Genomic DNA, 115,343 nt, shown 5'->3' with positions numbered 1-115,343 from the left:
GATGCCGATGATGACGTCCGCCTCGGCCGCGAGCCGGTTGGCCGCGAGGGTGCCGGTCGCGCCGACGCCGCCGAGGTTCTGCGGGTGATCCCAGTTCAAGACACCGCCGCCGGCCTGCGAGGTTCCCACCGGGATACCGGTGGCATCGACGAGCGCCCTGAGCTGGTCCTCGGCGGCTGAGTAGATGACACCGCCGCCGGCGACGATGAACGGGTTCTTGGCACCCCGGATGGCGGCGACGGCGCGCGCGAGCGGTCCGCGCTCGGGCACGGGGCGGCGGATGTGCCATTCGCGATCCTGTAGGAACTCGACCGGCACGTCGAGCGCCTCGGCCTGCACGTCCTCCGGAAGCGCGATCGTCACGGCGCCGGTCTCGGCCGGGTCGGTGAGCACTCGCATCGCGGCCAGCGCAATCGAGTACAGCTGCTCGGGGCGCTGCACTCGGTCGAAGAACTTCGACAGCGGGCGGAACGCGTCGTTGACGGTGAGGCCGATGTCCCACGGCTGCTCGAGCTGCTGCAGGACCGGGTCGGCGACGCGCGTCGCGAAGGTGTCGCTCGGCAGGAGCAGCGCCGGAAGGCGGTTGGTGGTCGCGAGGGCCGCGGCGGTGAGCATGTTCGCCGCACCCGGGCCGACCGACGCGGCCGACGCGTACGTGCCGCGACGGCGGTGCATGCGGGCGTAGCCCACGGCCTGGTGCACCATCGCCTGCTCGTTGCGGGCCTGGTAGTACGGCATCAGGTCGGGCTGCTCGACATTGAACTGCTTGAGCGCCTGACCGATGCCGGCGACGTTCCCGTGCCCGAAGATGCCGAACATGCCGGGAACGGTCCGCTCACGAATGTCCCCATCGACGGTCCACTGGTGGGCCAGGAACTCCACGAGTGCCTGGCTGACTGTCATTCGCTTCGTTTCACCCATCAGCGGGAGCCCTTCTCGTCGTTCTCGTACGGCAGGCGCTCGTCTATGCTCTGCCCATTCCAGGTGTCGCGCACCCACGCGTGCGCGGGGTCGTCGCTGATCAGCCACGTCCGCTCGGGATCGGGTCCGGCCATCACGTTGAGGTAGTAGAGGTCGTAGCCCGGGGCGGCGACGGCGGGGCCGTGGTAGCCGAAAGGCACGAGCGCGATGTCGCCCGTGTGCACCATCGCATTGATGTCGATCTCGCCCGCCGGGGACGAGTAGGTGCTGAACATGCCGAACGCGGCGTCGGCCGCGGCATCCGAGCCCGCAATCGGCGCGGTCTCGAAGTAGTAGATCTCTTCGAGACGAGATTCGTGCCCGGGCACGTGCTCGTCATGCTTGTGCGGCGGATATGACGACCAGTTCTCGGCCGGCGTGATGACCTCGCACACGATGAGTCGTGCGGCGTCAAGCGCCTGGGGAGTTCCGAAGTTGTGCACTTGCCGACTCGACCGGCCCGCGCCACGCAGCTCCACGGGGGTGTCGGATGCCGGGATGTAGTGCCAGTCGCGCGACCCGGTCGCCGGCGCCTCCGCGACCGCGACGCGACCGTGCCCGCGCAATTCCGCCGTCGTGCCGGCAGAGAGATAGAGCACGTCGGTCGGACCGTCGAAAACCGACCGCCGGCCGTGCAGACGCGTCTCCCACTCCCCGGGGAAGTGGCGATGAACGACGTGGAACGTCCCGGCGAGCGGGACGATGATCCTCTCCACTCCGCGATCGTCCAGGTTCAGGTGATCCCCGTCTGCGAGGTCCGCGACGCGGATGCCGGTGTGCCTCCAGCCGGGAGTCGTCGCGTCCACGACGCTTTCCCAGCCGTCACGCGCGAGATCGCCTCGGCGGTGGAACCAGCGCTGGTCGGAAGTGCTCATGTCGTGCTTTCGTGGGTGCTCGTGAGGGACTCTGCCGCGACCGCGGAACCCGTGGGTCCGCGGCCGCGGCGCTGGCGAACTGGGCTCGCAGGTGATCGGAGCTGTGTCCGCGTGTTGTGGGGATGCCGCGGCCAAGATCGGATGTCCGCGGCATCCCGGTCTGGGTTCAGTTGTTCTGGGGGAAGCCGAGGTTGATGCCGCCGTGGGTGGCGGGGTCGAGCCAGCGGCTGGTGATGGCCTTTTCCCGGGTGAAGAAGTCGAAACCGTGCACGCCGTAGGCCTTCGCGTCGCCGAACAGGGACTGCTTCCAGCCACCGAACGAGTGGTACGCGACGGGAACCGGGATAGGCACATTGATGCCGATCATGCCGACCTCGACCTCGTTCTGGAAGCGGCGGGCCGCGCCGCCGTCGTTGGTGAAGATGGCCGTGCCGTTGCCGAACTGGCCCGAGTTGATCAGGTCCAGCCCCTCGTCGTAGGACTGCACCCGCACGACCGACAGCACCGGTCCGAAGATCTCCTCCTGGTAGGCGCGGGAGGTGGTGGGGATGTCGTCGATCAGGGTGGGACCGAAGAAGAACCCGTCCTCGTGTCCGTCGACGGTGAAGTTCCGCCCGTCGACGACGATCTTCGCGCCGTCCTGCTCGGCGATGTCGACGTACGAGGACACCTTGTCGCGGTGCACGTCCGTGATCAGGGGTCCCATGTCCGGCTCGACCCCGTCCACGCCGGCACCGTTGCCGATGCGAAGCGTGGCGATGCGCTCAGAGATCTTCGCGATCAGCTCGTCCGCGACCGGCTCGACGGCAAGGACGACCGAAATCGCCATGCACCGCTCGCCCGCCGCGCCGTACCCGGCGTTGACGGCCTGGTCGGCGACGAGGTCGAGGTCGGCATCCGGGAGCACCAGCATGTGGTTCTTCGCCCCTCCGAGCGCCTGCACTCGCTTGCCGTGGCGCGACGCGGTCTCGTAGATGTACTGCGCGATCGGAGTGGACCCGACGAACGAGATCGAGGCCACGTCGGGGCTTTCGAGCAGCCCGTCCACGGCGAGCTTGTCGCCCTGCAGCACGGTGAACACGCCGTCGGGAAGTCCGGCTTCCTTCCACAGTCGCGCGAGCCACAGCGCTGCGGACGGGTCCTTCTCGCTGGGCTTGAGGACCACCGCGTTCCCGGCGGCGATGGCCACCGGGAAGAACCACATCGGCACCATCGCGGGGAAGTTGAACGGGGAGATGATGCCCACCACACCGAGCGGCTGCTTCAGCGAGTACACGTCGATGCCGGTCGACGCGTTCTCGCTGAACGCTCCTTTGATAAGGTGCGGGAAGCCGGTGGCAAGCTCCACGACCTCCTGTCCGCGGAGGATTTCGCCCATCGCGTCGGAGACGACCTTGCCGTGCTCGGCCGTGATGATCTCGGCCAGCTCCCGCTTGCGCGCGTTCAGCAGCTCGCGGAAGTTGAACAGCACTGTCTGACGCTTCGCGATGGAGAACTTCGACCACACCGCGTAGCCGCGCCTGGCCGACGCGATCGCCTGCTCGATCTCGGCCTGGTCAGCCAACGCGACCTGGGCCTGCACGGCGCCCGTGGCCGGGTTGAACACCGGCGCCGTCCGACCCGACGACGATGCACGTTCCGCGCCATCGATCCAATGCGAGATCGTGCGGGCATCAGTGGCTGCGGGTGAAGCGGCCGGGGTGGTTTCGATCGTGCTCATGATTGTTCCTTTGATCTGGAGGGTTAGGAAGCCGCGGCGAGGCCGGTTCGGTGCACCAACTGGGCGGCGGTGTCGACGGCGGCCGCGACGTCGCCATCGGGCGGATAGAGGAGGGTGCGCCCGACGGTCAGCCCGCGGACGCCCGGGAGAGTGAGAGCGTCGTCCCATGTCGAGAACGTCTCGTCGGGATCCGCTCCCGAATCACCGCCGAGAAGGAGGGTCGGCATAGTCGTAGCCTCCATCACCCGCTCCATGTCGTCGACCACGGGCAGCTTCATCCACGTGTACGCACTGCTGGCACCCAGGCCGGACGCGATCGCCACCGACAGGATGACGTCGTCCGGTGTGAGGTCGTTGACGATCCGGCCGTCGACCCATCGGCTCATGAACGGCTCGAGCATGATGGGCAAGCCTGCCCGAGATGCGTCTGTGACGGCGTTGGCAGTCGCCTCCAGAGTCGGGGCCGTGGCGGGATCGGCCAGATTGATGCGGACGAGCGTTTTCGCGAAGTCGACGCCTGCGGCTGTCATCGACGGGACGTCATAACCGGTGTAGCGATCGTCCATCTCGAAAGTCGCGCCGCGCAGGCCCCCACGGTTCATGGACCCGACGATGATCTTGTCATCCAGGAGTCCCAGCAGAGCCAGATCGTCGATGATATCCGGGGTTCCGAGCACGCCGTCGACCCCGGGGCGCTCCAGGGCGATCGCCAGGCGCTCGAGGAGGTCATAGCGGTTGGCCATCGCTGTCGGGTCCGAACCGACGGCGAGCGCGCCACGTGCCGGGTGGTCGGCGGCGACGATGAACAATCTGCCGTCGCCCCGCACGACGTCACGTCGCTTCCGGGCATTGAGCGCGTGCGCGACTGCATCGGGGCGATCTGCGCGGAGGCTGCGCAGTCGGGAGAACTCGAGGATTGTTGGGGCGGGCACGTCAGACTCCCGTCATGAGGATCGCTTCGACCTCATCGGTCGTCGGCATTGCGGTGGAGCATTCCCGGCGTGAGGCGACGATGGCGCCAGCCACGTTGGCGAAGCGGAGGATCCGTTCCAGGTCCCAGCCCTCGAGCAGTCCGTGGCACAGCGCACCGCCGAACGCGTCGCCGGCACCCAGACCATTGACGACATCGACGAAGTGAGGCGGCACCTCGACGGTCTCGTCCGCCGTTCTTGCGAGCACACCCTTGGGGCCCTGCTTGACGATCGCCAGACGGACACCGCGATCCAGCAGCGCGTCCGCCGCACGCAGCGGCTCGCTCTCGCCGACCGCCACCAGGCATTCCTCGCGATTGCCGACAGCTACAGTGACGTGCTCGAGCGCGTGGGCGATCTGCGCCGAGGCCTCGGCCGGCTCGCTCCAGAACATCGAGCGATAGTCGAGGTCGAGGACTGTGTGATCCGCCCGCCCACGAGCCTGGAGCGCGGAGAGATGCGCGTGCCTGCTGGGCTCCTGACTCAGACCCGTGACGGTGAGCCAGAACACGCGCGCAGCACGAATAGCATCGAGGTCGATTTCAGACGACTCGACGTTCAGGTCAGGCGCCTTGGGCTCGCGATAGAAGTACAGCGGAAAGTCATCGGGCGGGAAGATCTCGCAGAAGGTCACCGGGGTCTTCAGATCGCGATCCACTGTGACGTAGCGGTTCTCGACGCCCAGGCGACGAAGTTCCGCAAGCAGATATCGGCCGAACGGGTCGTCACCGACCCGCGAGATCAGCGCCGAGGCGCGGCCATAGCGCGCAGCCGCGACAGTCACATTGGCTGCGCTACCGCCGAGGTACTTGCCGAAGGTCTCGACCTTCTCGAGGCCGACGCCGTCCTGGAGAGGGTAGATGTCGACACCCAGGCGACCGATCGCGAGGACGTCGTGAGGAATCAGGTTTTCGGTCATACTCCGCTGTACAACTCTCTCGAGTCTTTGATCGGGCCGCCCCGGCTGGACGACTATGTCCTAACAATAACACAACTCATACGCGGGGTATATCTCCGAGGTGCGCAAGTCCTTAGGCGTTTCATAAGGGCGGGTGAGTAATATTGTTGAGACATTAAGATGAGAGTCTGCTCACGAATGTCAAGGGAGAGTTCATGGTGACTGACGAGACAGTCTGGCCCGACGAGCTGTTTCTGGACCTGGACCGCACGGGCCCGGTTCCGCTCTACTTCCAGGTGTCCAGTCGCCTGGAAGCGGCGATCCGCAGCGGCGACATACCGGCGGGCGCACGACTGGACAATGAGATCTCCATCGGCCAGCGACTCGGTCTCTCTCGACCGACGGTGCGCCGCGCCATCCAGGAGGTCGTCGATAAGGGACTGCTGGTGCGACGTCGCGGCATCGGCACGCAGGTTGTCCAGGGCCAGGTCACGCGACCGGTCGAACTCACGAGCCTCTACGAGGATCTCAAGGGATCCCAGCACGAGCCGGGGACAAGGGTCCTCACTCACGAGCTGCAGCCAGCGTCAGACGCCGTCGCCGAGGCTCTCGGCATCCGGCCCGGCGACGAGATCCTCTATCTGCGCCGGGCGAGGAGTACCGACGGGGTGGCGATCGCCATTCTCGAGAACTACCTCCCGGCAGAGTTCGCCGACATCACGGCGGAGCAACTGGAGGAGCGCAGCCTCTACCAGATCCTCCGCGGACGCGGAGTCACTATCCGCATCGCCAAGCAGAAGATCGGGGCTCGCCGCGCGCAGCGTGACGAGCCGGAGCTTCTCGACATCGACAAGGGTGGCCCAGTGCTCACGATGGAGCGGGTGGCGTTCGATAGCGCTGGACGCGCCATCGAGTTCGGGCATCACTGCTATCGCACCGACCTCTACAGCTTCGAGACGACACTCGTCGCGAAATGATGCCGGCGGACCTACCGCGGCTTGACGCGCTGCACGGTCGACACGGCCTGACCGACGGATCGGAGGAAGTCGCCGTCGCGCGGAAAGAGGACCGAGGCATCGACGACCCTGCCACAAACGCCATGATGCGCGGCGGATGCCGCCGTCGCTCCCACCGCGCCATTCGCAGCGTCGCGCTCTGTCTTTCTGAGAAGCACTGGAAGCGTGGTGGCAGCCAGCACGTTTGCACCGGCCGCGGGCAGCAGAAGCCACGACGCAGCGGAGCCCCCACCCAGACCTGCCGCGATCGATACGGACCTCATCAGAGCCTCGGCTTCGTCATCCTCCGTCGCGGGGTCGCCGCGGCGTGTCGAGATGATCTCGATCAGCACACGCAGTCCGGACTGAGACGCCTCGGTCACCACACGACCGGCGCGTTCGAGGAGGGCCGCTGTGCGGGCGTCGGCGAGGTCGATGCACAGCGAGAGCTTGGCCATGTCGAGACGAGCCTCGCGCACCGCGCGCACCGTAGACGAGGTCAGTCCGTTGCCCGTGACGAAAGGGGCGTCCGCCGGACCCGCGGGATCCAGCGACGAGACGGCGACCTTCTCCTCGAGCGCGCCGAGCATCACCAGATCGTCGAGGATGTCCGGTGTGGCCAGAACCCCGTCTACCCCCGGCATCTCGAGCGCCGTCGCCAGGCGTGCGAGCAGCCTGTATCGTCCTATCTCGCTCGAGCGGCACTCGTGCGATGGGGGTCGGCGAGCCAGATCTGCGTCGATGATGAGGAGCCCGCCATCAGAGGCTCGCAAATCCCTTCGCACGCGCGAACGATAGCCTTCCGCGATCGCTTCGGGCGACGCGGCGCGGGTTTCCCGCAAACGATCGAAGTCCAGCAACTTCTCGCGGCAGGGCGACGATGTGGTGGGTGGCGGCGTCATCGGCGGTGTCCAGACGGGAGTGGGAGCCGATTGCTGCTGGCTTCCACTTCTCAGGGCGCGGGAACGAGGATGTCGCGGACGAGCGCGTCGAGCTGCGCGTCCGCATCGAGGAACTGACGAAGCGTGGCGCGCGTCGCGCCGAAGCAATCGAACTCGGAGATGCTGAGGCCATCGAGTTCATATGCGCGTCGGAACTCCGGAACGCGTTCCTGCAAGGTCTCGATCACGCGCGAGTCCACGGGCACGTCGATCCGCGAGGGCGTCGGCAGGCCGTTCTCGTGGATCCGTGCCTGCCAGTCGAACGGTGGTGACACGACGAGATCGCCGCCGATCAGCTCAGACCACTGCATGTGATTCCGGAACGCCGCCGAGAGTACTCGAGCGCGGTAACCGCGCTCGACGAAGGTGTGGTGAGCGCGCTTGAGCGCCGCCACACCCGCCCACTCCAGGTAGCCCGGATCGATGAGCACGCGATGGCGCTGCGTCCAGATCTTCAGCCAGTCGTCCAGACGCCCACCCATGATGGTAACGACGGATCCGAACTCCCGGTCGGCGAGCCCGGCTTCCGAACGTCTGTTGAGCCCTCGCTCGATCGCCTCAGCAGCTGCCACCGCCTGGGGCACCGTGAATGAGACGGTGACGTTCACGCTCACGCCGCGGTACGTCGCCTCTTCTATCGCGCGGATGCCCACCGCCGTGGCGGGGATCTTCACGATGATGTTCTCCGCCAACCCGCTGAACAGCACGGCCTGCTCCACGAGCGCCTCGGCGTCGCGGTGCAGTCGTGGATCGGTTTGGATGGACAAGCGCCCGTCACGTCCCCCACTGGCGGCGAACGCCGGCTCCAGCAGCTTCGCCGCCGCTATCGACAGCTCCTGGACGACGAGCCAGCCGATCTCCGACTCTCCCGCCGTGGGGTGCAGTTCGGAGAGCTCGCGGATTCGAGGACCCCACGCATCCAGGTCGTTGCGGATCGCGGTCAACGCGATCACGGGATTGCACGTCGCCCCGACGGCCCCGAACTCGATGGACCGGCGTAGTTCAGCCGGGTCGGCGGAGTCGTTCCACAGCACGGTCGGCGTCGACTCGACCGCTGCCCGGAGAGGGCCGTGGGCGGCGCCCACGACCGCCTCTCCGTCGACTGCGCTCATGCTTGCCGCTCGAACTGCGCGATCTCCGCCTCGAGCTCCGCCATCGCCTCGCCACCGGCCATCAGGTCGGTGATCTGCTCGCGGGTGCGCTCGCCCTTGGCGAAGTCGTCAGCCTTGCGTCCGTGGATCAGCACCGCGAAGTTGTCGCCGACTGTCATGGCATGAAGCACGTTGTGCGTCACGAAGACCACGGCGATGCCCTTCTGGCGTGCCTGCATGATGATCTTGAGGACGTGCGAGGCCTCCTTTACACCGAGCGCCGCTGTGGGCTCATCCAGAATGAGCAGCCGGGCGCCGAAGTAGACCGCCCGCGCGATCGCGAGAGACTGCCGCTCGCCACCGGACATGCCACCGACGAGGCGATTGCCGTCGTTGATGCGAGTGATGCCCAGGCTCTTGAGCTCGGTTATGGCCACCTTGTTGGCCGTCGACTTGTCGAAGTGCTTGAACGGCCCCCACCCTTTCGTCGGCTCGGATCCGACGAAGAACGACCGTCCCACGCTCATCAGCGGGAACGTACCGCCGTACTGGTGCACCGTGGCGATTCCCGCGGCGCTGGCATCCCGGGGGCTGTTGAACACGACCTTCTTGCCGTCGACTTCGATGGTGCCGGATGTCGGCGCGTGATAGCCGGAGAGGATCTTGATGAGCGTCGACTTGCCCGCGCCGTTGTCGCCCAGCAGGCAGAGCACTTTGCCCGGCTCGATGTCCAGCGAGATGTCCGCCAGCGCTTCGGTACCGGCGAAGCTCTTGCCGACGCCTTCGAGCTTCATGAGTGATTCGGACATTTCAGGCCTTCTTTCCGGACTTCTTCGGACCGCTCGACAGGGCGAGTCGACGGAACGTGTTGTTCATGAGGACCGCAGCGAGCAGCAGTGCACCGAGGATGAAGCTGGCCCAGTCCGAGCTCCACCCGGTGTAGTAGATGCCCTGGTTGACGATCGCGAAGGTCAGTGTGCCGAGGACCATGCCGATGACTGAGCCGTAGCCGCCGGTCAGTAGCACGCCGCCGATGACGACCGCGATGATCGAGTTGAAGACGAAGGACTGTCCGTTCGACGTCTGGGCGCCGTTGTAGAGGCAGGTCTGGATCACGCCGACCAGCGCGGCGCCGAGACCGCTCATCACGAACAGGGTGATCTTCACGCGAGGGACGGGGATGCCGGTTGCCCGAGCGCTGTCCTTGTCACCGCCGATGGCGAACACCCAGTTGCCCCACGGCGTCATCTGAAGAACCCAGGCGATCACCAGGGCGACCCCCAGGGCCCAGACGATCGCCACCTCGAACTGTCCGCCGATCATGCTGCCGAAGATGCTCTTGAACAGTGGGTCGACATCGAGCGGCACGCTCGTCGTGCCGGTGATGGCACGCGAGAGGCCGAGAACGATGCCCGCGAGGCCGAAATTCATGCCCAGGGTCACCACGAACGAGGGCACGTTGGTGCGGGCGGTGATGATGCCGTTGACGAAGCCGGCCAACGCTCCCACTCCCAACGCGAGGATGACGCCGACGATCATCGGGAGGCCGTAGGTCCCCGACGCGATGGCGAGCGTCATCGAGCTCGCAGCCAGGACCGATCCCACCGACAGATCGAGTTCGCCGGCGATCATGAGCAGTCCGACCGGGATGGCGATAATCAGCAGCTCCGAGGCGACGTTCAGCCAGCTGGCGGTGCCGCCCAGCGACAGGAAGTTCTGACCGCCGATGATGGAGAAGAAGACGAAGACGAGGACAGTGCCGGCGAGTGCGCCCATCTCGGGGCGGCGGGTGAGGCGCCGGACGGCGGACTCCTTGGGTTCGGGCGGCGCCGACGGCATCGCCTTCAGCGTCGCCGTGGAGAGGTCGATGCTCATGAGTGTGGCTCCTTAGAGGGAAGTGGTCCGGTGGTGCCCGGAGTGCGATCGCCGAACACCACCAAGGGGATGTCAGCGGACGCCGGCCTCGGTGCCGCTGATGGCGAGGTCGACATTGTCGGCGTTGACGACAAGCGGACCGGTGAGGATCGGCTTGGTGGGCAGCTCGATGCCGAAGGCGACGTACTGCAGCGCTGCAGACACGGTGTAATAGCCCTGCGGGTACGGCTGCTGGTCGATCGCGGCGAGCGCCACGCCGTCCTTGATCGCGTTGAGAGTGTTCATGTCGACGTTGAAGTGGACGTACTTGACCTTCCCGTCCGTGTTCGCCTGCCCGAGGGCATCCAGGGCTGCAGCACTGTCGGAGCCACCGACCGTGACAAGACCGTCCACCGAGGGGTCCTGCTGGATCGCGGCTTTGATAGCCTGCGCGACGGCGGTCTGGTTTCCGTAGTTCGATCCCGCGAGGGCGAGCTGGGTCGACTCGCCGCCGGACTTCGCGAGGCCATCCGCCACGCCGCGGCAGCGGTCCTCGAGATTCTGGGCGCCGGGAACGGTGTTGACGCAGACGTTCTTCGTGACCCCCGCCTCCCCGAGCGCCTCACCGCCGGCCACACCAGCCAGGTACTCGTCGGTGCCGATGTAGGTGAGAGCGCCCGTTCGTTCCGCCGCTTCCATGCCACCGGAGTTGTAGATGATCACGGGCACTCCCGAGTCGATCACTTCCTGGATCGCGGGCTCCTCGGCATCGGGCACCCAGTCCGGTACGGCCACGAGATCGGGGTCCTGGCCGAGCGCGTTCTTCACGAGCTGTGCAGCATCCGGACCGATGTTGTTGTAATTCGCGAGAGCGAGATACGTGACCTTGCCGCCGTTGGCCTCCACAACCTTCGCCGCGTCGTCCACGCCCCGCTTGACGGACGAGAAGAACGAGTCGTCCGACGCGCCGCCGATCACGACGATGTTGACACCGCTGGCGTCCGAGCCGCTGGCGTTGTTCGTGGATGAGGCGTCCGGGCTGGTTCCGCCCGGGGTGCACGCGGTGACGGCCGCGGCGACGAGGACCGCCGGAACCGCGAGAGCGAGAAGACGTGCGCGCCGGGTCATGCGCGGGAATGCGAGCTTCGAGACATTCATCGTCCGGGCCCTTTCATAGGTCTCGGGTTAGCTGCTCTGCTGACCGAATGGAAGCTGCATTGCCAACACCAGGGTGTGCTCGATCGTAAAGACATTGACATGAGAATGTCAAGACATACACACCTTGTTGCCGATTCGTTACTCTCCTCGAACGGGAGCAGCAGAACGGCCGACGCATCCGCGATGCGTCGGCCGTGTGCGGACTGCTCAAGCGAGGCGACGCAGCGTCTCCTCGCGCATCCAGGTCGAGTTCTCGATGGCCTTCTCCTCCTGCGAGAAGACGGCCACGGTTGCGATTCCGTCGAACCCTACGCGTTTGAGCGCCGCGAAGAAGGAGTCGAGGTCGACCTCTCCCTGCCCATACGGAAGGTGCTGGTGCACGGTGGCAGTGGTTTCCGCCGGATTCAGGAGGTAGCGGCGTCCCCCGGAGGCGCGGTAGTCGAAGGAGTCCGCGAGGTGGAGGTGCTTGAGGTCCTTGCCCGCGTACTCGACGATGTGCGAAATGTCATGTCCTTGGTAGAACGTGTGAGGTACGCAATACAGGAACCCGAGAAGCGGCGAGTTCATGCCGCGGATCATCCGGACCGCCTCGATGCCGTCCTCGATGAAGTCGTCGGGGTGCGGCTCGATGTTGAGTTTGATCCCCTCTTTCTCGAGGCGCGGCAGGATGACCTCCATGGACCTCAGCCACTGTGCCTCGCTGCGCTCGGACTGCTCAGGGCGTCCGGAGAACTCGGAGTTCATCTGGTCGACGCCGAGTTCGACGGTGATGTCGATGGAGCGCAGCCAGGAGCGCACGGCGGCCTGACGCTCATCCTCGTCAGGGCTGGACCACCGAAGGATCGGCAGCACCGACGCGATCTTGACTCCAGTGTCTTTCAGCGACTTCTTCAACTCCTGGACGAGCTCATCGCTCGCGCGCGGATGGCGGTAGAACGGGAAGAAGTCGTCACGCTGCGAGAACTCGATCCACTCGTAGCCAAGGTCGGCCACGGTGCGGACCATCTCGGGGATCGGAAGGTGACGAAACGGAAGCGGGTCCAGTGCGAGCTTCATAAGATTCCTTTCGAATCGGTCAGGCGAGGACGGGCTCGGCTATGCCGACAGCGGCGCGAAGAGTCGCGGCCGCGATGGGAATGGATTCCTCGCGCGGAAGATCCCAGTCCTCGTTCTCGATACAGACCGCGCCGTCGAACCCGGCGACACGGACATCGGCGAGAAAGTCCGTCCACCACTGAGTGTCGTGACCGCGGCCGGCGGCGACGAAATGCCACGGACCGTCCTGCGCCGGCCGCGTTGTCAGGTAGCGGCCACCGAGAGGCTGCGGCTTCTCGTCGGCTGGGATGTAGGTGTAGCGGTCATCGAGCAGTCCCCACTCGGCGATCGCGTCCTCGACGAGGACCGTGTCCTTTGCCGCAACGTGCCAGATCCTGCCTGCGAAGCGCCGCGCGAATCGCGATGGGTCGATGCCTTGCCAGAAGAGGTGGCTAGGGTCGAGGTTCACTCCGAGGTAGTCGGAGCCGACCGCATCGATGAAACGCTCCAGGCTGGCCGGGCTGTAGGTCACCATGTGCGGGTGGATCTCGAAGGCGAGCTTCACATCGTTCTCCTCGGCGAGGGCGGCAACCTCAGTCCAGAACGACACTGCAACCGAGAGCTGGTAGTCGCGTACCTCGAGCAGACCGCTCTCCCAGGGAACGAGCGACCACGTCGGCAGGGTGGCTCCCCGTCCGGAGCCTACGCTGCCCGACATCACGTTGACGCGGTCGAGCCCCAGCTGACGCGAGAGCACGATCGAGTCGCGAAGGTCCTTGGCGTGCGGCACGCTGACCTCGGGATCCGGGTGGATGGGGTTGCTGTTGGCGTTCAGGATCGCGAGGTTGACGCCCTTGTCGGCGAAGACGCCGAGGAAATCGTCGCGGCGGGCCGCGCTGGCCACGAGCTCTCCCGGATCGCAGTGACCGTAGGGATTGAACCCGCCGGCGGGAACCTCGGCGTCGGTGAGCCTCCACTCACGAGTCCGATCGAGTGCGTCCTCTAAAGACAGGTCCATCAGACCTGCCAGATACAGACCGACTCTCATGCGCGTGTGTCCTTCAGTTCGAGCTTCCTTGCTGGAGCGTGTGCCTGCATGGATTGCAGGCGAGCGGTCGTAGCCTATGTTTCGTTTACAACTGATGTCAATATGTTCTAACATCAGCTAGTCCGCCGCTCCCGGCCTCCGGGGCCCCGTCCAGGAAAGCTTCAATGACGATCACTCCTACCGTCGACGACCAGCGTCGGCTGCGCATCGCACTGATCGGTGCGGGTTTCATGGCCCGTTCGCACACGATCGCCTACGGCGCTTTGAGCACGCTGTTCCCCGAACTCGGCGCGAAGCCTCGGCTCGAGCTCCTCGCCGACGCCAGCGATGAATCGGCACGGGAAGCCGCCGAGCGCCTGGGCTACGCCCGGTGGACCGCGAACTGGCAGGAGGCGGTGAACGACCCCAATATCGACATCGTCGACATCGTGACACCGAACTGGCTGCATTACGAGGTCGCCATGGCGGCCATCGCCGCGGGCAAGCACGTGTACTGCGAGAAGCCGCTGGCCATCACTGCGGCGGAGTCCAAGCGCATGTGGGAAGCGGCGCGCGACGCCGGCGTCCGTACAATCGTCGGCTTCTCGTACCTCGGGAACCCGGGCGTTCAGCTGGCCAAGCAGCTGGTCGAGGACGGGACGCTGGGCGACGTCTGGTCGGTCAAGGCTCACTTCGTGGTCGACGCCAACGCCGACCCGCGGCTCCCCCGGACATGGCACTACGAGCGCGCGAAGGCGGGACTCGGTGCCCTCGGCGACATCGGCTCGCACATCGTCGCCATCGTTCACGAGGTCGCCGGACCGCTGACGTCCGTGTTCGGCGAGCTCGCCACCGCGGTGAAGGAGCGCCCCGAGGCCGTCGGCGCCGCCTCGTACGGGTCCACCGCTGCCGCCGATGCTCCACTCGTCCCTGTGGAGAACGACGACATCACGTTCGTACTGGGGCGTCTCGCGGGCGGCGGCACCGCGGTGCTGGAGGCCAACCGCGTCGGCAACGGGCACCCGTTCGACCTGGGATTCGAGGTGCTTGGGTCGAAGGGCTCCCTCCGGTTCTCCCAGCAGGAATCCTACAAGGTCGAGCTCTTCCTTCGCGGTCAGGAAGCGCAGGTCTTCCAGGGCAACACGGTCCTGACCCTGGGCCCCCAGCACCCCAACTACGGGGCGTTCTGGCCGTTCCCTGGGGTCACGCTGGGTCTGCACGAACTCAAGGTCATCGAGATCCGCAATCTCTTCCAGGCGATCCTCGACGACCGCGAGGCGTCGCCGAACTTCGAGGCGGGGTGGCGCGTGACCGAGGTCCTCGAGGCCGCAGAGCGCTCCTGCGACAGCGGGGCCTGGACGTCCGTCGAGGCCTGACCGACACCCGTCGAGGAGGACCGGTGCGCCCCCGCAGCTTCAGCCGAGGCGTCGCCCTGCTCGCCGCGACGGCGCTGTTCATGGAGAATCTCGACGCGACGATCATCCAGACGGCCGCCCCCGCCATCGCGCAGGACCTCGGCGTGGCACCGGTCGACGTCGGCGCCACGATCGTGGCGTACCTGCTCGCCGTCGGCGTCTGCATCCCGGCCAGCGCCTGGCTCGCCGGACGCTTCGGGATCCGCCGGATCTTCCTGGCATCCATCGCCGTCTTCACGATCGCCAGCGCGTTATGCGCCGTCGCGCCGACCCTCGAACTGCTCACGGCCGCGCGCGTGCTGCAGGGCGTGGGCGGCGCGCTGATGGTGCCGGTCGGCCGATACGCCGTCCTGCGCGCCACCGGTCCCGAGGACCTCCTCGAGGCGGTCGCCTACCTCACCTGGCCCGCGCTCATCGCGCCCGTCGTCGCTCCGGCTCTTGGCGGTCTGATCAGCGACACGATCGGCTGGCCCTGGATCTTCCTCCTCAACATCCCACTCGGCATCGCCGCGCTGGTCGCCGGCTGGGTCCTTCTGAAAGACGGAGGGGCTGATCGAGCCGGGCGATTCGACGTCGTGGGCTTCGTGCTGGTCGCGGGTGCGCTTGCGGCGGTCACTCTGGGCGCCGAGGTGATGAGCCGAGGAGATCTCTTCGCGTTCGTGCTCGGAGGCGGCCTCGCCGTCGCCGGCCTCGTGCTCGGCGCCGTCGCCGTGCGATCGATGAAGCGAGGAGAACCTCCCCTTCTCGACCTGAGCGCGCTTCGTCTCCTCACCTTCCGGGCAGGCAACGTGAGCGGCACCGTGTATCGCCTTATGATCACCGCGGCACCGTTCCTCTTCACACTGCAGTTTCAGGTATCGTTCGGCTGGTCCGCGTTCCTGGCAGGCATCGCCGTGATCGCCGTCTTCGCAGGCAATCTCGGCATCAAGCCGCTGACCACACCGATCATCCGTCTGCTGGGATTCCGGACGACGCTCATCGTCTCGAACGCGCTCGGGCTCGCGCTGCTCGCCGTGTGCGCCTCGTTCACCGCCGCGACGCCGTTCGCGCTGATCACCACGGTGCTGTTCTTCAGTGGCGTGTTCCGCTCGCTCGGGTTCAGCGCGTACGGCACTCTGCAGTTCGCCGACATCGCGCCCGAAGACATGAACAACGCCAACACGCTGTCATCCACTCTTCAGCAGGCAGGCGCGGCCATCGGAATCGTGGTCGCGACGCTGCTGGTACGCGTCGGCACGGATGCGACGGAACGGATCCTGGGAGACGCCGCATCCGGCTACTCCTGGGCCTACGTGATGGCGGCAGCAGTGATGGTCGTGCCGCTCACCGGGGCGATCCTGCTGCCACGTGATGCGGGCCATCGGGCCACACGCCGGGCGGTCCGCCTGTGACCCACGAAGTGAGAGAAGGGAGCACCGTGACGGAGTCGACGGCCTCGGAGGCGGAGCACGAGATCAATTTCCGCTCGCGACGCTGGGTGCGCCCGGAGGATCTCAACGCGAACGGGACTCTCTTCGGCGGCAGTCTCCTGCGCTGGATCGATGAGGAGGCGGCGATCTACGCGATTCTCCAGCTGGGGAATCCTCGCGCGGTGACCAAGTACATGTCGGAGATCGACTTCGTCAGCTCCGCCGTGCAGGGCGACCTCATCGAGATGGGGCTGCGGGCGACGGCCTTCGGCAGAACATCGCTCACGATGCGCGCCGAAGTCCGCAACATGATCACGCGCCGGCGCATTCTCGCCATCGAGCGCATCGTCTTCGTCAATCTCGATGCGAGCGGTGCTCCGTCACCTCACGGCTACACCGACATCACGTACACCCGGGATCGGATACCTCAGGCGAGAGTCGAGCCGTCGTCGTGAGCAAAAGCCACCTATGAACCCAGATCAGTGCACACGTCGGCACAGAGAGAAGGATCAGACGAACGCGGAAATGACGCTCCGTCTCGCCGACCCACGTCCCGCGCGCACGTGGGCCACGGCCTGAGTCTCTCCCCTGCGAGGCGTGTTGCGCCGCGAATCCCTGTCCACGTGGTGCGTTGGCGTTACCGGCTTAGGTAGGTGGATCCCTGGACACAGCTGGGAGTTGGCGTGGACGCCTCGACCCCGCGTGCTGCGTTCTCGCCTCGGTGCTGGTCGGGCGTGAGCGTCGCTCGGGCGCGAAGTTCGGTTTCGGCTGCCTCAAGCAGCTGCGCGGTCCGGCGGTGGGCGTTGACGAGTTCTGCGTGGTTGCTGCTGCGAGATTGATACTGGTCGGCGAGTTGCTCGCGGGCGCTGTGGAGTCCGTCGTCACGGTCGGCGCTGCGGGCGTGGCCGGTGGCGGTGGTGCTGGCGATGCGGGCGTCGAGGTCGAGTAGTGCGCGCCAGGTTGCGTGCAGCCACGCGCTGCTGCGCTGTAGTTTGCTTCGAGCGGTGTGGTGCTGTTGTTGGTAGTGGGTGTGCGAGCGCTCGATGTCGGGGACGTGGCCGAGGGGTCGCCCGGTGCGATCCGACCAGGGGGCGAGTGGGCGGGCGGAACGCTGGACTTCGGTGCGGGCGGCGCGGATGGAGTCGTCGATGCTGACTTCGGGGATTCCGCGGAGCATACTGTCCGCGATCCTGTCCCGGGCTGCTGCGTCGCTGCTGGCGATGGCGATCGCCTCGTTGTGGCTGCGGCCGCGGGTCATTCCGACGTAGAGGCCCGACGCGTCGACGCCGGGTCCGACGATGGACGCGTCGGTGGTCTCGCCTTGGATGCCGTGCACCGTGGACGCGTAGGCGAGATGGACATGTTGCGCGGCGTAATCGAGGCTGACAGTGCGGGTGTCGGCGCCGTCGCCCATGCTGGCCAGTTCGATGCTGGCGGGGGTGATGTGGCGGATGGTCCAGAGGGCCCGGTTCTCGACGCCCGTGTCACGGTCGTTGCGGCGGGTTTGCACCACGTCGCCCTCGAGCAGTCGTTGCTCGTGCTGCCCGGCTGCGATTCGTGTCGTGGTGAGGTCGCCGGTGTCGATGCGGCGCTGCTGTACGGCCTCGTTGATCGCGTCCGCCTCTTCGTTGGTGCTAGTCACCAGGGCGACACGGTGATGGTTTCGCGTCCACCGGAAGAAGGCTTCGACCATCACGTCGCGAGCCTGCACATGATCAGCCACCCGGTGGATCAGGCCACGTCCGTTCAGGTCGGCTGCGACACCGAGGGCGATCTCTTTCGACGCGGGTTCCCTCATCTGAAGTGTGAGGGCGGCGTAGCCCGGGTCGCGGAACCGGTGCACGGCGGCAAGTTCGACGACGGCGGTGGCACGCCGGGTCAGGGTGGCCATCGCCCCGGAGTGGCCCACGGGCCGAGCTTGCAGGTGATCGCCGACCATCGCGATCCCCGCCCCCGTGCCGGCGGCGACGGTGGCAAGGGCGTTGGCGGTGTGCAGGTCGATCATGCCCGCCTCATCCACCACCACCCGGTCCCCCGCGGCAAGAGGGAACCGACGCGGCCCCTCATAGGTTCGGCCGGTCGCAGGGTCGATGTCGCCGACTGCGAGCTGGGTCCAGACCTCGCCGCCAGCGCCATCGCGGGTCCACCGGTAGCCGTGGTCGGCGAGCAGGGCGTGCAGGCTGGACGCAGTGGCACCCAGTTCCCGGCCGGCGACCGATGCCGCCTTCTTCGTCGGGGCGACCACCACCATCCGCCTGCCCTGCGCCGCAAGGACGCTGTTCGCGACCCGCAGCATGGTGGTCTTCCCCGCTCCCGCAGGCCCGGTCACCGACACCAGCCGGTCCGTCCCCGCGATCGCCGCGGCCGCGCGCACCTGTTCACGATCCAGCTGCACGCCGTCGCGCAGCACCGACGCCGCGGCCGCGACAACCTCGCCCTCCGCCGCGGGTGCGCCGGCACGCGTCAGCGCATCGAGTCGGGCCGCAAGGTCGGCCTTGAGCGTCGCGGTCGCCACCGCCATGTATCCCTTCACATGCGCCGGACGTTCCGGCTCTTCGGGAAGCAGATCGACCGTCAACTCGAGCGCCCAGCGGGTGACCTCGTCGATCGTTTCCTGCAACACCGGCCGGGACGCGACGATGCCAGAGGAGGCAACTGCACGAGTGGCACCGGCGCGCACGTCGAACGGGCTGAATCTTCCCCCACATGCCGCCGAGCGGGCATCCGCATCGACCGCGGCGCATGCGGCAAGCAGCCTGACATCCAGCTCCTCCACCCCAACGAAGCGTGGGGTCACGGCGGGTCGGGGCTGGAGGATGGTTGGGTCGATGCTCTCGAGCTCGTCGGCGATGAGGTGTTCCCATGCGGCTTCGTCGATGTCACCGGGCTTGTGGGGGCGAGCCTTAGACCACGCCAACCGGTCCAGTCGGTGCAGCTGATCCGGGCCCGGCTCCTGCCCGGGATGCTCGTCCCGCCATTCCGCCAGCAGCATGGCCCGGTTCGCTTCGATCTGTGTGGATCGGCGTGACAGTGGCCGCACCGCGTGGACCAGTTCGGTGATCTCGCCATCCGCGTTCAGTGTGTAGCCGTGGCGGGCAAGCGCGCATACCCAGTCCGGGTCGGTGCGGGCGGCGAGCTCCCCCTCCGCGTTGATGAGCGTGTGCATCTTCATCGCCACGCGGGAGTCCACGTTCGACCATCTCCCGTCCTGGCCGAGGACCTTCACGTTCAGCCACAGGTGGCGGTGGATGTGCGGGTCCAGTGCACGAGATCGGCGGTGCTGCAACTCGACCACCTCCACCCGGTGCAGCGCCTCACGGACGCAACCTCCGGTGCCCCGGCGCGCGTTCAGCTCCCGCTGCCACGTGGTGATGACCCGCTCCCGCAACCGGTCCTGCAGTGCCTCGAACTCGCGCGCCAGCTCTGGGTGGATCAACGCGGCGATGCTGTACGACTTCGGGGCATTGATTGTGCCGTCCAGGATCAAGTCGGCGTCAGCCGAACGCAGATCGCGACCGCGCCGCTCACCCGTCGCCGGATCACACCCATCCACCCACCGGCGCAACGCTGCCTCGTCCAGCCCGTCGGTCCGAATCACTCCCGCCTCCACGGTGAACCGTGTCACGCCTGTCGTGTCAGCTGCCCCGTACCTAGCGAGCGCATCCACACCGGCGGACCGCAGATGCGAGTCGCATGACCCCTTGAGGGCATACCCGATCGCCTGCCGAACCCCCTGCGATCCGACACCCCGTTTCCAACGCTCGAGGCCACCCCGCACCACACCAGAGTACCGGGAACTTGCTTAACTGGGAATGACTTCCACAGAAAGTGCCTGCGTGCATTGCGGTTTTGTCTTGTCCTCGCTGCCTCGACTTCCGTCCCGCAGTCTGTTCCGCCCGCGCGTTTGTGGCACGTTGGCGTGCAAGTTCATCGGGCGGGCGGAACAGGCGTCCTGAGCATCGGAGGGACGGAGTCTGGTCGCCCGAACGATTCGCGCGACCGAGGACCGGTGATCGAGCGGATGCCCCCGGTCCGCGCACAGACCGGAGCGGGCGGTGCTGGTCGGATTCGTGGGGCTCCTTTCAACGGCGTCAAATAGTCGTGCAGTGACGCGCCGCACTCGATCCGGATCTACACCGATGACTACACGCGGCGAGCTTCCAACCGCCGTGGAGGACCGGCTTTTACGGCGTCGCGGCCGGCCCGCAACCGCATTGTGTTGCGGACGAGCACGCGCAGGTAGGCCGGATACGCACGCATCGGCAAGCGATCGTCGATTGCTCGATGGCTGGTTCAGCGAACCCAGCGGCTGTCAGGCGGTAGTAGTTGGCACCCGCTGAGCACCACACTGCCAACGCGGGTCACACGGGAGACGGCACCGCCTCCGTCGTGAGCCCTGGATCCAGATCCGGGATAGCCGCGGCCGAGGGAGCAGTACCGCCCTCGGTAATTCCCTTCTCGCAGCCGAGCTTGCGAAGGGTCTGTGCGATGATGCCGGCGAACTCCGTAGCGCCGGCGTCGTGAAGGGCCGGGACGAGTCCCTTGGGTGCAGACCGTCCCTCAGCCTCGTAGCGCTCCGCTTCACCCTTCCAGTAGCGCACCTGCTGGATCGTGACGTCTTCGACGCCGCGGGGGTCATTCTTCCAGACAAGATCGAAGAGCTCGTCCGGAGAATACAGGTCGAAGGGCAGTAAGTCTGCGACTGGCGCGAAGTCCTTCATGTTCGAGGTGACGAGGATCTTCGCACCTGCTGCGGTCGCGGCATGCACTACGTGCCAGTCCTTCTCGTCGGGCATCCCGTCGATTGGCCCGCCCGGGTACTGCGTGATGAGGTCGTGGAGCGAGCGGTCGATGAGGTCGTGAATGTGGCTGATCGCGCCGCCTTCGGCCTCAGGGTTCCGTTCGCGGATGTTCGCGATCGCCTCCACGAGACAGTCCCGTGAGCTGATGACGGCGAAGCGATTGCACTCCCTGCCCAGCATCAACGTCCAGTCGCGCAGCGTGCGGCTGAACAGGACGTTCGCGTCCACGAAAACCAGATCCATAGGCACGAGAATAGCCCCCGATCCGTATCAACTCCGGGGGCTATCCCTTCGACACGTGAGCGCCGATGGGGAAGACCGGACGACACTTCTGGAAGTGGCAGTCAATCAAGGTCGAGGTTTGTGTCGACCTGACGCAGTTCGTCAAACGCGATCCTGCGAGTCTCCTCGCGCTTATCGCGCAGGGCAAGCACGTCGTGGACATTGAGGCGGTGGTGACTGCCAACCTTCGTGGCACGCACGTCTCCTTCCGCGATGAGCTTCATCAGCGTCGGCCGCGAGACGCCGAGGATCCCGGCAGCGGTCGAAGTGGTGAGCTCTTCGGGCATAGCGCGCATCGTGACGTTGCCCTGCGTCATGCCGTGGATGGCCAACACGAGCGCGCGCGACAGCTCGGTTGGTAGGGAGATCGCCGAGCCGTCCTCAAGCTCGATGGCGATGCCGATCGGCTTACGGTCGTGGGCCTCGGCGATGACCTCGCGGGCCTCTTGCTGGATGTTCTCGTCGAACAGAACCTGCTCAGTGACTGCGCCGGAGTGCGCGAGAAGCGTGGCGTTCATGGATGCGTGCTCTCTTGTTGCTTGTGGGCGCCGGCGATGTTGAGCGTGCCGGCGCCTGACTGGGTATCGCATATCTGCATAATGCCGTTGCCCTGAAGATATGAGCTTGCAGATATAAATGCAACCCCAAGTGTACGCGGATGCTTTCAAGTATCCAGCCAGAACCAGGTGCCGACCCCAAGCATGACCTGTGCGGAGACGCGAGGGCCCTCTAGGTGACGCCGAGAGGGAGGAAAACTGCCGTCTTGGTTTCCTGGGCCGCTGCGTGTGGGAGCGTGAAGAGGTGGACTCCGGTTGCGGGAGACACGAGCTGCGTGCCGAGCAGGGAAAGCATCACTCCTGCCGCGGCTGCGACGTCGGCGGCCGACCCGTGGAACGTGGGGACGGAGCAGCCGCGCGTGGGTGTGAGAAAGCCGTGAGTACCGGCAGACCACATGGAGTGATAGTCCTCGAGAGTCGGATCGTTCAGGACGATGCGTCCTGCGTGGGCATCGAGTTCCGGCATGGAACTCGTGCATCCCGACGGCTTTACCAGGACCATTCCCATGGATGCGGTGCGTGGGTCAACTGCCACCTGCGCTACCAGCAGGCTGTGTGACACGACGGCGAGAGCTTGGCCGTTCGCGAGGTTGACGGTGGCATCGACGATGAGATCAAGATCCTCGAGTTCGAGCCACTCGCTGTCAGCGAGCACTTCGACTTCGAGATCGTCGCGGATGGCACGGAGGCGCGATACCAGCGCAGATTGCTTGGTCGCGCCGACATCGCCCTCGGCATAGTTCTGCCGGACGAGAAGCCCGCCGGAGATCACGGCGGGGTCTGACAGGACGATCTTCTTCACACCAGCGCGCGCGATGAACTCGGCCATCCACGAGCCCAAGCCACCGCAGCCGAGGAGGAGCACGGTGCGCCCAACGAATGCTGCGGTAGGTCGTGTCGAGTCCCGGCGAGTTGTCACGGAGGCACGTTCGTCGGACACGCGCCACCACTCGATGTCCGGATCCTTGGGATCGGTTCCCGAGCGAAGGGCGTCTGCTGCTGCCGCGGGCAGCGCCCCGACAAGAACATGAGGGACGCCTCCCGCAGGATGTGGAACGCGGAGGATGAAGGGCTGCGGCGAGTTGTCAGGGTTCCGTCTTGCGGCTGCCGTGAACATGACCCACATAGAGTCTCGCTTTGCAGGCATGCCGGGCTCGGGCCGCCCAGCGCGACTCAGCGTGGGGTCGTCAAGAAGGGTGGAGAGCTCGAGAACGGTGGTGCCTGTCCCGAGGGGCAGCGGCGCGGGAGCGGTCAGCATCGTCGCGCGGAGGCTGTCGGTTGAGTCGCTGAATGTGAGGTCGAATCGGTGGTCATTCCTCGGCGCGAGCCAAACCCGAGCGATTCCGTCGGCGAGCTCGTCGCGAATGACTACTGTCGAAGTGGATCCCGTTGCGTGACTGGTTCCACCGACGGCGTGGAACAGTGATGTGCGCGGGTCGAACTTTCCGGCCGCAGCCGATTCGAACCAACCCCAGAGACGGTTGAGGAATCCTGTGGCACTGTGGTCCGGGTTCCACTCTCGATCCGGGTCGAGGTAGATGCACAGAACGTAGCCGTTGAGCACGTGCGGGTATCCGACGAATCTCGGGTGTGTGACATGGGCCGAGGGGGGCTGGGCGGGCTCTCGCGGGATGGTGATCTCGACGATCTCGGTCTGGTCGAGCTCGAGCCCGCCTTCGCCGTGAACCAAGTTCGCGGTGTGGATCGCGAGTTGGATCGGCAACTCTCCGGCGTCGGAGAGCTTGCGCCGTTCGCGGATGCCGACCAGTTCCGGATGCGCACGCGCGACGGAGTCCAGATCGGCGAGGAACTGCTCCTGCCACGGTGAACGACCGGGCGCGGGACTCAACCGGCGCGTCCCGAAAGGCTGGTCGACGCGGGAGCGGACTTGGGCTCACCGAAGGGCGTGCTCGACTCGGACGTCGTCGGCGCCTTGAATCCGTCCCCGAACAGGGCCTGCCACCTCGAGACGCTGTCGTCCTTGTCGGTCGCGTGGTACGCGGCGTCCATGTCTGCGGCGTACGTGTGGATGCGGTCGCGGAAGTTCGCGTAGGTCTTTTGCGACCACCGGTGGTCGAAGCTGGCACCCGAGCCGGACGGGTCCATGATGACGGGCTTTGTGGGGTTCGCCCGAAGGTACTCGTCGAGGTCGCTGACGACGTGCAGCAGTGTGGTGGGGACGTTCTTGTAGTAACCCGAGTCGCCGAAGGTGCGGAAGGCACTCACCTGTTCGCCGAGGAGCGTGGTGAGGATGACGGACCGGGTCCCCTTGAAGGATCCCCGGTGATCGCGAAGGAACTTCATGAGACGGATCACCCGGCGGAGGTTGCCGCCGGTGATGGTGTCCTTCTCCTTCATCCACGTGGTGAACCCCTTAGGATCCGTCCGCTCCCAGTTGTCATCCTCGTAGTTCGCGACGTACTCGAGGCCACCGCGCTCAATGGCGGGAACGATGTCGATGTGACACGAGTTCGCGTAGACGACGCGCACGCATCGGTTCTTCCGATTCACGGGCATCTTGCCGTAGACGGAGCTACGCATCAGCGCCGACTTGACGTTCGTGAGATAGTCCTTCGCGGACCAATCCGTGTCATCCTTGAGGTAGAGCATGAAGTCCGCGTCGAACTCGTTGTCCCCGACGGGATTGATGATGGTCCGGTGCGCCCATGAGCCCTGCTTGCTCATGCCGAGCACGCGCGGCCCCAGCTCGGTGTCGTTCTGCAGCGCGGAGTAGATCTTGGCCACCCGGTCGTCGAGCGTGTTGAGCCGGAACGGACTCAGGTTGACAGTGTCTCGGAGCAGTACTCCGAAATGATCCTCGAGCTGCATAACGGAACCCCTCCCATTCGGACCTTCGTTCCCCAGCACCGCCGATGAATCACAACGGTGTAGTTCCTATGATAAAGAGGGCTTCCGACATTGAGATGGGCAATGCATGACGCGCAGGAACACGCAGGTCGCGAGATCACGCATCGGCGAGCAGGTGATTCGCGAGATCTGGGTTCGCGCTGCGGGCCGTTGCGTGCTGTGCTCCGCCTACCTTCTCGGCGGAGGCCGCACATACTTCCACCACATCCCACACGGGCAGGTCGCCCACAACGTGGGCGCGACCAAGGGGAAGAAGTCGCCGCGGGGAAAATCGACGCTCACTCTCGACGAGCGTGCGCTACCGGAGAACCTGCTGCTCCTATGCCATGAGTGCCATCGGATGGTCGACGACATCGGCGCGGAGAGGATCTACACCGAGGAGTACCTCGCCCGACACAAGCGCGCGCACGAGGATCGCGTTCGCCGCGTGACTGACTTCGCCACCGTGACAGAGGCCGCCGTCGTTCGCGTCACAGGAAGAATCCGCGGGACACTCTCACCGGCAACCGACAGACAGGTCGGGGCAGCACTCCACTACGAGGATCTACGACCAGCCGGCGAACACCCCCACGACGCCGAGTACATCGTGTCCATCGACTCCGAGGACACCGAATCGTGGGTGTGGGACGAAGGCACGAAGAAGATCGCGGCCAAGCTCGAGGGTCTTCGCGACTCTCCCCACCCCACTGTCGCCGTCTTCGCGATGGCGCCAATCCCGCTCCTCGTTTTCCTCGGGTCCCGCCTCGATGACAAGGCCGACATCCGAGTGTTCCCCCGATTCCGCGACGCGGAAGATCTCGCGTGCTGTTGGCGGAACGAACCGCTCACACCGGCCGCATTCGAGGTCTCCCATGGAAGCGCCGATGCCCAGGCCCGGGACGTAGTTGTGACGGTGAGCGTGTCCGCAGCGGTCGACGTGAGCCGAGCACCCGCGGATCTGGTAGACCTCCCCCGCGTCGCGCTGACTGTCGAGAACATCGGTCCGGACTTGATCCAGACGAAGGCGGACCTCGCCGCGTTCGCTTCCGCGTGGCGCCGCGCCCTGGCCAGAGTCGAATCCCACTACCCGAGCTGCGAGCGGATTCACCTCCTCGCAGCCGTCCCCGTGGCCGCTGCGGTGGCCACCGGCCAGCACCACATGCGCGACGCCCAGCCACAGCTCGTCGTGTACCAGCGGACCGCCGAAGACTACGTGGAAGCGCTCAGAGTCGGCTGACTTTGAGGCGATCCCGCTGAATCACACGTTCGCCGCCCTGTTCTGACATCACCGTACGCGTCGTCCGCCTTCAGGTCTCGACACACATCCGAGAGGCGAACACGGTTTCCTCGACGGAGGCCAGATCGACCTTATGTCAACCTGAGTTGACATAAGATCTAATATCGGCGAGAGAAGGATTTCGGCATTTACCTGGGTTTCTGCATTCGCCATGCTCCGAAATGGCTGCCTTCATCGAGCGTCAGATTCGCCAGCCAGCCGCCCTGCCGCGGGATCGCTGCCCCTTACACGTGCGGGACGGTCGATCCGGCGCGGTCGCGCACGAACCATACGGCGCGAACCGCCACGGAGGATCCGTTCCAGAACCGGTGGCGACGTTGCGAGTCAAAGACGATCGAATCCCCCGCTTGGAGCACGGCCGTCGTGCCCTCCACCTCGACAGAAAGCTCTCCTTCGATTACAACCCCGTACTCGCGGCCATCGTGTTGAATGTGGTTCGCATGCCCCCCCGTGCCGGGCTCGTAAGTCACTTCGAGAAATTCCACATCCGGCTCGTTCTGTGGCGTCAGCCTGTCCCACCGAGGCCCGTTGCTGAGGCGGATGGTCGGTCGGCTCTCCTTGCGCAGGACGAACTGCGGGGTGTCCCGGATCTCCCGCTCCCTCTCTGATGGTGAGGCGGCCGGGCTGATCACGGGTGCGGGGATGAGGTCTCCTACTGAAAGACCAAGTTCGCGCACGACCGTGTACAGCGTAGGAACGCTGAAGGATCCGATTCCGCGCTCGACCTGGGACACATGACTCGGCGATACTCCCATGCGTCGTGCGAGCTCGCGCACAGACAGCCCGGCCGCGATGCGCGCTTCACGGATGCGCTCACCGACCTTGTGCCAATCGTCGTCCGTCACGCCTGCTCCTAGCCGCCGCCTTCGGTGCGCGTAGATCGCAGGATCTCCAGCGCGTCCACCGCGGTGCGCGCATTGATGTGGCCACCGGGTTCGGTCGCGTCGCCCTCTTCGTTGCGACCGACCACGAACCACACGCCCTGCGTGACTTGATCGGTGTGATTCACGTAGAGGTGCGGGCGTCGCGAATCGAAGCACACGGAGTCACCCGCGTGTAGAACGTAGCTCTCGAAATCAAGCTTCAGGGTCAACTCGCCCGTGATGACATAGCCGTACTCCACGCCAGAATGACGCATATGCGAGTCCTCTATCGAACTCGCTCCCCGTGGCGCGTAGGTCGTCAGGATGGGGTCGATTCGGTCTGTCGGTCCGAGCGTCGCCAGACGCTCCCACGTGACGCCGTTCTGCATCGTGACGAGCGGGTGGGTGCCGGAGCGCTGAACTGGGTGCTCCGGTCCACGCGGCCCCGGATCGGATTCGGACGCGGGTGCGCCACGGTCAAGCAATTCGTCGATCGAAAGGTCGAGATAAGTCACGATCGCGTACAACGTACTGACTGACGGTTGGATCTTTCCGGTCTCCACTTGGGACAGCAGGCTCGGCGAAAGATTGATTGCGGCGGCCACCGTGCGCAAGCTCAGGCCTCGCGCCGTCCTCGCCGCCCGGATCTTGCCGCCCAACCCCGTCGTCGCCATCTGCATCCTGTTCCCCCGACGAAGGTCGCGGGCTAAATCGTCCGATAACACGTCGGCGACGGAGTCGCCACGACGTTCACTCAAGGGAAACATACCCGCTCCTGCGACGGACGTCCCCGGTGCGCGCCGTTATCGCTCATCAGTCGACCACCGAGACACCCGGATCGGGAGCGAGCTCGAGGAGGGCAGCGAGGTTATCGCGGCCGGGCTCGATCTCGTGCCGTTCAATGCGGTGGGCGAGCTCCACGACCGCAGCATTGGCGGGAGTGTCCACACCATGACGCCGCCCCAGCGCGACGACTCGGCCATTGATGTCGTCCACTTCGCTGTGCCTGCCCTTCAACCAGTCCTGCAAGATTGTCGTTCTTGAACTGGGCAGGACGAACCCGCCCAAGAGCGTGTCGAGGAGCGTCTCCACGACCGTGGACTCATCCGATACCTCGGCTGGCGCCAAGCCGAAGATTGGCAGGACGCGGTAGCCGGCGGCCACTCCTACTTGCAACGCCTCCTGACCCGAGCGCAACATCAACCGCCGCATCTCGGGTATGGCAGCTGCCTCGATCATCGGTATGCCGAGGATTGCTGTTGTCACAAGGGTCGTGGAGTTGCTGACCAGCTTCATCCACTTGGCGGAGAGAATATCGTCCACCACCTCTACCGTGCCGACCTCGCGCAGAAGGTCGGCAATCTCGGCTTCTCGGCCAGCGGTCTCCTCGAAGGCGCTGCCGACCGCGAACCAAGAGCGGTCTTTCGGCGAGTGACGCTCGACGATGCCTGGCTCAAACATCATCGAGGTGATCTCGATGACACATCCCATGGTGCGTTCACGTCCCACAGCGGCGGCGATTTCGTCGACGCTCATGCCGTTCTGCACGCCGACGACCATCCCGTCGGGGGCGACGTACGGTCGAATCAATTCCGCGGCCCAGCGAGAGTCGTACGCCTTCACAAGAAGTAGCACCACATCGAAGGGCTCGGTGAACGTCGCGACCTCGCACAGGTCGTGCACCCGCACAGGCACGGTGATCGTCTCCTCGGGCATCACGATTTTCGCGCCGCGCTCGCGCATCGCGCGGACATGTTCAGGCCACTGCTCGATGAGCGTGACATCGTGACCCGTCCTCGTTAGGTCCGCGCCGATCGAAGCACCGTTGGCACCGGCACCGAGGACGGCGATTCGAAGTTTGCTCACGACTGCTCCTTTGCTTAGGCGGGCTGGCTTTGTACAGTAGTACTAAACATCGGCGTTCGATGCTCCTTGGCATCACGTCCTCGAACGAAAGGAGCGACATGATCCGCCACATCGTCCTTTTCTCTGTCGGCATTGACGACGAGGAGGCCCGCCGGGCCGCAGTCGCAAAGATCGTGGAGACCTTGACGCCGGTCGGCGGGATCGTGCCAGGCGTGAATTCTCTGCGGGTAGACGGCGACCCCAAGCTGGTCGCCGCGCATTGGGACGCCGCACTCGTGTCGGAGCACACATCGTGGGATGCGCTGGCCGAATATCAGCAGCATCCTGCTCACCTAGCCGCAGTCGAGATCGTCAACACGGTGGTGCGAGATCGAGCGGTGGTCGATTACGAGATCTGACTCGGGTGCGCGAGCGTCATCCAGGCGACGCCAGAAGGAGAGCATCTCACGGAAAAGTGCTTCCGGGCGCTCCTCCGCGACATAGTGTCCGCAGTCTTCCAGTACGACTCCTGAGAGTCGCGCGGACCGATTTTCGAGGGCGCGCTGCAGAGTTTCGGCGACACCACGTCGGCCTGAGACAACATGCGTCGGCACGTTGATGGAGCGGGCTCCCCTTATAGCTGCGGCGCGTTGTCCGAGTGCAGAGAATACGGCGCGGTAGTAGTCCATCCCGGCTGTGACCGCACCGGGAGCGGCTAGCGCCTCGGCGTATTCCTCCACCACCTCGTCGGTGATCCATGCGTGGTCGGCGCTCTTGCTGCGCAGCAGCCAATCGAGGAAGCTGCGCTCGCGCCCGGCGAGTAGCAGCTCGGGGAGGTCGGGCAGTCGGTTAAAGCCGAAGTGCCAACTCCGGGCGTTCGCACCCTCGTCGAGGTTGCCGCTAGGTGGGGGCGTGAGGCCCGGGATACCAGCATCTACCAGCACGAGTGAGCGCACCGCGGCAGGTTCGCGAGCCGCAAGGCCGTGTGCGAGCCAGGCTCCAATGTCATGGCCGACCAGGTGGAAGGGATCTGACGTGAAGCGCTGCGCAACGATGAGAAGGTCGTCGATCGCGGGCGACAGGTCGGCGGGCAGATGCTGGGTGGTACTGCGGCCCAGGCCCCTGGGTTCGACCACGACGACGCGGTGCGCTGCATCGACCAGGAGCGGTACTAGCTTCCGCCATGCGTATTGGGTTTGCGGCCATCCTGACACCAGCATGACGAGGTCCCCAGCCCCCCACTCGGTCACCTCGAGCGCTGCATCGGCAGTGTGGACAACAAAGGTCCTCGGGACCGCCGCGCTCATGAGGCCACAACCGGCCGCGGGTGCCAGTGCCCATCTCGCGACGCGTCGCGGATCAAGTCCTTGTTCGCCGCCTCGGCGAACAAATAGTCGTTGGTCTCCTGCGCGAGCTGTTTGATTCGCCCGACGTCGGTCCCGATAAGCCGGCCTTCCTCCTTCACCACGCGACCGGCGATAAGGATCGTGTCCACCATGCCGGCGTGTGCGTTATAGACGATCTGTCCATACGGATTGTTGTGCGGGAACATCGACAGGTCGCTCGCGCGAATCAGGATGATGTCGGCTTGCTTACCGACCGTGAGGGACCCGACCTTGTCATCGACGCCATTCGCGATCGCTCCACGGAGCGTGGCAAACTCGATTACGTCGCGGCAGCTGACCCGCAGTCCGGCTGCATCCGTGGCCGAAAGCCCATTGCGCTCGAGGGCTGCGTTGTCGAGCGCGCGCTGGGTGCTGATCGTGGTCTTCATCGCGTGGAACATGTCTCCACCGTTGGATGAGCACACGTCGATCGACAGGGAAGGTCGCACTCCGACATCCAGCAGTCGCCCGGTGGCCGGCCATCCATGACCCATCTGAGTCTCGATGTCGGCAGCGACCGACGCGCTTCCGCCGGTGTCGGCGATGATGCGAAACTCCTCATCGTCGATCATGTTGCAGTGCACGTAGGTGACGTCCGGGCCGGTCATCCCCCGGTCGTGCATCCACACAACGTGGCGATTCTTGCCCCATGCACCATCGCCGACGTGAACCGTGATGCGCGTGCCGACCTCGCGGGCCAACTCCCAATCAGACTCAGCGATCTCCGGGGTCGTGTATTGAGGACCGCGCGCGGCGAACTGTAGCGTGACGAGTTGGTTCTCGGAGGAAAAGTATTGCTCCTGCAGGCGAAGCACGTCACGCGGATGCGGTACACCGCTGGGAACCTGCCACTGCGGCGCCCCACCGCCGTGCGCGAACACCGAGCGTCCGGGGGCGTCAAGCAGACCCGCCACGGCCGCATCAGCATGCTCTGGGGTCGCCATGTTGTGCGACCAATCGAGCATCGTGGTGATGCCACCGTCGAGCGCCTCGGTGCGGCCGAGCAGGTTGCCGATATAGGTGTCCTCGGGCCGGAATAGTGACGACATGCCGAAGTGCATGCCCTGGAAGTATTGGCCGAGGGACCAGTCGGAGGCGACGTTGCGCAGCACCGACTGCCACGTGTGCCGGTGCGTGTCGACGAATCCAGGGAGGACGTAATGGTTGTCCGCGTCGATGACGCGGGCGCCCTCGTCAGGAAGGTTCACTCCGATCGCCACGATCATGCCGCCATCGATGAGGACGTCACCGCGCGGGAGGTCACCGACGGCCTCATCGACCGAAATGATGGTGCCGCCGCGGATCAAGATCCGCTCGTTTCCAAGATAGTCAGACATCAGGGTCTCCGGTCAGGGCGGTCGTGGCCACTACTACTGTCCGATCTCGATGCTGCCGGTGCGACGTCGTCGCAGCTGCGCCGAGACGACAATTGCAACGATGACAGCCGCGCCGTTGAAGACGTCGGTAACCCAAGGGCGTACGCCTAGAAGCGAGAGACCATTGACGACCATCGCGAGGAAGTACAGTGCGATGATCGTGCCACCGACGTTGTACGTACCGGGGCGCCAGGTGGTTGCGCCGAGGAACGCGGCGGCCAGCGCCGGCAGGATGAAGTTGATTGTGCCTGTCGCCGCATCCGCGTTGCCCTGCGCGCCGATCTGCAGCACTCCGGCCACGCCGGCGAGTGAGCCGGCGATTACGAAGCTCAGAAAGACGATGCGTTTGGCTGGGATGCCGGTAAGTCGGGCGGCCGCGAGATTTGATCCGACGGCCTCGAGGTAGCGGCCGTAAGGGGTTTGGCGCAGCAGAAACCATGTGATCACGGCGACCAATATCATGATGATGAAGAGCGTGGGAATCCCAGCGATGAGCGAGACGCTGAGGTTGGTCAACGCCGGGTCTAGACCGGAGCTAATTGGGATGCCGCCGGTGTATGCGCTCATAAGTCCTTGCAGGATGATGCTGACTCCGAGCGTGCCGATGATCGCGTTTACGCCGAGATAGGCCACGAGCACGCCATTGATCACGCCCACGAGGGCACCGGTGGCGATCCCGGCCAGGACCGCGACCCAGAGTGGCAGGTCGAATCTTGACATCGCAGATGCCGCCACGATCGAACTCATTCCGATGTTTGCACCGACTGAGATGTCGAATCTGCCTGCGACGAGCGGCACGATCAGTGCCAACGCCGCGATGGCGAGGACGGAGTACGAGATTGAGAGGCTCCGAAAATTCGTGTACTGGGCGAAGGTTTCGGGCCTCAGCACGGCGAAGACGATTGCCACAGCAATGAAGATGCCGATGAGGCCATAGCGCTCGAGCAGCCCGCCGCCGGAACCGCGTGTGCTGTGAGATCGAGCGGCTGACGAGGCCGAGTTGGCTACCACTTCGGCCGAACTCTGCGGGGGTACGTTCTGGGTGCTGGTCACGACTCGTTCTCCTTGCCGCTGTACGTCAGATAAGTGAGGATTTCGCGATCGAGACGGTGCTCGAGCACTTCGGCGGTGATAGCCCCGTCGCGGATGACGATCACCCGGTCGCATGCGTGTGCGAGCTCTTCGAAGTCGGAACTGACCAGGATGACGGCCATGCCTTGCGCGGTGGCCGACCGGATGGCGCTATAAATGTCCGCCCGAGCGCCGACGTCGACGCCCTGTGTTGGTTCGTCCAGAAGCAGGACAGCCGGGTTGCGTCGCAGCCATCGGGCGACCACGACCTTCTGCTGGTTGCCGCCGGACAGCGTCGAGAATACGGCGCTCGTCGAGCGGGGTTTGATGCCGAAGCCGTCGATTGAGGCGAGCGCGTCGCGGCGCTCTGCCTTCGTAGACATGAAGACGCCACGGAGGTACTTGCCAACCTGAGCCATCGAGAGGTTGGTCTCTACGTCGAGGTCAGGAAAGGAGGCGTCGAGGGCCCGATCCTCAGGCACGTAAGCGATCCCCTGGCGCATGGCGGGGCGCGGGTCGAGTCCACCGACCACGAGAGCATCCCGGAGCCTTATTTCCCCGCGCTCGGCGCGCATGGCGCCGAAGATCATGCGAAGGAGCTCCGTGCGGCCACTACCGAGGAGACCGGCCACTCCGAGGATTTCGCCCTCATGAAGATCGAACGAGACGTTAGCGAGCGGACCGCCTGCCAACTCGCGAACCGTGAGCACTGTCGCGCCGCGCGCGGAAGTCTCGTCGGGACGCTCGCCGAATAGGCGCTCGATTGAGCGCCCCGCGATGTACTCGGTGAGGCTCGCCTCGGTGAGGCCTTCGGCCCGTCGCGTGACGATGTGTTCGCCGTCGCGCAGCACGGTGACGGTGTCGGAGATCGACATCACCTCGTCGATGCGATGGCTCACGTAGATGATGCCCTGGCCGGCGTGCGCACGGCGGCGCAGAGCCGCCAACAATACGTCGACCTCGCCTTGGGGAAGCGACGCGGTCGGCTCGTCGAGCACAAGCAGCGATGGTGGCTCGCCGTCGCTACGTTCGAGGGCGCGCGCTATCGCAATCATGGTCTGATCGGCCGGGCGCAGGTCGCCCAGCACGTCGCCCGGCTTGGCGTCGATCTCGAACGCATCAAGAAGCGCGGCGACGTGGCGGTGCAAAGCACGCTTGCGAATCGCCCCGATTCTGGTGGGGTATCCGCTGCGCATCGCTACGTTGTCCGCGACGGTAAGATCCTGAAACAGACCCGGGTTCTGATGTACAAAGCGAAGGCGATTGTCTCGAGCGATCGCTGGTGTCATGGAGTGCGCTTCGACCCTGGTGCCGTCGAACTCGAGCGCGCCGCCGTCCTCATCGCCGCGATACACGCCCGCAAGGATCTTGATGAGCGTGGACTTCCCGGAGCCGTTTCCTCCGAGGAGGGCGTGGATCTCACCATGCCCTACCTCGAAGGAAACGTCGTCCAGCGCTTTCGAGACGCCGAACGTCTTCGATACTCGGTCGATGCGTAGAGCGGGACCGGAGGAGGTTATCCTTTCGGCGCGCTCGACGTCAGCGGGAAGCGCTGGACTGTTCATGAGTTCCTCGATCTCGGATGTCGGACGGCTGGTCAGCCGTTCCAAACCTCGGTGTAAGCGGCCTTATAGTCGATCGGAAGTTCGACCGGCTCGCCTTCCTCAGGGAGGTTGTTCTCGGCATCGATGAACATGTATCCACCGCCCTGGCTGGGGAGGGAGGCAGGGTCCTCGCCTGCGAAGATGCGGTTGAATGTGTCGGCCATTGCCCACTGGTACCAGCTGTAGGGAATGAACGACGAAGAAGTCTGTTCGCCCTTCCTGATGTGTTCCATGTTGGGCGGGTTACCTTCGGCGCCCACTAGCGCGACGTTCGGATCGAGGCCGGCCTGCTGCAGGACAGTGCTGAGTCCGAGGCCCATGAGGGCGTCGGTGTCCCACGTGACTACACCTACGTCGGGGTTCTGCGCGAGAGCAGCCTTGAAAATCTCGCTAGAACGGTTCGGCACCTGCGCGAAGGTGAATTCAACATTCACGACCTCACACTCAGGGCAGAGCTCATCCATGGCCTCAGTGAAGCCGACTTGCTGCCACTGGTGCGCGCGCTGGCTGGTCTCCCAGATGTTGATGATTTTTCCGGGCTCCCCGCCGAGCGAGGCGACCGAGTACGTCGCGCGGGCTTCGCCTAGCACCTTCCAGAGGTCCGCCTGGTCGGTGGAGCCCTGCTCGTTCACGCTCGCCGCGAAGAGCGGCTCTTCGCTGCCGAACGCTTCGTCGTCGCAGTCGAGCGACCCGAAGTTCACCACCGGTACGCCAGCGTCACGCGCCTCAAGTAGCGCGCTCTTGATCGCGGGGCAGTCATAGGTGAAAAGCCCGATGCCGTCAACTCCGGCGGCCACGCCCTGTCGGATGATGCTCGCCGCAGTGTTTGGATCTGCCTTGCCGTCCTGGATGGTGACGTTCCACCCTAGAGCGTCGCCAGCCTCGGCAAACGATTCTGCGGCGCCCGCGCACGCCGCGTAGGACTGGCCGCACGAGATGTACCAGACGGACTTGTCGGGCTGAGCCGCAGGGCCATCGCTTGGGGGTGCGTCGAACGCGCCCGCATAGCCGGCCTCCAGCATTGCGGTGTCTACCGCCGGGCCACTGTCTTCGCCGCCGGCAGAGTCCCCGATCGACGAACACGCCGATAGGACGAGCGCGGCCGCAGCCATGAGTACGGCGGCGCGTGCGGTGCGCTCGACCCCAGGTGATTGGAACATGTCGCCTCTTACTCCTCATCGTTGAAAAGTCGCGAGCCCTCGGCCCACGGATTCTCCCTCCCAGTGCGGGCGGGACGTCTTAGCTCGCCGGCACCTCTCCACGCCCAATGGACGAGTTCAGGTGCGATTGCGAGTCGCGCAGCAGGTTCATCGGACCGTCCACGGTGAAATACCGCCGGCCGCCCGCAACCATCAGCTCTTCGGCGGGGAACTTCGTGATCACTTCACACCCGTCGGCGGTTACTACGAGCTCCTCCTCGATGCGCGCCGCGCCGAGGCCGTCGGCCGAAGGCCAGTAGGTCTCCAGGGCGAAGACCATTCCCTCTTCAATGGTCTCGGGATGCTCGAGTGAGACCAGTCTCGAGAAAATCGGCTTCTCCCAAATCGACAGACCGACGCCGTGACCGTACTGGAGTGCGAAGGCCGCTTCTTCGTCGGGGAAACCGAACTCCTGCGCCTTCGGCCACTCGCGGACCACGTCGGCGGTCGTGATGCCGGGGCGCACCATGGCGATGGAGCGATCCATGATCTCTCGGGCCTTCACATAGGCGTCGCGTTGAGCACGGCTCGCAGAACCGACCCCAAATGTTCGGTAGTAGCAGGTGCGGTAACCGTTGTAGCTGTGCAGGATGTCGAAGAATGCGGGATCACCCGGGCGGATGAGGCGGTCGGAGTACACGTGCGGGTGCGGCGCACAACGCTCGCCCGAGATGGCGTTGACGCCCTCGACGTACTCCGAGCCGAGGTCATAGAGCTTCTTGGACACGAGGCCGACGGCCTCGTTCTCGCGTACTCCGGGACGGAGGAACTCGTAGAGGTCTTCGTATGCGGCATCCACCATTGCCGCCGCTTGAGTGAGCAGCGAGATCTCGTCGACAGTCTTCACGCGCCGCGCCTCGAGGAAGATCTGCTGTCCATCAATCACGCGGATGCCAGCTTCTTGCAGCGCGAAGAGCACAGGCAGCTCGATGACATCGACGGCCAGCGGTTCGTTCGTCAAGCCGAATCGGTCAAGTTCACGCCGGATCTTTTGTGCGACCGATCGGGCGATACCCGCCTCGGGGTGGAACGCGCCGCGAAGCAGCGAGATACCAGCCCTCGCGCCGTGCTCAGTTCGCGGGCGCACCGCGTCGTGGTGCGGGGCGTGAGGATCGGCATCGGCGTCCATGTGAGTCGTACCGAGCCATGGGTTGCGCAGTTGATGGTGCCGGGCGGCCGAGCCGAAGTCCCAGGAGATCGGATCGGAGTTTCGCGTGATCAGCGAGAAGCGGATCAGCTTATCCATCGCCCACGTGCCAATATGGGTCGCCGTCATGTACCGGATGTTTCCGAAATCGAAGGCCAGCAGCGCCCCGGCTTCGGATATCTCCAGTTGCCTGCGGAGACGCGCGAGTCGCTCCTCGCGGAGCCGGTCCATGTCGATTCGGGTCTCCCAGTCGACATTCATCGAGCCATGGGTCGCAATCGCCATGCGGGGCCTCCCTCGTGGATCACTTCGTTGTGCTTCTCCGAAGATCAGCTGTCTGTTCAGTATAAATGAACGCTAGACGGATGCAAGCGTCATAGTGAACGTTTTGCCGAGTAGCTGACTATCTCAACACTGTGACTGAACTTCAGCCTCGATCGAAAAGCGGAAGCTCGACGGGGGGTTGGGGAATGAAGCCGCCGTTGGCGTCCATGGCGTCGTAAAGATAACCGTGTGATTCATCGAGCACAGCGAGAGCAGCGCGTTCGTCGACGTGTACGAGACGCCCGTGACGTTTGACGATGTTGCCATCGACGAGCACAGTGTCGACGTTGCCCGAGTTCGCCTGGGCGATGATCGCGCCGGCGGGCTCGCGACGGTTCCAGCCCGCCTGGCTGATACCACTCATATCAAGCAGCACGATGTCAGCGCGCTTGCCCGGAGTGAGAGAGCCGACAACGCCGTCGACGCCAGCCGCGCGTGCTCCGTTGACGGTCAGCCATTCCAGGGCATCGCGAGTCTTCCACCGCATCTGAGTCGGTTGGCGCATCTCGGCGTACTCCGGTGCGTCCTCTCGCCAACGGGTGTACTGCAGCACTAACCGAGCATGCGAGATCATGTCGGCACCAGTGCTGCTTGTGCAATCGATGCCGAGACTGGGCCCAGGAGTAAACTCCGTTGCCTCGCGGATAATGGGAAAACCCATGCCCATCTGCATTTCAGTTTCGGCGCAGACTGAGATCGTTGCCCCGGTGCCACGCAGCAGCTCCCATTCCTCAGGCGTATTGAAAGTGCAATGCACCAGCAGGAGATCCTCGCCCAGGAGGTCGTGCGCATGTAGCTTTTCGATGTCTTTGAAAAGCTTGCGGACGAGCACCTGGTTGGAGTGGAACGTGATGCGAGCGCCGAGCTCCCGAGCGAGCTGAAACTCGCGCCGGACATCCTCGACCGGGGCGATCGCCAACTCCTGTGGAGCGAGGCCGAAGCGAACAAGCTGGTCGTCGCTGGAGAAGTACTCTGATTTGATCTCTCGCGCCAGCCGAGACCGGCGCCCGAAACTCGCTGATACGCCCGCCTCTTCATTACCGCCGCGCGTATCGCTCCACGTGTTCTCTGTGATCGGCACCATTCCGTGGGCGTAGAGCGCGCGCACACCCGAATCGCGCAGTCCCGCGACCGCGGCGTGCCCATAGTCGGGCTCGAGGATGTTGTGACAGTAGTCCACGAGCGTGGTGACGCCTTGGTTGAGCGCGTCCAGTCCCCCAGCGTAGTTGCCGGCGTACATGTCTTCGGCGCGGTACAGCTCCGCCATTTGTAACCGGAACCCGCGCAGATAGTCGGGGATGTTGCCGTCGGCGAGAATGCCTCGAAGGGCGGTCTGCCAGGTGTGCCGGTGGGTATCGACCATGCCAGGCATCGCTATCATCGCGCTCGCGTCGATGACGTCCGCGTCGACCGCGTCGATACTGGGTCGCACCTCCACTATGCGGGGGCCCTCGATCAGGATATCGGCTCGTGAAAAGTCGCCCAGTGAGGGATCCATTGTCACGACGGCGGCGTTCTGGATCAGCGTACGCATGAGACCTCGTCCTTGAGTTCAGTAGGAGTACACGTTCACGTGCACCGTTCACCTATTGTGCACATCAGTGCAGCGATTCTCCACATCCGGTGAGAAGATCGACGTTCTCTGCGCCAGGGCGCAGTTCGCGTGACTCAATACGTTCCGCGATTTCGAGGATGGCGCGGTTGACCTCCACGGGGACGCCGAGTTCTCGTCCGCGTCCGACGACATATCCATTGAATGCGTCGAGCTCTGCGCGGCGGCCCTTTTCCCAGTCCTGCAGCACGGCTACTCGCGTGTCCGGCAGCGAATAATCGGCGAGCACGGCGTCGAGTAGGTCGAGGGCGTACTGGTCGGAGTCGGGCACGTCGGCGGCGGTCTTACCGAAAATTGGACGCATGGTGATGCCCAAAGCGCGAGCTACCGCATACGCCTCCCGCGCCGCGGCGTCCATCACCTCGCGCACGCCGGGGAGACGCTCCGCTGACAGCAACGGCATCCCAAGGATCGCCGACGGCAGCATCTCGGGGATGTTGGCGATAAGTTTCATCCATTTCGACGCCCGGATGTCGTCACTGATCTCTGTCACCCCGGCATGTGCGAGCGCCGCGGCCACTTCCTCCACTCGGTCGGTGCGCTCGGAGAGCGCACCGACCGAGAACCACGTGTCGGCGCGATCTACCTGGCGCACGACGATCCCCGGCTCCGGCAAATTCGCGGCGATCCCGAGAACAGCGCCGATCGTTCGCTCGACCCCGAGGATTTCGGAAACGGGGTCAACGGTCATGCCGTTCTGAAGTCCTACCACGACTGAGTCCGGCCCGATGACCGGCTTGATCAGTTCGCACGCCCAGCGGGTGTCGTAGCTCTTGACTGAAGTGAACACAATGTCGAACCGTGTTTGCAGTTCCGCCACCTCGCACAAGTGGTTCGCGTTCACCTCGGTCACCTCAACGCGATTGGGCAGGTGCACCGCGAGCCCGTTCGCGCGCATTGCGTCGACGTGTGCCGGCCATTGCTCGATGAACGTAACGTCGAGTCCCGCCCGGACCAGGTCCGCACCGATGGACGCGCCGTTCGCTCCCGTTCCCACCACAGCAATCCGACTGGACATCATCAGCCCGCCTTTCGATGCCTTGTCACAGCAAGATGCTGATCGGATCTTCCAGGCGTCGCACAAACGCCGCGAGCCATTGAGCGGCTAGTGCGCCGTCCAGCACGCGGTGATCGGCTGAAAGCGTCACCGTCATCACTGAAGCGATCTCCACCTGACCTTCCACCGCGATCGGAACCGCGCGGGCCGCACCGACGGCGAGAATGCCCGAGTGCGGCGGGTTAATGATGGCCGAGAACGAGCGGGTGCCGTACATGCCGAGATTCGACACCGAGAACGATCCGCCTTCGAGCTCTTGCTGACGAAGTTGTCCGTCGCGGGCGCTCTCGGCGAGGCGACGCACGGTACGACTCACCTCACCGATCGACATGCGATCGACGCCGCGCAAGACGGGTGTGAGCAATCCATCCGGAACCGACACTGCTACAGCGAGATCTACCGAGTCGAAGCGTCGCGTCGCCGTATCGGTCCAGATCGCGTTCGCCTCCGGTACTTCGACTAAGGCTCCGGCGACCGCCTTGACCACGAGGTCGTTCACCGACACCCTCACCCCTTCGCGGGCGTTCAGTTCGGCGCGCAGTTGGGCCAGCGCGTCGACGCGGCAGTCCGCCGACAAGGTGAAGTGCGGAATTGTCGTAACACTCTCTACAAGCCGACGCGCGATTGCGCGGCGCATGCCGGTATGCGGATGATCGACATAGCCGGCGCCGCTCGGTGCCGGCTCGGCAGTGACCGGCGCGGCAGTGACCGGCGCGGCAGTGACCGGCGCGGCAGTGGCCGGCGCGGCAGTGACCGGCGCGGCAGTGGCCGGCGCGGCAGCAGCTGCTTCAAGGTCTCGTCGCACGATGCGGCCACGCGGCCCCGAACCGCTGAGTGTTTGCAGATCGAGCCCGCGCTCGCGGGCTAGCTTGCGCACAAGCGGGCTCGCGAAGATACGATCCTTCGAGGGTTCCGGGCCTGCCGGCTGAGGCGGCGTCGCTACCAATTCCGTCTTCAGGTCGACCGCTGCCGGCGTGGGCGCCTCGGGCTCGGGTAGCGCGACGCGAGATGCACCGGCCGCCGGAGAGTCCGATGCCTCCTCGCTAAGGTCGGGTGCCGGGGCATTTCCGCCGGAAGCGGCGACCGCTGCCTCGATCGACTCGCCGGCGTCGGCGAGCAGGGCGATCGGTGTTCCGACTGAGGCCGCGTCGCCTTCGGCGATCAACAGGGCAGCCAGAGTGCCCGATGCCTCCGCCTCGTACTCGACGACGGCCTTCTCCGTCTCGATTTCGGCGAGCGTCTGTCCCACCACCACCTCGGCACCGACCTCGACCAGCCATGACTGGATTGCGGCCTCACCTGTCCCGGTCGCGACCTCCGGCATGCGGATCAGGGTGGGCATCAGCGTCCCCCCCAGCCGCGGCGCACGCGTTCGAGTCCGTCGCGCACTTCTTCAGTGCGAGCGATCGCCGCACGCTCCAAAACCTTCGAGATGCTTGGGCTCGCTTCGCTGCCAGTGACGCGCTCGATGGGCTGATCGAGCCAGTCGAACAAGCGACGCTGGATCTCGTCGGCCAGCCATGCCCCGTACGACGTGCCCTGCGCTCCCTGCTCCACGATCAAGACATTGTTGGTCTTCTTCACACTCGCCTCGATCGTCTCCCAGTCGAGCGAGGCACGATCGAGCCAGCGCAGGTCGATCAGATCCGCGTCGATGTTGGTTTCGGCAAGAGCCTCCAGCGTGTGCCCCACCATCGACAGGTAAGTAATGATCGTCAGCTCGTCTCCTTCGCGCCGAAGTGCTGCCTTTCCGGGTGGGAGAACGTAGTCACCGTCGCCCTCAGGTATGCGGTCGGCCTGCCCATAGAGGTCAACGTGCTCAATCACGAGTACAGGATCTTGAAGCGCGAGCGCGGCGTTCATAAGTCCCACGTAGTCGGCCGCGCTGGAGGGCGCCACGATGCGCCACCCTGGGCTCGTGGCGAACAAGCCGGCGGGGTCCATCAGGTGTTGAGAGCCGTAGCCAGAGCCCATGGCCACCTTCGTGCGGAGGACGAGCGGCACCGGGTTGTCACCGCCGAACATATGCCGAGCCTTACCGATCTGGTTGAACACCTGGTCAGCCGCCACCCACATGAAGTCGGGATACATGAATTCAACAACGGGCCGAAATCGGCCATCGAGTGCAAGGCCGCCGCCGAGTCCGACGAACGCATTTTCGCTAATCGGTGTGCCGAGCACCCGCCCTTCGAATCGAGGAAGCAAGCCTTTCGTGGCACCGTTTGTGCCACCACCCAGCCGGTGCACGTCCTCCCCCATTACGACGATGCGCTCGTCGACGCTCATTCGACGACCCATCACTTCGGCGACGGCATCGACAAACTTGATCTCACGCCAGTCGCCGTCGTGCTCCAGAGGGTCCGCGACCCGCTCGGCAGCGAGCTCGGTGGCGTCGCCCCGAATGCCGACGTCGACGAATCCCGGGTCGGGCCACAAAACCGGGCGAATCCGGCGGCGTCCCTCGCGAGCGGGATCCGCCTCCACCAATTCGCGCGCAATCTGGGCCATCGCCTCTTTGGCTTGAGCGCGCACAGACGCCACGTCAGCCTCGCCGATGAGCGATAGCTTCGCCATCTCGCCGGCGACGCGGTCGAGCGGATCGCGGGCACGCCACTCCACTTCCTCGGTCTTCGGCCGATAGCCGAACGCGCTGCCGGGGTACGGGCCGTTCTGGTGGAAGAAGCGATACACCTCCGCTTCGATCACAGCGGGGCCTTCGCCCGCACGCATCCGCTCGGCCGCCTCGTTCATCGCGAGGTGAACCGCGAGGGGATCCATGCCGTCTACGCGCCAACCGGGAATGCCGAAGCCTTGGCCCCGCACCGACAGTCGGGTGTCTGCGCTGATCTCCTCCACCTTTGTGGCGACGGCGTATCGGTTGTTCTCAATGAAGAAGGCCACGGGCAGTTGCCACGTCGCCGCCAAGTTCATCGATTCGAGAACTGACCCGATTTGGCTAGCGCCGTCACCGAAATAGTTGATCGTTAGGTCGGACGTACCCGAATGTTTCTGCGCCCAGGCGTTGCCCGTCGCCATCGGTGCGCCTCCCCCGACAATCGCGTTCGTTCCGAGGGCGCCCGCTTCGAACCACTGCAGGTGCATCGAGCCTCCCCTACCGCGGCAGTATCCCTGGGCGAGGCCGAGGATCTCTGCGAGCGTGCGCCGCAGCACGGTTAGGACATCATCGGATAGCGGCGCGAGAGGGTCGAGGCGGCCGCCGGCCACGTGAGTCAGTGCTTTGGCCAGAAATTGATGGTGGCCGCGATGCGAGCCGTTCACGGCATCGCTGGAGCGCAGGCCCACGATGGATCCAACGGCGCCGCCCTCCTGCCCGATGCTCGAGTGCGCCGGGCCGTGCACCAGTCCCTCGCCCGCAAGTTCGAGAACCGTCTCTTCGAAAGCCCTGATGAGGTGCAACTGAGCGAGCATCGTGCCCAGCAGTTGAGGGTCGGCGGCCTTCCAGTCGGCGGCAGTCGTGCTCAACTGCACCCAGGGGACACCGCTGTCGAGTCTCTTATGGCGTGGCATGTCATCTCCGTTGATCGAGCGCGCACTAGGCGTTCAGTATTACTGAATGATACCCGATTGCGTCCAATCCGTCATTCGAAGCCCGCATCTCGCCGCTCCCGCTGCTCAATCAGTCTTGATTTGGCTACAATTGCTGTAATCTCGCATTCGCGTGAACTCACATCGACGTGGCAGGAGGAGCGGGACATGGCTCTACCCGGAGTGCGTGGCACCGATCACATCGGGTTCACGGTTCCCGATCTTGACGCTGCGGATGACTTCTTCGTGCGCGTGCTCGGCTGCACGCGCGTTTACTCCCTCGGCCCGTTTGCGCATGAAGACGAGTGGATGCGCGTGCACCTTGGGGTGCACCCACGCACTGTGATGCGCCGCCTGCACTTCTACCGCTGCGGCAACGGATCGAATTTCGAAGTCTTCGAATACGAAGCAGCCGACGGCCAGGCAGCCCAACCCGTCAACAGCGACATCGGCGGACATCACCTCGCGCTATATGTCGACGATCTGGACCTCGCCGTGAAGTACCTCCGATCCGAAGGCATCGAAACGATGGGTGAGCCGACGACAAGTGAGAACGCCAGCCGCGGCCAGCGCTGGATATATTTCCGCTCGCCTTGGGGGATGCAGTTCGAGCTGGTGAGCTTCCCTGAAGGCAAGGCCTACGAGCAAGACGCCGAGATGCTGCTGTGGCATCCGGCCCGACCCGAGGAGTGACAGTGCCTGATCGAGAAGACGGCTCCCACCTGGTCGCACTGCCAAGGGCAAGAGCGACCCGTGACGGCGACGCCGGGGCGCGAATCGCCGACTACGTCCGCGACCACATCCTCGCGGGATCCTTCCCTCCGGGTGCGCGGATCCGCCAGGAGGAACTAGCGGCGCAATTCGGAGTGAGTCGCGTGCCCGTTCGAGAGGCTCTGCGTGCCCTTGAATTCGAAGGACTTGTCACCGTCGTCGCCAACGCAGGTGCTTGGGTATCGCGGCTTACTCTCGCCGAATGCGAAGAGATCTATCAGATGCGCGAGCGTCTCGAACCCCTGCTTCTGCGCTACAGCGCACCTCAGCTCACCAGCGTCGACTTCGACGAACTGTCGCGGCTCGCGCGGCGCATCAACGAGGTCGGCGCAGACACAGACGCCTTTCTCTCGCTTGATCGCGAGTTCCATCAGGCGACTTACTCCGGCGCAACGACGACACAGTTGGGTGGCGTGATCACCAAACTTTGGAACAGCACCGGCCCATACCGCCGCGCCTACGTCGCGTCATGGGGACCCGAGCTTCGCCGCATCGCCAATGAGGAGCACCATCTCATGATCGCGTCGCTGCGCGACGGCGACTTCGAGGATGCGGAGCGCGTGCTGGCCGGACATATCCGACGCACGCGTCGACAGCTCGCCCGAAGTGGCGACCTCTTCCACACCCCATCCGCTGAACACCTCGCGAAAGGCACTCCATGGCAATAGCAACGGTGAATCCCACCACCGGCGAACTCGTGCGCGAATACGCCGCCCACGACGAAGGAGAGGTCAACGAGCGCATCGAGCAGGCCAGAGCAGCCTTCCTCGCAATGCGCTCCACCGACTTCGCAACGCGAGCGGGATGGATGCGCGCAGCAGCCGATTTGCTCGACGCCGAAATCGACACCGCTGCGCCGATGCTCACGCTCGAGATGGGCAAGACGCTCGTCCAGGCGCGCGCCGAGATCGCCAAGTCGGCCAAGGCGATGCGCTTCTACGCAGATAACGCCGAGCGCTTCCTTACGGAGTCGATGCTGGACGATCCGTCTGCAGTCGGGGCTTCGTCCGCATGGACCCGCTGGGAGCCGATCGGCGTAGTTCTCGCAGTGATGCCGTGGAACTATCCGATCTGGCAGGTCATTCGCTTTGCAGCACCAGCTCTCATGGCCGGCAACGCCGGGCTCCTCAAGCACGCTTCGAATGTGCCGCAATCGGCGTTGTATCTCGACACGCTCTTCGAGCGCGGGGGGTTCCCCGCCGGAGCGTTCCGAACTTTGCTCATACCCGCTGCCCGCGTGGAGGGCGTCGTGCGAGACCCTCGCATCGTCGCTGCCACCCTCACCGGTTCCGAACCCGCAGGACGCTCACTTGCCGCCATCGCCGGTTCTGAGGTTAAGCACACGGTCCTCGAGCTTGGCGGCTCGGACCCTTTCATCGTCACCTCCAGCGCCAACCTCGACCGCGCGGTGTCCACGGCCGTCATCGCACGCGTGACCAACAACGGTCAGGCCTGCATCAACGCCAAGCGGTTCCTGGTCGACGCTGCCGTCTATGACGAATTCGTCGCAAAGTTTAGCGAGGCGATGGCGGCACTAGTGGTGGGCGACCCGATGGACGCCGACACCGACGTGGGGCCGCTCGCCACCGCATCCGGTCGTGAGGACCTGATTGAGCTCGTCGACGATGCCCGTTCACACGGCGCCGGCATCACCGTGGGTGGAGTCCCGACGAACGGCCCTGGCTGGTTCTTCCCGCCGACAGTCGTGACGAACGTCACCCCCGCGATGCGTCTATACGCTGAAGAGGCGTTCGGCCCGCTCGCGACGGTTTTCCGTGTTGCGGACCGCGAGGAAGCGCTGCGCATCGCCAACGACACCACGTTCGGCCTGAGCTCGGCGGTTTGGACTGAAGACCCCGACGACGAGGCGTTCTTCGTCGCCGGGCTTGAAGCCGGCGCTGTATTCATAAACGGCATGTCGATCTCCTACCCCGAACTCCCCTTCGGCGGCGTGAAGGACTCCGGGATCGGTCGGGAGCTGTCGGCAGAGGGCATCCGCGAGTTCTGCAATCTCAAATCCGTCTGGAAGGGCTGAGCGATGGCGCGTATCGGGTTCCTGGGGCTCGGCACGATGGGAGCCGCCATGGCGCGGCGACTCATCGACGGCGGCCATGAAGTCGTCGTCTGGAACAGATCTCGCCCGGCGGTCGACGCGCTCGTGGCGGACGGAGCGATCGCAGCCGACGAGCCCCGCGACGCCCTGGCGACTGGAACGAGCTTCTCGATGTTGGCCAATGATGAGGTCGCCGAGCAGATCCTGTCACCCGACACGGTGGCGACAGCCGCCGGCGGTCGCCATGTCAACATGGCGTCGGTAAGCCCCGAAGCCGCGGACCGACTCGCCGCTCTACACGCCGCCGCCGACGTCGCTTACGTCGCCGCTCCTGTCATCGGCCGACCGCAGGTCGCGGCCGCCGGCAAACTGAATATCCTCGCGGCCGGCGACGATGAGGTGGTCGAGGAGGTCTCACCGTACCTCGAGCTCATGGGCGCACAGATCTGGCGGTTCGGGACGCGGCCCCGCACGGCCAACGTCGCCAAAATCGCGGTCAACTACAACATCATCCACGCGTTACAGGCACTGGGCGAGTCGGTCAATCTCGTCGAACGACACGGCATTGAGGGTGCCGAGTTCGTCGATCTGCTTACAAGCACGCTTTTCGGCGGTGTCGTTTACTCGGGCTACGGCGACTCGATTGCGCGGCGCGACTACCCGCCGCTGTTCGGAATGCGGTTGGGATTCAAAGATCTCGGTCTTGCAGAACGTGCCGCAAGGGAGGTGGATGCCGCATTGCCGACGGCACCCGCACTCCGCCACATGTTCGAAGCCGCATTGGCCGACCCGCAGCTCGCCGAGAGCGACTGGGCGGCAATCGCCGAGATCGTGCGACGCGGCTGACACCCTAGATGGAAAGGCTCGTCGAGTTCACGAGGAGCTCGCCGGGCCTTTCCGTCGTTCAGTACTCGTTCGCGACGAACAGTTCCTGGGCAGGAAACTTTGTCAGCACTTCGACACCGCGGTCGGTCACGACGAGCTCCTCCTCGATGCGGGCGGCGGAAACGCCATCGGTCGCTGGGCAGTAGGTTTCCATGGCGAATACCATGCCGGCCCGCAGTTCCACGGGATCGCTCATGGAGTTCAGCCGAGAGATGATCGGGCGTTCGTGCAGGCCTAGCCCCAGACCGTGAGCGAACTGTAGACCGAACGCCGCCAGCTCGCTTTCAAAGCCGATGTCGGCCGCCGTCGGCAGCACCGACGCCACCTGATCGGTACCCACACCCACACCGATCGCGTCGATCGCACGGTCCATCCACTCGCGCGCCCGCTTGTAAGCGTCGCGCTGACTCGTCGTAGCGCTCCCGACCCCGAATGTGCGGTAGTAGCAGGTGCGATAGCCGTTGTAGGAGTGAATGACGTCGAAGAATGCTTGGTCGCCCGGGCGGATGATGCGGTCGGTGAAGTTGTGCGGATGCGGGTTGCACCGTTCGCCAGAGATCGCGTTGACCGCCTCGACCTGATCCGATCCCAACTCGTACAGCCGTTTGTTCGCCAGCGCGACGATCTCATTCTCACGTACGCCAGGCTTGAGCGCCTCGGCGATGTCCTGGTAGACGCCGTCGACCATCGCCGCGGCTTGATTCAAGAGAACGATCTCGTCGTGCGACTTGATCACGCGGGCGTCGAGCATCGACTGCTGCGCGTCGGCGACGCGCAAACCCTGCCGTTGCATCTCGAAGAGGAAGGGTGGCTCGACTATGTCGACGCCGACGGGAGCATCCTCTAATCCTTCCGCGCGCAGAAGCGAGGCGATTTCGGCGATCGCCGTGCTCATGAGACCGGTCGGCTCCGGTGACACCGCTCCTCGGAAGCCGAGAAATCCCGGACGGTGGTTCTCGTCAGGCATCCAGTCCGAGTTCAGCTGGTGGTGGCGCACGGCCGAACCGAAATCCCACAGGATAGGCGGTCGTCCGCGCATGAGCAGTGCATAGCGGATCATCTTGTCGGGAAGGGCCCCGCCAATCCAGGTCTGCGTGACGTAGCGAATGTTGTACTGGTCGAAAAGTAGGAACGCACCGCATTCGCCGTTCTCGAGGGCTTCGACAGCTCGCGACAATCGGTACGCGCGCAGACGGTCGAAATCCACTCGATGCTCGTAATCGACGGCTGAGTGACCCGGAGCTGGAATCGGACGTGCGGGGAGCGAAGAGTTCATCAGTGTTCCTTCCGAGTGGGTCCGTGTACTTACGCGAGCGAGGCGATTGGCCGCACGTCGGTACCGCGAGGGTCGATAAGGGTCTTGATGGCCGGCGCCCGCCCCTCGCTCATCGGGCGGAGCGCACCCTCAACGACCTGGTCAAGGGGCAGTACACGCGGGGCGAGCACAGCCCAGCGACCGCGCCGACGCGCGATTAGTTCTACCGCGCGCGGGAAGTCGATCTCCCGCACCAGCGCGTTGGTGCCGATGAGTTGACGCTCTTCGAGCGTGATCGACGCAAGGTCAATTGATACTGGCGCCTTCTGGATGCCGACCAGCACGATGCGGCACCCTCGTGGAGCAAGTGCCAGCGCCGACTCGATTCCGGGACGCGACCCGCTGACTTCGAAGATTACGCGCAGCTCGTTTTCTCCGACCGCCTCGCGGATCATCACGAGATCGTCGGCGCTGCCGGAGACGTGCACCGTCGCGCGGGCGCCGAGCTCCCGGGCAATCTGGAGCCGCTCGGCGTCGCGATCGGTGGCCACGACATCGGCGCCACTTTCGACCAGGGCGTAGACGAGGAACGCTCCGATGCCACCGACGCCCTGCACGACGACGGTTTGCCCGTCCACTCCGCCCGCGCGCGACGTGGTGTGCACGGCGATCGACATCGGCTGGCACAGGGCCGCTTCGTCGAGCGACAAACCCAGTTCGTTAACCCGCAGACAGTTTTCGATGGGTGTTGTCACGAACTCGGCAAGAGCCCCAGGACGATGAAGGCCAACGCCGTTGTAATGCGCGCACTGATTGGACTGGCCGCGCAGGCACGGGTCGCACGCGCCGCATGCGACTGAACCGCAGGAGGCGACCGTCGTGCCAAGCCAGGTCTCGGCGTCTACACCCTCGCCGACGGCAACGACGGTGCCCGAAAATTCGTGTCCGGGTGTGATCGGGCCGATCCAGCCAGTTGCGGGATGCGGCGCATCAAACGCGTGCTGGTGCGGACCGTATGCCCATTCGGCGACGTCGGATCCGCAGACGCCGGCCGTCCCCACTGCCAGGAGTAGTTCCCCAGCCGCGGGATGGGGCACTGGAAGTTCTTCGAAGCGGATGTCGTGCTGGCCGTGGTAGACGGCCGCCCGCATGGTATCGGGCAGTACGGTGCTGGCGGTCATGAGCGGATCTCCTCCGGTGTGAGCGTGTGGTCCGCGTCGCGCGCGGCGAGCAAGATGAGTGCGGCATAGTCGAGCCCGTCGGCCAAGCCGCTTTGAACGAGACGTGCGAAGGCACGTTCGGTCTCGGCGACCACGGGCATTGGGACGCGCTCCGTAACCGCAGTGTCCAGGACGAGCGTCAAGTCTTTCCGCTGGCCTTCCGCGGAGAGCGTGACGCCGAGATCAAGGCCGACGACGGCAGCCGTCTTATATCGGGTGAACAGGGACCCGACAGCGCTGTCGTTGATGAAGTCCATAAGCGCGGCGCGCGATAATCCTGCCTTGTCAGCCAGGACGGCGACTTCGGCTAGCGTTTGCATCGTCGTGCACAGAAGCGCGTTGACTGACAGCTTCGCAACGTTGGCGGTGGTTCCCTCACCCATGCGGTGCACGTCGCGGCCGATGAGGCGCGCGAGGGGCTCCACGAGGTCGATGCCGGCCGCGTCGCCCGAGGTGGCGAAAACCGCGTCGCCGCGCTCCACGACACCGGGATTGCCACTGATCGGCGCTGAAACGTACGCGACGCCGGCGCTTCGTGCTGTTTCCGCCGCGACTATTGCAGCGCTCGGTGACACCGTCGAACTGTCTACCCAGACCCGCGTCGTACCTCCGCCGCTTTCGCCAGAAAACAGGCCACTCCTCTTATCGGCCAGAGCCATCAAGGCGGTATCGTCGATCACCATTGACCAGACCACATCCGAGTGCACGGCATCCGTTAAGGCTGGCAGCACTGTCGCGCCACGCTCGCGCAGCGCGTCGAGCCTTCCGGCAGTGCGGTTCCACACCGCGACGCGCACGTCGGCGGCGAGCAGCCGCGAGGCCATCGCGGTGCCCATCCGGCCCGCACCGACCCACGCCACGGATGGTCGGTCTCGATCGGTTGTGTGCGGCATACGTCGACTCCTTTGGTGCGATGCGCATGTTCAGCATATATGTACGTCGGCTATTCATTGGTACTGTTCTTGTGCACAGTCGTCCATCAAAGGAGTCGAGACATGACTGACGTCAGAATCGCCGTGGTTGGCACGGGAGCCAACGGCGCGGGGATCGCCGCCGACCTTCTCCGAGCGGGACAAGATGTCACCCTTATCGAGCAGTGGCCCGACAATGTCGCCGCTATGCGTGCTGACGGCATCGTGGTGCAGACGCCCAGTGAAACCGTGGTGACGCAGGCGGGCAGCATCCTCAATTTCTGCGAGGTAGCGGAACTGCGCGGGCAGAGGTTCGACCTCGTGTTCATCGTGGTGAAGGCGTACGACACGCGCTGGGTGAGCGAACTCATTAAGCCCTACCTCGCCGAGGGCGCCCTCGTGGTCGGGCTGCAGAACGGTATGACGGTCGACGCGATGTCGGAGATCATTGGCCCGCACCGTACGCTCGGTGCCGTGATTGAGATCGCGGCCGCGATGTTCACCCCCGGTGTTGTGGAGCGTCACACTCCAGCGAGCGGGACGTGGTTCGCGATCGGCAGCCTCACCGCGGCGACCGTCGGGCGAGAGAGCGAGGTGACCGAGGTGCTGAGCCACGCCGGCACGGCCGAGACTGTCACCGATATTCGATCGGCAAAGTGGATGAAGCTCACCGTCAACGCCGCGGAGCTAGTGACGTCGGCGATCCTCGATCTTCCCCTCCTTGACGCCGCGAAGGTACCTGGCATGCATGACTTCATGCTTACGACCGGCAAGGAGGCGGTGCGTACAGCGCTGGCCACCGGTCACCGCATCGTCCCGATCTTCGGGCTCACGGATGTCGATCCCGAGCAACCTGAGCTCTTCGTTGAGCAGACACTTGATGCCGTCTACACGAAATGGTCGCTCCCGCACACTAAGACCACGGTGCTGCAGGATTGGCAGAAGCGACGCCGCGGGGAGGCCGATGAACTCAACGGCTACGTTGCACGCGAAGCCGCGCGGGTAGGAGTCCGTACTGACGCCAACGAGCGCACCGCAGCGATTGCCCGTCGCATTGACGCCGGCGAGCTCGACCCGCATCCCGACAACGTGAGGCTACTCCTGGCCGTTCACTCTTAAGTGTGGTTTCGGCCGCCATGATCGAGACCGCGTCACTTCGCTGGCCGCCCGACGGCGTCGGCTGTCGCCCATTCTGTCTCTAGTTCCATGCCCGGCTGGGGCCAGGAGGCAAACACTTCCGTATACGAGTGCGACATGATCTCGAGAGTCGTTCCCCATGGATCCCGGCAGTACACCAGGGTGTACGGTTTGCCGGGAACGAACAGCGTGACCGGGGACGCCTGGGTACCTCCAGCCTCGACGATGCGTGCGACCGCTCCGGCGACGTCAGGATCTGTCAAACACAAATGCCACAGCCCCTGTCGCCAGTACTCGATGTCGACAGTGCCCGGCTCGACCACGGGGTCGATGAATTGGAACAACTCCAGTCCGACTCCGTTTGCAGTGAGAAGATGCGCCTGCCATGCCTCCCGGAACCGGTCGCCGAGTATCTGCCGGGTCTCCGCCGTTGCCTCTGAGCTTGGCCTCATGACCCGCGGGCCCATGATGCACCGGAAGCCGAAGAGTTTCTCGTACCAGTCGATTGCGGCGACTATGTCTGGCACCGAGATGCCGACGTGATTGACAACCAGTGCGGTGGTCATACATCTCCAGTCTCAGAGGCGAGAACGGCGGAAGGTGCGTGGGCATGGAGCTTTATGGCGAGCGCGTGGATCATGTCGTGAACTCCGCGGGACCCCCGGACATGGTCCGGACCGAAGGACCACTCTTCGTCGGCGGGGACGGCGACGTCGTCAACCCGAAGCCAATCCCAAATGGCGGTCCGCTCAAGAATGCGCCACTGCCCGCCCCGGCGTTCGAACCGATCGGCGTACCGGACACCCATCACGGCATCTCGCGCCCCTCTGTCGATCTCCTGGCGGTGAAAAGCGAGACAGTACGTCTCGACCTGGGCGTGGTCGCCGTCGAGAACAATCAAAGACGGGCTCACCTGGTGAGTGGTGGAGACGGTGGATGCCTTAAGGCATCGACCCCATTCAATGAAGCCCTCGGGGTCGCCACGAAATGCCCCGTGGTCATCTACGGCATCGGGCCAGTAGCAATCACGCACGAGCTCCCAGTCGAGCCGGTCGACGCCGTGCACGTACCGGAGGATCACCTCTTGGATGTCCTGCTTATCGATGAGATCCTCAAGCGTCGAAGATCGCGCTTGGCCACGTTCGTCGTTCATGCATTTCCCATCTACATCGTCCGAGCGGACCCATGTACAGTATAGATTAACGTTTTCTGGAATGGGGACCGCATGTCAGACTCGCAACCTGTCGCGCTCGTCATGGATGCGCGTCGTTTCGTGGGGCCTGATCTGACCTCGAAGCTTCTGGCCGGCGGTTTTCGTGTGTTCCTGCAGGGCGTGACCCTTGAGGAACGCGACAGTTTTGGAGAACCATCACCTGCGGTCGTCTTCGCATCGGCTGAGCTCGACCAGCCACGGATGGCGACGCGTGCCGGATCGGACGCGATGGTGCGGGAATGCATTGAATCGTTTGGTCGGATCGATGCGGCCTTCGTGCGGTCGGCGGACTTTGTCGACGGTCCGTTCCTAGAAGCGACCGACGATGATCACAATCGCATGCGGCTGCACATCGACGTGTGTTTCCACTCGCTGCAGGCGATTGCGGCATCCATGACAACAGGTCAGATAGTCGTGGGAACGAGTGCCCACGGCGAACGCCCCACAGAGGGCCACGCTATTTACGCGGCAGCTCGCGCGAGTGAGAACGCGCTCGCACGGGCAGTCGGGCGAGAACTTGCTCCCTCTGGAATCACGGTGAACGCCGTCGCCACGAACTTCATGCGCTTCCCTGAGTTTCGGGGTGGATGGCGCGACGAGTACGAGCAAATCGCCAACGAGACACCCCGGAAGATGATGGGCGAGATTGCCGAGCTGGCCGATCTGATCTCATTCCTCATGGAGGGAAGATCTCCTCACCTGGTAGGTCAGGTCTTGACCTTCGATGGAGGCTGGAGTTGAGCCACAAAAGAGACGATGCGAGCTCTCACACGTGTTTTCGACCGTGCAGGGGCGTGCAGCGATGAAATGGAACCCGTTCCGCAAGTACGAAGAGGTGCTTGTGGTGAACACCGGCGTTGAAGCCCGCCCGAAAGATGCAGCATCCTTCTCCAGGAACACACCGATGAGCTGCCATCGCTGTGGCCACACTCTTACTGATGGAGTTGTCGTCATCTCTTGCGAGCACTGCCGCTGGACGAAGGTCCTCCTCACCATGTGAAGCTGCGCGATAACGGGGTTACGGGGGCTGCGGCATGGCGAACAACGATGAGGACCGGTACCTGGTCCCGAATAAGGACCGTGGCGGGTGGGATGTCGTCGGGGAGGACGCGAAACGCGCGTCCGCTCACTTCGACACCCAGGCGGAGGCGATCGCCCGAGCACGGGAGATTGTCGAGGACAGTGGCCGCGGTAAGGGTGACGTGCGGATCCAGGGTGAGAACGGGCAGTTCCGTGACTCCGACTCCGGTTCCCGCAACGAGACCCGTGCGAAGGATCACCGCTGAGCGTGGATGACGACATCCTGGTGCTTTGGGAGCAGCCACGGTGCCCGAAGTGTGGCACCGTGCTTCGGGACGCTCCCCCAGGGTTTGTCTGCCAGAGTTGCGGGCTGCACTTCCTCCGCGGGCAGGAACCGCAGCCGCAATGAGCACCCCGCTGTCGTTCGAGGACTACTGCGCCGACCACAACATCCAGCTGCACGAGTACGGGCAGGCGTTCGCGGCTTACCTCCACGAGCTCAGCGGTGGCGAGTGGGACGGACGCGGAGCGCGTCAACAGCTGATGGCTAGGCGGGGCCGTCGATGGCTCCCGCCCACACCCAGCAGCGGTACTGCGTCTCCCCCACCATGAATCGGATCGCTACGGCCCGTGGCGTCCACATGCACGCCTCCGCGGTCACCTGGACCGGGATGCCGCCGAAGCGCACCCAGGCGTTCACCGTTTTCGGCTGCGGGTCTTTCGTCACCGGCGTCGACGACAGTTGCAGCTCCTGATCGGTCAGCGTCTCGAGCTTCCCGGTCTCTGCCGTGCGCTGCAGCACCCGGGCATCCATCATCCGATCGACCCGCTCGGCATAGCGTCGGTTGGTGGTCACTCCGCCGGCTCCATCCTTCCTCCGGCCACCCCAGCACTCTACCGTTTATCGAATCTATGTTCTATTCTCGTATGTCATGGCGGCAACGGAGCTCGAACGCGAGACGACACTCTGGACGAGCAACGACATCCCGGCGCGAATGTTCAACGCCGGGAAGCGGTGGCGGGTCACCGACACTCCGACCCGGTTGCGGGAGTCCATCTGGACGGCACCGCTGCAGCACGGGTCAGGCCTGTATGGCTGGCGGTTCCAGGCCACCAGCGACAGTGGTGACGTCGCCGTGTTCGACGTGTACCGCGACGAAGACGACTGGCACGTCCACCACTCCTACACCTAACAGCTTCCCAGGGCCGACTGGCCGCGTGAGCTCCACCTCGGTTTCGAGGTCGAGGACACCGATGTCGTGGGCAGCGCGCATGCGTGGTCCGCTTAGCGCTTCCTCATCCTTGCCGTGCGGCTGGCGAGGGTCACCACCATCCTGCTGCACGCCTGGAGCAATCGGCGAAACAGCGCGCATCCTTTTTGGGTGGTCGATACGATGGCGGTGATGAGGAGGGTCGATGCCCGGAGCGACCTCGCCATGGCGAGTCAACGATGTGGTCGCCTACGACCGGATGCGCGACACGGCGGTAACAGCATTCGCCCTCCTGCAAACCGCCGCCCGAGACGGCGGGCCGGACGCGGCTGCCGCGCGCGATGAACTTAGACAGTTGCGCCGGGAGGTCCTCGCCGTTGATCCGTTTGACCGAGCCGCTGTGAACACACTTGCTGCGCGTCTCGACGAGCGGATTCGGAAGCTCGAGGGTCGCGCGTCGTGACGGCAGACGTTGATGTCGCCGCCCATGACCAGATTCTTCGTCGCGACATCCTGCCGCTGTACTTTCCGGATACCGGACAGGGTGCGACCCCGACGTTCACCCTGGTCGCCGGTCAGCCCGGTGCGGGCCGCGCGCGTATCTCATCGGCCCTGGCGCGTGAGTCGGGCGATGGAACGGCGTTGCTCAACGGCGAGGAATTGCGGGCGTTCTATCCGGGGTTTGTGAGCACATCCACGAACATCGATCCGGAGGCGGAGGCGGCGCTCGCGCGGGCGGTGTCCGGGTGGGTGAGCGCTTCGATCCGGTATGCACGGGAACAGCATCGTTCGTTGGTGTTGGAGGGGACGTTCGGCAATGGGGCGGCTGCCGCCGGGACGGCGCGGCGGTTCGCCGAAGCGGGCTTCACCACGCGGCTTGTTGTAGTCGGGTCGCGGCGGGCGGAGAGCCTCCTGTCGGTCACGTCGAAGTACCTCCGCGATGTGCAGGCGGGCCGTGCCGGCGGGCTGATCAGCCGTCAGGCGCATGATGAGGCGTTCGCGGCGACTCGGAACCTGATGGCGTCGGTGGAAGATGGACTATGGGTCGACCGGCTCACCGTGGTCGGTCGTGACGGTCAGGTGCTCTTCGACGGAGACCAAGCGGGGGCGTCGGGATTCGTGGGTGCGGGTAGGGCGTTGGCGGAGGCGCAATCGGCTCCGATGGGTCGATTCGATGCGACACAGTGGCTGAGCGAGCTGCACCACCTCACCGACTTCGCCGCCACCCGCCGCCAGCTGCCGAACGGTGTGGCGGAGCTGTTGGTGGATCTGCATGAGACTTCGCTGCGGGAAGTAATCCCGCAACTGCATGTGCCAGCGGGCGGCAGGTTTGCTACGGCGATGGAGCAGAAGACCGTCGCCTCCCTGGTCGCGCTGCGGAAGACGGTCCCGCTGGCGAGCCCGGTCGACGCCGCGGCGCCCGTTTTGGTGCCGGGTGGGCCGGAGCGTGGGGGCGTGTCTCGATGACCCGCCTCGTCGGGTACACGCGCGCCATCGCCACCGACACGAATCTGGCCGCCGATGTGACCGCGTTGACCGACGCGGGCGCCGAGCGTGTCTTCACCGACGACGCGGCCGCGGACCCGCGCAAACGCCCCGGATTGGCGGAGTGTCTAGCGGTCCTGGGGGCGGGGGACGTCCTGCTGGTGCCTAGCGCGTCGCATCTGTCGCATGCGGTAACCCACTTCACGGCCACAATCACCAGTCTTGCCGAGCGGGGCGTGGGGTTTCGGTCACTGTCGGAGCCGGCGCTGTGCACAGGCAACCCGGTCGATCCCGCAGAGGTGATGGCCACGTTGGAGGCGCTGCGGCGCCGGCTGGTGAGTGTGCGGACGCGGGCCGGGATGGAGTCGGCGGCGGCGTCGGGGAAGCGTCCGGGGCGGCCGACGGTGATGACGCCGGAGAGGATTGCGATGGCGATCGAGCTGCGCAACCTGAATCGGCCGATCGCGCATATCGCGCGGGTGCTGGGGGTGAGCGCGAACTCGGTGCAGCGTGCGCTCGCACCCGTCCCCCGACCCCGGGATCCGGCGGGTTAGGGTTCGAGACCGGTCAGGTGCGGGTGGTTGTCGATGTCGAGCCAGCCTCGGACGACAGCCTCGTGGGCGCGGTCGGTCTCCCAGTCGGGTTCGGTGAGCGCCCACCGGTGCATTAGGCGTGCCGCGGTGCGGGTGTGCCTGCCGGCGTCGAGGACTTCCGCGAGGGCTTCCGCTTCCGGGTATTGCATGCTGCACACCAGTTGGTCGTCGTGACTGGCCAATCGGGCGTCGATGATGTCCGCGAGCCGGTCCACGGTCTCCTCGAGCGGATCCCACGCGACGATGCTCGCCGCGGTGCTCGCCCGGTGACGTTCGATGGACGCCGTTGTCGTGTTCATGTCGGTTCCCTCGTTTCTTGACTTTGGTGGGGCCTTTCCTGGCAAGTGGCGTCGTGTGCGACTGGAGGGTGGGTAGTGCCGGGTCGTGGAATACCGGAACCCCGGAGCGCTAGCGGAGGGGCGAGGATATGCCGTCGAAAGCCCGGCACGGAGCACCCGGCGGGAGCTACGATGACCGGCCAGGAAAGACCTGCCGTGGCGGCTGATATCCACGCGACCATCGCAACGACCACCGGCTTCGACGCGATCGCAGCTCAGGGCGGCGGCATCGCCAGCAGCTGGGTGTGCGCGAGCGCAGTGGCGGCCGTGAGCCCGATCGCCGTGAGCAGAAGGATCGCCGCGCCGGTGCGCGCGGCTCGGATGAGCCGGCCCTGCAACAGCTGACCCGCGAGGATGGGCAGGAGCAGCACAGTCGCCACAGCCACCATCGCTGTGACCGCGATGAGGGGCTGCATTCCCAACGGGTTCATGTGTGGTCCTTCTCTCTCCCGGCGGGTGGATTAGCGTCCCTCGAACGAATCGTCGCCACTGAGCGCGGCGAGACGCCGGATGAATGCCTGCCGGTCTGCGGTCGGAGTGGTGATGAGCGTTTGGATGGTGGCTCGCATCTCGTCGAATTCGGCCGCAGGCAGGCCGGTGAGTGGGGCGAGGCACCAGGTGACGTCTTCGTCGAGGTGGTAGCCGGGTTCGTCGAGGTGCTTGGTTGGGTAGTACTCGAAGGCGCTCACGGCGGTTCGCGCGCGGGCGGCATCTGCTGCGGCGGGGTCGATCATGATCGGTTCTCCGGTCGGGGTGGTGGTCATCGGTTCATTCCCATCGTGGTGTTGGAGTTCAGCATCGGGTGGGGTGCTGCGGGGTCGAGGTGGTGGCGACGGCGTGGTGGCTCCTTGTGGCGGAGCCGGTCATTGACCTGTCGTCCGATCTCGTCCAAGCGGGCGGCCTCGGCGGCCTGCCGTTGCGCGCGGCGGAAGGATTCCTGCGAGGCCTGCCAGCGGCGCGCTTCCGCAACGCGGTGGCGGTCGGCGAAGCTGGCGTCGGTGGCGAGCAGGTGCTCGATGCGGGCGCGTCGGGAAGCGCGTTCGAACGCCGCGACCAGTTCGTCAGGCGTCCGCTCCACCGACGCGTCGAGCCCCGGATTCTTGCGTAGTTCTGCGATCTCTTCCCTCGTGCGAGACCGTGTAAAGAACGCGTCCGCGGCGGCCGTGTTCACTTCCCGCTGTGTGGCAGAGGTGGTGTGGAGGCGGCGTGGAGGCAGCCCTGCCTCCCGGCGTCGCTTCTCGCGTTCCTTCCAGGCCCGGTTTCGGGCGAGGACCTCCTCGCGATGCGTCTCATAGTGTGCGCGTTTTTGCGCCTTGAGCTTCTCGGCGTTTCGCGCGTAGTACTCCCGCTGGGCGGCACGGCCTGCTTCCGGGTTCTCACGCCGCCGGGCACGGAGCCTCGCATTGTCCGCCTCCTTGGTCCGCTCCCGGCGGCGACGCTGATAGGCGGCACGGCGGGCACGATACCCCTCGGGATCTTCGGCGAGTTTGCGGGCACGCCATGCCCGCTCGTACCGATGATGCTTCTCCTTGTTCGCCTCGTAGTACTTCTTCGACGACGCCCGCTTCGCCTGTGCACGGGCCCGCTCGGCCGCCTGCCGTGCGGCGTAACCCTTCATGTATGCGCGCTTCTGGGCGAGGACCTCGTCGCGATGTTCCGCGTCGTACGCCGCGCGGTACTCCCGAACGTGTTCGGCGTTACGCTCACGCCAAGCCCGCTTCCACTCCCGGATGCGGTCCGCGTTCCGCTCCCGATACGCCCGTCGCGCCTCCCGCTCACGCTGCACACGCGCGTCCCGTTCCGCATCCGACCCCTCCTCCGATGGGCGGCTCATCAGATCGCCCGCCGTTCGGTCAAGTGCGCGGCCAGCCGGTCGATGAGGTCAGGACGAAACCCGGACCAGTGATGCTGCGGATCGTCGTCGACCAGCACGACCGGTGCTTCGGTGTACCCGAGCTCGTCAGTCACGAACGACCGCTGCGCAGCGTTTCGCTCCTCCGTGAGGTCAACGACGGTGAACGGGAGCGAGGCGACAGTAAGGCACCGGCACGTCAGCGTGCACCGCATGCAGCCGGGACCGGTCGAGTAGACCGTCACGCTGATCATCGCCCCGCTCCGTTCGAGCACGAGCCTCGTGAACTGCCGACATAACCGACTGACGTAGTTCCGAAGTGCGGAAGTTCAGAAGTGGCAAAGATCCGGGGTGCGCGGGTGGGGACCTCGCCGAGCGACGCGACTCCCGCCGGCGGTCGCTCCGCCGCTGCGATGGTCGATGTTTCGGACGTCACCGAGTGCGGAAGCCGGGAACCCTGGGAGTCCGGAAGCACCGGAGTGGAGCAGTTCCGAAGTTCGGAAGTGACAGACGTTCGGAGTTCGTCCTCGGTGGAACCGCGGAGACCGGCGGCGTGGGCGAGGAGGACGTCTATTGCGATGCGGATGAGGGTGTTCTCGGTGATGCGTTCGGTCTTCACCGCCCGGCGGCGCATCAGCAACTTGGCCAGAGCCGTGAGGGCGGTGTCCTGGTCGGCACGGATGCGGGTGTCCTTCCGCGTCAGTCGCGCGAACTTCGGCGTCTCCCGGCCTGTATCTGAAGACTCTGCAGCGACTCGAGCACCGGTGTCGCGGAGCTTGTCCGCCAGATCCACCTGCCCCATCGTCACCACCCCGCTGCCAGAGCTGGGGTGGCCTGTGCGGCGACCTCGAGTCCCACCTGGGTGATGTCGAAGATCGCGCCTCGGGTGCGCCGGTTGTCACGGAGCGTGGTCACCATATGCCCGTGGATCGGAGCGTCGGTCTGCGCTTTGTACTGCCGCAGGTAGGCATCGAAGCGGGGCACGCCCCACACGGTGTCGAGCAGATCCCGCCAAACCGGCAGCTGCGACGGGATCCTCGCGTCTATCCGGTTCAGCAGCACCGCATGCCGCAGCGCCCGGGGTTCGATGAGCCGATTGATGGTCCGCATCGTCGGCTCCACGGCGAGGGGCTCCGGGATCAGCGGGATCACGACGGTGTCGGCGGCGTCGAGCACCCTCTCGAGGACCGGCGTGTCCTCGAGACTTCCGGGGGTGTCGACCACCACGAAGTCGTACTCGGCACGGAGCTCCCGCAGCCGCCCCAACAGCTTCGGGTTCTGGTCGCCGGCGAAGTCAAACGGCAACCGATCGCGCATGTTCTCTGCCCACCACACCGTTGACCGCTGCCGGTCCACATCCACCACCAGCACACGGTGCCGACGCGACAACGCCGCGCCCAGCTGCATCGCGACCGTCGTCTTGCCGACCCCGCCCTTCTGATTCGCGACGGCAACGATCCGCATGCGCTCGGACAGGTCGCCAACCGGCCCCTCAATGAGCGTCATGATCGCCGCCGCCCTCAAGCCCCTCGAACCACTCCTCGAGATCATCGAAGGGGTACAGGATGATCCGGCCGACCTTGTAATACCGGGGCCCGATCTTCTTGTAGCGCCATTCCGCCAGCAGCTTGAGCTTCAGCCCGGGAATCAGCGCGGTGACGTCATCCGGAGTAAGAAGCTCCTTACTCAGTACCGGTTCGCCCGGCTTGATCGTTGCCATCCCTCATCACTCCTTATGTCAAACCAGTTGCTCATTTGACAGAAGTACACACCTAAGCGGGAGGGTGGGTCAAGAGCCAACTGTCAAACGCGATTGCGATAAGGCAAGATGAATGGGTGACGGTCGACGTGCAAACACTCGATGGCAAGCCGATGTCGGCAGATAGCGCAGTACGGCCGGTGGGATCCGCACTTCGGATCGCGCCCGGTTTCATCGCTTCGTCGGTCGACGACTCGACCGGGATCGCGACGACTATCGAGGCACAGTACGACGAAGATCGCGGCAGGTACGTGGTCCGTAGCATCCTCAGCCGCGCCGTCCGGGACGATTTCGACGAAGTGAAGCTGAAACACGCCGCTCCGCAAGCGATCTTGCAGGTCGCCGTTCCGCACTGCGTCGCGTTGCTGCTCGATGAGGACCCGGACGCGCAGTGGACCTCGGTGTCTGACCTCACTCAGGGGGAGGGCGCCATCGTCCCCGAATGGATGGCGAGCGCCGTGGTCAAGCGAGGCATGAAGGAGGAGCGCTGGGAGGTCATCGAGATCCTGTATGGCATTGCCGCCCTCGCTGATCTACCGCCGGTCAAACTCATCGCTCGTGAACTCAGCGTGCCCGAGCGCACCGCCAGCGATTGGATTCAGAAGGCTCGCGCGTCCGGGCGGCTTGTGGGCATCGCGTCCAACGTTGGCCGCCCTGCCGTCACGTAGCCTCGATAACCCGAATCTGCGCACTCGCCGTTTCTGTGATGTCTCAGGACATCCCTGACAGTTCTGCCTCCATAGATCTCTGACGCTTCGGGCCGGTTTGGGCCTGACACTTCTGGCTCTATGTGTGAGGGATGAGTCGTGTCGAGCCTGTTGATCCTCGCGTCCGTCTCGCGATCACGCTGTGGCCACCAGATGCGCCGCGGGGCTCGGTGACGACGTTCTGTTCGGAGCATGGGATCTCGCGGGAGACGTTCTATGCGATCCGCCGGCGTGCCGCGACGGAAGGGCCGGCGGCAGCACTGGAGCCTCGTTCGAGACGTCCGAGGCGCAGTCCGGGCAAGCTCGCAGACGACGTCGCGGCGCAGGCGGTGGCGGTGCGGGCGGCGTTGGAGCTGTCGGGGTTGGACCATGGCCCGGTCAGTGTCCACGAGAAGATGCGGTCGCTCGGGATGGAGCCGGTGCCGTCCACCGCGTCGCTGGCGCGCATCTTCCGGGATGCCGGGGTGGCGAAGGTCGAGCCGCGGAAGCAACCGCGGGCGGCCTATCGCCGGTTCGTGTATCCGCAGCCGAACGCGTGCTGGCAGCTCGACGCGACCGAGTACGTGCTCTCCGGCGGCCGCAAGTGCGTCATCTTCCAACTCATCGACGACCACTCCCGGCTTGCCGTCGCGTCGCACGTCACCTGGGGTGAGACCTCCGAAGGGGCCATCACCGTGGTGAAGAAGGGCATCCGCCTGCGGCGTCCCACAACGACTGCTGTCCGACAACGGCGCAGCGCTCAACCCGTCCCGCCGTGGGGTGCTTGGGCAGCTGGTCATCTACCTGCGCTCGCTCGGTGTCGAGGCGATCACCGGCAAGCCCTACAAACCGACCACGCAGGGCAAGAACGAGCGGTTCCACCAGACCCTGTTCCGGTTCCTCGACAAGCAACCCCTGGCCGACACTCTCGAGCAGCTGCAGAGCCAGGTGGACGCGTTCGACCTGGTCTACAACACCGACCGCCCGCACCAGGGCCTGCCCGGCAGGATCACCCCGGCGCGGGCCTGGGACGCGACTCCCGTCGCCGACCCGCCGCGACCGGCCAGTCCGCACACACCGCTGCCCGGTCCCGGAGAGGACATCCGGATCAAGGCGGTGCAAGACAGTGGGTCAGTCGAGTTCCGCGGCATCAAGTTCGGCCTGGGCCGCGCCTTCGCCGGTCAGCGGGTCTGCGTCCTGGACGCCGGCAAGACCGTCCAGGTCTTCGACCTCGCCGGCACTCTCATCATCGAGCACCCCTGGCCCAAGCCCGGCACCACCTACGTCAGCAACCGCCGACCCCGCGGCCGCAGCACCCCCATCACCGGACTGTCAGAGATGTCCTGATACATGAAGTGTCAGAGATGTCCTGATGCAGAATCGTCAGGGATGTCCTGAGACATCACACGCACTCGCCGTTTCCAGCGGGGACAGCTTGCCCACATTTTGCCCACGAACGGCGCGGAACGGCTCGGATCGGAGCGGCATTGAGGAGCGGTTGGTGAGGGGAAAAGCTGGAGATTCCGCGGATTTTCGACGGTGGCGGATCGAGACCGATTCGGCAAGATGTGACTGAAAATCGAAAGGTCACCGGATCGATGCCGGTCGGAGCCACTGGGACCCTCATCTGGCTTCTACAGGTGGGGGTTTCTTCATTTCCGCGGGATCGCCGGGATTGCGGCGGATCTCGTGTCCAGCCGCACGAGCGCCGGGGGCGTCTACGGCGGGCTCGTGCACCTGGGCGCGGCGATGTGGCTCCGCGCGTTCGGCGACGTGTTCACGTCGTACCGGGGGCGAGAGACGGATCCGAGTCCGAGGCGGAGCGCGTCGCCAGACTGCTCGCGCACGGCAACGCCGTGGCGCTGTACCGTCGCGACTTCGGCCGGGCAGCGCGGCGGCGCGTCAGAGTCCGAGTCGCGCGAGGAAGTCGTTGCGAAAGACGCCCCGCGGATCGAGCCGCTCACGCAGAGCGACGAAATCGTTCCACTGCGGGTAGAGCCGCGGCATCCGTTCCGCCGCCCCGTCGAGGGTGAACAGCTTGCCCCAGTGGGGGCGTGCAGCAAGGGGCTCGAGAGCCCGCTCGATGAGCGGAAGCAGCCGCTCGACGCCGGGCTGATCGGGCTTCCACGTGAAGTGGATGCCGAGAACGTCGGTGCCGTACGCCGACGAGAGCCACAGATCGTCGCGCGCGACCGTGCGCAGCTCGCAAACTTGGAGCAGCGGTGCAACCTGCTGCGCCAGATCGCGTATCGTCGCGATCGCCGTGACGGCGTTGCGGCGCGGCACCAGGAACTCCGACTGCAGCTCCTCGCCGTTGGACGGCGTGAACTCGAGTTTGAAGTGCGGCAGCCGGGCATACCATTCCCCCGGCTCACCGAGCTGGTCGGTGCAACTCTCCGCCGAGACATCGGGGAGCGGATGCCTCTTGGTCGAAGCTTTCACGGCACCCACGACGCGCTCGGGCAGGGCGCCTGGGGCGTCGGTACGACGCTTCACCCACAGCTGGTCGACGACCTCGGGATCGCGCCAGGTGTGGAACATCGAGACGCTATAGCCGAGGCCGGTGACCGCGTCGAGATCCTGGAGGACGGCGTCGAGCGGGAGGCGTTCGTACACGGTCTGGGTGACCTCGAAGGCCGGGATGATGTCAAGCTCGATCGCGGTGACGATGCCGAGCGCACCCAGTGACACCACGACGCCGTCGAAGTGAGGGTCGCCGCGGCGGTACGTGCGCAGCTCGCCGTCGGCCGTCATGAGTTCGACGCCGGCGACCGCCGAGGCGAGCGAGGCCACCGCGTCACCTGACCCGTGGCTTCCGGTCGCGACGGCGCCCGCGAGCGAGATGTGCGGCAGCGATGCAAGGTTCGCCAGCGCCCATCCCTGGCGGTGCAGCTTCGGCGCGACATCGCCGTACCGCAGCCCCGCCGACGCGCGCACGATTCGACGCTCGCTGTCGATGCTCACCTCGGCCGGCAGTCCGCTCGAGAGAACATGCACGCCGGCGGTGTCGGCCACCGTGTTGAAGCAGTGGCGACTGCCGAGGGCCTTGACCCGGTCGGCAGACCGCACGACATCGGCCAGTTCGGCGACGGAGCCGGGCACGACGACGCTCGCCGCGCCATAGACCACGTTCGAGGCCCAGTTGCGGGTCGCGAATGACGCAGGAGTGGAGATGCTCACCGCGAAGGCTCCGGGACAGGCTGCGCAGCGGTCGCGTGGCCCCCCTCTGACGGCGCGTCGAACGGCGACGGGCCGAGCTCGTCGAGCAGGTCCTTCATCTTGGCGTAGGCGCGGTTGCGGTACGCCACGAGCTCGGCGATGCGCTCGGGGTCGATCGCACGGAACCCGGCGCCCGACTTCGTTCCCAGCTCGCCCCGCTCGATCCGCTCGGTGAGGATCGCGGGAGTCGCGAACCGCTCGGGGAAGTCGCCCTGCAGTGAGGCGTAGCAGAACGCGTAGACGTCGAGGCCGGCCATGTCGGCGATCGCGAACGGTCCGAAGAAGGGCAGGCGGAAGCCGAAGGTCGATCGGACGATCGCGTCGATGTCCTCCGGCGTCGCGATGCCCTCGTCGACCAGCTGCGTCGCCTCGTGGAAGAGCGCGTACTGCAGGCGGTTGAGCACGAAGCCGGTGGCATCTTTGACGCGGGCGCCGATCTTGCCGCTGCCGGCCAGCAGCTCCTCGGCCGTCACGATCGCGCTCTCGGTGGTGGTCGGGTGCGGGATGATCTCGACGCCGGGCACGAACGGCGCCGGATTGGAGAAGTGCACGCCGAGGAACCGCTCCGGGTTGTGCACCGCTTCCGCCAGCTTCGTGATCGAGATCGTCGAGGTGTTGCTGCCGATGGTGGCGAGCGGATTCGCCTGCGAGATGCGGCGCAGCGTCTCGTGCTTGATCTCGATCCGCTCGGGCACGGCCTCTTCGATGAACTCGGCATCCGCCACCGCCGCTTCGATGCTCTGCGCGGCCGAGATGCGCTCGGTGATCACGTCCGTGGCTCCGGCGGGGAAGAGCCCCTGCTGCTCGAACTGAGCGGTCTCGGTGCGGATCCGCTCCAGGTTGGACGCCGCGATCTCGGCTGTGACGTCCGAGATGACGACATCGTGGCCGGCGAGGGCGAACACCTGCGCCATTCCCCCTCCCATGTAGCCACTGCCGACGATGGCGATCCGGGTCATGAGCGAACCTCCGCGTTGCTCTCGGCTTCGCCGAGGTGATCGTAGGAATCGATGGCCGCCACTTTCGCCGCCGATGCGGACGCCGGGTCGAACCGGTAGCCGAGCCACTCCGACACGAGGCGCTTGGCCAGTTCCAGCCCGATCACGCGCTGGCCCATCGTGAGCACCTGGGCGTCGTTGCTCAGCACCGACCGCTCCACCGAGTAGCTGTCGTGCGCGGTGACGGCGCGGATGCCGGGAACCTTGTTCGCCGAGATGGCCACGCCGAGCCCGGTGCCGCACACGAGCAGCGCACGGTCGGCGTCGCCCGCCGCGACCCGCCGCGCGGCTTCCACCGCGACGTGCGGATAGTCGGTGTGCTCGTCTCCGTCGACGCCGACGTCCGACACCGACGCGACGCGCGGGTCCTGCTCCAGGAGGGCCTTCAGGGCGGTCTTGTACTCGTAGCCGGCGTCGTCGCTTCCGACGACGATGCGCAGGGGGTCGGTCATCGCTCTTCCTTTCGAGAGGTTTGGTCGTGGGATGCCGCGGCAATCGCCGTGGCGATCAACGCGAGGGACGTGGCGCCGGCGTCGGGGTGCCCGAGGCTCTTCTCGGCGAGCGGCCGGGCACGACCGAGCGCGGGCCGCAGCGACGAGGTCGCCGCCGCCGCGCGAGTCGACGCCTGCGCGGCCCGATCAAGAGCTTCCCCGAGGTCGTCTCCGGCGGTCAGCCGATCGGCCAGCACGCGCGCGAAGGGCTCGAGCGCGTCGACCATGGTCTTGTCGCCCACTTTCGCCCCACCGCGGGACGTGACCGTGTCGAGGGCCGCGCGGGCGGCGTCGGCGGCCGTCGAGCGCACCTCGACCTCCTCGCGGTCGAGGGCGCCTCCGATGGCGCGCAGCATCGCGCCCCAGAGGGCGCCGGAGGTGCCACCGGCCTTCTCGCTCCAGGCGTCGCCGGCCACGGCGAGCATCGCCGAGAGCCCGAGAGCGGGATCGGCGGCCGTGCAAGCGGCGTCGACTCCCGTGCGCATGCCGACGCCATGGTCGCCGTCGCCGGCGATCGCGTCGATGCGGCCGAGCTCCTCCTCGTGCTCGTGGATCGTGGATCGTGCCACGTCGAGATACGTCAATGCCGCGGACGCCGCGTGCTTCGACCACTCCGATGCCTCGGGCCGCTCGACGGCTGCGGCCACCTCGACCTCTTCGGGCTCGGCCTCTCCTGCCGCCGCGACCACGACGGCGCCCTTGCGGTACGCCGGGCTGTAGGCCGGGGCGGCCCACAGCGGTTCGAGCTCGTCGTCGAGCCAGAACAACGTGACCGATGCTCCCGCCATGTCGAGGCTCGTCACGAGCTCTCCGACCTCCGGCTGCACGATCGTGACGCCTGCCGCCTCGAGCCTGGCGGCCACATCGCCGAAGAGCACGAAGAGCTCCTCGTACTTGACGGTGCCGAGACCGTTGACGATGACCGCGACGCGATCGCCCCGGTTCTCGGGTACGTCGGCCAGGAGCGCGTCGACCAGGGCGTCGGCGAGCTCGGCGGAGCTCGTCCGCGGCACGTCGCGGATGCCCGGCTCGCCGTGGATGCCCAGGCCGATCGACATCATGCCCTCGGGGACGGTGAACAGCGGTTCGGCAGCACCGGGAAAGGTGCACCCGCCGAACGCGACCCCGAGGGTGCGCGTGCGGTGGTTCGCGTGCTGCGCGAGCCGCTCGACCTCGTCGAGCGACTCGCCGCGCTCCGCGGCCGCGCCGGCGATCTTGAACACCGTGAAGTCGCCCGCGATGCCGCGGCGCCTGTCGATCTCGTCGATCGGCGCGCTGGCGATGTCGTCGGTGCACAGCACCGTGCGCACGTCGATGCCCTCGTCGCGCAGGCGCTCCTGCGCCTCGCCGAAGTGCAGCACGTCGCCGGCGTAGTTGCCGTAGCTGAAGAGCACCCCGCCGCCCCGATGAGCGGCCTTCGCGACGCGGTAGGCCTGAGCGGCCGAGGGCGAGGTGAAGATGTTGCCGCACACCGCACCGGCTGCCAGGCCCGCACCCACGACTCCGGCGAACGCGGGATAGTGGCCCGACCCGCCGCCGACGACGAGGGCGACGGAACCACGGGCCGCGGGAGCGGCGCGGACCACGCCGCCGTCGACGGCGCGGACGAGGTCGCCGTGCGCCGCGACGAAACCGGCCAGGGCCTGTGGCACGAAGTCCGCGGCGTCGTTCGCGATGCGCGTCACGAGGCGCCTCCGTCGTGGCGCGGCTGGCGCACCCTGCTCGTGCCGAGCGTGTAGCCCTCGCGCTTGGGTAGCACGTGCCGACGCAGGTAGTCGCGGTTGTCGGCGCACACGCTCAGCCCGTCGCCGCCGTAGTTCTCCACGCAGATCACACCCTGGAACCCCTGCTCGATCGCGAAGGCGAACGCGCGACGATAGTCGATCAGGCCGTACTGCATCGGCGCCGGAACCGCGAAGTAGGCGCCGCGCGCAGCGTCTTCATCGCGGGAGTAGTTCTTGACGTGCCAGAAGTTGGCGTAGGGAACGGTCTTCTCGACCAGCTCCCACCAGGGCTCGATGGGCCGGTGCAGCCGCACCAGATTGCCGATGTCGGGATTCAGACCGACGTTGTCCATGCCGATCTCCTGCACGAGCCGCACGGCGGAATCCGCGGTGCCGAGAAAGGTGTCCTCGTACATCTCGAGCGAGACCAGGATGCCGAGGTCAGCCGCGTGGCGGCCCAGCTCCTGCAGCCGGCTGACGGCGAGGTCCCAGTCAGCGGGATCGTCCCTGTGCCCCTCCACCGTCCAGAACCACAGCTGCTCCTGCTGCTGCGGTGTCAGCGCCTGGTGCAGGCCGAACGACACCGTCTCGATGCCCAGCGCGGCGGCGGCATCCAGCGTGCGGTGGCTGTAGGCGAGGTTCTCGTGGCCGCCGGCATGGTCGATCACGCTGCGCCGGATCGCCGAGATCGAGGTCGGCACCACGCCGGCCTCACCGGCGACGGCGGTCAGGTCGCTCAGACGCTGCGGAGTGAGATCGCCCACGCGCAGCCACGAGTCGGTGATGTCGACGCGATCGAACCCGGCGTCGGCCACCTGTGTCAGCGGGTCGATCCACGACTCGGGCCCGGCCTCGGTCACGCTGCGCCCGTCTGCGGTGCGGCCCGGGAACGGGAGCGCGGCGGCCGCGATCGGCCAGTTCTGCGCGGTGAGGCCGGTCATGCGGCATCCTCTCTCTCGATGCTGACGCCGGTCACCAGCACCGGATCCTCGACGGCGCGCACGGCGCCGGTGATCACCAGGTCGGCGGGGGCGGTGACGTCTGCCAGCGACAGCCCGGCGGTCAGGCGCACGGTGCCCGGCTCGACGATCCGGCGCCGCTCCAGTCCCGTGAACGAGAAGCGGTCGGCATGCAGTTCGAAGGCGACGGATGCCGCGGCTCCGGCCTCGAGCGACACCCGGGCGTAGCCGACCAGCTGCTGCACGGGTCGGGTCACCTGCGCGACCGGGTCGGCGCTGTACAGCTGGACGACGGTCGCCCCGGACCGGTCGCCGGTGTTCGTGACCACCACCGAGGCCACGACGACGCCGTCGTTCGCGGTCCGGTCGCGGTCCAGCGACACATCGCCGAGCTCGAACGTCGTGTACGAGAGGCCGTGACCGAACGGGAACGCCGGCGCGATCGACAGGTTGCTGATGCGGTCCCCGTCCTGACCGAGCGGCGGGGCGAGGTAGGTGTGCGGGAGCGCGCCATTCGTGCGCGGGACCTGCACCGGAAGGTGCCCGCTCGGATTGACTGCGCCGCTGAGCACGCCCGCGATCGCCGCGGCGCCCTCGACGCCGGGCATGAAGGACTGCACGATCGCCGCCGCGCGGTCGGTGTAGGCGCCGAGCGCGTAAGGGCGACCAGACAGCACGAGCAGAACCACCGGCGTGCCGGTCTCGAGAAGCGCCTCGACCAGGCGACCCTGGTCGCCGGGAAGGTCCAGGCTCGGGGCATCCGATCCCTCGCCCGAGGTGCCCTTGCCGAACATCCCGGCCCGATCGCCGACCACCGCGATCACGACGTCGCTCGAGGCTGCCGCCTCGACGGCGCGTGCGAACTCGGCCTCATCGGCCGGCTCGGCCAGCGGCGTGCCGCGCTCGACGACGATCTCGGAACCGGGAGCCGCCACGCGCAGCGCGTCGGGGATGGACGTCGCCTCGATGCCGAGACCCATGTCAGGATGCCGCGGCATGACGTGGATCGGGTACGAATAGGCACCCATCAGGGCGCCGGGATCGCTGGCGCACGGCCCCACGATCGCGATGCGGCCCGAGTCCGAGGCGAGCGGCAGGAGATTTCTCTGGTTGTCGAGAAGGATGATCGACTCCTCCGCGAGGCGGCGGGCGATGTCGCGATTGCGGGCGCTGTCGAGGTCGACGTCGGCCGGTTCCGCGGGCGTCCACCCCTCGTCGAGCAGTCCCAGCTCGATCTTCTGGCGCAGCACGCGCCTCACGGCCGTGTCGATGTCGGCCTCCGTGCGCGCCGGATCGGGATCGCCGTCGTGGAGTGCGCGGAAGGCGGCGATATCGGGCAGCTCCACATCGAGCCCGGCGTGCAGGGCCAGCCTTCCGGCATCCGCCATCGTCTCGGCGACGCCGTGCTTGGACTTGAGGAACGCGACCGCCCAGTAGTCCGACACCACGGTGCCGTCGAAGCCCCACTCGCCCCGCAGAAGCGCGGTCAGCAGCCAGCGGTCGGCTGCTGCCGGCACACGGTCGAGCTCGGTGTAGGAGTTCATGACGCTCTTCGCTCCGCCGGCGCGCACGGCCATCTCGAACGGGGGCAGCACGAGGTCGCGCAGCTCGCGCTCGCCCATCGAGACGGGCGCATGGTTGCGGCCGCCGCGCGAGGTGGCGTGACCGGCGAAATGCTTGAGGGTGGCGATGACGCCCGCGCTCTGAAGGCCCTCGACGTACGCGGTCGCGAGAGTGCCCGCGACGTACGGATCCTCGCCCAAGGTCTCTTCGACGCGACCCCAGCGGTAGTCCGTGACGACGTCGAGCACCGGCGAGAGTCCGTGATGCACACCCACCCCCGCCATGTCGGATCCGATCGCCTGCGCCATCTCTCGGACGAGGTCGGGGTCGAAGGTCGCGGCCCAGGCCATCGAAGCGGGATATACCGTGGCGCCGAGAGTGGTGAAGCCGGTGAGGCACTCCTCGTGCACGACCGCCGGAATGCCGAGGCGCGTCTCGCCGATGAGGTGCCGCTGCGACTCACGGACCTTCTCCATGCCCTGGCGGGCAGTGACCGGCGTCGTCCCGAACACGCGGGTCAGGTGACCGATGCCATCCGCGACCGCCTCGTCGAAAGGAGGGCGCCCCTTCGACAGCACGTCCTGCATGGGAGCGATGATCTGTGTCGAGTCGCGCTTGTCGGCCCAGTAGCTTCCCAGCTGAGCGATCTTCTCGGCGGGGGTCATCTCGGCCAGCAGCGCCTCGACCCTCGCGGTGCTGTCGGCGGTCGGATCAGACCACTCGGCTGACTTCGTCGGGACGTCGGGTGCGTGGGTCATCCTTGACTCTCATGATTTGTTTTCGGCCACAACAATTATAGGCTAGCGCCGATGGAGCGGACAGCAAAGCCCGAATTCGATGACGCGCGATCGGCGGATCCGGCGCTCCGTCGCCGAGGTCAAGTGATCCAGCAGGATGTGACTGACAATCGACTACTCCGGGTGCGCGGCGACGGTCAGAGCAGTTGCGCGAACGCCTCGGCATCCCGCGTCTTGCCGACCACCAGGATCGTGTCTCCGGCACGGAGCGTGGTCGAGGTGTCGGCGTTGTCCCACGCGTCCTCACCGTGCTGGAACGCGGCGACCGTCACCCCGTGGGCCTTCCGCAGGCCGGTCTCGCCGAGCGGACGGTCCTGGATGGCCGACGGAGCCGGCGCCTTCACCATGGCGTAGCCGGGCGCGATCTCGATGAAGTCGAGGGCGGCGCCGCGGACCAGGTGCGCGACGCGGCGGCCCATGTCCTTCTCGGGGTAGATCACCTTGTGCACGCCGAGCTGCTCGAGGATGAGCCCGTGCTGATCGTCGACGGCCTTCGCCCAGATGGCCGGGATTCCCATGCTGAGCAGCACCGAACAGGTGAGGATCGACGCCGAGATGTCGCCCCCGATCGCCACGACGACGCGATCGAACTCGTCGACGGCCAGCTGCCGGAGCACCTCCTGCTTGGTGGCATCGGCTCGTACGACCTGCGTGAGTTCGCCGTTGAGGGACTGCACCAGGTCCTCGTCGAGGTCGATTCCGAGCACCTCCGTGCCGCCTGCCATCAGTTCGAGGGCGAGCGCGCTTCCGAAGCGGCCGAGGCCGATCACGGCGACGGAGTCGGCCTCGGCGACGCGCCGAGCACGGTCGGGCGTGCCGAAGTGGGGGAATCTAGCCAATTGCGGGCCTCTCCTTCGGGAGTTCGTACAGGGTGCGCCGCTCCCGCAGGGCGATGGCGGAGCCGAGCGTGAGCGGTCCGAGCCGCCCGAGGAACATCATGACGATGAGCACGAGCTGCGCCGGGACGGGAAGGTCGGCCGTGATGCCGGTCGACATGCCGACGGTCCCGAAGGCCGAGACCGTTTCGAACAACGCGCGGTCGAGACCCTCGCCGCTGAGCAGCATGAGGGCTCCGGTGCCGACGGTCACAGCCCCGACGGCGATGAGCACGACGGTGATCGCCTGCCGATGAACGGCTCGCGAGAGCCGCTTGCCGAAGATGTTCACCGCACCCTCGCCGCGCAGCTCGGTGACCATGATGAAGAACAGCACCGCGAACGTCGTGACCTTGATCCCGCCGGCCGTGCCGGCCGGCCCACCTCCGATGAACATCAGGATGTCCATCCCCAGCCACGTCTCATCGTGCATCCCGGCGATGTCGACCGAGTTGAATCCGGCGGTCCGGGTCTGCACGGATTGGAAGAATCCCGCGAGGATCCGCACCCAGGGATCCAGGCTGCCGAGCGTCGCCGGGTTGTTCCACTCGAGCGCGGTGATGAACACCGACCCCCCGACCAGGAGTACGACAGTCCCCCACAGCACCAGCTTGGTGTTCATCGACCAGTGAAGCGGCCGACGGAACTCCTTGCGCAGCTGCATGATGACCGGAAACCCGAGACCACCCAGGATGATGGCGGCGGCGATCGGCAGGCACACGAACGGGTCGGCCACGAACGGTATGAGGCTGTCGCTGTAGAGCGCGAAGCCGGCGTTGTTGAACGACGAGACGGCGTGGAACACGGCGTGCCAGGCGGCTTCACCGACGGTGTATCCGTAGCCGAGGAGGAACCGGAGGAAGAGCAGCAGGGCGACGACAGCCTCCACTGCCAGCGAGATCAGCACGATTCCTCGTACGAGGCCGCGAACGTCGTCCAAGCCCAGTGCCTTGGCCTCGGCGGCGGCGTTCAGCCGGGAGCGGACCGACAGCTTCCGGGCGAGGATCAGCCCGATCATCGAGGCGAAGATCATGATGCCCAGGCCGCCGAGCTGGATCAGGACGAGGATCACGGTCTGCCCGAACCCCGTCCAGTACACGGGGGTGTCGACGACGACGAGCCCGGTCACACACACCGCGCTCGTGGCCGTGAAGAGGGCCTCGACGAAGGACGCGCCGCCGGGTCCGGTCTTGGCGAACGGCAGCATGAGGAGCGCCGTTCCCACCAGGATCGCGATCGCGAAACCGGTCGCGACCGCCTGGGCCGGATGAAGTCGCAGTCTCCGAAGGCGCCCGCCCCGTTGGGCCGGCGAGACGCCCAGACCTCGGATGCTCACCCCGAAACCGTAGTCGCACGGTCCTCACGGAACGGCGATCCTCACGAGATCCATACGGCCGATCAGAGCGAACCGTGACTCTCCCTCGCGGGTGCGCCGAGCGAACGGCGGCGCTCCCTCGCCCCTCAGGCGCCGAGCGTGACGTCGACCTGGATCTCGGCGGCGAGCCGCTCCAGCTCGGCCGTCAGACCGGTGAGATCGACGGATGCCGGAACCCGTGCCACGACGGTCGCCTCGAACAGGCGGCCGCCGAACATAGCGGCTTCGCGGGTCTGCGTGCTCATACGCTCGATGCTCACATCGTGGGCGCGCAGCACCGCGGTGATCTCGCGGACGATGCCGGGATGGTCGTTGCCGATGACCTGCAGCGCGAGCGGGCGCGTCGCCGTGCCCGCGGTCTCGCCCGCCGGGCGATCGGCGTCGGGTGAACCCGGGTGCACGGTGACCTTCAACAGACCCTCGAGCACCGACAGCGCCGCGCGCAGGTCGTCGGACCGCTCGGCCGGCACCGATACCTCGATGATCCCTGCGAACGCTCCCGCAAGCTCGGCGAGCTGGCTGTTCTCCCAGTTGCCGTCGTGGGCTCCGACGATGTCGGCGATCGTGGCGACGAGTCCGGCACGGTCGTCTCCGACGACGGTGAGCACGAGGGTGGTCATGCGAGCCACAGTACCCACGAGCGAGGCGGCGCGGGAGTGACCGGAGCCCGCGCGCGTCAGCGCGGGGAGAGCTCGTCGCTGACCGGAAACGTCAGCCGGAACCGCTCGAGCACGCCGCCGACGGCGGACGCGGCGCCGAACTCGTCGGCGACCACGGTGATCCCGCGGGGGCTCGCCTCGGAGATGCGCACCGGGCGCTCAGACCCGTCCGGAAGCCGGAGCGTCCACCGGTCGGCGAGGTAGCCGATGCCGAGCTCTTCGAGCAGCTCTTCGGCCGCCAGCCATTCGAGCGGCTCGGCGGCGCGGTTGCCGCTCCCGGGCGTCCGTTCGCGGCCGAGCAGGTCGTGGACGCGGAACCCCTCGCCGTCGGGCACAATCCATCCGACGACCTCGCCGTCGGCGCGACGGTGTTCGATCCAGTCTGCGGGCAGCACGAGAACCGAGCCTAGCCGTGGCGGACCCCGGTTATCCACGACCCGAGCGCGGTGCGGCGGCGGGCGCGCGGCATCCCGATATCATCCGGTGAACGACCGGACGCATGGGGGTGCGCCGGTCCTGACCGTGTGGGGAATCATGGCCGCTTCAGGCAGCACGACGAGAGCCGGCCGACCGTCCAGACGCGTGCGCCGCCGACGCGCGCTCGTCGTGGCGATCGGAGTCGTCGCGCTGCTCGCGGTCGGCGGCACCGTCACGGCGTTCGCGCTCTCTCAGCGGGGGACGGATGCCGCGCCCACCGCGGCCGGCACACCCTCCGGCACGCCCACCCCGACGCCGACTCCACTGACGCCCGAGGAGCAGCTGCTCGCGTCGACCGACGACCCGGCGGCGTGCGCCGTGAGCTTCACCGGCGACGGCGTCGCCGACGCCCCGATGCTGCAGACGCAGGGCGCACTCTATGCCGGCCTGCCGATCCCCGCCCGCGACGGTCTGATCTTCGCGGGGTGGTACGCGACGCCCGAGGACGCGACCGCCCTCGCGATCCCGGGGCGCGTGAACGGGTCGGAGGCGGTCTCCTGCACCGACCGGCGCATGACGCTGCACGGCGCGTGGGTCAGCCCCGAGCAGAACGCCGCCGAAGACGCGCGCATCCCGATCCTCATGTACCACCAGTTCACCGCCAACCCGCAGGGCGAGCCCGGCTGGCTGCGTGGCAACTACGCGTACATCGGCGACTTCGACGCGCACATGAACCACATCGCCACGACCGGCTTCTACCTGCCGACGTGGGATGAACTTTCGGCGTTCATCGACGGGCGACTGTTCCTGCCCACTCACTCCGTGATCGTCACCGACGACGACGCGCACCAGACGTGGCTCGACATGGGAGTTCCCGTCGTGGACAAGCACAAGGTCTTGACTACATCCTTCGTGATCACGCGCTGGCGAGACGCTCCGAGCCCGTCGCCCTACGTCCTTCAGCGGTCGCACACGCATGACATGCACGATCCCGGCGACAACGGCGACGGCCGGATCGTGAACTGGTCGGTGCCCGAGATCGTCGCCGACATGGAGGCGTCCGCCGCGGTGCTCGGGGCGAAGGAGATCATGGCCTACCCTTTCGGCCACTACAACGACAGCGCGAAAGAGGGCCTGCGGCAAGCCGGGTGGGAGATGGCCCGCACGATCGAACCGGGCTACGTGACCATCGGCACCGACAAGCTGGCGCTGCCCACGATCCGCATCAACTACGGCATGGGCCTCGACTCGCTGATCGGGCTCATCGGCTGAGCAGCCCGCGACGCCGGCGACCGCGGACTTTATCGGCAGAGACGGAAGCACGTCAAGGCCGTTGCAACAATAATCTTCCCTTCCGGCGGATGCGGGAGTAGATTGGCAAAGCGCCAGGAACCTGGGGGTTCCGCGACCCGATCAACCCGAAACTGATCGGACCGGCGTTCTGGGGACACTGTGGACGACGACGTCTGTCGTGCACGCATGTCTTCGTGGGGAAAGATATGGCTACTAAGGACGCACTGTCGTGCGTGCGGTGGTCCGCGGCCTGAACCCGACCGTGACCGGCGCGGCGCCGTCAATGGGCGTTGAAGGAAAGACCCGAAGTTTCCTTCATCGCCCGGCGGCACCGCGTCCACGGCCGGATGTTCTGCCCGCGGCCGTCGCGCCGCGAGTGCAGCCTTCGCTTGTGCGAAGGCATCTCTGGGAGCGTCGCTACCGGCGACGACTCGCCCTCACCGATGCGCTCGTCGTGTCGGGGATGGCGGCCATCACGGCGCTCATCGAACTGGGCGGATCCTCGGGTGCCGCCTCCATCGGCGAGAGCGCCCGCGTCGCCGCACTCGTCGCCGGCTCCTGGATGATCCTGCTCTGGCTCAGCCGCTCGCGGGAACCGGGAATCCTGGGATCGGGCGCCGCCGAGTACTCACGGGTCGCCCACGCGGCGGGTCTGGCGTTCGGCCTTCTCTCGATCGTCTTCCTCGTCTTCCAGCTGCCGGGACTTCGGCTGCAGCTCGTCGTCACGCTGCCGATCGGGGTCGTGATCCTGATCGGCTCCCGCTGGCAATGGCGCAGATGGCTGATCCGCGAGCGGGGCCGAGGAGTCTGCGTGTCGCACGCCATCGTCGCCGGCTCTCGCGAAGACATCGAGTACGTGATCTCGAACCTCGTCAGCGACCCGCACCACGGGTATCGCGTCATCGGTGCCACGACCGTGGAGGAGGAGCGAGACTCGATCCTCGTGCACGGCCGGTCCTACCCGGTCATCGGGTCGATCGGCTCGACCGCGCTTCACGCACGCCAGTCCGGGGCCGACACGATCATCGTGGCCAGCACGCCGGAAGAGGACCGCGACTTCGTGCGGCGCCTCGCGTGGGAGCTCGAAGGCACCGCGGCCGAACTGGTGCTCTGCAACCGGCTCACGGATGTCGCCGGCCCGCGCATCACGCTCCGCCCTCTCGACGGCCTCCCCCTCATCCAGGTGAAGATCCCCGAATTCGAGGGCGGCGTACACGCCTTCAAGCGGGCTTTCGACATCGCATTCGCCGCGCTGGCACTCATCCCGATCCTGCTGATCACGCCACTGATCGCGCTGGCCACGAAGCTCGACTCGCCTGGGCCGGTGTTCTTCCGGCAGGTACGCGTCGGCAGGGACGGGCGGCCGTTCGCGATGTTCAAGTTCCGCACCATGAGGGTCGATGCCGAAGTCCAGCTTGCGGCGCTCCTGTCGATCAACGAGGGCGCCGGGCCGCTCTTCAAGCTGCGACAGGACCCTCGCGTGACCCGTGTCGGCGCCGTGCTACGCCGGTTCTCGCTCGATGAGCTCCCCCAGTTCCTGAATGTGCTGCGCGGCGACATGAGCGTCGTGGGCCCGCGGCCACCACTGCCGGGTGAAGTCACCGGATACGACGGCACGGTCTTTCGTCGTCTGTACATCAAGCCCGGGATCACGGGCCTGTGGCAGGTCAGCGGACGCAGCGATCTCTCGTGGGACGAGAGCGTGCGCCTGGATCTCCGCTACGTCGAGAACTGGTCGCTGACGACGGATCTCATGATCATCTGGCGCACCGCCAAGGTCATGGTCACGCCGAAGGGAGCGTACTGAGCCACCCACCCGAGCGCGACCCTTCGCACCAGACAGCCCGCGATCCGCAGGAAAGGACCAACGATGGTCGACACCACGAACCTCGTCGCCGAGGAGAAGACACCCCTACCCGGATTGACCGACGGCATCCCGTCGATCAGCGTCGACGGCGTCGTCACGCACCTGCCCACCGGCGCGGAGGCGCTGGAGGTGATCGCCGCCGCCGCGATGCACGACAGCGATCGGCCGCTCGGGGTGGCCTCCGTCAACCTCGATCACATCCACCACTTCGGCGTCTCCCGTCGTCGCGCGCACGGCCTCGGTCCCGTCATGCCGAGCGGTCGCGTGGAGTGGCTCGCGCTCATCGACGGCACACCGATCGAGCACCAGGCGACGCGTATGACCGGCGCACCGCATCCGAAGCTGTCGGGAAGCGATCTCATCGACCCGATCCTCGACGAGGCGGCGCAGCGCCATCAGCGGCTGGGCGTGATCGGCGGTTTCGAAGACATCGACGCTCCGCTTCGCGCCCGGTTCGCCAGTGAATGGCCGGGATTGGAGCTGGCCGGACACTGGATGCCCGAGCGCACCCAGCTCGCGTCCCCGCTGGCGTGTCGCGATCTCGCGGGCGAGATCAGGCACGCCGAGATCGACATCCTGCTGGTGTGCTTGGGCAAGCCCCGGCAGGAGGACTGGATCGACCTCTACGGCGACCAGACCGGAGCGGGGGTGATGCTCGCCTTCGGCGCCGTCGCGAACTTCCTGGCCGGGCACGACTCGCGTGCGCCGGCGTGGGTGTCGCACGCCGGCCTGGAGTGGACGTGGCGGCTGGCCCACGATCCGGGTCGGCTCGCCCGGCGGTACCTCGTCGAGGGCCCGCCCGCCTACGCAGCCGTGCGACGCTCACACGCCGCGTGATGTGAACGAGGCCGAGGAGGGTGGGGCGATGATCGAACAGGGTGTGGCGTCCGAGCACACGACAAGACGACGGCTGACCCCGGCCATGCGAGCGGTCGTTCTCGTCGTGATCGTGCTGGCCGTCGCCGGTATCGCGGTTTCGCTGTGGCTGTTCGCGGCGTCGAGCGCCGATCGCAACACCGCGGCCGCGCCCGCTCCGTCCGCGTCCGCGCCTGTGACACAGGGACCCGTCCCTGGTGCCACACCGGCAACGGGCAGCGAGGTGCAGGAGCCCGAACCGGGCGGTGCGGCGCCTGGCTCGGGCGGGTTGCCGCCGGTGTCGAATCCGACCCCGCTGGTCGCTCCTCCGCTGCCGGAGTCCGCAAGCGCGGACGGATCCCTGGTGCCGGGATATCCGGACGAGATCGCGGGCCCCTCGCCCTCGTCCGACGTGCTGAGCTCCTCGATCGCGGTCGACGGCGGCACGATGCAGGTCACCCTGGTGGCACGCACCACCGCGACGGCCGAAGAGGTGAACGCCGCCTTCCGGGAGCCCTGGGCGGAGCTCGGCCTCGCCGAGACGGCATCCGCCGGTGATTCCTCGATGACCTTCGCCGACGGATTCACCTCGTTGTCGCTCGCGTTCTCGCCGGTATCGGGGACCGGCACCGTCTACATGATCTACGGCGTCTTCCGGACGGGCTGACGGTGTACATCTCGTTGTCGAACACGCCGCCTTCGGCGAAGGGGACGGATGCCGCGCCCCGGCGCCGCGGCATCCGCACCGTCTCATCGACCGTCGTGGTCCTCGGGGTGGTGTCGCTGCTCACCGACATCTCGTCGGAGTCTGTCGCCGCCATCCTGCCGCTCTACATCACCGGCGTCCTGGGGCTCTCGACGATCGCATTCGGCTTCCTGGACGGGCTGCATCAAGGCGTCAGCGCCGTCGTGCGGATCGGGAGCGGGTACGTCTCGGACCGGACCGATCGGCCCAAGTGGGTCGCGTTCTCGGGCTATGCGCTCGCCGCGGCTGCGCGCGTCGGCCTGCTGTTCGCGACAGGATTCTCCGCAGTGGTCGCCGTCGTCACGGCCGACCGAATCGGCAAGGGGATCCGCACGGCCCCGCGCGACGCCCTCATCACCGCCAGCTCCACCGCAGAGAACCTGGGCACCTCGTTCGGGGTGCACCGCATGCTCGACAACATCGGCGCCGCAGTGGGGCCACTCCTCGCGTTCGTGATTCTCCTGCTCGTCCCCGACGGCTACCGGATCGTCTTCGTCGCATCGCTCGCGTTCGCGCTCATCGGCGTCGTCATCCTCGGCCTCGTCGTGCCTGACGTGCGCCGGCGCGCCCGCTCGCGAACCGGATCCGCAGCGCCCCGACGGCGGTTCGACTGGAAGACCGTCACGGCGGGCCCCATGCGACGCGTGCTCGCGGCGGCCGGCATCCTCGGCCTTCTGACCATCGGCGACGGATTCGTCTATCTGGTGCTCTACTCGCGCAGCGAGTTCGGAGCCCAGTGGTTCCCCCTCATGTATGTCGGGACCAACCTCGTCTTCCTCGCACTCGCGATCCCGCTCGGACGGCTCTCGGATCGCGTCGGCCGTGCCCGCGTGTACGTGTGGGGTCACCTCGCGCTCCTCGCGGCGTACGTGATGGCGACCCTCCCGGTCGCCGACATCGCCGCGACGGTGCTGTGCCTGATCTTCCTCGGCGCCTTCTACGCCGCCACCGACGGCGTCCTCGCCGCTCTGGCCGCACAGGTCACCACCGCCGACACCCACGGCACGGGGATCGCGGCCGCACAGACCGTCGTCGCCGTCACCCGCCTGATCTCGGCGACGGCGTTCGGGGTGCTCTGGTATGCGATCGGACGCGAGCCGGCGATGCTGGTCGTGGCGGCGGCACTCGTCCTCGCGGTTCCGGCGGCTGCGGTGGTGCTGCGGCCGCTGCTCTCGCGGGCGCCCACGCTCAGCAATGAGGAACTGACGTGAACGACCGCGCGAAGTGGCTGATCGTGGCGGGAGTCGCCGTCGTGGCCCTCGGCACGACCGCCCTGATCGGCGTCTCGGCATGGGCGCAGCATCAGGCCGTTGCGGCCCAACCGGGCGCCGCGACGCGCGACTCCGCGGAGTGGGCGAGCGGGGCGCGGATTGTGTTCCGCAACACCGCCAGTGGCGCGGACTACGGACATGTGGCCAGCGTGCCCACGTCCGCTCCGGACGGTCCGCGCGCGGTCGCGGGCGTGGCGTGCGATCGCGTCGATGCCGCCGATGAGACGTTCGTCTGCCTGCGCACGGAGCGGGGCATCGTCCCGGCTTACTCTGCGACCCTCTATTCGGACGAGCAGGTGGCGCTGGAAGAATGGTCGTTGTCCGGCATCCCGAGCCGTACGCGCATCTCGGACAACGGTGAGCGCATGGCGACGACCGCGTTCGTGACAGGTCATTCGTACGGCGGGGTCGGGTTCTCGACCGAGACCCGGATACGCACGCAGGACGGCGGTGACCTCGGCAGCCTCGAGGAGTGGGCGCTCACCGTCGACGGCGAGCCCGCCGTACCCGTCGACCGCAACTTCTGGGGCGTCACGTTCGCGGGCGGCAATACCTTCTACGCGACGGCCGGCCTCACCCTCAGCGGCCAGACCTACCTCGTCGAAGGCGACATAGCGGCGCGGACGCTCACGGCGATCGCACCGGACGTCGAGTGCCCCGCCCTCTCACCCGACGGCACCCGCATCGCGTTCAAGTCGAAGACCTCGGGCGCGGGAGCGATGGCGCACTGGGCGCCGGCGATCATCGACCTCGCCACCGGCGAGGTCCGCGTGCTGCCCGAGGCGCGCAACGTCGACGACCAGATCGAATGGCTCGATGACGGCACCATCCTCTACGGGATGCCGCGACAGGGCCGAGCCGGCGACTACGACGTCTGGGCACTCGATGCCGACGGTTCAGGTGAGCCGCGGCTGCTCATCCCGCATGCGTGGTCGCCCTCCGTGGTCGAGACCGGCGGCGCAGGATGATCACCCCGATCACCGCACCGATCACCGCACCGATCAGGTTCGCGAGAACGTCGCGCGGACTCGCGATCCGGCCGGGCAGCACCGTCTGGACGACCTCGACGGCGACCGACAGCGTCACCGCGAGGACGACGCCCACCCAGGGTCGCCGGAAGAGCAGCGTGAGGAGCAGTCCGAGTGGGACGAAGAGGAGCACGTTCGCCGGCGCCTCGATCCATCCCTGCCGGAACTGCGTCCACCCCCATCCCGTACGGATCCACCGCGTGGCGGCGTCGACGATCTCGCCCGGGCCGATCGGCGACAGAAGCAGCGCGATCGCGATGATCCCGTACGCGACCAGCGCCCACACCACCCACGGCCGTCGCGGCGACACGCTGCCCACCGGACCACTGTGGCACGGAAGTCGCTCGAGCCGCAGGGCGGGTGCGGCATGAACGCTCCGGCTCCGCTGAGGCGGTTCGTGGTCGACGAGGGGCGGGCCGACGTCGTGGTGATCATCGTGACGTTCAACAGCGCCGGCGAGATCGACGGCCTCATCGACAGCCTGCGCCACGAGGGGTCGGACGCCGCGCTGCGCGTGGTCGTGGCCGACAACTCCTCGTCGGACGACACCCTGGCTCGGCTGCGAGCGCACCCCGACATCACCGTCGTCGAGACCGGCGGCAACCTCGGCTACGCGGGCGGCATCAACGTCGCTGCCGCCCGCGTGGGCACCGCTCGCGCTCAGCTGGTGCTCAACCCCGACCTGCGCGTCGCGCGCGGATCCGTCCGCGCCATGCTCGACGCGCTCGCCGCGAACCCGGGGGCCGGCGCGATCGCGCCGCGGATCGTCGGCGAGGACGGCGCTCTCGCGATGTCGCTGCACAACGAACCCGGAGTCGTCCGCGCGGTCGCGGATGCCGCGCTGGGGCCGATCTGGCGTCGTCGCCCGCGGATGCTCTCGGAATGGGTGCGCAACCCCACCGCGTACGACTCGCCGCGCCGCACCGACTGGGCGACCGGGGCCGCGCTCCTCATCTCGAGCGATGCCGCCGAGCTTGTCGGCGAGTGGGATGAGCGGTTCTTCCTGTACTCGGAGGAGACGGATTACTGCCGACGAATACGGGACGCCGGTTTCGACGTCTGGTACGAGCCGGGTGCGACGGTGCAGCACAGTCAGGGAGCCTCCGGCTCGTCGCCCCAGCTCGACGCGCTTCTGCAGGTGAATCGGCTTCGCTACATGCGTAAGCATGCCCCCAGACGGGCGGGGGCGTACCGCTGGGCGGCCCTGCTCGGTGCCGCGCTGCGCTCAGCGCGCTCGGAGGCGCACCGCCTCGCGGCGGCGATGCTCCGCGACGAGACGCGGTGGCGGGAACTGCCCTCGGCGCAGGCCGCGCCGAGCTGATCACGTCTCCAGCCAGCGATCGCACAGCCGCTCATACGCGGTGCTCAGATCGCCCGGAAGCGCATCGATCAATTCGCTGCGGTGCGCCCAGGCCACCTGAGCGCCGCGAGACACCTCGCGGCTGTATGCGTCGCGACGGACGCCCGCACGCAGGCGGTAGAGCAGCATCTTGTAACGCAGGAAGCGGGGCAGCCGGCGCCAGGCGCGAGTGTCGCGAGGAATGGTGCGGGCACTGGCGTACACGTAGTTGGCGATCCAGCAGAACCCGTAGGCGAAGCCCTTCGCCCGCTTCCCGGGATGAACGTCATGGAAGGTGTGCGCGCGATGCGCCGCCACCAGCAGGTAGCCGTCGTTCTGCAGCCGGAGACTCATCTCCATGTCTTCATGCAGCGCGTACCCGACCCCGTAGCCGAGCGCTTCGTCGAACTGCGCCTCCCGTGCGAGGTCCGCGCGCAGGCTCAGCAGATAACCGCCGATCGTCTCGACGGGCGCGTACGTGTGCCCATCCACCCATGACGGAAGGGGACGCCGCTTCCACAGTGAGCGAGGATGCATCTCGAACGGACGCGGCACGACGATGCGCTCGACGCGGTTGCGCAGCGGGAGCAGGCGAGCGAGCCAGCGCGACCCCCGGGAGATCTGGGTGGTGTCGCCTTCGAGCGGTGAGGTGGCGACGCCGGTGGCGCTCACGCCTCCGAGACGGTCGTCCTCGTCGAGCGCGTAGGCGGCGAGAAGCTCGGCGGCGGCCTCCGGGAACAGCAGCGAGTCGTCGTCCGGCATGAGCACCACCTCGGAAACCACGCGTGCCAACCCGAGGTTCCTCTGATGAGGAAGACTCCGCACCGCCGAGTCGATCCAGATCCACTCGACCGCGGCGGTGCGATCGAGCAGTGCAATCGCCGCGACCTGTTCGGCTTCGTCACTGGCGTCGACGATGATCACCCGCTCTGGAAGCACGGTCTGGGATTCGATGCAGTCGATGCACCGTGCCAATGAATCGGCGCGATTCCTCGTGGCGATCACGACGTCGTAGCGCATCCCGGTCTCCTCGCTGCTCAGCCGGTCATCCGGCCGCGACCGGTCGATCATGGCCATCCACGACGTCGTCAACGCCCGCGCGCCGGACGTCGGCCATCCACCTGTCGCCGTGCGCGATCGCGCGCAGGGAGGCGGTCGTGCCCATGACGAGGAAGAGGACACCGGCCGAGATCGGGAAGGAGAGACCATCGAACCCGATGAGCGCGACGGCGCCGCCGAGACATGCGGCCAGCAGCCCCTGCCCCAGCACGCGCACGTCGTTCATGGCCGACAGCCGACGCGCGTGCCACGCGCTCCACATCGCCGCGCAGATGAGTCCCGCGAATGCGAGAAGCCCCAGCACGCCGAGCTCGACGGTGGTCAGCACCCACTGGTTGTCGAAGATGTAGTACCGCGACAAGAAGGTGCCGAACCCGGATCCGTACCACGGCGATACCGAGAGGAACTCGGGTGCGCGCTCGAGTGCGTCGCTTCTGGACTGCGCGCTGGAATCGGAATCCACGCCCGTGAACGCCGAAAGCATGGTGCCGAGCATTCCCGGACGCACAACCGCGATCACGGCGACGGCCACGGCGCTGCCGGCGATCAGCATCCCACGCAGCCGCCCATGCAGGGCGGGCAGGGTCGCCAGGAGCACGAGGGCGAACCCGAGGATCGCCGAGCGGGAGGCGGAGACCAGGAGCGTGACACCGAGGATCACCACGGCGCTCCACGTGGGCCACGCACGCCGGGACACGTCGCCGGATCGCGCCGTCGCCGAGGTCAGGGCCAGGGGCAGCGCGCACGTGAGCAGCATGGCGAACTCCAGCGGATGTGTCGCCGTGCCGGTGGCCCGCACGAAGGCGCCACGGGACTGGACTCCGCCCTCCTCCGTGAGCTCGAAGCCCGGGATCGCGAGCTGGTCCACCAGCGTCTGCCCGGAGAAGGTCTGCACCAGACCGAGGATTGCCACGATCGTCGCGAGGAGGACGATGCGATCGATCAGCCGGCGGAGGTCCCGCATCGTCGTGATGCCGTCCATGGCGACCAGGAGGACGCCTCCCCACGAGGCCAGTCGCAGAACGGCTCCGGTCGCCGAGGTCACCTGGTCGGCGGGCTGGCCACGCAGGAGTGCCGCGGCGAAGCCGACGAGCACGACGACGACGATCGCTGCGTACGCGACGCGCACCGGCTGCGAGGGCGAGGAACTCGCCAGCCGCGGTGCGTGCAGACGGTGGATGACCCACCAGAGCGCCAGGATCAGCCCCCACAGTACGGCGGGTCGCCCCACCGAACCCAGCGCGGAGATCGTCATGTTCGACGGGATGCCGCAGAGCAGCACGAGATAGATCGTCAGCCCGGTCAGGGCCGTCATGCCCTTCCGCCTGCCGGCGGTGCTCGATGCCGTCATCGACAGCGGCGAGTACTCCGGCCGCGCGACGCTCACCGCCTCCCCTTTACGGCGACACCGCGCGGGCTTCGGGGCCGCCGCGGGGTGCGGGCACTACCCCGCTCCTCAGCCGGAGTGCGAGCCGGTTCCGGCGGGTCGGCGGTAGCGTCGGATGCCATATCCACGAACGACGTCTCCTTCGGCGCCGGCTCCTGCGGACCCGGGACGTCGACCTTGGGCTTCCCGGGGCCCGGGGCCGAGGGCAAGCGCTCGTCCACGTCGTCGGGCGGCAGATCGGCGGTGCCATCGGCGGTCGGCGTCGAGTGCGCGTACTCGGCGTCCGGCGACGATGCGGCGCGCATGCGGCGCCGCCTTCTCGTGAGACCCTCGACGAGGGCGGGCAGCACGATCGCCAGCAGGAGTCCCGCGGCCACGGCGAGCCCGGTAGCGAGCAGCCGGGTGCGCTGGACCACTGTTCCCGCCGTGTCGACGGTGAGCGTCTGAATGCTGAGGCGGCGCCCGTCGGCGATCCCCTCCGCGGTCTGCAGGTCCTCGAGCGTGTCGGTGACGTGGTCGATCGTCTCGTCGACCATCAGAGCCGCGGCCTCGTCCGCGAGCGCCGACGCGGTGATCACGATGACGGGGCTCGCCGTCTCGAAGTCACGCGTGATCGACACCGCGCCGCCCGGAACGCCCTCGGTCACCTCGTCGAGGAACTGCTGCGACCCCGATGCCCGAGTGAGGACGTCCGCGACGGGGCTCAATCCCGAGAGGTAGAGGTAGGGATTCGCCTCGGCGGGGATGCTGGCCGTGTCGGGCAGCATCAACAGCTTCGCGGTCCGTTCGTACGTCGGCTCGACGACGAGGAATGCCCCGATTCCGCCGGCGAACGCCAGGATGAGGACGGGCAGCGTCAGGTACCAGCGTCGCACCAGGACGCGGATTGTGTCGGCGAGATTCATCGGACCCCCATCGGTTCTGCGGGAACGGCTCGGCCATCGCCGCTTCCCGTCCGGCTGCGGCCGCGTTCGCGGCGACTCTTCACGGCGCGGTCGAGCAGCAGCGCGAGCCAGCCCCCGACGATGACGGCGGCTACGCCGAGAGCCGCTGCGGCCACGATCTGCTGCCACCTCGTGCTGGCCACGTACTCGATGTTCATCGACAGCGGGAGCAGCAACGCCTCGATCCGCTGATCCTCCGGCACGCTGCGCAGGCCCTGCTGGCCGTCGGCGGCGTCGAACACGGCGTCGATCAGCTCCTGCTGCCGGGCCTTCACCCACTCTTCCGTCGGGCCCACGATGGAGATGGCGACTTCGGCGCGAGCGAAGGCCGTGCTCCACTGGCCGCCGACGCTCGGCACCGCGACCCTGATCTGCTCGGTGTCGCCCGCGCCATAAGCAGGCGCGTCCTCGGCCGCGTAGCGAGCGACGGGACGCCCGTTGTTGACCGTCTCCGCGACCGTGGTGGCGAACAGGATCAGCGCGTCCAGGTTCACCCCGTTGTCGGGATCGGTCGACTGGGCGCCGGGGAGCATGAAGGCCACCACCGGCTTGGAGGCGTAGACGCCACCGTCCGACAGCAGGGCCAGGAAGGCGGCTGCTGCGGCGGCGAGCGCGACGACGACGACGTACCAGCGACGCAGGAGGATTCCCGCGAGATCACGAAGGTCCATGGGATCGCCTCCCGATCTCGTCCCATTGCCCCGCGTCGCCGGTGACCCGCTCCGTGCTCGCACGGCGCGCGACCACCGCCCTGTGTCCGGTGCGGGCCTGTCGCCCGCCGCCGGGAAGCGAGCCCTCGCGTGCCTGGTCGGAACTGATCGGCTCGAGGATGATGCGCACCAGCTCGTCGGCGGTGTCGTCCCATGACGCGGTCGGCCACCCCGAGAGGCCCGCGATGCGCTCGTCGTCCGCGCCCTCGACGGCAGACACGAGCGCCGCTGCCAGAGCGGCGGGTGTGGCCCGCGCCCACGCGGCGTAGGGGTTGTCGAAGACCGCGCGCGCCCCGGCGAAGTCATTGAGCACCGGCACGGCGCCCGCGGCGGCCAGTTCAGCCGGGACGAGCGACACGTTCGTGAACGAGAGGACGAGGCCCGCGTTCACCTCGTTGTAGAGCCGGTTCAGTCCGGCCGGAGTGAGGCTCCCGTGATTCGTGACTCGGAGCTCGGGCTCGCGGACGTGATCGCCATAGGCATGGATCGGCACGTCGGGGCGTCGACGCTGGAACTCCCGCAATGCGAGCACGCCGAGGCGGTACCCCCGGCGATCAGGCCCCGTTCGGGCGAAGAACGCGATGCCGCGCCGCGCCGAGGCCGGCCGGTCAGCGGAGTACGCCGTTCGGTCCGTCCCGTACACGATCTCGCGGGAATCGGCATCGACCTCGTCCAGGAGTCGTGCGCTGATCATCGGGCCCAACGAGATGTTCGTGAGACCGAAGCGGTAGGAGTCCTCGGCGAGCGCGTGCAGCGACCCCTTCGGATAGAAATCCGGTTCGTAGTCCTGGATCAGGTAGAGGCGACGGACGGGGATGCCGGACGTCGCCGACGCCAGGAAGTGAGCGGTCGACCACGCCGACGCGACAAGGACGTCGAAGTCCTCTAGAACGGCCGTCTTGGCGTCAGCCACCTCGCAGTCCAGCCACGGCCAGCCCTGCCGCAGGCGATCGACGTTCGTCGTGAAGTCGCCGTGATAGCGGTCGTAATAGAGGAGTGTGCTGCTCAACCCCGCCCGGGAGGCGGCGGCCACCATGCGGAACAGCGTGGTGTGGCCGCCTGAACCCACGACGGGAGGAACCACGATCCAGCCGATGCGCGCCGACCGACCGAGGCGTTCTCGGAGCGTCGGAGGAGTCAGCGGTTTCAGGGAGTCCCAGACGTCGGCATCGTCCAGCGGGAACTCCAGCCCTCGCGCACCGCTGCGCTCCCACAGCTTGTACGCCATGGTCTGCAGGAGATGACGGGGCGGCTTGTTCGTCAGCCGCCGCCAGGCGGACCGCGTCGATCGCATCATCGTCGTCCTTCCGCCCCGCGCCGAGGCAACCGTGCGCGCAACTCACGCACGAGGTCACGTGTGCCGCCGGGAAGCACCCATCGGCACACCGTCAGATGCACGGCCAGCACGACCAGTCCGACGGCGGTCAGCGCCACAACCGGCGGCCAGCCGCCGGCGAGCTGCAGAATGCCCCACCCGGCGAGCGCCGACGCCCCCATCGACAGCACTGCCGCCACGGTTCGTCGGGCGACGGACCAGATGGATGCCTGCAGCAGGCGCGAGACCAGGACGAACCGCACCACGGTGGCGAGGATCGCCACGGCGACGAAACCGAGCGCGATGGCGACGATCCCGTGGGCGGCGAGCACCGCGGTGGTGACCAGGGTCAGCGCGTCGATCACCACGGCATAGGCCAGCCATCGCCCGGGCCGGCCGGCGCCCAGGAACAATCCGTGATCGAGTGCGGCGGTGATGGTGAAGATCGCCGCGACCGCGAGCGCGGACGCCACTCCGACCGCGTCGCCCCACTGGTCGCCGAAGAGGAAGGGCACAAGCACCGGGGCGGCGACGACGATCACCGTGAGCGCCGGAGCGATCACCACGTATGCCAGGGAAAGGGCGCGGTCGTAGCCGCGACGCAGACGCGCGGCGTCCTCGCGCACCTGTGCGAAGACCACCGTCGAGACCGGAGCGAGCGCCGAACCGGTCATCTCCTGCGTCGTCTGGACGAGCCGTTGCGCGATGCTCATCTGGCCCAGCGCGGCCGCGCCCAGCACGTTGGAGATGATGGCGTTCTCAGCGCCGAGGCGAGCGGCGGCGACGAAGTTGATGCTCACCACCTTCGAGCCGAACCCGAACATGAGGACGAAGTCGCTCCACGCGAACAGGCGCGACGGGCGCCACCGCGACGTCAGCCACGCGGCGATCACGACGACCAGCTGGCTCACGATGACCTGGACCACGAGCGCCCACACTCCGGCGCCGCCGATCGCGAGCCCGACCGCCACGATCTGTCCGGCGACCGCCGCCGAGGCGGACTGCACCGCGAGGGCCCGGAATCGCAGGCCACGCCGCAGGACGGCGATGGGGACGGCGCCCAGGCTGACGAAGACGACGGCCGGCGCGAGCCCCTGGACGACCGGGGTCACGCCGTCGACCCCGAAGAGGTCTTCGATCGCCGGAGCGGCGAGCACCATGACCACCGCGAGCGCGATACCCGAGAGAGACGAGTACCAGAAGGCCGTGCTCGCGAGCCGGGCCGTCATCTCGCGCGCCTGGATCAGATAGGTGCCGAAGCCGAGATCGGCGATGAGGTACACGAACGAGACCACGGTCATCGCGACGGCGACGAGACCGAAGTCGGCAGGGGTGAGCAGGCGCGCGAGGATCACGACGGTGACGAAGCCGCCGAGCTTCGCGACCCAGTTCTGCACCGTCAGCCAGGCGACACCGGAGGCCGCCCTCGAGCCGAGCGGAGCGCCGCCCACGACGGTCAGCTCCGCGACATCCGCGTCATCCGGCGTCGTCATCGTGACTCCAGCGTGCGGTGCAGCTCGTCGACGACGAGGTCCTGCATGGTCTCGGTCAGCCCGGGATAGATCGGCAGGGAGAGGATGCGGCGGGCCTGACGCTCCGCCCGCGGGAAGTCGCCCGCCCGGCCGAGCTCGGCGCCCGCGAAGGCGGTAAGCAGGTGAAGGGGGGTCGGATAGTGGATGCCGACGCCGATGCCGGCGGCGGTCATGTCCGCGAAGATCCTCTCGCGGTCCTCGATCTGAACGACGAACTGGTGGTACACGTGGGCACCCGGGTCGGCCGGGCCGGGCACGACCACGCGCTCGTCCGCGGCCAGGGCCGCGCGATACCTGTCGGCGATGGCCCGGCGTTGCTCGTTCCACGCGTCCAGGTGCGCGAGCTTCGCAGCGAGGACCACCGCCTGCAGGCCGTCCAGGCGCGAGTTCCGGCCGATCATGTCGTGCTGGTATCGGAGGGTTCCGCCGTGATTGCGCAGCGCCATGACCTCGCCGGCGATCACATCCGAATCGGTGATCACGGCACCCGCGTCCCCGTATGCGCCGAGGTTCTTCCCCGGGTAGAAGCTGGTGGCGGCGACATCGCCGAGAGTTCCCGTCGCCCGGCCCCGCAGCCGGGCGCCCTGGCTCTGCGCGGCATCCTCCACGATGGCGACATCGTCCCCTGCGATCGCGCGCACGGCGGCGACATCGACGGCGCGGCCGTACAGATGCACCACGATGATCGCCCGGGTCGCCGGCGTCATCGCGCGCTCGATCTGCGCGAGGTCGATGAGGTGGTCGTCGTCGCAGTCGACCAGCCGCGGCAGGGCGCCGACCCGGACGACGGCCTCCGCCGTCGCCACGAACGTGTTCGCCGGAAGCAGGACGTCGTCGCCGGGTCCGATCCCGAGCGCCTGCAGCGCGAGCTCGAGCGCGTCCGTGCCGTTGCCCACGCCGCACACGTGTGCCGCGCCGAGGTAGTCGGCATATGCCCGCTCGAACGCGTTCACCTCGGGACCCTGGATGTACGAGTGCGCGGCCAGCACGCGCTCGAAGCCCGCCATGACCTCGGCCGCGACCTCGTGGTGCTGGTAATCGAGGTCGAGCATCGGCACATGCTGTGTCGTCATGATGCCCGCCCTTTCGCGTGGTCGCCGTCACGAGCCGAGACGAGGGCGTGCCGGAGCTCACGGAGCGACGACGAGTCCTCGGCCTGCATCCGGCGCCTGTCGTCGATGAGCTCGGCGAGCTGGGCGTCGACGGTGGCGAGCGCCTCGTCGAGACGCTGCGGCGCCGTCGGCAGCGCCGCGGCGATGCGCGGGTCCTCCAGGACACGGAAGGCCGCCAGCCGCTCGCGCAGGTCCGCCTCTCTCGAGCCGAAGGTGCTCGTGTGCATGTTGCTGTCGTGCACCCGGTAGTACGCCTGTATGGGTCCGTGGATCTGGCCCACGTCCCAGCGCGACGCGATCCGGAGCCAGTACTCGAGGTCGCCGGAGTGCGGCAGGGCGGGGTTGTAGAACCCGACCTGCGACATCGCACTCGTGCGGATCACCGCTTCCGGGGAGGCGATGGGGTTCCAGCCCTCGGCCGCCACCCGGGCGATCCACTCGTCGCCGCCCCAGATGCGCCAGAGGTGGTAGGGCCGCTGCTTCCGCGGCAACGGCTCGGAGTCTTCGGCGAACGTCGCGATGGAGCCGTACACCAGACCGACGGCGGGATGCCGCTGCATCAGCGCGACGGCCCGTCCGAGCGAGCCGGGAGCGACGATGTCGTCCGCCGACACCAGCGAGACGAATTCGGTGTCGACGGTGCGCAATCCGTCGTTGTACGTGCGGATGTGCCCCGCGTTCCTGGCATGACGGATGACGCGGACACGCCGATCGCGCTCGCTCAGGGCCTCCGCGACGTCGCCTGATCCGTCCGGCGAGGCATCGTCCACGATGAGCACGCGTGCATCGACGTCATCCTGCGACAGGATGCTCTGCACCGCCGCCGGAAGGAAGTGCCCGTAGTTGTAGCACGGGATGACGACGGTGAGCGTGGGACGGCCGCGCGGCGGTCGGGGAAGGGCGATGCGCTTCATCGGAGCCCACCTCCCCGAAGAGGAGCAGCGGGGACGCCCGCCCAGGTCTGGGCATTCGGCACGTCGGCGAGCACGACCGCCCCCATCCCGATCGTGGCGTCTGCGCCTACCGAGAGCCCCTCCCGCACGCAGGCGTTCATCCCCACGTAGGCGGCCTCACCGATCCGCACCGTCCCGCCGAGCGAGACTCCGGCGGCCAGGGTGGCGAAGTCGCCGATCTCGTCGTCGTGGGTGATCGTGCAGTTCGGCATCACGACGACGTGGTGCCCCACCGACGCGTGCGCCGTCACAACGACGCCCTCCAGAAGGATGCTTCCCGAGCCGACATCGCTGGAACGGCCGATGCGTGCCGAGTCGGCGGCGAAGGTGGCATAGCGACTCTCGTCGACACCGGCTTGGCGGAGCCGGTCGACGATGGTTCGGCGGCCGGCGCCGGACCCGACGCACGCGAGCAGCGACTCCTCCCGGTTCGCGGCATCCGCGACAGAGCCGAGGACGCGGACTCCGTCTATCTCGGTTCCGTGCAGGGCCTCGTCGTCATCGAGGATCCCGGCAACGCCGCGGATGCCGGCCGCGAGGACCTCGCGCGCCAGTCCGCTGGCGCCGATGAGCAGTACACCGGAGGTCATCGAAGAGCTCCGTCCGGCGAGTGCAGGACCGCGATGACGCGGTCCTGGTCGGCGTCGGTCAGCTGATGGAACACCGGGAGGATCAGAGTCCGGTCGGTCAGCCGCTCGGTCGCGGGAAGTCCTGCTTGCGGAGTGAGGTCTCGGTACGGGGCCTGACGGTGGGCGGCCATGATGCCGCGACGGGCCGAGATGCCGGCGGCGGCGAGCGCTTCGAGCAGGTCGTCGCGGTCGATCGGGTACTCCTCGCTGACCTCCACCCAGAACGACTGGAAGTTGCTCGTCCCGAACTCGGGATCGACGACCGCACGCAGACCCGGTATCGGTGCGATGGCCGCGTGATAGCGGGCTGCGATGGCGCGGCGTCTGGCGACGATCTCGCCGAGCCGGCCGAGCTGCACGAGGCCGACCGCGGCCTGCAGATCGGTCATGCGGAAGTTGAAGCCGACCTCGTCGTAGGACTCCGCGGGCGGCAGCACCGAGGCGTGCCGGTCGGCCGCCGAGACGCTCATCGCGTGCTCGCGCAGATGCTTGGCGCGTACCGCCCACGGCAGGCGGGTGGTGGTGATCATCCCGCCCTCGCCGGTCGTCAGGAGCTTCCGCGGATGGAAGGACCACGTGGCGATCTCGGCGCCCGCTCCGACCGGGCGGCCACGATAGGTCGAGCCCGCGGCGCACGCCGCGTCCTCGATCACCACGACCCCGAGCGGATCCGTCACCGACCGCACGCCGTCGAGGTCCACCGGCACGCCGCCCTGATCGACGACGATCACCGCGCGCGTCCGGCCCGTCAGCGCCGCCCTGACCGTGTGCCGGTCGACGTTGCCCGAGATGGGGTCGACATCGGCGAAGACCGGGTGCGCTCCGACATAGCGCACCGCGTTGGTCGTGGCGATGAACGACAGCGACGGGACCACGACGTCGTCGCCCGGGCCGACCCCGCCACGACGAGCGCGAGATGAAGGGCGGTGGTGCAGCTCGTCGTGGCCACGGCATGCCGCGCCTGGAACGCCCTCGCGAACTCCTCTTCGAATCGCGCGACACGCGGGCCCTGAGCGACCCAGCCGCTCGCGATGACCTCGGCGACGGCATCCGCCTCGGCGCGACCGAGCCAGGGCGTCATGACGTTGATGCGCTCGCTCACGATGCGACCACCGCACGCCCTGCAGCGATCTCGGCGCGCAGCGGCCGCCACCAGTCGACGAGTCGCCGCAGGCCCTCTTCGACCCCGATCGTCGCCTCGAAGCCGAGGTCGCGCCGCGCGGCGGAGGTGTCGGCGAGGCGGCGCACAACGCCGTTCACCGCCCGCTCCGGCCCGTGCTGCACCCCGAGGTCGGAGTCCATCGCCCTCAGCAGCGCCTGTGCGAGCTGCAGCAGGCTCGTCTCGGTTCCGCTGGCGATGTTGTACGTGCCGGCGACGACGTCACTGCGTGCAGCGAGGAGGTTCGCCCGGGCGATGTCGGGCACGCAGATGAAATCCATGCTCTGCCGGCCGTCCCCGAAGATGAGCGGGGGCTCGCCGTCGGCGATGCGCTCCATCCAGCGCACGAGCACCTCGGTGTACAGGCCGTGCACGTCCATCCGCGGGCCGTACACATTGAAGTACCGCAACGCCACGTAGTCCAGTCCCTGCATCGCCCGGAAGCTGCGGACGAGCCCCTCGTCGAACGTCTTGGCGGCGCCGTAGAGGGTGTCGTTGTTCTCGTGGTGGTGCCGCTCGGTCGTCGGGAACTCTTCGGCCATGCCGTACACCGACGCGCTCGATGCGACGATCAGCTTGCCCACGCCATGGCGTGCCGCGGACTCGACGACGTTGAACGTGCCGTCTACGAGGACCTCGAGCGCCAGCCGCGGCTCTTCCGCGCACTGCGTGATCCGGATCGCCGCCTGGTGGAAGACCAGGTCCTTGCCCGCCGTCAGGGCGTCCACCAGTCCGGCGTCGCGGATGTCGCCGTCGACGAGCTCGACCCGGCCCGAGGCGAGCGCGTCGTCGAGGTTGGCGCGGCGGCCGCGCACGAGGTTGTCGAGCACATCGACATGGTCGGCACCGGCATCCACCAGCTGATCGACGAGCGTGGATCCGATCGTGCCGGCGCCCCCGGTCACGAGGATGCGGGCACCCGCGAGCGCGGTCATGCGGTCACCGCCTCGGCGACGACGCCCGACTCCACGGGCTGCGGCGATCCATGGTTGCGCAGGCTCGCCTGGGCGGCCTCCAGGACGGCGAGGACCCGGAGTCCCGACTCCCCGCTCGTGCGTGGCGACCGACGCTCGCGGATGGCGGCGGCGAACTCGCCGGCAACGCCCGCCAGTGCCTCGCGCTCGGGAAGTGCGGGCGCCCAGGTGTCGCCGAGGCGGTAGGAGACGTTCGCCGCGTGGCTGTCGGCGGTGCCCTTCGAGTGCAGCGCGAGGTCGACGCCGCGGTCGTACACGCTCAGCCGCTGCTGAGGGTTCAAGTCGTCCCAGACGAGCGTGCGCTTGGTCCCCCCGATCACCATCTGGCGGATCTTGGTCGGACTCAGCCAGTTGACGTGCACGTGGGCGATCCCTCCGCCGGTCAGCGGCATCGCGAGGTAGCCGATGCACGCGCGACCCGTATGGAGCGGGTCCGAGCCGTGGGCCGAGACGGATGCCGCGTCGAGCCCCTCGGGAAGGACGAAGTCCATGATCGACAGGTCGTGCGGGGCGAGGTCCCAGAACACGTCGACGTCCGGCTGGATGAGACCCAGGTTGATGCGCACGCTGTCGACGAAGAGGATCTCGCCGAGGGCGCCCTCCTGAACGAGCTCTTTGATCTTCAGCACCGCCGGCGTATAGCAATAGGTGTGGTCCGCCATCAGGACCAAGCCGTTCCGGCGCGCTCGATCCACCATCTCGATGCCGCGTGCACGGGTGTCGGCGAGCGGCTTCTCGACGATGACGTGCTTGCCCGACTCGAGGGCGGCGAGAACGATCGGGTGGTGTGTCCGTGCGGGTGTCGCGATCGCGACCGCGTCGATCGCCGGGTCGTCGAGGATCTCCCCGAGATCGCGGGTGACCGGCGCTCCTCCGACGCCGTCGGCCACGCGCTGAGCGCGCTCGAGGTCGAGGTCGCAGATCGCGGCCAGCTTCCAGTCCTCCGACGCGCGGAAGTTGCGCGCGAGGTTGGGTCCCCAGTACCCGGCGCCGACAACGGCGACCTCGAGTTGTGCAGCCATATGAATTCCCCCCAGTTTCGGCCGCGTCCGGCAGGCTCGCCGGACGGCCGGTTCAGTCGTCCGGATCGAAGATCACGTCCACCCAGTACTTGTTCGTGTTGGTCGAGGTCGGGTTCGCGGTCCCGCTCCCCGAGACCCCGCCGATCGTGCTGAGCGGTCCTGACGTGACCGTCGAGGCGAGCCCCGCGTTCGTGACGGCGTATCGGGCCGACGCGCTGTAGAGGGTGACGCGGTACTCGGTCCCCGGCGTCAGCCGCACGGAAGTCGGGAGCGCGGCTGTCTGCCACCCCGACGCCGTCTCGCCCTGGAAGGTCACCTGCCCGAGGATCGCGCCGTTGGCGGCGCGGAGATATCCGACGTGCTGGCGGGTGTTCTGGCTGCCTTTGTAGAAGCGGATGCTCGTCACGACGCCGGGCGCGCTGGTCTTGAAGCGTGTGCCCATCTGGTTCGCGAGCAGCGAGCTGGCGTTCGGGTTCGCCGGAGTGCCGGTCGTGAACAGGCTCACCTTGTCGGGCTTGACCATCGTCGAGAAGCTCCAGCTGCCACCCGACAACGGGGCGCCGTCCGCGAGGAGGGAGATCGCGAAGGTGGCGCCCCATCGAAGGGTGGCGCTGGGGGTGAAGGAGACTTTCCCGGTTGCAGGATCGAAGGCTGAGGTGCCGGCGACCGCGGTCCCGCCCACAGCGACCGACAGCGCCGCAGAGGAGGCGTTGGTCACGGTCGCCGAGATGGCGACCGTCCGCGGATCGAGGTTCGCGGCCGACGGCGCCGGGGTCTGAGCGACCAACGCCGGCCCGGGAGTGGTCTGGAACGTCCACGTGCCGTCGGCGACGGCGGCACCGTTCGCGGTGACGGATGCCGTGTAGGTCTTTCCCCGTCCGAGCGGGGCCGCCGGCTGGAACGACACCACGCCCGTCGGGGCGGCGAAGCTCGACACCCCGGTGACAGGAGCGCCGTCGGCCGTCAGAGCCATCGTGGCCGACTGGGCGCCGGTGAGCGTCGCGCTCACGCCGGCGCCCACAGCGACCCCTGTCGCCCCGGGCGCGGGAGCCCGGGCCGACACCGCGACGGAGGGCTCGGGATCGTCCTCGGAGAATGCGACCTCGGCGTCGACGAAGTAGGCCGACGAGTTGAACGACTGCGTGGGATAGGCACCCGAGGCCGTGTAGACGAAACGGCCGTTGTCGCCGGCGGGCGCCGCGACGTAGCCGTTGGTCACCGGCTGGGCGAAGTAGGCCGCGGTCACGCCGTAGCTCCCGTTCGGCGCGAGGTACGACGCCACGTACTCGCGTCCGGGCTGCAGCACCACCGGCTCGGCGAGAGCCGCTCGCTGCCATCCGGCAGCGGTCTCGGCGTCGAAGGGAACGGTGGCGAGAAGCTCGCGCGTCTGGGCGTCCCAGAGGTGGCCGACGTGGGCGCCGGTGTTGCCCGGGCCCTTGAAGAAGCGGATGGCGGTGGCTCGTGCCGGGTAGGCGACTGTGAACGCCGTGCCGACTTCGACCGGAGTCGTGTCGGCGGCCGCGGCACTGGCAGGAGTCGCGTCGCCGAAGAGACTGCCGATCACCCCGTCCAGATCGGGTGCTGCGGTGGTGAACGCCCACTCCGCCACCTGCTGGCCGTCCACGCGAAGCGTGGCGGTGTACGAGGTCGATTCCGCGAGCGCTGCGGCGGGGGTGAAGACGACCCGCCGCGTCGTCGCATCGTAGGCGGACGCGCCGGGCACGTCCCTCCCGCCGGCCTCCAGCCTGATGACGGGCGCAGGCGCATCCTGGGACAGCGTGGCGGTCACGAGGGAGTCGCGCGCGATGTCGATCCCCTGCGGGGCGGTGTCTGTGATCGTCAGTCCAGGACCCGCTCCGCCGCCACCCGAGAACTCGACATCGGCGAAGTAGTTCGACGCGGACCACGAGGATTGCGGCATGACGCCGCCGGAGCCGTACCGGAAGACGCCGTTGCCCGGGGCGATCGCGGTGAGCGGCCCGCTCGTGACCGGCGCGGTGAAGAACCCCTGCGCATAGGTGTAGGCGCCCTGGGGCGAGAAGTACGACACGGTGTAGGTCTCACCCGGCCGCACGGTGAGCGGCACCGAGAGAGGAGCGCGCTGCCAGCCCGAAGCCGACTCGTTCTGGAACGCGACGGTGGCCAGTCGCTGCCCCGCGGCGGACCAGATCGTCCCGGTGTGGGCGCCGGTGTCACCGGCCGCCTTGTAGAAGCGGATGGCGGTGATGCGCCCCTCGACCGACGTGCGGAACATCATCCCCAGCTCCAGGGCCGTGCCGTCGGTCGCCGCCGACGACGCCGGCGGCCCTGAGCCGAAGAACGTCACGTCGGTGGGCAGAGGGTTCACCGCGGTGCGGAAGCTCCACGAGCGGTCGAAGCCGGCGCCCGACGCGGCCACGATGTTCGACATCGAAACCGACACGGCCGCGTCGTAGGGCAGCGGCGCCGATGGGGTGAAGGTGACGGTTCGGCCGTCGGCGGACAGAGCGGCAGCTCCGGGGACCGGCTCGCCGCCGGCGATGACCGACATGTTCGGCACGCGGGTGAGCGGGTCCGAGAACGTCGCCGAGACGCGCGAGGTGGTCGGGACCGCTTCGGCGCCGGCGACCGGATCGGTGGAGACGAGCTGCGGGCCGCTCGTGGAGCGGATGAAGACCGGATCGACGAAGTAGCTCGTGGTGGAGGATTGCCCCGGGTACCCGGAGGCGTAGGTGAACGCGCCGCCCGAGGCGGGAACGACCAGCGGGCCCCGCGTGAGCTCGGACGAGAAGGCTCCCGGCGCCGCCGAATACCCACCGGCCGGCGCGACGTAGGAGACGACGTACTGGGTGCCCGGATTCACCGCCACAGGCTGAGCGAACCAGGCGGTCTGCCATCCACTCGCCGTCTCGGCGCCGAAGGTGACCTGCGCGAGCTCCTGCTGGCCAGCCGACCACAGGCTGCCGACATGGACCCCGGTGTTCCCGGTGCCCTTGTAGAAGCTGAGGCCGGCGATGAACCCCGGTTCGGTGACGCTGAACCTGGTGCCGACGGTGACCCGCGAGTCGGCGACCGACGCGATCGGCGGCACATCGGCGCTGGTGTACAGGGTGCACGGGCAGGCGTTGGACGACGAGTCGTTCGCGGTCGTGAAGGTCCATGGCGCCCCGGCGTCGAAGGTGGTCGCGTCGACCGGGACAGCGGCAACCGTGACGGTGTACCGCGTGGTCGGTGCGAACGGCTGGGACGGAGCGAACCGCGCGGTCCGGGTCGCGGCGTCGTACGACGTGGCGCCGGCCACGGCGGCGCCGTCCGGCCCAGCGACGGTCATGGCGACCGATGCCGGCTGCACCGGGCGCGTGAACTGCGTCGAGATCACGGCATCCCGCGCGACGCCGCTCGCCCCGGCGGAGGGCGATTGAGCCGTCAGGCGGACCGGCCAATCCTGTGCGGCCTCGAACACCGCATCGACGAAGTAGTTCGCGTCGCGGTAGGTGGCCGTCGGGAAGAACCCGGTGTTGCCGTACACGCCGGCCGCGGACGTGCCGGTCGTCGTCGGCGCGCTCAGCGGTGCGCTCTTGCGGGCACGGTACGGCCAGTACCACTCCTCGTAGGCGTAGCCGCCCGCCGGCGCGGTGTACGAGACGGTGTAGCGCGTGCCGGCCACGACGGGGATCGGCTCGCTGAACAGGGCCGTCTGCCACCCGCGCGCCGACTCGCCGGCGAAGGTGACGGTGGCCATGCGCGCACCCTGCGGCGACCACAGCGACCCGACGTGGGATCCGGTGTTGGTGGAGCCCTTGAAGAACCGCACACCTGAGACGAATCCATCGACCTCGGGGGTGAACCGCAATCCGAGCTCGGCGGGAGACGTGTCACTGACCGCTTCGAGTTTGGGGGCCGTCGTGCCGAACACCGAGTACGGTCCGCGCACCTGCACTGGCACAGAGATTCCGGCTGCCGCGAAGTTGGCGCTGTCGTCGATCGCCCGTGCACGGACCGACGCCGTTCCCGAGCCCTGCTGCACGTAGGAGAAGGTCCATGACGTGGTGCCGGACGCGAGCCGCCAGGTCTCGCCGCCGTCGGTCGACACCTCCACGCCCGCGACTCGGCCGCCGACGTCGGCGGCGGTTCCCGTCACGCTCACCGTCGTGCCGTGCGGGATGGACTGCCCGTTCGTCGGCGACGTGATGGTCGTGGTGGGCGCTGTGGCGTCCGTGCTCCTCGAGGCGGCCTGCAGGCCGGTCATGAGGGTTCCGGGCTGCGCTCCCATGTCTGCGAGGAGGTTCACCTGCGCCTGCTGCATCCGTACGTCGGCGGGAGCGCCGTTCCCGTCGTGCGTCTGGTCGAGTCCCCATCCCCACTGGATGCTCGCCGAGGAGAACACGAGCGCTCCGCTGGCGGCCCGGTAGAGCGTGACGTGGTGCTCGGTCGTGCCCTCGACGACGGTGTTGCCGTAGTCGGTCAGGTACTGAGGCGTCGGGCCACGGGTCGTCGACAGCCGGATCAGGCCCGCGGGCCGGAAGCCGTTGTCGATGTCTTCGTTCGACTCGTACCCCACGGTGTGAGGCGCCAGAGCCGCCGTGCTTGTTCCGCTCAGCGACGACAGACCGGTGTTGCGCCAGAGGCGCGTCTTGCCTTCCTCGGCGTTCACGGTGACGGGCAGGTCGTTGTGGTTGACCATGTACATCGTCCCGGTGAGGGCGTTCTCGGGGTTGCGTCCGCCCTGGGCCGCCGTGGCGAATCGCGGATCACGGGAGGTGCCGGTCCATTCGGCGCTCGGGTCGATCTTGCCGCCCCCGGGGGTCGATGCGTCGCCCCACGTCTCCTTGTACGACACCAGCGTGCGATGGGCGGTGCTCGCTCCGTCGACCGACGGCTCGTAGCGCGTGCGCCAGTACCCCTCGTTCCCGGTGAGGAACTGGAGATTCACGCCGGCATCGCGTGCCGATGCGATGTTGGCACGCTGCGCTCCCGACCAGTACTCGTCGTGACCGACCGAGAGGAAGACCTTGTGGTTGCGCAGCTCCCCGCCTCGCCGGTCCGTGTCGACGCCGGCGATGTAGCTCGTGTCGTAGCCGTTGCGCTCGAGGAACCGGACGGTGGCGTACTCGCTGCTGAAGTAGAAGTCGCGCGCCGTCACGCCCCCGCGGGTCGCGAAGGGGCGGTTGTAGCTGACCTTGTACGCGCGCCCATGAGCGCCGCCCTGGTAGAAGCTCGACCCGCCGTAGGTGTTGTACGCGTGCCAGGTCGGGTCGGAGGTCTGGAAGAGCACCTCCGAGGCGTTCCCGTCGTCGCGAACGACGAAGACGATGTGGCTGTCGCCGCCGGTGTCCTGGCGGACCAGCCGCGCGACGTACACCCCCGACACGGCGTCGGCCGGCACGTTCCATGAGGCCGAGACGCCCCACGTGCCGCAGTCGTACAGCTCGGTCTGCGCATCCGAGACGCACTCCGGCTGCCGCTGCGGCAGAGTCGCCGACGGGGTGAGCGACGTGATGAAGCGCGCACCCAGGCCCTGATACCAGCCCGTGCGATAGATCCGGATGCTGTAGGCAGAGGCATCCGTGTCGATCTTGAAGTCGATCCTCTGCCCGGCATCCACCGAGATGTCGGTCGAGAAGCCCTGGATGGACGGGTCGCCGGCACCTGAGATATCCCACTCCGACCGCGGCGTGCCCGGTTTCTGGTTCTCGCAGGCGATCGCGTTGATGGTCGGGCCGCATGGGCTCGCGGCCCGCGCCGACGGCTCCGGCGTGACCGCGATGAACACCGCCGCCACGAGCGCGGCGAGCGCGGCGATGGCGGCCATCCTCGTTCGGCGCGGCCGAACGGGCGCCCCAGGCGCGTTCTTCCCCATTGCACAACCAGTTCCCGACGCCCTCGTCGGTGATACCTCTCGGTCTGCCTCGGGTGGCCGACTTGAGAGGCTCCGTGTGCGATACATCCCCAGTGCACACGGGCGGGTCTTGTGCGCATTGTATCCTCAAGCGCACGCAGTTCGTAACCCATCAGCGAATTCTGTCCGAAGGGGGCCGGAATGACCGATGATCCGGTGGTCCACCGCTCCGCGGATGTGGCCGAGAGTGCACGGATCGGTCCGCGATCGCGGGTGTGGCACCTTGCGCAGATCCGTGAGGACGCGACGATCGGCGCCGATTGCAACGTCGGTCGGGGGGCCTACATCGGTCCCGGGGTCGTGCTCGGCGACGCGTGCAAGATCCAGAACTACGCGCTCGTGTACGAGCCGGCCCGATTGGGCGACGGCGTCTTCATCGGCCCGGCCGCCGTCCTGACGAATGACGAGTTCCCCCGTGCGGTCAACCCGGATCTCTCGGCGAAGAGCCACGACGACTGGACGGCGGTCGGGGTCACGATCGAGCGCGGAGCCTCGATCGGCGCTCGAGCCGTCTGTGTCGCGCCGGTCACGATCGGCGAGTGGGCGCTCGTCGCGGCAGGCGCAGTGGTGACCAAGGACGTCCCCCGCCACGCGCTGGTGGTCGGCGTGCCCGGGCGCCGCGTCGGCTGGGTCGGCAGGTCGGGAACGCCGCTGGTGGCCGACGAGGACGGGTGGGTGTGCCGTGAAACCGGGGAGCGGTATCGCGAGACGGACGGCGCGCTGACGCGGGTCGAAGCCGACGGGTCAGGACGATGACTGGCGAGGACTCCATCGCCCCGTCCGGAGTGGCTCACGTCGTGCTCACGAGATTCAACGTCCCGACCCCGGGGTTCGAGAGCGTCGTGCGCGCGAAGGAGGGATGGCTGCGCTCTCGCGTCGCGCTGTTCGAGCGGTACTGCCTGCCCTCGATGCGCCGGCAGGTGGGTGCGCGCGCCGAATGGATCATCTACTTCGATCCGCAGAGCCCGGACTGGCTCCGGCAGTGGATCGACGACGTGAACGACGGGGTCTTCACGCCCGTCTTCCGGTCGTCGGTGTCGTACGAGGAGAGGATGGCCGACATCCGCCGCGTGGCGGGCCGCGCGCCCGGGCGGATGCTGATCACCACCAACCTCGACAACGACGACGCACTCGCCTCCGACTTCCTCGACCGGGTGCAGCGCGCGGTTGTGCCGGGCGTTCGGACGGCGATCTATCTCGCCGACGGGCTCATCGCCGAAGCGAAGCGGCTGTACCACCGCGTCGACCGCGACAACGCCTTCTGCTCGGTCGCGGAGCCCTGGGATGCCCCCGGCGACCCGCCCGTCACCTGCTGGCTGCGCCCGCACAACCGGCTCGGCGAGACCATGGCGGTGCGCTCGCTGCGCGGCGAGCCGGGGTGGCTCCAGGTCGTGCACGGCGAGAACGTCAGCAACCGCGTCCGGGGTCGCCTTGTGAGCCCGAAGGCGTTTCGCGGGCGATTCGACCCGATGCTGGCGGCGTTCCCCGAGCCGGGTCTCGGCCGCCTGGCACGAGATCGGTTCGTGTCCGGGCCGCTGCGCACCGGCCGCGAGGTGGCGCGCGGCGCCGCCAAGCGCCTCGCCGTCGCACTGTACGGTCCCGACGCCATCGATACGGTCAAGCTCCGCGCCGCGCGCCTTCGCCCGGGCCGCTCCCGTCGCTAGGGCGCGGGACTCGCACGGGCGGGACGCAGATGATGAGCCAGCCGCACCGCGAGGACGGCGGCGAAGAACGTGGGATTCGCCTCGGCGCTCGTGGGGAAGACGCTGCTCGAGGCGATGTAGAGATTGGCGATGCCGTGCACGCGGCAGTCCCGGTCGACCACGCCGTGCGCGGGATCGGCGCTCATACGGGTGGTGCCGATGCTGTGGAAGCCGTCGGTCGCCTGGTCCCATGCCGCGCCCCGCACCGCCGCGGCATCGTCGGCGAGATACTCCAGGTGCCCGAGGCCGGCCGACCGCAGCTCCGCATCGAGCAGCTCGTGCGCGCGCAGCAGCGAGTCGATGTCCTCCTCCAGGTAGCGGTAGTCGAGGTGGAGCACATCGACGCCGTCGGCGTTCGTCCGCAGCGACATCCGGCTCTCGGGATTGGGCAGCTGTTCGGAGTGGTAGTGGAGGGCGTACCGCCCGCCCTCGTTGCGAAGGAGGAATCCTGGCTTGCGGACACGCGAGAGGTATCGCAGGGAGAGGATGCCGGCGACGTCGGCCATCGCACGCCAGGGCCTGCGAAGCACATTGGCCAGGTGCTGCCTGATGCGGTACGGCCGCGGCCCGACGTGGCGCAGCCGGATGCCCTCCGCCAGGACGCGTCGCCCGAAGATCGGGACGGCGATCGCCAGGAACACCGCAGACAGCGTCGCGCTGCGGTGCCCGTCCTCGTAGAACGGCGGATTGTCGAGATAGAAGGCCGTGTTGAGCACGCCATGACGGCGCTGAGCCTCCGGCGCGAGCGTGAAGCGCCGGCGGATGTACGTGTCATGTTCGTCGCGGACGAAGTCGAGGTCCGCCGCTCCGCCGGGGTCGTCGAGCACGACATCCGCCACGCTTCCCGTCGCATGCCCCATGTAGTACCGACCGAGTGGGCCGTCCACGCCTCCGAAGGCGTGCGGCATGCGGCGTTGCACGCCCAGCAGCAAGCGCGTCGTCTCGAGTCCGCCGAGAGCGAGCACGTAGGCGCCCGCCTGCACTTCGGTCGACCTTCCGCCGCGCACGACGACGAGGTGCGACACCGCTCCGTCGGCGTCGAACGCGATGTCGTCGAGGCGCGCACCGAAGACGGCGTCGATCCGAGGGTGCGCGGTGGCGCGGGCGCCCAGGCCCCGTGCGAGGCGCGGCTGGCGCGCCCAGCGCTCGAGGTTCGACATCCGGAAATCGCTCAGCCCCGGCCAGTCGGGCAGCGGCGAGCGGAAGACGCCCGCACCGCAGTCGAGGTGTCGCGCGGCCGGTTCGTACCACTCGACGACATCGTCGAAGGTCAGGGGCCAGTCCGCGCTCGGGACATAGTCCCGACGCTCGAAGTCGATCGGTTCGAACGCGACACAACGGCCGCCCCACAGCCATGACGTTCCACCGAGACCCCGGCGAAGCGTGAGATCGAGCGGCGCATGTCGCGCGGGATCGGTGATCTCGGTGCGAGCGCTCTCGGCGGATGTGAGCCCGATCCCGCCGGAAGAGGTGTCTCCGGCATCGAGGAGCAGCACCCGGCTGCCCGCCTCGGCCGATTCGATGGCGAAAGCCAGCCCGACCGGGCCGGTCCCGACCACGCAGCAGTCGTACGGCCCGGTGGGCGTCTCGTGCGCGGCGAGCACGGTCATCTTTGCGTCGCCGCATCGGTGCGGCTGGAGGCGTCGCGCTCCCAGGGGTGTTCGGCAGCGCTCCGCGAGGCCGGGCGCACCCGTCGACGTGCCGCGAGGCTGAGAAGGATGTACCAGCCGGCGTCCGCAGCGCTGCGCGGTCCGCGGATCGCCGAGATGATCGAACGCGTGCGCGAGGTCGCGTGAGACGGAATCCCGAGCTCGCGGTGGCCGCGACGCTGGCGCCTCAGCACCGCCATCAGGGCCCGAGTGTCGCGCGGCGTGCGGACGCGCATCGGAGCGGTCGGCACGACGCGCTTCTCGTGGTCACGGAACTGCTCGTCGAACCACGAGTCGTCTGCGGTCACGCGAGGGAATTCGGCGAACCGGGCATGACCCTGCTCGCTGACCGCGTAGCCGCCGGCTCCCCACAGCCGTGTGGCCGGCGCCGAGGCTCGGCTGCGCGCCCGGTAGTAGGCCCGCACGGGAACGGTCGCCCCCGTCGTGTCGTAGGCGTAGTACGGACGGGCGGCGAGGACACCCGGCTCGTCAAGCGCGTCGAACACCGCGAGCACGGCACTGGGGGCGATCTCGATGTCGGCGTCGAGGTAGAGCCGCGGCCACGATGTCGCGACGCGATCGCCGAGGTTCAGTCCAGCGGCCTTCGACGCCGTGTCGGTCTGGGCGACCCGCACCCCTTCGAATCCCGCGGCGATCGCCGCGGTGCCGTCCGAGCAGCCGTTGCACGCGACGATGATCTCGATTCCCTCGAGCGCGGTCAGCGGAATCAGCGACCGCAGTGTCCGGGCGATCACGCCGGCCTCGTCGCGGGCGGGGATGACGACGGCGCCGTGGGCGGACGCCCGCAGCGGCGGGGTGGGTGAGGGCTCGTCGAAGCGCGTGGAGTCCGACACGGCCGCCCCATCGACGGTCGACGAGGGCGGTCCGTTGCGACCCATAGCGTGCTCCCCAGCCTGCGTGGTCAGAGCGTAGCCGAGTGGACGGGCGCGCGTCTCCCCCTCTTACGACTCGCCCGCGCTACAGCTCACCCGGTGCGGTGGCCTGCGCGTCCAGCTCCTCGACGATGCGCCGTGCACGGCTGGGCTCCGCGCCCGCCTTGCGGGGCGCGTAGACCACGAGCGAGTGGAAGACGAATCGCACGAAGAAGGCCACCACGAGGGTGAGGGCCGTCGCCACCACCGCGGAGAAGTGCCACGACTCGACCATGAGCGCGATGATCGGGATGCGCACGAGCGCCTCGGCGTTGTTGAACGAGAAGGACTTGGCGAAACGCAGCCAGCCGCCCGACGCGGTGTGGCGCATGTCGTGGAAGACGAAGCGCTCCTGCAGCAGGAAGTTGCCGATGATCGTCACCTCGGCCGCGATGATCGCGGCGACGATGTAGCCGACACCGAGCTGGGTGAGGGCCCACACGATCGCGACGTTGGCGACCGCCCCGAGCCCGCCGATGACGGCGAACAGCGACATCTTGCCGAAGCGGAGCGCCGTCAGCTGGGTCAGGAAGTGCACGCCCTGACGCACCGACGCCTTCGACTCGCCGGCGTGCCGGTCGCCGAAGTCGAAGGGCACCTCGGCGATGCGCATCGGCCGCCGCGCGAGGATCTCGAGGAGGATCTTGAACCCGCGGGGCTTGAGCAGCGCCTGGTCCACCGTGCGCCGGTCGATCAGGAAGTACCCGGTCATCGGGTCGGTGACGTCCTTCAGCCGGATCGGGAACATGGCCCTCGTCACCGCCGTGGACACCGTCGACACCAGCACGCGCGTGCGGTCGGCGAGTCCGCTCGAGGTGCCGCCACCGGCGTAGCGCGACCCGATCACGATATCGACGTCGCCGCGCGAGAACCGCTGCCACAGCTCGGGGATCTTCTCGGGCGGATGCTGCAGGTCACCGTCGATGACGAGACAGGCGTCCGCCTCCGCCGCGGTGAAGCCCTCGAGCACCGCGCCCCCGAGCCCGCCGGTCGCCACGTCGCGATCGACCAGACGCACGGGCAGGGGAGCGGATGCCGCGACCTGACGGATCACGTCGGCCGTGGCATCCGTGCTGTCGTCCACGAAGACGATCTCGGCCTCGATCGCGGGCCGCACCTGTGCCACGGCCGCAGCGATGCGCCGAACGAGCTCCGCGATGTTGGGAGCCTCGTTGTAGGTGGGGACGATGATCGACAGCTGCACTGCGGCCCATCCTCCCATGCACAGATGACGGGTTCGTGACGCCTGTTGAGACGGGGCGGTCTCGGCCCTCGTCCAGGTATCCCGGGAGAGGATGGAAGGATGACCTCCCCCTCCACCATCACCGTATTCGGCGCCGACTGGTGCCGGGACTGCGTCCGCACCAAGCGCCAGCTCGACGGCCTCGGCGTCTCGTACACCTATGTGGATCTCGTCCAGGACCCCGCCGCCGCCGACGTCGCCCGTGACATCTCCGGCCGGACGAACATCCCCGTCGTGGTGTACCCCGACGCGTCGCACCACGTCGAGCCGTCCGACGCCGACGTCGAGTCCAAGCTGCGCGAGCTCTCTCTCATCTGAGCCCGAGCGCTGACGGCGCACCGCCCACGGTCATTAGGCTGAGCCTGTGGACGAAGGCGTCGAGCGCAACACCCGGGCGATCGAGGGCTCGGTCGTCACCGACTTCGCCGACCGCATGAGTTACGGCGGATACCTCGATCTCGACACCCTGCTCTCGGCGCAGCGACCTCTCAGCGATCCGGAGCACCACGACGAGCTGCTGTTCATCGTCCAGCATCAGACGACGGAGCTGTGGCTCAAGCTCGTGCTGCACGAGCTCGGCGCCGCCTGCCGCCTGCTGCGCGAAGACCAGCTCGCTCCCGCTCTGAAGTGCATCGCCCGCGTCAAGCACATCCAGAAGACGCTCACCGAGCAGTGGTCGGTGTTGGCGACCCTGACGCCGGCCGAGTACGGCCAGTTCCGGGGAGTGCTCGGTCATGCCAGCGGCTTCCAGTCGGCGCAGTACCGAGCCGTGGAGTTCACGCTCGGCAACAAGAACGCCGCCATGCTGCGCGTCTTCGAGTCCGAGCCGTCGTCGTACGCGCTCGTGCGCGGAGCCCTCGAGGCGCCGAGCCTGTACGACGAGTTCCTCCGGCTGCTGGCGCGGTCGGGCTACGCGATCCCTGCCGCGCTGCTCGATCGCGACGTCACGCAGGCATGGACCTACGCCCCGGAGTTGGTCCCCGTCTTCGTCGAGATCTACGCAGACCCGCAGGCGCACTGGGCCGCGTACGAGACCTGCGAAGAGCTCGTCGACCTCGAGGACGACTTCCAGCTCTGGCGGTTCCGGCACCTGAAGACGGTGGAGCGAATCATCGGGCACAAGACCGGCACCGGCGGGTCGAGCGGAGCCTCGTTCCTGCGGCGAGCGCTCGATCTCACCTTCTTCCCCGAGTTGTACGCGGTCCGGACGGAGCTGTGATGGCCGACCCGTTCGCCCTGCGGGCCCTGCTCGGACCCCGGGCCGCGCTGTGCCGCCGCGCGATCACGGGAGAGCACGGGGTGTCGCTGCCGCCGCTGATCGACCACCACGTGCACCTCCACCTCATCGACGCCGACCTTCTCGCCCCGGCCGGGATCTCGGGCGTCGTCGACCTCGGCGGGGATCCCGTCGTGCTCGCACGTCGCGAGAAGGACGGCATTCCCCGTGTGGCATATGCCGGCTCGTTCCTGACGGCGGTGGGCGGCTACCCCGTCGGGCGGCCCTGGGCGCCGCCCGAGATCTCGCGCGAGATCAGCGATCCGTCGACCCACCCCGGCGTTCCGGGCGGCGCAGCGACGGCGGTCGACGAGCAGGCCTCGTTCGGAGCATCCGTCATCAAGGTCGCGCTGAACTCTGCGGACGGACCTGTGCTGGACGCGGCCGCCCTCGGCGCGATCGTCGCCAGCGCCCGCGAGCGCGGCCTTCCCGTCGTCGCACACGTTCAGGGAGACGGGATGCCGCAGGTCGCCCTCGACGCCGGTGTCGACGTTCTCGCCCACACGCCGTTCACCGAGGCGGTGGGCCGTACGCTGACCCGGCACGCCGTGCGCGCCGGGCAGCTCTGGATCTCGACGCTCGCGATCCACCGCGACGACCCGCAGGCCGCCGAGCTCGCCCGCGTGAACCTGGCCGGCTTCGCCGCGGCCGGCGGCCGCGTGCTCTACGGCACCGACCTCGGCAACGGCGAGCTGCCCGTCGGCGTCAACGCCGACGAAGTGGCCGCGCTCGATGGTGCGGGCGTGCGCGGCGAGGCCCTGATCGATGCGATGGCCGATCCGTGGCCCGCGACCGCGGCGCCCTCGGGAATCTCGACGTTCGTTCCCGGCCCGCCGCCGACAGTCCTCGACGAGGTCGCGGCCTGGATCGCCGGGGCCACCGTCGTGCCCACCGAGGAGCTCGTGCATGACGAACACTGACGGCAGTCGGGCGGGGTCGATGCTCGCGGAACTCGCGGCCGCGGCATCCGCCCTCGACGCGGCCGACCCGCTGCGCCACCACCGCGACGCGTTCGTCGGAGCCGAGACCTCGCTGGTGTACTTCGACGGCAACTCGCTCGGGCGTCCGCCGCGCGCGAGCGTCGACCGGCTCGCGGCATTCGCGCGAGACGAGTGGGGCCAGCGTCTCATCCGCGGATGGGACGAGGAATGGATGCAGCTGCCGTTCGACATCGGCGACCGGATCGGCGGTGCGGCGATCGGCGCCGCGCCCGGGCAGACGGTGGTGGGCGACTCGACGACGGTGCTGCTCTACAAGCTCGTGCGGGCCGCGTTCGACGCGGCGTCCGCCGACGACCCGGCGCGCGTCGAGATCGTGGTCGACCGCGACAACTTCCCCACCGACCGCTACCTCGTCGAGGGCATCGCCGCCGAGCGAGGCGGGCGGGTGCGATGGGTGGATGTCGACGTGGCCTCGGGCGTGACGGCGGAGGCGCTGAGCGCGGCAGTGGGACCGACCACGGCGGTCGTGCTGCTCTCGCACGTCGCATACCGCTCGGGGTATCTGGCGGATGCCGCGACTCTCACGCGCATCGCGCACGAGGCCGGCGCGCTCATCGTCTGGGACCTGTGTCATTCCGCCGGCTCGGTGCCCGTGCAAGCCGACGAATGGGATTTCGACATCGCGGTGGGCTGCACGTACAAGTACCTGAACGGCGGACCGGGCTCGCCCGCCTTCGCCTACGTCGCCGCGAGACTGCAGGACCGGCTGGTGCAGCCGATCCAGGGCTGGATGGGTGCCGCCGACGTCTTCGCGATGGGACCGACGTATGCGCCCGCCTCGGGGATGCGCCGGTTCCTCTCGGGAACTCCCCCGATCGTCGGCATGCTCGCGATGCAGGACACGCTCTCCCTCATCGAGGATGCCGGGATCGACGCCATCCGCGCCAAGTCCGTCGCTCTCACCGAGTTCGCCGTGCGGGTGTCGGACGCCCTCCTCGGCCCGCTCGGGGCGACGGTCGCGTCGCCGCGAACGGCGGCGGAGCGCGGCGGGCACGTGACGCTGTCGCATCCGGTGATGCGGGCGGTCACCGCGCGGCTGTGGTCGGAGGACGTGATCCCCGACTACCGCGACCCCGGCGGGCTGCGCATCGGGCTCTCGCCGCTGTCGACCTCGTTCGCCGAGACCCTCGACGGCCTGCGGGCCGTCGAGTCCGCGCTGCGCGCCGAAGCGTCCGCTGGGTGAGCCGGGGAAGCGGCCACTCGCCAGGACACGCCGAGCGCGCGTCACCGGTCCGGCGTGTCGTGGCGAGTCGGTGGCTAGCGGGGTCCCGTTCCCGTCCTCCTGCCTGGCCGCGCAGGCGCCCCACGCAGACTGCCTCGCCAGAACACGCCGAGCGCACTCATCGACCCGGCGTGTCTTGGCGAGTCGGTGAGCGCTCTAATCCCTCGCCCGCCTTACGCGAGGGCGCGCGGTCCTGAGCCACGGACCGGCCACTCGCCAAGACACGCCGAGCGCGCGTCATCGGCCCGGCGTGTCTTGGCGAGTCGGGGCTTCGCGACGGGCGCAGGTCGCGGCCCGCTCGGCGGCAGGGGCGACATCCAGTCCCAGGATCGATGAGACGGCGTCGCGTCGTAGACTGAGGCACCCGCCCGAAGGAGAGCGCTTGTGCCGAAGCCTGCCGCGACATCCGCCGTCGCTCCTCCCGCCTCGACCGCGCCTGCCGCTCCGGGGCTGCCCGTCGACACGGTCGCCGCGCTCGACGATGCGATCGCGCAGCTCGAGCAGGGCTCCCGCGCCTGGACGCATCTGACCCTCGACCAGCGCGCACGCCTCTTCGATCGCCTGCATGCCACGACAGCGGCTGTCGCGGAAGAGTGGGCCGACGTCGCCGCGACGAGCAAGGACCTCGAGCCGGGGCATCCGCTTCGTGGGGAGGAATGGCTCTCGGGACCGTATGCCGCCATCGTCGCCCTCGACGCATACCGCTCGACGCTGTGCGCGCTGGCTCGCGGCGACGACCCGCTGAAGGGCGTGAGAACGGATGCCGCGCCCGGCGACCGCATCCGCGCGCAGGTGTTTCCGGCGAGCCGCGTCGACGGCCTGATCCTGTCGGGCTACACCGGCGAGGTGTGGTTCCGGCCGGGCGTCTCGCTCGACGAGGTGCGTCGCGACGCCGGACTCGGTCAGCTCGCGCCGACCGCGAGCGGCGGCATCGGCCTCGTGCTCGGAGCCGGGAACGTCACCTCGATACCGGTGCTCGACGTCATATACGAGCTGCTCGCGCACAACCGGGTCTCACTGCTGAAGGTCAACCCGACGCAGGACGCGCTCGTACCCGTCTTCGAGCGGGCGCTCGCGCCGCTCATCGAGCCGGGGTTCCTGCGCATCGTGCGCGGCAGCGGCGAGGTCGGCGCCCACCTGGCCGCTCATCCCGAGATCGTCCACGTGCACATCACCGGCGCCGCACCGACGTTCGACGCGATCGTCTGGGGCGCTTCGACAGGCTCAGCGACCGCGGGCGGCTCAGCGACCGCGGGCGGACCAGCGACCGCGGGCGGACCAGCGGCCGCGAGCGACTCGGCGACCGCGGGCGGCTCAGCGACCGCGGGCGGCTCAGCCGCCCGGCGGCAGGTGGCGCGCCGGAAACGCGAGAACCGGCCCGTGCTGAAGAAGCCGATCACCGCGGAGCTCGGGGGCGTCTCGCCGATCATCGTCGTGCCCGGCGTGTGGAGCGAGGCGGACCTGCGCTACCAGGCGGAGCACGTCGTCACGATGCGGCTGTACAACTCGGGCCACAACTGCATCGCCGGGCAGGTCGTGATCCTGAGCTCGGACTGGGCGCAGCGCGACGCCTTCCTGGCGGAGGTGCGCCGGGCGTACGAGGCTGCGCCGCGGAGGTCGGCCTGGTATCCCCGCAGCGATGAGAAGCTGGCGGCTGCGGCATCCGATTATCCCGACGCCGAGCGGTGCGCCGACGGCACGCGCCTGCTCGTCGAGGCCGCACCGGATGACGCCGGTGCGATCGAGAAGACAGAGTACTTCGCCCCTGTGCTCGGCGTCGTGTCGCTGCCGGGCAACGGGCAGGAGTTCCTCGATCGCGCGGTCGACCACGCCAACGACGAGCTCGCCGGCACCCTCGGAGCCAACGTGCTGATCGACCCCGAGATCCAGGGAGCCCTCGGCGACGCGTTCGAGCGGGCGATGGAGCGGCTGCGCTACGGCACGATCTCGATCAACTCGTGGACGGCGTTCGGCTTCCTCACCCCGACGCTCGCGTGGGGCGGCTTCCCGGGCGCGACGCCGCAGGACGTCCAGAGCGGCATCGGCATCGTGCACAACGCCCTCCTGCTCGATCACGTCGAGCGATCGGTCACGCGCGGACCGTTCCGGCCCTTCCCGCGCTCGCTCGCACCCCGCGCGCTCGGCGCTTCGGGAGGCCGCGCGTTCTCGGTGCTCCCCAAGCCGCCGTGGTTCGTGACCTCGCGCACCGGCGCGGCCGTGAGCGAGGGCTTCACCCGGTTCCGGATCGACGGAGACTACGCGGCCTTCGCGCCCGTGCTGCTCAAGGCGTTCCGCGCGTGAGGCCACGACGGCAGCGGGGACGGCTCGGCCGGCCCGCCGCGCTCGAGGCCGACTACATCGTCGTCGGGGCCGGCTCGGCCGGTGCCGCGGTGGCGGCGCGGCTCAGCGAAGACCCGAACGTGACGGTGCTGCTTCTCGAAGCGGGCGCCCCCGACACGGCGCTCGAGCTGCACGTGCCCGCCGCGTTCAAGAAGCTCTTCCGCAGTGCGTACGACTGGAACTACGACACGGTTCCACAGCCCGGCCTCGAGGGACGCACGGTCTACTGGCCGCGCGGCAAGACGCTAGGCGGGTCGTCGTCGCTCAACGCGATGATGTGGGTGCGGGGCTTCGCCGCGGATTACGACGAATGGGCGGATGCCGCAGGCCCGGCCTGGTCGTGGCGGTCGCTGATCCCCTACTTCCGCCGCGTCGAGCGCACGCAGTCCGCGGCAAATGCGGCGCGGCATCCGACCCACGGGACGGACGGGGCGCAGGCCGTGGAGCACCAGCGGGACCCTCGGCCGCAGACGGCGGCCTTTCTGGCCGCGGCGGCGGAGCTGCGGCATCCGGTCACCGTCGCCAATCTGCCGGAAGGTCAGGGGTTCTCGCAGACGATGGTGTCGCAGAGCCGCGGCGCCCGCGTGTCGACCGCCGACGCCTACCTCCGCCCCGCCCGGCGACGACCGAACCTGCGCATCGTGACCGGAGCGCACGTGCGCCGCGTGACCTTCGCTCCCTCGACGCCGCCGGTCGCTGAGCCTGTCGAAGCGCCCGCAACGCCTCCGGTCGCCTCGACGCCTCGGGTCGCTGAGGCTGTCGAAGCGCCCTCAATTCCCCTGTCCGCTTCGACCCCACCGGTCGCTGAGCCCGTCGAAGCGCTCCGGGCGACCGGCGTCTACGTCGACATCGCCGGCGTCACCCGGCACGCCACCGCGCGGCGCGAGGTGATCCTGTGCGGCGGCGCGATCAACACCCCCCAGCTGCTGATGCTGAGTGGCATCGGACCGGCCGACCACCTCGCCGAGCACGGGATCCCTCTCATGGTCGACGCGCCAGGCGTCGGCGCGAACCTTCAGGACCACCTCGTCGCCGGCCTCGCACCCGCCGCGAAGGGCGGCACGCTCTACACCGCCGAGAGCCGGCAGCAGCTCGCCCGCTACCTCAGCGGGCGGCGCGGGATGCTGACGTCCAACGTCGCCGAGGCCTACGGGTTCGTCCGAACGGCCGTGGCCGACCGCGCCGGCGTGCCCGACGGACTGCCCGACATCGAGATCATCTTCGCCCCGGCGCCCTATGTGGGTGAGGGGCTCGTCCCGCTGCCGGCCGAGGGGATCACGGTCGGAGCCATCCTGCTGCGGCCGCGCAGTCGCGGCACGATCCGGCTCGCGTCCGCCGACCCCTCCGCGAAGCCGCTCATCGACCCGGCGTACCTCTCCGACCCCGACGGCATCGACGCCGCCACGATGCTCGCCGGTCTCGCGGAGTGCGAGCGGCTCATCGCCACCGACGCGCTCGGCGCCGTGACGACGGGCGGCTGGATACAGCCGGAGGGCGGCGAGCGCATGACGCCCGAGGAGCGCGCCGAGATGTCGCTCCGCCGCTACTCGCACACGCTGTACCACCCCGTCGGCACCGCGCGGATGGGAAGCGTCGCCGGTGGCGCCGTCGTCGACGGCGCGCTGCGCGTGCACGGGGCCACCGGTCTGCGCGTGGCGGATGCATCCGTCATGCCCACGGTGATCCGCGGCCACACCAATGCCCCCGCCATCGTGATCGGCGAGATGGCCGCCGACCTCATCCGCCAGGCCTGAGCCCGCCGAGTTCAGCGCTCGGCTTTCAGGGGTCAGTTCCCGCGGGAATGCGCGAACGGATGCCGCAGCATCCGCCCCGGAGGACCAACTCGGCGGCGCGCCCGCGCCAGCCTTCGCATCCACCCGGTCCGCTCCCGACAGGTCAACCGGGCCTCTACAGGAGGCCCGACGCCGCAAACCTCCTGTGGAAGGCTGGTTGACCTGTCGACGCGACCAAGACCACGGGCACCGGGCCCGAACCTCGCTGCCAAGACGACACTCGCCTGCCACAACCTGCCGCACGGAGCGACAGGGTGTGACAGGCGAGCGAGAAGAGAGCTGCGGGTCAGCGCCCGGCGCGGCGGTTGCCGCCGTTCTGGCGCACCACCGAGCCCACCATCAGCTTGCCGGTGCCGCCGCCCGAGGCGCGACGGCCCGGGGTGCGCGGGTTGCCGGTGGCCGGCTGCGCGGAGCGGGTGTGGCCCGCGCTCTGGTCGGAGCGCTGGTGGCCGCTCTGCACGCGATCCGTGCTCGGCGTGCGAC

At 67.5% G+C, this 115,343-nt stretch carries 102 protein-coding genes and 3 pseudogenes (1 of these 105 running past the window's edge); 34 read left to right on the top strand and 71 right to left on the bottom strand.

Annotated elements, in window-relative coordinates; all coding sequences use genetic code 11:
* From iolD to iolC, 5 genes are all read right to left on the bottom strand, one after another.
* Positions 1-903 carry the beginning of a 3D-(3,5/4)-trihydroxycyclohexane-1,2-dione acylhydrolase (decyclizing) gene (iolD, locus tag WYM_RS07295; protein WP_019180175.1) on the bottom strand. 993 nt of this gene lie to the left of the window's left edge, so only the first 903 of its 1,896 coding nucleotides appear in the window; it begins with the start codon at positions 901-903; the stop codon falls past the left edge of the window.
* 17 nt (positions 904-920) lie between these two features.
* The gene (iolB, locus tag WYM_RS07290; RefSeq protein ID WP_019180174.1) at positions 921-1,835 is read right to left on the bottom strand and encodes a 5-deoxy-glucuronate isomerase; all 915 of its coding nucleotides are present in this window, start codon (positions 1,833-1,835) and stop codon (positions 921-923) included.
* A 166-nt stretch (positions 1,836-2,001) separates the two neighbouring features.
* Positions 2,002-3,555 carry a CoA-acylating methylmalonate-semialdehyde dehydrogenase gene (locus tag WYM_RS07285; protein WP_019180173.1) on the bottom strand — a complete coding sequence of 518 codons (1,554 nt, stop codon included), beginning with the start codon at positions 3,553-3,555 and terminating at the stop codon, positions 2,002-2,004.
* A gap of 23 nt (positions 3,556-3,578) precedes the next feature.
* Positions 3,579-4,487 (bottom strand): class I fructose-bisphosphate aldolase, encoded by a 909-nt coding sequence (locus tag WYM_RS07280; protein WP_051008085.1) that lies wholly within the window; start codon positions 4,485-4,487, stop codon positions 3,579-3,581.
* A 1-nt stretch (position 4,488) separates the two neighbouring features.
* Positions 4,489-5,445, bottom strand: a complete 957-nt coding sequence (gene iolC, locus WYM_RS07275) for a 5-dehydro-2-deoxygluconokinase (RefSeq protein ID WP_019180171.1) — start codon at positions 5,443-5,445, stop codon at positions 4,489-4,491.
* 194 nt (positions 5,446-5,639) lie between these two features.
* Here iolC and WYM_RS07270 point away from each other — a divergent pair, with 194 nt between their 5' ends.
* Complete coding sequence (locus tag WYM_RS07270; RefSeq protein WP_019180170.1) at positions 5,640-6,401, top strand: GntR family transcriptional regulator; 762 nt, start codon at positions 5,640-5,642, stop codon at positions 6,399-6,401.
* An 11-nt stretch (positions 6,402-6,412) separates the two neighbouring features.
* Here WYM_RS07270 and WYM_RS07265 read toward each other — a convergent pair whose 3' ends face one another.
* From WYM_RS07265 to WYM_RS07235, 7 genes are all read right to left on the bottom strand, one after another.
* Positions 6,413-7,321, bottom strand: a complete 909-nt coding sequence (locus WYM_RS07265; RefSeq protein ID WP_423793902.1) for a Cgl0159 family (beta/alpha)8-fold protein — start codon at positions 7,319-7,321, stop codon at positions 6,413-6,415.
* Positions 7,322-7,371: 50 nt separating this feature from the next.
* Positions 7,372-8,472, bottom strand: coding sequence for a transaldolase family protein (locus tag WYM_RS07260; RefSeq protein ID WP_019180168.1), 1,101 nt, complete (start codon positions 8,470-8,472; stop codon positions 7,372-7,374).
* A complete protein-coding gene (locus WYM_RS07255; RefSeq protein WP_026059638.1) occupies positions 8,469-9,260 on the bottom strand; it encodes an ATP-binding cassette domain-containing protein in 792 nt (263 codons plus the stop codon). The genes WYM_RS07260 and WYM_RS07255 overlap by 4 nt, the downstream gene beginning before the upstream one ends.
* A gap of 1 nt (position 9,261) precedes the next feature.
* Positions 9,262-10,326, bottom strand: a complete 1,065-nt coding sequence (locus WYM_RS07250) for an ABC transporter permease (RefSeq protein WP_019180166.1) — start codon at positions 10,324-10,326, stop codon at positions 9,262-9,264.
* 72 nt (positions 10,327-10,398) lie between these two features.
* On the bottom strand, positions 10,399-11,463 hold the full coding sequence (locus WYM_RS07245; RefSeq protein WP_019180165.1) for a substrate-binding domain-containing protein: 1,065 nt from the start codon (positions 11,461-11,463) through the stop codon (positions 10,399-10,401).
* Between the two features lie 207 nt (positions 11,464-11,670).
* Positions 11,671-12,519: a sugar phosphate isomerase/epimerase family protein gene (locus WYM_RS07240; RefSeq protein WP_019180164.1), complete on the bottom strand. Its 849-nt coding sequence runs from the start codon at positions 12,517-12,519 to the stop codon at positions 11,671-11,673.
* Positions 12,520-12,538: 19 nt separating this feature from the next.
* Positions 12,539-13,546: a sugar phosphate isomerase/epimerase family protein gene (locus tag WYM_RS07235; protein WP_019180163.1), complete on the bottom strand. Its 1,008-nt coding sequence runs from the start codon at positions 13,544-13,546 to the stop codon at positions 12,539-12,541.
* Positions 13,547-13,710: 164 nt separating this feature from the next.
* Between WYM_RS07235 and WYM_RS07230 the strand changes: the two genes are divergently transcribed.
* Genes WYM_RS07230 through WYM_RS07220 form a run of 3 tightly spaced genes read left to right on the top strand, consistent with a single transcriptional unit; the run spans position 13,711 to position 16,804 of the window.
* Entirely contained in the window at positions 13,711-14,901 is a 1,191-nt protein-coding gene (locus WYM_RS07230) for a Gfo/Idh/MocA family protein (protein WP_019180162.1), read from the top strand.
* Positions 14,902-14,924: 23 nt separating this feature from the next.
* Positions 14,925-16,331, top strand: a complete 1,407-nt coding sequence (locus tag WYM_RS07225; protein ID WP_019180161.1) for an MFS transporter — start codon at positions 14,925-14,927, stop codon at positions 16,329-16,331.
* 26 nt (positions 16,332-16,357) lie between these two features.
* A complete protein-coding gene (locus WYM_RS07220) occupies positions 16,358-16,804 on the top strand; it encodes an acyl-CoA thioesterase (protein WP_019180160.1) in 447 nt (148 codons plus the stop codon).
* Positions 16,805-16,986: 182 nt separating this feature from the next.
* On the opposite strand, the gene WYM_RS19630 is transcribed toward WYM_RS07220, so the two are convergent.
* The 5 genes from WYM_RS19630 to WYM_RS07195 form a co-directional block, all read right to left on the bottom strand.
* Positions 16,987-19,974 carry an AAA family ATPase gene (locus WYM_RS19630; protein WP_237739343.1) on the bottom strand — a complete coding sequence of 996 codons (2,988 nt, stop codon included), beginning with the start codon at positions 19,972-19,974 and terminating at the stop codon, positions 16,987-16,989.
* 736 nt (positions 19,975-20,710) lie between these two features.
* Complete coding sequence (locus tag WYM_RS07210) at positions 20,711-21,379, bottom strand: PIN domain-containing protein (protein WP_192813723.1); 669 nt, start codon at positions 21,377-21,379, stop codon at positions 20,711-20,713.
* A gap of 116 nt (positions 21,380-21,495) precedes the next feature.
* Positions 21,496-21,951 (bottom strand): helix-turn-helix domain-containing protein, encoded by a 456-nt coding sequence (locus tag WYM_RS07205; protein WP_019180157.1) that lies wholly within the window; start codon positions 21,949-21,951, stop codon positions 21,496-21,498.
* A 211-nt stretch (positions 21,952-22,162) separates the two neighbouring features.
* The gene (locus WYM_RS07200; protein WP_019180156.1) at positions 22,163-23,839 is read right to left on the bottom strand and encodes a ThiF family adenylyltransferase; all 1,677 of its coding nucleotides are present in this window, start codon (positions 23,837-23,839) and stop codon (positions 22,163-22,165) included.
* Positions 23,836-24,819, bottom strand: a complete 984-nt coding sequence (locus WYM_RS07195; protein ID WP_019180155.1) for an SMODS domain-containing nucleotidyltransferase — start codon at positions 24,817-24,819, stop codon at positions 23,836-23,838. The genes WYM_RS07200 and WYM_RS07195 overlap by 4 nt, the downstream gene beginning before the upstream one ends.
* Before the next feature lie 106 nt (positions 24,820-24,925).
* Here WYM_RS07195 and WYM_RS07190 point away from each other — a divergent pair, with 106 nt between their 5' ends.
* Positions 24,926-26,074, top strand: a complete 1,149-nt coding sequence (locus WYM_RS07190; RefSeq protein WP_019180154.1) for an SAVED domain-containing protein — start codon at positions 24,926-24,928, stop codon at positions 26,072-26,074.
* Between the two features lie 284 nt (positions 26,075-26,358).
* Here the strand turns inward: WYM_RS07190 and WYM_RS19625 are convergent, their stop codons facing one another.
* The 3 genes from WYM_RS19625 to WYM_RS07175 form a co-directional block, all read right to left on the bottom strand.
* Positions 26,359-26,979, bottom strand: coding sequence for a cupin domain-containing protein (locus WYM_RS19625; RefSeq protein WP_019180153.1), 621 nt, complete (start codon positions 26,977-26,979; stop codon positions 26,359-26,361).
* Positions 26,980-26,987: 8 nt separating this feature from the next.
* A complete protein-coding gene (locus WYM_RS19620) occupies positions 26,988-27,671 on the bottom strand; it encodes a cupin domain-containing protein (protein ID WP_202802629.1) in 684 nt (227 codons plus the stop codon).
* 139 nt (positions 27,672-27,810) lie between these two features.
* The gene (locus WYM_RS07175) at positions 27,811-28,863 is read right to left on the bottom strand and encodes a ketopantoate reductase family protein (protein ID WP_019180151.1); all 1,053 of its coding nucleotides are present in this window, start codon (positions 28,861-28,863) and stop codon (positions 27,811-27,813) included.
* 98 nt (positions 28,864-28,961) lie between these two features.
* On the opposite strand from WYM_RS07175, the gene WYM_RS07170 reads away from it, so the two are divergent.
* Complete coding sequence (locus tag WYM_RS07170; protein ID WP_019180150.1) at positions 28,962-29,261, top strand: Dabb family protein; 300 nt, start codon at positions 28,962-28,964, stop codon at positions 29,259-29,261.
* Here the strand turns inward: WYM_RS07170 and WYM_RS21425 are convergent.
* The 10 genes from WYM_RS21425 to WYM_RS07120 all read right to left on the bottom strand — a co-directional run bounded on the left by WYM_RS21425 (position 29,196) and on the right by WYM_RS07120 (position 43,145).
* Positions 29,196-30,149 (bottom strand): alpha/beta hydrolase, encoded by a 954-nt coding sequence (locus WYM_RS21425; RefSeq protein WP_083866166.1) that lies wholly within the window; start codon positions 30,147-30,149, stop codon positions 29,196-29,198. The genes WYM_RS07170 and WYM_RS21425 overlap by 66 nt on opposite strands.
* The gene (locus WYM_RS07160; RefSeq protein WP_019180149.1) at positions 30,146-31,564 is read right to left on the bottom strand and encodes an amidohydrolase family protein; all 1,419 of its coding nucleotides are present in this window, start codon (positions 31,562-31,564) and stop codon (positions 30,146-30,148) included. Before WYM_RS07160 ends, WYM_RS21425 begins: the two co-directional genes overlap by 4 nt.
* A gap of 33 nt (positions 31,565-31,597) precedes the next feature.
* Complete coding sequence (locus tag WYM_RS07155) at positions 31,598-32,656, bottom strand: ABC transporter permease (RefSeq protein WP_019180148.1); 1,059 nt, start codon at positions 32,654-32,656, stop codon at positions 31,598-31,600.
* Positions 32,653-34,239, bottom strand: a complete 1,587-nt coding sequence (locus tag WYM_RS07150; protein WP_083866174.1) for a sugar ABC transporter ATP-binding protein — start codon at positions 34,237-34,239, stop codon at positions 32,653-32,655. Before WYM_RS07150 ends, WYM_RS07155 begins: the two co-directional genes overlap by 4 nt.
* Positions 34,240-34,271: 32 nt before the next feature.
* Complete coding sequence (locus WYM_RS07145) at positions 34,272-35,438, bottom strand: sugar ABC transporter substrate-binding protein (RefSeq protein WP_019180145.1); 1,167 nt, start codon at positions 35,436-35,438, stop codon at positions 34,272-34,274.
* 79 nt (positions 35,439-35,517) lie between these two features.
* On the bottom strand, positions 35,518-36,909 hold the full coding sequence (locus tag WYM_RS07140) for a M24 family metallopeptidase (protein WP_019180144.1): 1,392 nt from the start codon (positions 36,907-36,909) through the stop codon (positions 35,518-35,520).
* A gap of 142 nt (positions 36,910-37,051) precedes the next feature.
* Entirely contained in the window at positions 37,052-38,482 is a 1,431-nt protein-coding gene (locus tag WYM_RS07135) for an amidohydrolase family protein (RefSeq protein ID WP_019180143.1), read from the bottom strand.
* A 64-nt stretch (positions 38,483-38,546) separates the two neighbouring features.
* Positions 38,547-39,581, bottom strand: coding sequence for a ketopantoate reductase family protein (locus tag WYM_RS07130; protein ID WP_026059634.1), 1,035 nt, complete (start codon positions 39,579-39,581; stop codon positions 38,547-38,549).
* Positions 39,582-39,603: 22 nt separating this feature from the next.
* Positions 39,604-40,959 carry a 2-oxo acid dehydrogenase subunit E2 gene (locus tag WYM_RS07125; RefSeq protein ID WP_019180141.1) on the bottom strand — a complete coding sequence of 452 codons (1,356 nt, stop codon included), beginning with the start codon at positions 40,957-40,959 and terminating at the stop codon, positions 39,604-39,606.
* The gene (locus WYM_RS07120) at positions 40,959-43,145 is read right to left on the bottom strand and encodes a thiamine pyrophosphate-dependent enzyme (protein WP_019180140.1); all 2,187 of its coding nucleotides are present in this window, start codon (positions 43,143-43,145) and stop codon (positions 40,959-40,961) included. Before WYM_RS07120 ends, WYM_RS07125 begins: the two co-directional genes overlap by 1 nt.
* A gap of 186 nt (positions 43,146-43,331) precedes the next feature.
* Here WYM_RS07120 and WYM_RS07115 point away from each other — a divergent pair, with 186 nt between their 5' ends.
* The 4 genes from WYM_RS07115 to WYM_RS07100 are packed head-to-tail and all read left to right on the top strand — an operon-like array spanning position 43,332 to position 46,833.
* Complete coding sequence (locus WYM_RS07115; protein WP_026059633.1) at positions 43,332-43,856, top strand: VOC family protein; 525 nt, start codon at positions 43,332-43,334, stop codon at positions 43,854-43,856.
* A 2-nt stretch (positions 43,857-43,858) separates the two neighbouring features.
* Positions 43,859-44,602, top strand: a complete 744-nt coding sequence (locus WYM_RS07110) for a GntR family transcriptional regulator (protein WP_237739341.1) — start codon at positions 43,859-43,861, stop codon at positions 44,600-44,602.
* Positions 44,603-44,607: 5 nt separating this feature from the next.
* Positions 44,608-45,969, top strand: a complete 1,362-nt coding sequence (locus tag WYM_RS07105; RefSeq protein ID WP_019180137.1) for an aldehyde dehydrogenase family protein — start codon at positions 44,608-44,610, stop codon at positions 45,967-45,969.
* 3 nt (positions 45,970-45,972) lie between these two features.
* Positions 45,973-46,833: an NAD(P)-dependent oxidoreductase gene (locus WYM_RS07100; protein WP_019180136.1), complete on the top strand. Its 861-nt coding sequence runs from the start codon at positions 45,973-45,975 to the stop codon at positions 46,831-46,833.
* Between the two features lie 58 nt (positions 46,834-46,891).
* On the opposite strand, the gene WYM_RS07095 is transcribed toward WYM_RS07100, so the two are convergent.
* The 3 genes from WYM_RS07095 to WYM_RS07085 are packed head-to-tail and all read right to left on the bottom strand — an operon-like array spanning position 46,892 to position 50,240.
* Positions 46,892-48,148, bottom strand: coding sequence for a M24 family metallopeptidase (locus WYM_RS07095; protein ID WP_040569143.1), 1,257 nt, complete (start codon positions 48,146-48,148; stop codon positions 46,892-46,894).
* 29 nt (positions 48,149-48,177) lie between these two features.
* A complete protein-coding gene (locus WYM_RS21420) occupies positions 48,178-49,308 on the bottom strand; it encodes a zinc-dependent alcohol dehydrogenase (protein WP_083866165.1) in 1,131 nt (376 codons plus the stop codon).
* Entirely contained in the window at positions 49,305-50,240 is a 936-nt protein-coding gene (locus WYM_RS07085; RefSeq protein ID WP_026059629.1) for an NAD(P)-dependent oxidoreductase, read from the bottom strand. The genes WYM_RS21420 and WYM_RS07085 overlap by 4 nt, the downstream gene beginning before the upstream one ends.
* A 102-nt stretch (positions 50,241-50,342) precedes the next feature.
* Between WYM_RS07085 and WYM_RS07080 the strand changes: the two genes are divergently transcribed.
* Positions 50,343-51,377 (top strand): ketopantoate reductase family protein, encoded by a 1,035-nt coding sequence (locus tag WYM_RS07080; RefSeq protein WP_019180132.1) that lies wholly within the window; start codon positions 50,343-50,345, stop codon positions 51,375-51,377.
* 32 nt (positions 51,378-51,409) lie between these two features.
* Here the strand turns inward: WYM_RS07080 and WYM_RS19610 are convergent, their stop codons facing one another.
* A complete protein-coding gene (locus tag WYM_RS19610; RefSeq protein ID WP_019180131.1) occupies positions 51,410-51,961 on the bottom strand; it encodes a VOC family protein in 552 nt (183 codons plus the stop codon).
* Positions 51,958-52,548, bottom strand: a complete 591-nt coding sequence (locus tag WYM_RS19605; protein ID WP_019180130.1) for a nuclear transport factor 2 family protein — start codon at positions 52,546-52,548, stop codon at positions 51,958-51,960. The genes WYM_RS19610 and WYM_RS19605 overlap by 4 nt, the downstream gene beginning before the upstream one ends.
* Positions 52,549-52,620: 72 nt before the next feature.
* On the opposite strand from WYM_RS19605, the gene WYM_RS07065 reads away from it, so the two are divergent.
* A complete protein-coding gene (locus WYM_RS07065; protein WP_019180129.1) occupies positions 52,621-53,349 on the top strand; it encodes an SDR family NAD(P)-dependent oxidoreductase in 729 nt (242 codons plus the stop codon).
* Positions 53,350-53,642: 293 nt separating this feature from the next.
* Positions 53,643-53,894 carry a DUF2188 domain-containing protein gene (locus tag WYM_RS19600; protein WP_019180128.1) on the top strand — a complete coding sequence of 84 codons (252 nt, stop codon included), beginning with the start codon at positions 53,643-53,645 and terminating at the stop codon, positions 53,892-53,894.
* A gap of 281 nt (positions 53,895-54,175) precedes the next feature.
* Here WYM_RS19600 and WYM_RS07055 read toward each other — a convergent pair whose 3' ends face one another.
* On the bottom strand, positions 54,176-54,484 hold the full coding sequence (locus WYM_RS07055; RefSeq protein ID WP_019180127.1) for a hypothetical protein: 309 nt from the start codon (positions 54,482-54,484) through the stop codon (positions 54,176-54,178).
* Between the two features lie 76 nt (positions 54,485-54,560).
* Between WYM_RS07055 and WYM_RS07050 the strand changes: the two genes are divergently transcribed.
* The 4 genes from WYM_RS07050 to WYM_RS19595 all read left to right on the top strand — a co-directional run bounded on the left by WYM_RS07050 (position 54,561) and on the right by WYM_RS19595 (position 56,878).
* The gene (locus tag WYM_RS07050; protein ID WP_019180126.1) at positions 54,561-54,821 is read left to right on the top strand and encodes a hypothetical protein; all 261 of its coding nucleotides are present in this window, start codon (positions 54,561-54,563) and stop codon (positions 54,819-54,821) included.
* Between the two features lie 223 nt (positions 54,822-55,044).
* Complete coding sequence (locus WYM_RS07040; protein WP_157524956.1) at positions 55,045-55,302, top strand: hypothetical protein; 258 nt, start codon at positions 55,045-55,047, stop codon at positions 55,300-55,302.
* Complete coding sequence (locus WYM_RS07035) at positions 55,299-56,306, top strand: zeta toxin family protein (RefSeq protein ID WP_019180123.1); 1,008 nt, start codon at positions 55,299-55,301, stop codon at positions 56,304-56,306. The genes WYM_RS07040 and WYM_RS07035 overlap by 4 nt, the downstream gene beginning before the upstream one ends.
* Entirely contained in the window at positions 56,303-56,878 is a 576-nt protein-coding gene (locus tag WYM_RS19595) for a recombinase family protein (protein WP_019180122.1), read from the top strand. The genes WYM_RS07035 and WYM_RS19595 overlap by 4 nt, the downstream gene beginning before the upstream one ends.
* Here the strand turns inward: WYM_RS19595 and WYM_RS07025 are convergent.
* The 7 genes from WYM_RS07025 to WYM_RS19580 form a co-directional block, all read right to left on the bottom strand.
* Positions 56,875-57,216: a hypothetical protein gene (locus WYM_RS07025; RefSeq protein ID WP_019180121.1), complete on the bottom strand. Its 342-nt coding sequence runs from the start codon at positions 57,214-57,216 to the stop codon at positions 56,875-56,877. The genes WYM_RS19595 and WYM_RS07025 overlap by 4 nt on opposite strands.
* Positions 57,217-57,470: 254 nt before the next feature.
* Positions 57,471-57,686 (bottom strand): hypothetical protein, encoded by a 216-nt coding sequence (locus tag WYM_RS07020; RefSeq protein WP_157524954.1) that lies wholly within the window; start codon positions 57,684-57,686, stop codon positions 57,471-57,473.
* A gap of 30 nt (positions 57,687-57,716) precedes the next feature.
* Positions 57,717-58,019: a hypothetical protein gene (locus WYM_RS07015; RefSeq protein ID WP_019180119.1), complete on the bottom strand. Its 303-nt coding sequence runs from the start codon at positions 58,017-58,019 to the stop codon at positions 57,717-57,719.
* Positions 58,016-59,041: a hypothetical protein gene (locus WYM_RS07010; RefSeq protein WP_019180118.1), complete on the bottom strand. Its 1,026-nt coding sequence runs from the start codon at positions 59,039-59,041 to the stop codon at positions 58,016-58,018. Before WYM_RS07010 ends, WYM_RS07015 begins: the two co-directional genes overlap by 4 nt.
* Positions 59,042-59,088: 47 nt before the next feature.
* Complete coding sequence (locus WYM_RS07005; protein ID WP_019180117.1) at positions 59,089-59,361, bottom strand: glutaredoxin family protein; 273 nt, start codon at positions 59,359-59,361, stop codon at positions 59,089-59,091.
* Positions 59,362-59,911: 550 nt separating this feature from the next.
* Positions 59,912-60,613: a ParA family protein gene (locus WYM_RS19585; RefSeq protein WP_019180115.1), complete on the bottom strand. Its 702-nt coding sequence runs from the start codon at positions 60,611-60,613 to the stop codon at positions 59,912-59,914.
* Positions 60,600-60,827 (bottom strand): DNA-binding protein, encoded by a 228-nt coding sequence (locus tag WYM_RS19580; RefSeq protein WP_019180114.1) that lies wholly within the window; start codon positions 60,825-60,827, stop codon positions 60,600-60,602. Before WYM_RS19580 ends, WYM_RS19585 begins: the two co-directional genes overlap by 14 nt.
* A gap of 116 nt (positions 60,828-60,943) precedes the next feature.
* Here WYM_RS19580 and WYM_RS06985 point away from each other — a divergent pair, with 116 nt between their 5' ends.
* Both WYM_RS06985 and WYM_RS19575 read left to right on the top strand, forming a co-directional pair.
* Positions 60,944-61,534: a hypothetical protein gene (locus WYM_RS06985; protein ID WP_237739338.1), complete on the top strand. Its 591-nt coding sequence runs from the start codon at positions 60,944-60,946 to the stop codon at positions 61,532-61,534.
* A gap of 131 nt (positions 61,535-61,665) precedes the next feature.
* A pseudogene (locus WYM_RS19575) lies at positions 61,666-62,899 on the top strand (integrase core domain-containing protein).
* Between the two features lie 555 nt (positions 62,900-63,454).
* Here WYM_RS19575 and WYM_RS06975 read toward each other — a convergent pair.
* The 10 genes from WYM_RS06975 to WYM_RS06930 form a co-directional block, all read right to left on the bottom strand.
* Positions 63,455-64,732 carry a D-arabinono-1,4-lactone oxidase gene (locus tag WYM_RS06975; RefSeq protein WP_019180109.1) on the bottom strand — a complete coding sequence of 426 codons (1,278 nt, stop codon included), beginning with the start codon at positions 64,730-64,732 and terminating at the stop codon, positions 63,455-63,457.
* Entirely contained in the window at positions 64,729-65,730 is a 1,002-nt protein-coding gene (locus tag WYM_RS06970) for a 3-hydroxyacyl-CoA dehydrogenase family protein (protein WP_019180108.1), read from the bottom strand. Before WYM_RS06970 ends, WYM_RS06975 begins: the two co-directional genes overlap by 4 nt.
* Positions 65,727-66,221, bottom strand: a complete 495-nt coding sequence (locus WYM_RS06965; protein WP_019180107.1) for a ribose-5-phosphate isomerase — start codon at positions 66,219-66,221, stop codon at positions 65,727-65,729. Before WYM_RS06965 ends, WYM_RS06970 begins: the two co-directional genes overlap by 4 nt.
* Positions 66,218-67,945: a dihydroxyacetone kinase family protein gene (locus WYM_RS06960; RefSeq protein WP_019180106.1), complete on the bottom strand. Its 1,728-nt coding sequence runs from the start codon at positions 67,943-67,945 to the stop codon at positions 66,218-66,220. The genes WYM_RS06965 and WYM_RS06960 overlap by 4 nt, the downstream gene beginning before the upstream one ends.
* The gene (locus WYM_RS06955) at positions 67,942-68,925 is read right to left on the bottom strand and encodes a sugar phosphate isomerase/epimerase family protein (protein ID WP_019180105.1); all 984 of its coding nucleotides are present in this window, start codon (positions 68,923-68,925) and stop codon (positions 67,942-67,944) included. The genes WYM_RS06960 and WYM_RS06955 overlap by 4 nt, the downstream gene beginning before the upstream one ends.
* Entirely contained in the window at positions 68,922-71,264 is a 2,343-nt protein-coding gene (locus WYM_RS06950; RefSeq protein ID WP_019180104.1) for a glycoside hydrolase family 3 N-terminal domain-containing protein, read from the bottom strand. The genes WYM_RS06955 and WYM_RS06950 overlap by 4 nt, the downstream gene beginning before the upstream one ends.
* 176 nt (positions 71,265-71,440) lie before the next feature.
* Positions 71,441-72,142 carry a potassium channel family protein gene (locus WYM_RS06945; protein ID WP_019180103.1) on the bottom strand — a complete coding sequence of 234 codons (702 nt, stop codon included), beginning with the start codon at positions 72,140-72,142 and terminating at the stop codon, positions 71,441-71,443.
* Positions 72,135-73,514: a potassium transporter TrkG gene (locus WYM_RS06940; protein WP_019180102.1), complete on the bottom strand. Its 1,380-nt coding sequence runs from the start codon at positions 73,512-73,514 to the stop codon at positions 72,135-72,137. Before WYM_RS06940 ends, WYM_RS06945 begins: the two co-directional genes overlap by 8 nt.
* Positions 73,515-73,639: 125 nt before the next feature.
* Positions 73,640-74,173 carry a glycine cleavage system protein R gene (locus tag WYM_RS06935; RefSeq protein ID WP_019180101.1) on the bottom strand — a complete coding sequence of 178 codons (534 nt, stop codon included), beginning with the start codon at positions 74,171-74,173 and terminating at the stop codon, positions 73,640-73,642.
* A 56-nt stretch (positions 74,174-74,229) separates the two neighbouring features.
* Positions 74,230-74,607 carry a hypothetical protein gene (locus WYM_RS06930; RefSeq protein ID WP_019180100.1) on the bottom strand — a complete coding sequence of 126 codons (378 nt, stop codon included), beginning with the start codon at positions 74,605-74,607 and terminating at the stop codon, positions 74,230-74,232.
* A 187-nt stretch (positions 74,608-74,794) separates the two neighbouring features.
* Between WYM_RS06930 and WYM_RS06925 the strand changes: the two genes are divergently transcribed.
* The 6 genes from WYM_RS06925 to WYM_RS06900 all read left to right on the top strand — a co-directional run bounded on the left by WYM_RS06925 (position 74,795) and on the right by WYM_RS06900 (position 81,628).
* A complete protein-coding gene (locus tag WYM_RS06925) occupies positions 74,795-75,901 on the top strand; it encodes a polysaccharide deacetylase family protein (RefSeq protein WP_019180099.1) in 1,107 nt (368 codons plus the stop codon).
* A 304-nt stretch (positions 75,902-76,205) separates the two neighbouring features.
* The gene (locus WYM_RS06920; RefSeq protein ID WP_083866173.1) at positions 76,206-77,729 is read left to right on the top strand and encodes a sugar transferase; all 1,524 of its coding nucleotides are present in this window, start codon (positions 76,206-76,208) and stop codon (positions 77,727-77,729) included.
* Between the two features lie 63 nt (positions 77,730-77,792).
* Entirely contained in the window at positions 77,793-78,626 is an 834-nt protein-coding gene (locus tag WYM_RS19570) for a WecB/TagA/CpsF family glycosyltransferase (RefSeq protein WP_019180097.1), read from the top strand.
* A gap of 28 nt (positions 78,627-78,654) precedes the next feature.
* Positions 78,655-79,311 carry a hypothetical protein gene (locus WYM_RS06910; protein WP_019180096.1) on the top strand — a complete coding sequence of 219 codons (657 nt, stop codon included), beginning with the start codon at positions 78,655-78,657 and terminating at the stop codon, positions 79,309-79,311.
* A gap of 2 nt (positions 79,312-79,313) precedes the next feature.
* On the top strand, positions 79,314-80,600 hold the full coding sequence (locus WYM_RS06905; protein ID WP_019180095.1) for an MFS transporter: 1,287 nt from the start codon (positions 79,314-79,316) through the stop codon (positions 80,598-80,600).
* The gene (locus tag WYM_RS06900) at positions 80,597-81,628 is read left to right on the top strand and encodes a TolB family protein (RefSeq protein ID WP_019180094.1); all 1,032 of its coding nucleotides are present in this window, start codon (positions 80,597-80,599) and stop codon (positions 81,626-81,628) included. Before WYM_RS06905 ends, WYM_RS06900 begins: the two co-directional genes overlap by 4 nt.
* Here WYM_RS06900 and WYM_RS21050 read toward each other — a convergent pair.
* Positions 81,576-82,007, bottom strand: a complete 432-nt coding sequence (locus tag WYM_RS21050) for a VanZ family protein (RefSeq protein WP_019180093.1) — start codon at positions 82,005-82,007, stop codon at positions 81,576-81,578. The genes WYM_RS06900 and WYM_RS21050 overlap by 53 nt on opposite strands.
* Positions 82,008-82,055: 48 nt before the next feature.
* On the opposite strand from WYM_RS21050, the gene WYM_RS19560 reads away from it, so the two are divergent.
* Complete coding sequence (locus tag WYM_RS19560; protein WP_019180092.1) at positions 82,056-83,009, top strand: glycosyltransferase family 2 protein; 954 nt, start codon at positions 82,056-82,058, stop codon at positions 83,007-83,009.
* Here the strand turns inward: WYM_RS19560 and WYM_RS06885 are convergent, their stop codons facing one another.
* The 13 genes and pseudogenes from WYM_RS06885 to WYM_RS19530 all read right to left on the bottom strand — a co-directional run bounded on the left by WYM_RS06885 (position 83,010) and on the right by WYM_RS19530 (position 101,614).
* Entirely contained in the window at positions 83,010-84,047 is a 1,038-nt protein-coding gene (locus WYM_RS06885; RefSeq protein ID WP_237739335.1) for a glycosyltransferase family 2 protein, read from the bottom strand. It lies immediately after the preceding gene.
* 25 nt (positions 84,048-84,072) lie between these two features.
* Positions 84,073-85,473 carry an O-antigen ligase family protein gene (locus tag WYM_RS21695; RefSeq protein WP_019180090.1) on the bottom strand — a complete coding sequence of 467 codons (1,401 nt, stop codon included), beginning with the start codon at positions 85,471-85,473 and terminating at the stop codon, positions 84,073-84,075.
* A complete protein-coding gene (locus WYM_RS06875; RefSeq protein WP_019180089.1) occupies positions 85,470-86,378 on the bottom strand; it encodes a hypothetical protein in 909 nt (302 codons plus the stop codon). The genes WYM_RS21695 and WYM_RS06875 overlap by 4 nt, the downstream gene beginning before the upstream one ends.
* Entirely contained in the window at positions 86,375-87,088 is a 714-nt protein-coding gene (locus WYM_RS06870; protein WP_019180088.1) for a hypothetical protein, read from the bottom strand. The genes WYM_RS06875 and WYM_RS06870 overlap by 4 nt, the downstream gene beginning before the upstream one ends.
* On the bottom strand, positions 87,075-88,424 hold the full coding sequence (locus tag WYM_RS19550) for a glycosyltransferase family 1 protein (RefSeq protein ID WP_157524952.1): 1,350 nt from the start codon (positions 88,422-88,424) through the stop codon (positions 87,075-87,077). The genes WYM_RS06870 and WYM_RS19550 overlap by 14 nt, the downstream gene beginning before the upstream one ends.
* Positions 88,421-89,935 (bottom strand): lipopolysaccharide biosynthesis protein, encoded by a 1,515-nt coding sequence (locus WYM_RS06860; RefSeq protein ID WP_019180086.1) that lies wholly within the window; start codon positions 89,933-89,935, stop codon positions 88,421-88,423. The genes WYM_RS19550 and WYM_RS06860 overlap by 4 nt, the downstream gene beginning before the upstream one ends.
* Positions 89,932-91,047, bottom strand: a complete 1,116-nt coding sequence (locus WYM_RS06855) for a DegT/DnrJ/EryC1/StrS family aminotransferase (protein WP_026059624.1) — start codon at positions 91,045-91,047, stop codon at positions 89,932-89,934. The genes WYM_RS06860 and WYM_RS06855 overlap by 4 nt, the downstream gene beginning before the upstream one ends.
* A complete protein-coding gene (locus WYM_RS19545) occupies positions 91,044-92,000 on the bottom strand; it encodes a glycosyltransferase family 2 protein (protein WP_019180084.1) in 957 nt (318 codons plus the stop codon). The genes WYM_RS06855 and WYM_RS19545 overlap by 4 nt, the downstream gene beginning before the upstream one ends.
* Positions 91,997-92,629 (bottom strand): NeuD/PglB/VioB family sugar acetyltransferase, encoded by a 633-nt coding sequence (locus tag WYM_RS06845; protein WP_019180083.1) that lies wholly within the window; start codon positions 92,627-92,629, stop codon positions 91,997-91,999. Before WYM_RS06845 ends, WYM_RS19545 begins: the two co-directional genes overlap by 4 nt.
* Positions 92,626-93,749: pseudogene (locus WYM_RS19540) on the bottom strand (DegT/DnrJ/EryC1/StrS family aminotransferase). Before WYM_RS19540 ends, WYM_RS06845 begins: the two are co-directional and overlap by 4 nt.
* Positions 93,750-93,766: 17 nt before the next feature.
* Entirely contained in the window at positions 93,767-94,762 is a 996-nt protein-coding gene (locus WYM_RS06835; protein ID WP_019180081.1) for an NAD-dependent epimerase/dehydratase family protein, read from the bottom strand.
* Positions 94,759-95,823: a Gfo/Idh/MocA family protein gene (locus WYM_RS19535; RefSeq protein ID WP_019180080.1), complete on the bottom strand. Its 1,065-nt coding sequence runs from the start codon at positions 95,821-95,823 to the stop codon at positions 94,759-94,761. Before WYM_RS19535 ends, WYM_RS06835 begins: the two co-directional genes overlap by 4 nt.
* Before the next feature lie 52 nt (positions 95,824-95,875).
* Positions 95,876-101,614 carry a DUF4082 domain-containing protein gene (locus WYM_RS19530; protein ID WP_019180079.1) on the bottom strand — a complete coding sequence of 1,913 codons (5,739 nt, stop codon included), beginning with the start codon at positions 101,612-101,614 and terminating at the stop codon, positions 95,876-95,878.
* A gap of 228 nt (positions 101,615-101,842) precedes the next feature.
* Here WYM_RS19530 and WYM_RS06820 point away from each other — a divergent pair, with 228 nt between their 5' ends.
* Both WYM_RS06820 and WYM_RS06815 read left to right on the top strand, forming a co-directional pair.
* Positions 101,843-102,457, top strand: a complete 615-nt coding sequence (locus WYM_RS06820) for an acyltransferase (RefSeq protein ID WP_019180078.1) — start codon at positions 101,843-101,845, stop codon at positions 102,455-102,457.
* Positions 102,454-103,365 (top strand): glycosyltransferase, encoded by a 912-nt coding sequence (locus tag WYM_RS06815; RefSeq protein ID WP_040569141.1) that lies wholly within the window; start codon positions 102,454-102,456, stop codon positions 103,363-103,365. The genes WYM_RS06820 and WYM_RS06815 overlap by 4 nt, the downstream gene beginning before the upstream one ends.
* On the opposite strand, the gene WYM_RS06810 is transcribed toward WYM_RS06815, so the two are convergent.
* From WYM_RS06810 to WYM_RS06800, 3 genes are all read right to left on the bottom strand, one after another.
* Positions 103,362-105,014 (bottom strand): GMC oxidoreductase, encoded by a 1,653-nt coding sequence (locus tag WYM_RS06810; RefSeq protein ID WP_019180076.1) that lies wholly within the window; start codon positions 105,012-105,014, stop codon positions 103,362-103,364. The genes WYM_RS06815 and WYM_RS06810 overlap by 4 nt on opposite strands.
* Complete coding sequence (locus tag WYM_RS06805; protein ID WP_019180075.1) at positions 105,011-105,952, bottom strand: glycosyltransferase family A protein; 942 nt, start codon at positions 105,950-105,952, stop codon at positions 105,011-105,013. Before WYM_RS06805 ends, WYM_RS06810 begins: the two co-directional genes overlap by 4 nt.
* A 79-nt stretch (positions 105,953-106,031) precedes the next feature.
* Entirely contained in the window at positions 106,032-107,189 is a 1,158-nt protein-coding gene (locus tag WYM_RS06800) for a glycosyltransferase (protein ID WP_019180074.1), read from the bottom strand.
* Positions 107,190-107,288: 99 nt separating this feature from the next.
* Here WYM_RS06800 and WYM_RS06795 point away from each other — a divergent pair, with 99 nt between their 5' ends.
* From WYM_RS06795 to WYM_RS06770, 6 genes are all read left to right on the top strand, one after another.
* Positions 107,289-107,546: a glutaredoxin domain-containing protein gene (locus WYM_RS06795; RefSeq protein ID WP_019180073.1), complete on the top strand. Its 258-nt coding sequence runs from the start codon at positions 107,289-107,291 to the stop codon at positions 107,544-107,546.
* Positions 107,547-107,592: 46 nt separating this feature from the next.
* A complete protein-coding gene (gene kynA, locus WYM_RS06790) occupies positions 107,593-108,447 on the top strand; it encodes a tryptophan 2,3-dioxygenase (protein ID WP_019180072.1) in 855 nt (284 codons plus the stop codon).
* Complete coding sequence (locus WYM_RS06785; RefSeq protein WP_019180071.1) at positions 108,447-109,424, top strand: hypothetical protein; 978 nt, start codon at positions 108,447-108,449, stop codon at positions 109,422-109,424. The genes kynA and WYM_RS06785 overlap by 1 nt, the downstream gene beginning before the upstream one ends.
* Complete coding sequence (locus WYM_RS06780) at positions 109,411-110,688, top strand: kynureninase (RefSeq protein ID WP_040569140.1); 1,278 nt, start codon at positions 109,411-109,413, stop codon at positions 110,686-110,688. The genes WYM_RS06785 and WYM_RS06780 overlap by 14 nt, the downstream gene beginning before the upstream one ends.
* A 423-nt stretch (positions 110,689-111,111) precedes the next feature.
* Entirely contained in the window at positions 111,112-113,028 is a 1,917-nt protein-coding gene (locus WYM_RS06775; RefSeq protein ID WP_019180069.1) for an aldehyde dehydrogenase family protein, read from the top strand.
* On the top strand, positions 113,025-114,821 hold the full coding sequence (locus WYM_RS06770) for a GMC family oxidoreductase (protein WP_019180068.1): 1,797 nt from the start codon (positions 113,025-113,027) through the stop codon (positions 114,819-114,821). The genes WYM_RS06775 and WYM_RS06770 overlap by 4 nt, the downstream gene beginning before the upstream one ends.
* 325 nt (positions 114,822-115,146) lie before the next feature.
* On the opposite strand, the pseudogene WYM_RS19525 reads toward WYM_RS06770, so the two are convergent.
* A pseudogene (locus WYM_RS19525) lies at positions 115,147-115,343 on the bottom strand (DEAD/DEAH box helicase); the annotation flags it as partial.

Source organism: Microbacterium yannicii PS01, from assembly GCF_000304335.1.
GTDB lineage: Bacteria > Actinomycetota > Actinomycetes > Actinomycetales > Microbacteriaceae > Microbacterium > Microbacterium yannicii_A.
Note: the sequence above shows the minus strand (reverse complement) of the source record. Positions and strands in the feature narration are given on the sequence as shown.

Bases quoted from the DNA above. Each gene is read 5' to 3' on its own strand.
- iolB (WP_019180174.1), bottom strand. From the start codon at position 1,835: ATGAGCACTTCCGACCAGCGCTGGTTCCACCGCCGAGGCGATCTCGCG.
- WYM_RS07285 (WP_019180173.1), bottom strand. From the start codon at position 3,555: ATGAGCACGATCGAAACCACCCCGGCCGCTTCACCCGCAGCCACTGAT.
- iolC (WP_019180171.1), bottom strand. From the start codon at position 5,445: ATGACCGAAAACCTGATTCCTCACGACGTCCTCGCGATCGGTCGCCTG.
- WYM_RS07270 (WP_019180170.1), top strand. From the start codon at position 5,640: ATGGTGACTGACGAGACAGTCTGGCCCGACGAGCTGTTTCTGGACCTG.
- WYM_RS07265 (WP_423793902.1), bottom strand. From the start codon at position 7,321: ATGACGCCGCCACCCACCACATCGTCGCCCTGCCGCGAGAAGTTGCTG.
- WYM_RS07260 (WP_019180168.1), bottom strand. From the start codon at position 8,472: ATGAGCGCAGTCGACGGAGAGGCGGTCGTGGGCGCCGCCCACGGCCCT.
- WYM_RS07255 (WP_026059638.1), bottom strand. From the start codon at position 9,260: ATGTCCGAATCACTCATGAAGCTCGAAGGCGTCGGCAAGAGCTTCGCC.
- WYM_RS07250 (WP_019180166.1), bottom strand. From the start codon at position 10,326: ATGAGCATCGACCTCTCCACGGCGACGCTGAAGGCGATGCCGTCGGCG.
- WYM_RS07245 (WP_019180165.1), bottom strand. From the start codon at position 11,463: ATGAATGTCTCGAAGCTCGCATTCCCGCGCATGACCCGGCGCGCACGT.
- WYM_RS07240 (WP_019180164.1), bottom strand. From the start codon at position 12,519: ATGAAGCTCGCACTGGACCCGCTTCCGTTTCGTCACCTTCCGATCCCC.
- WYM_RS07235 (WP_019180163.1), bottom strand. From the start codon at position 13,546: ATGAGAGTCGGTCTGTATCTGGCAGGTCTGATGGACCTGTCTTTAGAG.
- WYM_RS07230 (WP_019180162.1), top strand. From the start codon at position 13,711: ATGACGATCACTCCTACCGTCGACGACCAGCGTCGGCTGCGCATCGCA.
- WYM_RS07205 (WP_019180157.1), bottom strand. From the start codon at position 21,951: ATGAACGCCACGCTTCTCGCGCACTCCGGCGCAGTCACTGAGCAGGTT.
- WYM_RS07195 (WP_019180155.1), bottom strand. From the start codon at position 24,819: ATGCAGCTCGAGGATCATTTCGGAGTACTGCTCCGAGACACTGTCAAC.
- WYM_RS07190 (WP_019180154.1), top strand. From the start codon at position 24,926: ATGACGCGCAGGAACACGCAGGTCGCGAGATCACGCATCGGCGAGCAG.
- WYM_RS19620 (WP_202802629.1), bottom strand. From the start codon at position 27,671: ATGGCGACGACGGGGTTGGGCGGCAAGATCCGGGCGGCGAGGACGGCG.
- WYM_RS07170 (WP_019180150.1), top strand. From the start codon at position 28,962: ATGATCCGCCACATCGTCCTTTTCTCTGTCGGCATTGACGACGAGGAG.
- WYM_RS21425 (WP_083866166.1), bottom strand. From the start codon at position 30,149: ATGAGCGCGGCGGTCCCGAGGACCTTTGTTGTCCACACTGCCGATGCA.
- WYM_RS07160 (WP_019180149.1), bottom strand. From the start codon at position 31,564: ATGTCTGACTATCTTGGAAACGAGCGGATCTTGATCCGCGGCGGCACC.
- WYM_RS07150 (WP_083866174.1), bottom strand. From the start codon at position 34,239: ATGAACAGTCCAGCGCTTCCCGCTGACGTCGAGCGCGCCGAAAGGATA.
- WYM_RS07145 (WP_019180145.1), bottom strand. From the start codon at position 35,438: ATGTTCCAATCACCTGGGGTCGAGCGCACCGCACGCGCCGCCGTACTC.
- WYM_RS07140 (WP_019180144.1), bottom strand. From the start codon at position 36,909: ATGGCGATTGCGACCCATGGCTCGATGAATGTCGACTGGGAGACCCGA.
- WYM_RS07135 (WP_019180143.1), bottom strand. From the start codon at position 38,482: ATGCGTACGCTGATCCAGAACGCCGCCGTCGTGACAATGGATCCCTCA.
- WYM_RS07130 (WP_026059634.1), bottom strand. From the start codon at position 39,581: ATGATGTCCAGTCGGATTGCTGTGGTGGGAACGGGAGCGAACGGCGCG.
- WYM_RS07125 (WP_019180141.1), bottom strand. From the start codon at position 40,959: ATGCCCACCCTGATCCGCATGCCGGAGGTCGCGACCGGGACAGGTGAG.
- WYM_RS07120 (WP_019180140.1), bottom strand. From the start codon at position 43,145: ATGCCACGCCATAAGAGACTCGACAGCGGTGTCCCCTGGGTGCAGTTG.
- WYM_RS07115 (WP_026059633.1), top strand. From the start codon at position 43,332: ATGGCTCTACCCGGAGTGCGTGGCACCGATCACATCGGGTTCACGGTT.
- WYM_RS07100 (WP_019180136.1), top strand. From the start codon at position 45,973: ATGGCGCGTATCGGGTTCCTGGGGCTCGGCACGATGGGAGCCGCCATG.
- WYM_RS07095 (WP_040569143.1), bottom strand. From the start codon at position 48,148: ATGAACTCTTCGCTCCCCGCACGTCCGATTCCAGCTCCGGGTCACTCA.
- WYM_RS21420 (WP_083866165.1), bottom strand. From the start codon at position 49,308: ATGACCGCCAGCACCGTACTGCCCGATACCATGCGGGCGGCCGTCTAC.
- WYM_RS07085 (WP_026059629.1), bottom strand. From the start codon at position 50,240: ATGCCGCACACAACCGATCGAGACCGACCATCCGTGGCGTGGGTCGGT.
- WYM_RS07080 (WP_019180132.1), top strand. From the start codon at position 50,343: ATGACTGACGTCAGAATCGCCGTGGTTGGCACGGGAGCCAACGGCGCG.
- WYM_RS19610 (WP_019180131.1), bottom strand. From the start codon at position 51,961: ATGACCACCGCACTGGTTGTCAATCACGTCGGCATCTCGGTGCCAGAC.
- WYM_RS19605 (WP_019180130.1), bottom strand. From the start codon at position 52,548: ATGAACGACGAACGTGGCCAAGCGCGATCTTCGACGCTTGAGGATCTC.
- WYM_RS07065 (WP_019180129.1), top strand. From the start codon at position 52,621: ATGTCAGACTCGCAACCTGTCGCGCTCGTCATGGATGCGCGTCGTTTC.
- WYM_RS19600 (WP_019180128.1), top strand. From the start codon at position 53,643: ATGGCGAACAACGATGAGGACCGGTACCTGGTCCCGAATAAGGACCGT.
- WYM_RS07050 (WP_019180126.1), top strand. From the start codon at position 54,561: ATGGCGGCAACGGAGCTCGAACGCGAGACGACACTCTGGACGAGCAAC.
- WYM_RS07040 (WP_157524956.1), top strand. From the start codon at position 55,045: ATGCCCGGAGCGACCTCGCCATGGCGAGTCAACGATGTGGTCGCCTAC.
- WYM_RS19595 (WP_019180122.1), top strand. From the start codon at position 56,303: ATGACCCGCCTCGTCGGGTACACGCGCGCCATCGCCACCGACACGAAT.
- WYM_RS07025 (WP_019180121.1), bottom strand. From the start codon at position 57,216: ATGAACACGACAACGGCGTCCATCGAACGTCACCGGGCGAGCACCGCG.
- WYM_RS07020 (WP_157524954.1), bottom strand. From the start codon at position 57,686: ATGAACCCGTTGGGAATGCAGCCCCTCATCGCGGTCACAGCGATGGTG.
- WYM_RS07015 (WP_019180119.1), bottom strand. From the start codon at position 58,019: ATGACCACCACCCCGACCGGAGAACCGATCATGATCGACCCCGCCGCA.
- WYM_RS07005 (WP_019180117.1), bottom strand. From the start codon at position 59,361: ATGATCAGCGTGACGGTCTACTCGACCGGTCCCGGCTGCATGCGGTGC.
- WYM_RS19585 (WP_019180115.1), bottom strand. From the start codon at position 60,613: ATGACGCTCATTGAGGGGCCGGTTGGCGACCTGTCCGAGCGCATGCGG.
- WYM_RS19580 (WP_019180114.1), bottom strand. From the start codon at position 60,827: ATGGCAACGATCAAGCCGGGCGAACCGGTACTGAGTAAGGAGCTTCTT.
- WYM_RS06970 (WP_019180108.1), bottom strand. From the start codon at position 65,730: ATGACCCGGATCGCCATCGTCGGCAGTGGCTACATGGGAGGGGGAATG.
- WYM_RS06965 (WP_019180107.1), bottom strand. From the start codon at position 66,221: ATGACCGACCCCCTGCGCATCGTCGTCGGAAGCGACGACGCCGGCTAC.
- WYM_RS06955 (WP_019180105.1), bottom strand. From the start codon at position 68,925: ATGACCGGCCTCACCGCGCAGAACTGGCCGATCGCGGCCGCCGCGCTC.
- WYM_RS06950 (WP_019180104.1), bottom strand. From the start codon at position 71,264: ATGACCCACGCACCCGACGTCCCGACGAAGTCAGCCGAGTGGTCTGAT.
- WYM_RS06935 (WP_019180101.1), bottom strand. From the start codon at position 74,173: ATGACCACCCTCGTGCTCACCGTCGTCGGAGACGACCGTGCCGGACTC.
- WYM_RS06920 (WP_083866173.1), top strand. From the start codon at position 76,206: ATGGGCGTTGAAGGAAAGACCCGAAGTTTCCTTCATCGCCCGGCGGCA.
- WYM_RS19570 (WP_019180097.1), top strand. From the start codon at position 77,793: ATGGTCGACACCACGAACCTCGTCGCCGAGGAGAAGACACCCCTACCC.
- WYM_RS06910 (WP_019180096.1), top strand. From the start codon at position 78,655: ATGATCGAACAGGGTGTGGCGTCCGAGCACACGACAAGACGACGGCTG.
- WYM_RS19560 (WP_019180092.1), top strand. From the start codon at position 82,056: ATGAACGCTCCGGCTCCGCTGAGGCGGTTCGTGGTCGACGAGGGGCGG.
- WYM_RS06885 (WP_237739335.1), bottom strand. From the start codon at position 84,047: ATGCGCTACGACGTCGTGATCGCCACGAGGAATCGCGCCGATTCATTG.
- WYM_RS06875 (WP_019180089.1), bottom strand. From the start codon at position 86,378: ATGAATCTCGCCGACACAATCCGCGTCCTGGTGCGACGCTGGTACCTG.
- WYM_RS06870 (WP_019180088.1), bottom strand. From the start codon at position 87,088: ATGGACCTTCGTGATCTCGCGGGAATCCTCCTGCGTCGCTGGTACGTC.
- WYM_RS19550 (WP_157524952.1), bottom strand. From the start codon at position 88,424: ATGATGCGATCGACGCGGTCCGCCTGGCGGCGGCTGACGAACAAGCCG.
- WYM_RS06860 (WP_019180086.1), bottom strand. From the start codon at position 89,935: ATGACGACGCCGGATGACGCGGATGTCGCGGAGCTGACCGTCGTGGGC.
- WYM_RS06855 (WP_026059624.1), bottom strand. From the start codon at position 91,047: ATGACGACACAGCATGTGCCGATGCTCGACCTCGATTACCAGCACCAC.
- WYM_RS19545 (WP_019180084.1), bottom strand. From the start codon at position 92,000: ATGAAGCGCATCGCCCTTCCCCGACCGCCGCGCGGCCGTCCCACGCTC.
- WYM_RS06845 (WP_019180083.1), bottom strand. From the start codon at position 92,629: ATGACCTCCGGTGTACTGCTCATCGGCGCCAGCGGACTGGCGCGCGAG.
- WYM_RS06835 (WP_019180081.1), bottom strand. From the start codon at position 94,762: ATGACCGCGCTCGCGGGTGCCCGCATCCTCGTGACCGGGGGCGCCGGC.
- WYM_RS19535 (WP_019180080.1), bottom strand. From the start codon at position 95,823: ATGGCTGCACAACTCGAGGTCGCCGTTGTCGGCGCCGGGTACTGGGGA.
- WYM_RS19530 (WP_019180079.1), bottom strand. From the start codon at position 101,614: ATGGCCGCCATCGCCGCGCTCGCCGCGCTCGTGGCGGCGGTGTTCATC.
- WYM_RS06820 (WP_019180078.1), top strand. From the start codon at position 101,843: ATGACCGATGATCCGGTGGTCCACCGCTCCGCGGATGTGGCCGAGAGT.
- WYM_RS06815 (WP_040569141.1), top strand. From the start codon at position 102,454: ATGACTGGCGAGGACTCCATCGCCCCGTCCGGAGTGGCTCACGTCGTG.
- WYM_RS06810 (WP_019180076.1), bottom strand. From the start codon at position 105,014: ATGACCGTGCTCGCCGCGCACGAGACGCCCACCGGGCCGTACGACTGC.
- WYM_RS06805 (WP_019180075.1), bottom strand. From the start codon at position 105,952: ATGGGTCGCAACGGACCGCCCTCGTCGACCGTCGATGGGGCGGCCGTG.
- WYM_RS06795 (WP_019180073.1), top strand. From the start codon at position 107,289: ATGACCTCCCCCTCCACCATCACCGTATTCGGCGCCGACTGGTGCCGG.
- WYM_RS06785 (WP_019180071.1), top strand. From the start codon at position 108,447: ATGGCCGACCCGTTCGCCCTGCGGGCCCTGCTCGGACCCCGGGCCGCG.
- WYM_RS06780 (WP_040569140.1), top strand. From the start codon at position 109,411: ATGACGAACACTGACGGCAGTCGGGCGGGGTCGATGCTCGCGGAACTC.